This window comes from Natrinema sp. H-ect4 (assembly GCF_041894845.1).
Classification (GTDB): domain Archaea; phylum Halobacteriota; class Halobacteria; order Halobacteriales; family Natrialbaceae; genus Natrinema.
Genome location: NZ_JBHDYC010000008.1, coordinates 57,672 through 172,098 on the forward strand (window position 1 = coordinate 57,672; position 114,427 = coordinate 172,098).

General features: G+C 62.4%; 104 protein-coding genes and 5 pseudogenes (2 of these 109 only partly in view). 60 read left to right on the forward strand and 49 right to left on the reverse strand.

All coding sequences use genetic code 11. The features are described from left to right. A protein-coding gene (locus ACEWFR_RS11700; RefSeq protein WP_374061194.1) for a gamma-glutamyltransferase family protein crosses the window boundary here: on the reverse strand, positions 1–93 show its beginning. Its footprint begins 1,533 nt before the window's first position; the window shows 93 of its 1,626 coding nt (coding positions 1–93); the start codon lies at positions 91–93; the stop codon falls past the left edge of the window. A 117-nt stretch (positions 94–210) separates the two neighbouring features. Here ACEWFR_RS11700 and ACEWFR_RS11705 point away from each other — a divergent pair, with 117 nt between their 5' ends. After that, positions 211–1,002 carry an SDR family oxidoreductase gene (locus ACEWFR_RS11705; RefSeq protein ID WP_374061195.1) on the forward strand — a complete coding sequence of 264 codons (792 nt, stop codon included), beginning with the start codon at positions 211–213 and terminating at the stop codon, positions 1,000–1,002. Between the two features lie 117 nt (positions 1,003–1,119). Here the strand turns inward: ACEWFR_RS11705 and ACEWFR_RS11710 are convergent, their stop codons facing one another. Continuing rightward, a complete protein-coding gene (locus tag ACEWFR_RS11710) occupies positions 1,120–2,514 on the reverse strand; it encodes a M20/M25/M40 family metallo-hydrolase (protein WP_374061196.1) in 1,395 nt (464 codons plus the stop codon). 311 nt (positions 2,515–2,825) lie between these two features. On the opposite strand from ACEWFR_RS11710, the gene ACEWFR_RS11715 reads away from it, so the two are divergent. The 3 genes from ACEWFR_RS11715 to ACEWFR_RS11725 all read left to right on the forward strand — a co-directional run bounded on the left by ACEWFR_RS11715 (position 2,826) and on the right by ACEWFR_RS11725 (position 7,699). Next, positions 2,826–3,875 carry a TAXI family TRAP transporter solute-binding subunit gene (locus ACEWFR_RS11715; protein ID WP_374061197.1) on the forward strand — a complete coding sequence of 350 codons (1,050 nt, stop codon included), beginning with the start codon at positions 2,826–2,828 and terminating at the stop codon, positions 3,873–3,875. A gap of 26 nt (positions 3,876–3,901) precedes the next feature. After that, positions 3,902–5,908 carry a TRAP transporter permease gene (locus tag ACEWFR_RS11720; protein WP_374061198.1) on the forward strand — a complete coding sequence of 669 codons (2,007 nt, stop codon included), beginning with the start codon at positions 3,902–3,904 and terminating at the stop codon, positions 5,906–5,908. Positions 5,909–6,424: 516 nt separating this feature from the next. Continuing rightward, positions 6,425–7,699 (forward strand): MFS transporter, encoded by a 1,275-nt coding sequence (locus ACEWFR_RS11725; RefSeq protein ID WP_374061199.1) that lies wholly within the window; start codon positions 6,425–6,427, stop codon positions 7,697–7,699. Between the two features lie 513 nt (positions 7,700–8,212). Here ACEWFR_RS11725 and ACEWFR_RS11730 read toward each other — a convergent pair. Together ACEWFR_RS11730 and ACEWFR_RS11735 are read right to left on the reverse strand one after the other, a co-directional pair. Continuing rightward, positions 8,213–8,962: an SDR family oxidoreductase gene (locus ACEWFR_RS11730; protein ID WP_374061200.1), complete on the reverse strand. Its 750-nt coding sequence runs from the start codon at positions 8,960–8,962 to the stop codon at positions 8,213–8,215. Between the two features lie 31 nt (positions 8,963–8,993). Continuing rightward, complete coding sequence (locus tag ACEWFR_RS11735; RefSeq protein ID WP_374061201.1) at positions 8,994–9,215, reverse strand: hypothetical protein; 222 nt, start codon at positions 9,213–9,215, stop codon at positions 8,994–8,996. A 707-nt stretch (positions 9,216–9,922) separates the two neighbouring features. Here ACEWFR_RS11735 and rdfA point away from each other — a divergent pair. Beyond that, positions 9,923–10,585 carry a rod-determining factor RdfA gene (rdfA, locus tag ACEWFR_RS11740; protein WP_374061202.1) on the forward strand — a complete coding sequence of 221 codons (663 nt, stop codon included), beginning with the start codon at positions 9,923–9,925 and terminating at the stop codon, positions 10,583–10,585. Between the two features lie 430 nt (positions 10,586–11,015). After that, on the forward strand, positions 11,016–12,890 hold the full coding sequence (locus ACEWFR_RS11745) for an archaea-specific SMC-related protein (RefSeq protein WP_374061203.1): 1,875 nt from the start codon (positions 11,016–11,018) through the stop codon (positions 12,888–12,890). A gap of 178 nt (positions 12,891–13,068) precedes the next feature. Here the strand turns inward: ACEWFR_RS11745 and ACEWFR_RS11750 are convergent. Further along, positions 13,069–14,061 (reverse strand): annotated as a pseudogene (locus ACEWFR_RS11750) (winged helix-turn-helix domain-containing protein). Between the two features lie 195 nt (positions 14,062–14,256). Further along, positions 14,257–17,085 (reverse strand): RND family transporter, encoded by a 2,829-nt coding sequence (locus tag ACEWFR_RS11755; RefSeq protein ID WP_374061204.1) that lies wholly within the window; start codon positions 17,083–17,085, stop codon positions 14,257–14,259. A gap of 627 nt (positions 17,086–17,712) precedes the next feature. Between ACEWFR_RS11755 and ACEWFR_RS11760 the strand changes: the two genes are divergently transcribed. Continuing rightward, positions 17,713–18,321 (forward strand): TetR/AcrR family transcriptional regulator, encoded by a 609-nt coding sequence (locus ACEWFR_RS11760; RefSeq protein WP_374061205.1) that lies wholly within the window; start codon positions 17,713–17,715, stop codon positions 18,319–18,321. 441 nt (positions 18,322–18,762) lie between these two features. On the opposite strand, the gene ACEWFR_RS11765 is transcribed toward ACEWFR_RS11760, so the two are convergent. Further along, the gene (locus tag ACEWFR_RS11765; RefSeq protein ID WP_374061206.1) at positions 18,763–19,800 is read right to left on the reverse strand and encodes a sodium:calcium antiporter; all 1,038 of its coding nucleotides are present in this window, start codon (positions 19,798–19,800) and stop codon (positions 18,763–18,765) included. A 361-nt stretch (positions 19,801–20,161) separates the two neighbouring features. On the opposite strand from ACEWFR_RS11765, the gene htpX reads away from it, so the two are divergent. The 3 genes from htpX to ACEWFR_RS11780 all read left to right on the forward strand — a co-directional run bounded on the left by htpX (position 20,162) and on the right by ACEWFR_RS11780 (position 22,698). Then, entirely contained in the window at positions 20,162–21,013 is an 852-nt protein-coding gene (gene htpX / locus ACEWFR_RS11770) for a zinc metalloprotease HtpX (protein ID WP_374061349.1), read from the forward strand. Then, entirely contained in the window at positions 21,010–22,206 is a 1,197-nt protein-coding gene (locus ACEWFR_RS11775; protein ID WP_374061207.1) for an MFS transporter, read from the forward strand. Before htpX ends, ACEWFR_RS11775 begins: the two co-directional genes overlap by 4 nt. 66 nt (positions 22,207–22,272) lie before the next feature. Then, positions 22,273–22,698, forward strand: coding sequence for a zinc ribbon domain-containing protein (locus ACEWFR_RS11780; RefSeq protein ID WP_374061208.1), 426 nt, complete (start codon positions 22,273–22,275; stop codon positions 22,696–22,698). 6 nt (positions 22,699–22,704) lie between these two features. On the opposite strand, the gene ACEWFR_RS11785 is transcribed toward ACEWFR_RS11780, so the two are convergent. Further along, on the reverse strand, positions 22,705–23,328 hold the full coding sequence (locus ACEWFR_RS11785) for a TetR/AcrR family transcriptional regulator (protein ID WP_374061209.1): 624 nt from the start codon (positions 23,326–23,328) through the stop codon (positions 22,705–22,707). Between the two features lie 180 nt (positions 23,329–23,508). Here ACEWFR_RS11785 and ACEWFR_RS11790 point away from each other — a divergent pair, with 180 nt between their 5' ends. From ACEWFR_RS11790 to ACEWFR_RS11800, 3 genes are read left to right on the forward strand one after another with little or no spacing between them, the layout of a single operon-like run. Beyond that, complete coding sequence (locus ACEWFR_RS11790) at positions 23,509–24,108, forward strand: TetR/AcrR family transcriptional regulator (protein ID WP_374061210.1); 600 nt, start codon at positions 23,509–23,511, stop codon at positions 24,106–24,108. Then, entirely contained in the window at positions 24,105–25,577 is a 1,473-nt protein-coding gene (locus ACEWFR_RS11795) for an MATE family efflux transporter (protein ID WP_374061211.1), read from the forward strand. The genes ACEWFR_RS11790 and ACEWFR_RS11795 overlap by 4 nt, the downstream gene beginning before the upstream one ends. Before the next feature lie 5 nt (positions 25,578–25,582). Continuing rightward, complete coding sequence (locus tag ACEWFR_RS11800) at positions 25,583–26,407, forward strand: polyprenyl synthetase (RefSeq protein WP_374061213.1); 825 nt, start codon at positions 25,583–25,585, stop codon at positions 26,405–26,407. Between the two features lie 273 nt (positions 26,408–26,680). Here ACEWFR_RS11800 and lonB read toward each other — a convergent pair whose 3' ends face one another. Both lonB and ACEWFR_RS11810 read right to left on the reverse strand, forming a co-directional pair. Beyond that, on the reverse strand, positions 26,681–28,825 hold the full coding sequence (lonB, locus tag ACEWFR_RS11805) for an ATP-dependent protease LonB (protein WP_374061214.1): 2,145 nt from the start codon (positions 28,823–28,825) through the stop codon (positions 26,681–26,683). Positions 28,826–29,028: 203 nt separating this feature from the next. Then, positions 29,029–29,295: pseudogene (locus ACEWFR_RS11810) on the reverse strand (transposase); the annotation flags it as partial. 161 nt (positions 29,296–29,456) lie between these two features. On the opposite strand from ACEWFR_RS11810, the pseudogene ACEWFR_RS11815 reads away from it, so the two are divergent. The 12 genes and pseudogenes from ACEWFR_RS11815 to ACEWFR_RS11870 all read left to right on the forward strand — a co-directional run. Beyond that, positions 29,457–29,628, forward strand: a pseudogene (locus ACEWFR_RS11815) (ISH3 family transposase); the annotation flags it as partial. A 142-nt stretch (positions 29,629–29,770) separates the two neighbouring features. Beyond that, complete coding sequence (locus tag ACEWFR_RS11820) at positions 29,771–30,673, forward strand: hypothetical protein (RefSeq protein ID WP_374061215.1); 903 nt, start codon at positions 29,771–29,773, stop codon at positions 30,671–30,673. 220 nt (positions 30,674–30,893) lie between these two features. Continuing rightward, positions 30,894–31,922, forward strand: coding sequence for an LLM class flavin-dependent oxidoreductase (locus tag ACEWFR_RS11825; RefSeq protein ID WP_374061216.1), 1,029 nt, complete (start codon positions 30,894–30,896; stop codon positions 31,920–31,922). Between the two features lie 330 nt (positions 31,923–32,252). After that, positions 32,253–32,492 carry a DUF2061 domain-containing protein gene (locus ACEWFR_RS11830; RefSeq protein WP_374061217.1) on the forward strand — a complete coding sequence of 80 codons (240 nt, stop codon included), beginning with the start codon at positions 32,253–32,255 and terminating at the stop codon, positions 32,490–32,492. A gap of 1,073 nt (positions 32,493–33,565) precedes the next feature. Then, on the forward strand, positions 33,566–33,724 hold the full coding sequence (locus ACEWFR_RS11835; protein WP_374061218.1) for a hypothetical protein: 159 nt from the start codon (positions 33,566–33,568) through the stop codon (positions 33,722–33,724). Positions 33,725–33,789: 65 nt separating this feature from the next. Further along, positions 33,790–34,176, forward strand: coding sequence for an urease subunit beta (locus ACEWFR_RS11840; protein ID WP_374061219.1), 387 nt, complete (start codon positions 33,790–33,792; stop codon positions 34,174–34,176). After that, positions 34,173–35,879 (forward strand): urease subunit alpha, encoded by a 1,707-nt coding sequence (gene ureC / locus ACEWFR_RS11845; protein ID WP_374061220.1) that lies wholly within the window; start codon positions 34,173–34,175, stop codon positions 35,877–35,879. The genes ACEWFR_RS11840 and ureC overlap by 4 nt, the downstream gene beginning before the upstream one ends. Before the next feature lie 137 nt (positions 35,880–36,016). Then, positions 36,017–36,457: an urease subunit gamma gene (locus tag ACEWFR_RS11850; RefSeq protein ID WP_098727970.1), complete on the forward strand. Its 441-nt coding sequence runs from the start codon at positions 36,017–36,019 to the stop codon at positions 36,455–36,457. Beyond that, complete coding sequence (gene ureG, locus ACEWFR_RS11855; protein WP_098727971.1) at positions 36,457–37,077, forward strand: urease accessory protein UreG; 621 nt, start codon at positions 36,457–36,459, stop codon at positions 37,075–37,077. Before ACEWFR_RS11850 ends, ureG begins: the two co-directional genes overlap by 1 nt. A 17-nt stretch (positions 37,078–37,094) precedes the next feature. Beyond that, entirely contained in the window at positions 37,095–38,045 is a 951-nt protein-coding gene (locus ACEWFR_RS11860; RefSeq protein ID WP_374061350.1) for an urease accessory protein UreD, read from the forward strand. Continuing rightward, positions 38,045–38,704 carry an urease accessory protein UreE gene (gene ureE, locus ACEWFR_RS11865; RefSeq protein ID WP_374061221.1) on the forward strand — a complete coding sequence of 220 codons (660 nt, stop codon included), beginning with the start codon at positions 38,045–38,047 and terminating at the stop codon, positions 38,702–38,704. Before ACEWFR_RS11860 ends, ureE begins: the two co-directional genes overlap by 1 nt. Further along, on the forward strand, positions 38,694–39,473 hold the full coding sequence (locus ACEWFR_RS11870; protein WP_374061222.1) for an urease accessory protein UreF: 780 nt from the start codon (positions 38,694–38,696) through the stop codon (positions 39,471–39,473). Before ureE ends, ACEWFR_RS11870 begins: the two co-directional genes overlap by 11 nt. A gap of 47 nt (positions 39,474–39,520) precedes the next feature. Here the strand turns inward: ACEWFR_RS11870 and ACEWFR_RS11875 are convergent, their stop codons facing one another. From ACEWFR_RS11875 to ACEWFR_RS11895, 5 genes are all read right to left on the reverse strand, one after another. Then, positions 39,521–39,862, reverse strand: a complete 342-nt coding sequence (locus tag ACEWFR_RS11875) for a Zn-ribbon domain-containing OB-fold protein (RefSeq protein ID WP_374061223.1) — start codon at positions 39,860–39,862, stop codon at positions 39,521–39,523. Further along, entirely contained in the window at positions 39,859–41,004 is a 1,146-nt protein-coding gene (locus tag ACEWFR_RS11880) for a thiolase family protein (RefSeq protein ID WP_374061224.1), read from the reverse strand. The genes ACEWFR_RS11875 and ACEWFR_RS11880 overlap by 4 nt, the downstream gene beginning before the upstream one ends. Positions 41,005–41,020: 16 nt before the next feature. Further along, entirely contained in the window at positions 41,021–42,226 is a 1,206-nt protein-coding gene (locus tag ACEWFR_RS11885) for a CaiB/BaiF CoA transferase family protein (RefSeq protein ID WP_374061225.1), read from the reverse strand. A 102-nt stretch (positions 42,227–42,328) separates the two neighbouring features. Beyond that, positions 42,329–43,540, reverse strand: a complete 1,212-nt coding sequence (locus tag ACEWFR_RS11890) for a molybdopterin molybdotransferase MoeA (RefSeq protein WP_374061226.1) — start codon at positions 43,538–43,540, stop codon at positions 42,329–42,331. Positions 43,541–43,726: 186 nt separating this feature from the next. After that, positions 43,727–45,325, reverse strand: a complete 1,599-nt coding sequence (locus ACEWFR_RS11895) for a uracil-xanthine permease family protein (RefSeq protein WP_374061227.1) — start codon at positions 45,323–45,325, stop codon at positions 43,727–43,729. 204 nt (positions 45,326–45,529) lie between these two features. Between ACEWFR_RS11895 and ACEWFR_RS11900 the strand changes: the two genes are divergently transcribed. Next, positions 45,530–46,912: a dihydroorotase family protein gene (locus ACEWFR_RS11900; RefSeq protein ID WP_374061228.1), complete on the forward strand. Its 1,383-nt coding sequence runs from the start codon at positions 45,530–45,532 to the stop codon at positions 46,910–46,912. 75 nt (positions 46,913–46,987) lie between these two features. Here the strand turns inward: ACEWFR_RS11900 and ACEWFR_RS11905 are convergent, their stop codons facing one another. Continuing rightward, entirely contained in the window at positions 46,988–48,223 is a 1,236-nt protein-coding gene (locus ACEWFR_RS11905; RefSeq protein ID WP_374061229.1) for a Zn-dependent hydrolase, read from the reverse strand. Between the two features lie 163 nt (positions 48,224–48,386). Here ACEWFR_RS11905 and ACEWFR_RS11910 point away from each other — a divergent pair, with 163 nt between their 5' ends. Beyond that, entirely contained in the window at positions 48,387–48,761 is a 375-nt protein-coding gene (locus ACEWFR_RS11910; RefSeq protein WP_374061230.1) for a VOC family protein, read from the forward strand. A 1-nt stretch (position 48,762) separates the two neighbouring features. Here the strand turns inward: ACEWFR_RS11910 and ACEWFR_RS11915 are convergent, their stop codons facing one another. Beyond that, positions 48,763–48,924 carry a hypothetical protein gene (locus tag ACEWFR_RS11915; protein WP_374061231.1) on the reverse strand — a complete coding sequence of 54 codons (162 nt, stop codon included), beginning with the start codon at positions 48,922–48,924 and terminating at the stop codon, positions 48,763–48,765. A gap of 9 nt (positions 48,925–48,933) precedes the next feature. On the opposite strand from ACEWFR_RS11915, the gene ACEWFR_RS11920 reads away from it, so the two are divergent. The 4 genes from ACEWFR_RS11920 (at position 48,934) to ACEWFR_RS11935 (ending at position 54,809) form a co-directional block, all read left to right on the forward strand. Then, positions 48,934–49,344, forward strand: a complete 411-nt coding sequence (locus ACEWFR_RS11920) for a hypothetical protein (protein WP_374061232.1) — start codon at positions 48,934–48,936, stop codon at positions 49,342–49,344. A gap of 232 nt (positions 49,345–49,576) precedes the next feature. Next, complete coding sequence (locus ACEWFR_RS11925; protein ID WP_374061233.1) at positions 49,577–50,905, forward strand: aspartate aminotransferase family protein; 1,329 nt, start codon at positions 49,577–49,579, stop codon at positions 50,903–50,905. A 4-nt stretch (positions 50,906–50,909) separates the two neighbouring features. After that, positions 50,910–52,760: an aldehyde ferredoxin oxidoreductase family protein gene (locus tag ACEWFR_RS11930; protein WP_374061235.1), complete on the forward strand. Its 1,851-nt coding sequence runs from the start codon at positions 50,910–50,912 to the stop codon at positions 52,758–52,760. A gap of 159 nt (positions 52,761–52,919) precedes the next feature. Beyond that, entirely contained in the window at positions 52,920–54,809 is a 1,890-nt protein-coding gene (locus tag ACEWFR_RS11935; RefSeq protein WP_374061236.1) for a CocE/NonD family hydrolase, read from the forward strand. A gap of 148 nt (positions 54,810–54,957) precedes the next feature. On the opposite strand, the gene ACEWFR_RS11940 is transcribed toward ACEWFR_RS11935, so the two are convergent. Further along, the gene (locus ACEWFR_RS11940; protein WP_374061237.1) at positions 54,958–56,121 is read right to left on the reverse strand and encodes an MFS transporter; all 1,164 of its coding nucleotides are present in this window, start codon (positions 56,119–56,121) and stop codon (positions 54,958–54,960) included. 167 nt (positions 56,122–56,288) lie between these two features. On the opposite strand from ACEWFR_RS11940, the gene ACEWFR_RS11945 reads away from it, so the two are divergent. Beyond that, on the forward strand, positions 56,289–57,656 hold the full coding sequence (locus ACEWFR_RS11945) for a uracil-xanthine permease family protein (protein ID WP_374061238.1): 1,368 nt from the start codon (positions 56,289–56,291) through the stop codon (positions 57,654–57,656). A gap of 57 nt (positions 57,657–57,713) precedes the next feature. Here the strand turns inward: ACEWFR_RS11945 and ACEWFR_RS11950 are convergent, their stop codons facing one another. Next, positions 57,714–58,751, reverse strand: a complete 1,038-nt coding sequence (locus tag ACEWFR_RS11950; RefSeq protein WP_374061239.1) for an alcohol dehydrogenase catalytic domain-containing protein — start codon at positions 58,749–58,751, stop codon at positions 57,714–57,716. Between the two features lie 108 nt (positions 58,752–58,859). Between ACEWFR_RS11950 and ACEWFR_RS11955 the strand changes: the two genes are divergently transcribed. Beyond that, positions 58,860–59,285, forward strand: a complete 426-nt coding sequence (locus ACEWFR_RS11955; protein WP_374061240.1) for a universal stress protein — start codon at positions 58,860–58,862, stop codon at positions 59,283–59,285. Positions 59,286–59,330: 45 nt separating this feature from the next. On the opposite strand, the gene codB is transcribed toward ACEWFR_RS11955, so the two are convergent. Next, positions 59,331–60,719 (reverse strand): cytosine permease, encoded by a 1,389-nt coding sequence (codB, locus tag ACEWFR_RS11960; protein ID WP_374061241.1) that lies wholly within the window; start codon positions 60,717–60,719, stop codon positions 59,331–59,333. A gap of 151 nt (positions 60,720–60,870) precedes the next feature. Here codB and ACEWFR_RS11965 point away from each other — a divergent pair, with 151 nt between their 5' ends. Then, on the forward strand, positions 60,871–62,154 hold the full coding sequence (locus ACEWFR_RS11965) for a cytosine deaminase (RefSeq protein ID WP_374061242.1): 1,284 nt from the start codon (positions 60,871–60,873) through the stop codon (positions 62,152–62,154). Positions 62,155–62,288: 134 nt separating this feature from the next. Here ACEWFR_RS11965 and ACEWFR_RS11970 read toward each other — a convergent pair whose 3' ends face one another. Continuing rightward, positions 62,289–63,047: a cyclase family protein gene (locus tag ACEWFR_RS11970; protein ID WP_098727993.1), complete on the reverse strand. Its 759-nt coding sequence runs from the start codon at positions 63,045–63,047 to the stop codon at positions 62,289–62,291. Between the two features lie 284 nt (positions 63,048–63,331). On the opposite strand from ACEWFR_RS11970, the gene ACEWFR_RS11975 reads away from it, so the two are divergent. Continuing rightward, complete coding sequence (locus tag ACEWFR_RS11975) at positions 63,332–64,228, forward strand: xanthine dehydrogenase family protein subunit M (RefSeq protein ID WP_374061243.1); 897 nt, start codon at positions 63,332–63,334, stop codon at positions 64,226–64,228. Then, a complete protein-coding gene (locus tag ACEWFR_RS11980; protein ID WP_374061244.1) occupies positions 64,228–64,737 on the forward strand; it encodes a CoxG family protein in 510 nt (169 codons plus the stop codon). Before ACEWFR_RS11975 ends, ACEWFR_RS11980 begins: the two co-directional genes overlap by 1 nt. Positions 64,738–65,027: 290 nt before the next feature. On the opposite strand, the gene ACEWFR_RS11985 is transcribed toward ACEWFR_RS11980, so the two are convergent. Continuing rightward, complete coding sequence (locus ACEWFR_RS11985) at positions 65,028–67,529, reverse strand: xanthine dehydrogenase family protein molybdopterin-binding subunit (protein ID WP_374061245.1); 2,502 nt, start codon at positions 67,527–67,529, stop codon at positions 65,028–65,030. Between the two features lie 2 nt (positions 67,530–67,531). Beyond that, positions 67,532–68,044, reverse strand: coding sequence for a (2Fe-2S)-binding protein (locus tag ACEWFR_RS11990; RefSeq protein WP_226042066.1), 513 nt, complete (start codon positions 68,042–68,044; stop codon positions 67,532–67,534). 109 nt (positions 68,045–68,153) lie between these two features. On the opposite strand from ACEWFR_RS11990, the gene ACEWFR_RS11995 reads away from it, so the two are divergent. Next, a complete protein-coding gene (locus ACEWFR_RS11995; RefSeq protein WP_374061246.1) occupies positions 68,154–69,584 on the forward strand; it encodes a dihydroorotase family protein in 1,431 nt (476 codons plus the stop codon). Between the two features lie 3 nt (positions 69,585–69,587). Beyond that, a complete protein-coding gene (locus tag ACEWFR_RS12000; protein WP_374061247.1) occupies positions 69,588–70,184 on the forward strand; it encodes an NTP transferase domain-containing protein in 597 nt (198 codons plus the stop codon). On the opposite strand, the gene ACEWFR_RS12005 is transcribed toward ACEWFR_RS12000, so the two are convergent. Then, positions 70,166–71,317: an XdhC family protein gene (locus ACEWFR_RS12005; RefSeq protein ID WP_374061248.1), complete on the reverse strand. Its 1,152-nt coding sequence runs from the start codon at positions 71,315–71,317 to the stop codon at positions 70,166–70,168. The genes ACEWFR_RS12000 and ACEWFR_RS12005 overlap by 19 nt on opposite strands. Before the next feature lie 259 nt (positions 71,318–71,576). On the opposite strand from ACEWFR_RS12005, the gene ACEWFR_RS12010 reads away from it, so the two are divergent. Together ACEWFR_RS12010 and ACEWFR_RS12015 are read left to right on the forward strand one after the other, a co-directional pair. After that, on the forward strand, positions 71,577–72,341 hold the full coding sequence (locus ACEWFR_RS12010) for an IclR family transcriptional regulator (RefSeq protein WP_374061249.1): 765 nt from the start codon (positions 71,577–71,579) through the stop codon (positions 72,339–72,341). Positions 72,342–73,155: 814 nt separating this feature from the next. Continuing rightward, entirely contained in the window at positions 73,156–74,295 is a 1,140-nt protein-coding gene (locus ACEWFR_RS12015; RefSeq protein WP_374061250.1) for a tyrosine-type recombinase/integrase, read from the forward strand. A gap of 365 nt (positions 74,296–74,660) precedes the next feature. On the opposite strand, the gene ACEWFR_RS12020 is transcribed toward ACEWFR_RS12015, so the two are convergent. Further along, positions 74,661–76,397, reverse strand: a complete 1,737-nt coding sequence (locus tag ACEWFR_RS12020; RefSeq protein ID WP_374061251.1) for a helix-hairpin-helix domain-containing protein — start codon at positions 76,395–76,397, stop codon at positions 74,661–74,663. A 151-nt stretch (positions 76,398–76,548) separates the two neighbouring features. Between ACEWFR_RS12020 and ACEWFR_RS12025 the strand changes: the two genes are divergently transcribed. After that, a complete protein-coding gene (locus tag ACEWFR_RS12025) occupies positions 76,549–77,841 on the forward strand; it encodes a hypothetical protein (RefSeq protein ID WP_374061252.1) in 1,293 nt (430 codons plus the stop codon). 236 nt (positions 77,842–78,077) lie between these two features. Here the strand turns inward: ACEWFR_RS12025 and ACEWFR_RS12030 are convergent, their stop codons facing one another. The 3 genes from ACEWFR_RS12030 to ACEWFR_RS12040 all read right to left on the reverse strand — a co-directional run bounded on the left by ACEWFR_RS12030 (position 78,078) and on the right by ACEWFR_RS12040 (position 79,949). Next, complete coding sequence (locus ACEWFR_RS12030; RefSeq protein ID WP_374061253.1) at positions 78,078–78,305, reverse strand: hypothetical protein; 228 nt, start codon at positions 78,303–78,305, stop codon at positions 78,078–78,080. Positions 78,306–78,373: 68 nt separating this feature from the next. After that, positions 78,374–79,144 carry a diphthine--ammonia ligase gene (locus tag ACEWFR_RS12035; RefSeq protein WP_374061254.1) on the reverse strand — a complete coding sequence of 257 codons (771 nt, stop codon included), beginning with the start codon at positions 79,142–79,144 and terminating at the stop codon, positions 78,374–78,376. 256 nt (positions 79,145–79,400) lie between these two features. Next, positions 79,401–79,949: a hypothetical protein gene (locus tag ACEWFR_RS12040; protein ID WP_374061255.1), complete on the reverse strand. Its 549-nt coding sequence runs from the start codon at positions 79,947–79,949 to the stop codon at positions 79,401–79,403. A 379-nt stretch (positions 79,950–80,328) separates the two neighbouring features. Here ACEWFR_RS12040 and ACEWFR_RS12045 point away from each other — a divergent pair, with 379 nt between their 5' ends. Next, positions 80,329–80,778: a universal stress protein gene (locus ACEWFR_RS12045; protein ID WP_374061256.1), complete on the forward strand. Its 450-nt coding sequence runs from the start codon at positions 80,329–80,331 to the stop codon at positions 80,776–80,778. Between the two features lie 43 nt (positions 80,779–80,821). On the opposite strand, the gene ACEWFR_RS12050 is transcribed toward ACEWFR_RS12045, so the two are convergent. Continuing rightward, positions 80,822–82,039 (reverse strand): CBS domain-containing protein, encoded by a 1,218-nt coding sequence (locus ACEWFR_RS12050; protein WP_374061257.1) that lies wholly within the window; start codon positions 82,037–82,039, stop codon positions 80,822–80,824. Positions 82,040–82,182: 143 nt separating this feature from the next. Next, positions 82,183–82,821, reverse strand: coding sequence for a phosphoribosyltransferase (locus ACEWFR_RS12055; protein ID WP_374061258.1), 639 nt, complete (start codon positions 82,819–82,821; stop codon positions 82,183–82,185). A gap of 126 nt (positions 82,822–82,947) precedes the next feature. Between ACEWFR_RS12055 and ACEWFR_RS12060 the strand changes: the two genes are divergently transcribed. Then, the gene (locus ACEWFR_RS12060) at positions 82,948–83,589 is read left to right on the forward strand and encodes a dienelactone hydrolase family protein (protein WP_374061259.1); all 642 of its coding nucleotides are present in this window, start codon (positions 82,948–82,950) and stop codon (positions 83,587–83,589) included. 647 nt (positions 83,590–84,236) lie between these two features. Here the strand turns inward: ACEWFR_RS12060 and ACEWFR_RS12065 are convergent. Next, a complete protein-coding gene (locus ACEWFR_RS12065) occupies positions 84,237–84,890 on the reverse strand; it encodes an HAD family hydrolase (RefSeq protein ID WP_374061260.1) in 654 nt (217 codons plus the stop codon). 228 nt (positions 84,891–85,118) lie between these two features. Here ACEWFR_RS12065 and ACEWFR_RS12070 point away from each other — a divergent pair, with 228 nt between their 5' ends. Continuing rightward, positions 85,119–85,289 carry a CBS domain-containing protein gene (locus ACEWFR_RS12070; protein WP_374061261.1) on the forward strand — a complete coding sequence of 57 codons (171 nt, stop codon included), beginning with the start codon at positions 85,119–85,121 and terminating at the stop codon, positions 85,287–85,289. Positions 85,290–85,437: 148 nt separating this feature from the next. Here the strand turns inward: ACEWFR_RS12070 and ACEWFR_RS12075 are convergent, their stop codons facing one another. The 3 genes from ACEWFR_RS12075 to ACEWFR_RS12085 all read right to left on the reverse strand — a co-directional run bounded on the left by ACEWFR_RS12075 (position 85,438) and on the right by ACEWFR_RS12085 (position 87,609). Next, positions 85,438–86,775: an erythromycin esterase family protein gene (locus tag ACEWFR_RS12075; protein WP_374061262.1), complete on the reverse strand. Its 1,338-nt coding sequence runs from the start codon at positions 86,773–86,775 to the stop codon at positions 85,438–85,440. A 298-nt stretch (positions 86,776–87,073) separates the two neighbouring features. Then, positions 87,074–87,388 (reverse strand): hypothetical protein, encoded by a 315-nt coding sequence (locus tag ACEWFR_RS12080; protein ID WP_374061263.1) that lies wholly within the window; start codon positions 87,386–87,388, stop codon positions 87,074–87,076. Positions 87,389–87,432: 44 nt separating this feature from the next. Next, positions 87,433–87,609: a hypothetical protein gene (locus tag ACEWFR_RS12085; protein WP_374061264.1), complete on the reverse strand. Its 177-nt coding sequence runs from the start codon at positions 87,607–87,609 to the stop codon at positions 87,433–87,435. A gap of 147 nt (positions 87,610–87,756) precedes the next feature. Here ACEWFR_RS12085 and ACEWFR_RS12090 point away from each other — a divergent pair, with 147 nt between their 5' ends. Next, entirely contained in the window at positions 87,757–89,505 is a 1,749-nt protein-coding gene (locus tag ACEWFR_RS12090; protein WP_374061265.1) for an adenosylcobalamin-dependent ribonucleoside-diphosphate reductase, read from the forward strand. Between the two features lie 36 nt (positions 89,506–89,541). Here ACEWFR_RS12090 and ACEWFR_RS12095 read toward each other — a convergent pair whose 3' ends face one another. Both ACEWFR_RS12095 and ACEWFR_RS12100 read right to left on the reverse strand, forming a co-directional pair. Next, entirely contained in the window at positions 89,542–89,754 is a 213-nt protein-coding gene (locus ACEWFR_RS12095) for a hypothetical protein (protein ID WP_374061266.1), read from the reverse strand. Between the two features lie 45 nt (positions 89,755–89,799). Then, positions 89,800–89,976, reverse strand: a complete 177-nt coding sequence (locus ACEWFR_RS12100) for a hypothetical protein (RefSeq protein ID WP_374061267.1) — start codon at positions 89,974–89,976, stop codon at positions 89,800–89,802. Between the two features lie 102 nt (positions 89,977–90,078). Here ACEWFR_RS12100 and ACEWFR_RS12105 point away from each other — a divergent pair, with 102 nt between their 5' ends. The 3 genes from ACEWFR_RS12105 to ACEWFR_RS12115 all read left to right on the forward strand — a co-directional run bounded on the left by ACEWFR_RS12105 (position 90,079) and on the right by ACEWFR_RS12115 (position 91,767). Further along, positions 90,079–90,702 (forward strand): SagB/ThcOx family dehydrogenase, encoded by a 624-nt coding sequence (locus ACEWFR_RS12105; protein WP_374061268.1) that lies wholly within the window; start codon positions 90,079–90,081, stop codon positions 90,700–90,702. A gap of 115 nt (positions 90,703–90,817) precedes the next feature. Beyond that, on the forward strand, positions 90,818–91,282 hold the full coding sequence (locus ACEWFR_RS12110) for an Hsp20/alpha crystallin family protein (RefSeq protein ID WP_374061269.1): 465 nt from the start codon (positions 90,818–90,820) through the stop codon (positions 91,280–91,282). Next, positions 91,279–91,767: a universal stress protein gene (locus ACEWFR_RS12115; RefSeq protein WP_374061270.1), complete on the forward strand. Its 489-nt coding sequence runs from the start codon at positions 91,279–91,281 to the stop codon at positions 91,765–91,767. Before ACEWFR_RS12110 ends, ACEWFR_RS12115 begins: the two co-directional genes overlap by 4 nt. Before the next feature lie 52 nt (positions 91,768–91,819). Here ACEWFR_RS12115 and ACEWFR_RS12120 read toward each other — a convergent pair. From ACEWFR_RS12120 to ACEWFR_RS12135, 4 genes and pseudogenes are all read right to left on the reverse strand, one after another. Then, positions 91,820–92,092: pseudogene (locus tag ACEWFR_RS12120) on the reverse strand (transcription initiation factor IIB 2); the annotation flags it as partial. A gap of 155 nt (positions 92,093–92,247) precedes the next feature. Then, positions 92,248–92,409: pseudogene (pgk, locus tag ACEWFR_RS12125) on the reverse strand (phosphoglycerate kinase); the annotation flags it as partial. Between the two features lie 94 nt (positions 92,410–92,503). Beyond that, the gene (locus ACEWFR_RS12130) at positions 92,504–94,303 is read right to left on the reverse strand and encodes an SLC13 family permease (RefSeq protein ID WP_374061271.1); all 1,800 of its coding nucleotides are present in this window, start codon (positions 94,301–94,303) and stop codon (positions 92,504–92,506) included. Between the two features lie 130 nt (positions 94,304–94,433). Then, on the reverse strand, positions 94,434–94,646 hold the full coding sequence (locus tag ACEWFR_RS12135; RefSeq protein ID WP_374061272.1) for a hypothetical protein: 213 nt from the start codon (positions 94,644–94,646) through the stop codon (positions 94,434–94,436). Between ACEWFR_RS12135 and ACEWFR_RS12140 the strand changes: the two genes are divergently transcribed. Then, entirely contained in the window at positions 94,637–94,750 is a 114-nt protein-coding gene (locus ACEWFR_RS12140; RefSeq protein ID WP_374061351.1) for a universal stress protein, read from the forward strand. The genes ACEWFR_RS12135 and ACEWFR_RS12140 overlap by 10 nt on opposite strands. Positions 94,751–94,905: 155 nt before the next feature. Continuing rightward, entirely contained in the window at positions 94,906–95,130 is a 225-nt protein-coding gene (locus ACEWFR_RS12145) for a DUF2892 domain-containing protein (protein WP_374061273.1), read from the forward strand. Between the two features lie 152 nt (positions 95,131–95,282). On the opposite strand, the gene ACEWFR_RS12150 is transcribed toward ACEWFR_RS12145, so the two are convergent. The 4 genes from ACEWFR_RS12150 to ACEWFR_RS12165 form a co-directional block, all read right to left on the reverse strand. Beyond that, the gene (locus ACEWFR_RS12150; RefSeq protein ID WP_374061274.1) at positions 95,283–95,912 is read right to left on the reverse strand and encodes a class I SAM-dependent methyltransferase; all 630 of its coding nucleotides are present in this window, start codon (positions 95,910–95,912) and stop codon (positions 95,283–95,285) included. An 8-nt stretch (positions 95,913–95,920) separates the two neighbouring features. Next, positions 95,921–96,421 (reverse strand): universal stress protein, encoded by a 501-nt coding sequence (locus ACEWFR_RS12155; protein ID WP_374061275.1) that lies wholly within the window; start codon positions 96,419–96,421, stop codon positions 95,921–95,923. Between the two features lie 756 nt (positions 96,422–97,177). Beyond that, entirely contained in the window at positions 97,178–97,597 is a 420-nt protein-coding gene (locus tag ACEWFR_RS12160) for a universal stress protein (RefSeq protein ID WP_374061276.1), read from the reverse strand. A 204-nt stretch (positions 97,598–97,801) separates the two neighbouring features. Beyond that, a complete protein-coding gene (locus ACEWFR_RS12165) occupies positions 97,802–98,053 on the reverse strand; it encodes a hypothetical protein (RefSeq protein ID WP_374061277.1) in 252 nt (83 codons plus the stop codon). A gap of 594 nt (positions 98,054–98,647) precedes the next feature. On the opposite strand from ACEWFR_RS12165, the gene ACEWFR_RS12170 reads away from it, so the two are divergent. The 3 genes from ACEWFR_RS12170 (at position 98,648) to ACEWFR_RS12180 (ending at position 100,447) form a co-directional block, all read left to right on the forward strand. After that, entirely contained in the window at positions 98,648–99,376 is a 729-nt protein-coding gene (locus ACEWFR_RS12170) for an SDR family NAD(P)-dependent oxidoreductase (RefSeq protein ID WP_098728012.1), read from the forward strand. Positions 99,377–99,447: 71 nt separating this feature from the next. After that, positions 99,448–99,909: a universal stress protein gene (locus ACEWFR_RS12175; protein WP_374061278.1), complete on the forward strand. Its 462-nt coding sequence runs from the start codon at positions 99,448–99,450 to the stop codon at positions 99,907–99,909. A gap of 106 nt (positions 99,910–100,015) precedes the next feature. Beyond that, complete coding sequence (locus ACEWFR_RS12180) at positions 100,016–100,447, forward strand: universal stress protein (RefSeq protein ID WP_374061279.1); 432 nt, start codon at positions 100,016–100,018, stop codon at positions 100,445–100,447. A gap of 18 nt (positions 100,448–100,465) precedes the next feature. Here ACEWFR_RS12180 and ACEWFR_RS12185 read toward each other — a convergent pair whose 3' ends face one another. Further along, positions 100,466–100,927: a universal stress protein gene (locus tag ACEWFR_RS12185; RefSeq protein ID WP_374061280.1), complete on the reverse strand. Its 462-nt coding sequence runs from the start codon at positions 100,925–100,927 to the stop codon at positions 100,466–100,468. 262 nt (positions 100,928–101,189) lie between these two features. Here ACEWFR_RS12185 and ACEWFR_RS12190 point away from each other — a divergent pair, with 262 nt between their 5' ends. Beyond that, a complete protein-coding gene (locus ACEWFR_RS12190) occupies positions 101,190–101,579 on the forward strand; it encodes a DUF2267 domain-containing protein (RefSeq protein WP_098728015.1) in 390 nt (129 codons plus the stop codon). Between the two features lie 882 nt (positions 101,580–102,461). On the opposite strand, the gene ACEWFR_RS12195 is transcribed toward ACEWFR_RS12190, so the two are convergent. Continuing rightward, the gene (locus ACEWFR_RS12195) at positions 102,462–102,614 is read right to left on the reverse strand and encodes a hypothetical protein (protein ID WP_374061281.1); all 153 of its coding nucleotides are present in this window, start codon (positions 102,612–102,614) and stop codon (positions 102,462–102,464) included. Positions 102,615–102,981: 367 nt separating this feature from the next. Next, positions 102,982–103,245: a hypothetical protein gene (locus tag ACEWFR_RS12200; RefSeq protein WP_374061282.1), complete on the reverse strand. Its 264-nt coding sequence runs from the start codon at positions 103,243–103,245 to the stop codon at positions 102,982–102,984. 295 nt (positions 103,246–103,540) lie between these two features. On the opposite strand from ACEWFR_RS12200, the gene ACEWFR_RS12205 reads away from it, so the two are divergent. The 4 genes from ACEWFR_RS12205 to ACEWFR_RS12220 all read left to right on the forward strand — a co-directional run bounded on the left by ACEWFR_RS12205 (position 103,541) and on the right by ACEWFR_RS12220 (position 109,341). Beyond that, positions 103,541–106,207, forward strand: a complete 2,667-nt coding sequence (locus ACEWFR_RS12205; protein WP_374061283.1) for a PAS domain S-box protein — start codon at positions 103,541–103,543, stop codon at positions 106,205–106,207. A gap of 187 nt (positions 106,208–106,394) precedes the next feature. Beyond that, positions 106,395–106,835, forward strand: a complete 441-nt coding sequence (locus ACEWFR_RS12210; RefSeq protein ID WP_374061284.1) for a pyridoxamine 5'-phosphate oxidase family protein — start codon at positions 106,395–106,397, stop codon at positions 106,833–106,835. 267 nt (positions 106,836–107,102) lie between these two features. Continuing rightward, positions 107,103–108,671, forward strand: coding sequence for an ABC1 kinase family protein (locus ACEWFR_RS12215; protein ID WP_374061285.1), 1,569 nt, complete (start codon positions 107,103–107,105; stop codon positions 108,669–108,671). A 253-nt stretch (positions 108,672–108,924) separates the two neighbouring features. Next, positions 108,925–109,341, forward strand: a complete 417-nt coding sequence (locus ACEWFR_RS12220) for a universal stress protein (RefSeq protein WP_374061286.1) — start codon at positions 108,925–108,927, stop codon at positions 109,339–109,341. A 60-nt stretch (positions 109,342–109,401) separates the two neighbouring features. Here ACEWFR_RS12220 and ACEWFR_RS12225 read toward each other — a convergent pair whose 3' ends face one another. Beyond that, entirely contained in the window at positions 109,402–110,802 is a 1,401-nt protein-coding gene (locus tag ACEWFR_RS12225) for a permease (RefSeq protein ID WP_374061352.1), read from the reverse strand. Positions 110,803–111,167: 365 nt separating this feature from the next. Between ACEWFR_RS12225 and ACEWFR_RS12230 the strand changes: the two genes are divergently transcribed. Further along, on the forward strand, positions 111,168–112,076 hold the full coding sequence (locus tag ACEWFR_RS12230) for a lysostaphin resistance A-like protein (protein WP_374061287.1): 909 nt from the start codon (positions 111,168–111,170) through the stop codon (positions 112,074–112,076). Between the two features lie 133 nt (positions 112,077–112,209). Then, positions 112,210–113,451: an MgtC/SapB family protein gene (locus ACEWFR_RS12235; protein WP_374061288.1), complete on the forward strand. Its 1,242-nt coding sequence runs from the start codon at positions 112,210–112,212 to the stop codon at positions 113,449–113,451. A gap of 106 nt (positions 113,452–113,557) precedes the next feature. Here ACEWFR_RS12235 and ACEWFR_RS12240 read toward each other — a convergent pair whose 3' ends face one another. After that, on the reverse strand, positions 113,558–114,427 hold the 3' portion of the coding sequence (locus ACEWFR_RS12240) for an MFS transporter (protein WP_374061289.1). 420 nt of this gene lie beyond the right edge of the window; the window shows 870 of its 1,290 coding nt (coding positions 421–1,290); its start codon lies off the right edge, out of view; it ends in the stop codon at positions 113,558–113,560.

Here is a 114,427-nt window from a genome sequence, read left to right on the forward strand (position 1 = left end):
AGCGAGGGGCTGGCTCGTGGCGACGACGCCGCGGGTGGCGTACATCGTCGATCGCCGAGAGGTGAACTGGTCGAGGTCTGGCGTCGTGTCCATGCGAATGGATTGTCGGGTCTGGACTAAAGCGTTGGTATGCCACCGTACAGCACCGAATCAGCGCGGCTACCGCAGTAGATATGTGTGTGTGTGTGTGGGTAGTGATACCACATCACTATGGACTTGCAACTAGACGGTGACGCGGCACTCGTCACGGCATCGAGTAGCGGTCTCGGGAAAGCCTCGGCAAAAGCACTTGCACGAGAGGGTGCAAACGTCGTACTCAACGGCCGCGACGAGGACCGGCTCGAGGCGGCCCGCGAGGAGATTTCGGCGGTCGCCGACGGCCGCGTCGTCGCGCAGCCGGGCGATCTGACCGACCCGGACGATATTTCGGCCCTCGTCTCGAGGACGGTCGACGAGTTCGGCGGGATCGATCACCTCGTGACGTCCGCGGGCGGCCCCGCGAGCGGCCCGTTCCTCGAGACGACCGACGAGGACTGGTACCACGCATACGACCTGCTCGTCATGAGCGTCGTGCGGCTGGTCCGTGAAGCGGCCGACGAATTGCGCGCGGGCGACGGGGGCAACGTCGTCCACATCACCTCCCGGAGCGTGAAGGAAGCCATCGACTCGCTCGTCCTCTCGAACTCGGTTCGAATGGGCGTCATCGGCCTCGAAAAGACCCTCTCGCGTGAACTCGCGCCGGAGGTACGCTTCAACAGCGTGCTTCCCGGCCCGATCGAGACCGAGCGGATCAGCGACCTGATCGAACAGTCCGTCGAGCGCGGGGAGTTCGACTCCTACGAGGAGGGACTCGAGGCGAAGGGGAGCGCGAACCCGCTGGGGCGGATCGGCCGACCGATGGAGCTCGGGAATACGGTCGCGTTCCTCTGCTCGCCGGAATCGGCGTATATCAACGGGATCACGGTTCCCATCGACGGGGGGCTCGGTCGATCGAACATCTGAGGGGTCGACGGTCGACCGCGAGGCTCGAACTCGTCCGACGATCGTTTTCGCACGTCCACCGGAGTACGCTCCGACCCCGAACTACGCTTTGAACCCGGAGTACGCTCCGACCCCGGATCACTCGAGATCCGCGTCGGACAGCTCCTCGAGCAGCGCGACGGTCGTTCGAGCGCCCGCGCGGAAACACGCGAGCGCAATGTTCTCGTCGGGGGCGTGATTGTTCTCGTCAGCATTGGCGTACGGAACGACCAGACACGGGACGTCGAGGGTGTCGGCAAAAACGTACGTCGGCACCGAGCCGCCGAGCGAGGGCTTGAGAATGGGATCGACGTTCCACCCCTCCCGGACGGCTCGCAGCGCCGGTTCGACGACCGGACTGTCCGCCGACGTCCGCTGGGGGGCCATCGCCGCGACGCGCGAGAGCGTCACGTCGATGCCCGCTGGTGCTCGCTCCTCGACGTGGCGCGAGAGGGAGTCAAAGACGTCATCGGGATCCTGATCGGCAACCAGGCGGAAGTCGATCTTCGCCCGAGCGCGCGACGGTAACACGGTCTTCATGCCCTCGCCGTCGTAGCCGGCGTCCAACCCGGCGACGTTCAGATTCGGGCGACAGAGCAACCGTTCGACGTACTCGTCGTCCGTGTCCGTCGCGAGCGCGGAGAGTCCGAGATCGGCTTTCACCGCCTCCTCGTCGACCGGGATCGCCTCGAGTATCTCTCGGTCGCGATCGGTCAGCGGACGCACGTCGTCGTGAAACCCCTCGAGCGCGATTTGGCCGGTTTCGTCCCGGAGGGACGCGAGCAGTTCGACGACCGCGGTCGCGGGGTTGGGGACCGGGCCACCGAAATTTCCCGAATGGAGATCCCGGTTTGCACCCGTCGCTTCGATATCGACGTAGAGCAATCCGCGCGAGCCGAGCAACACGTGCGGGCGTCCCGATTCGTCGATCGGCCCGTCCGCCACGAACGCGACGTCCGCGTCGAGTTCATCGCGTCGGTCGCGCACGAGCCACTCGAGGTGTTCGCTCCCGCTTTCCTCTTCGCCTTCGATAAGCAGTATCACATCGGTCGGTACGCCCGTAGTCTCACGGAGCGCGCGAACCGCACAGAGGTGCGCGAACCACTGTCCCTTGTTGTCCCCGGCACCGCGCGCGTAGAGGCGCGCCTCGCCGTCGGGCCCGTCGCGCAGGGTCGGTTCGAACGGCGGCGATTCCCATTCCGTGGCGGTTGCCGGCTGGACATCGTAGTGACCGTAGAGCAACACGGTTGATTCGTCCTCGCTCGCTTCTCCATCGGCGAACGCGTGGGCGATGATGGTCGGTCGTCCCGGCGTCTCGACGATCTCCGCTTCGTCGAACCCGTACTCGAGGCAGGATTGCCGGACCAGTGTCGCGCAGTCGTCGATCCCCTCGCCGGTCGCACTGATCGACGGCTGGGCGAGCAACGAGCGCAGGTCATCGAGGACGGCTTCGTCGTGACGCTCGAGGAACGCGGACGGCGTTTCGATCGTCATTGGACGGCCCTCCATCGAGATGAAAGCGGTTCAGCGAGCGCGCGCAAATTCCGTGTCATACTCACCCATATATACCACGCTATGAAAGAAAGCTCTAGGGCTCCCAGCGATCTCGAGTAACGACAGTTTTCGATCCATAGACCGGTGCTAGTATCGAAATTTCACGGTGTTCGCGCTGTTCAGGCGTATTTACAACCTTGTCCGAATGAGATAGTAATTATAGGCTTTCATCTAGCTTCTCGTGACTGATACTGAACACGATGGGAGTTCGAGAGAAGCTTTAAATAATATAAGCGATATAATGCATAACGATGTTTGGGAATGACAGGCAGACACGCAGGAACGTGCTACGGGGAACTGCTGGAATCGGGGCGATTTCGATCGCCGGCTGTCTCGGTGGCGACGGTGGGGATCAGGTCGATCTGACAGTCGGTTCGTCGTCATCCGGTTCGTCGACGTACGGTAACTCGCAGGCGATTCAGCGGGTAGTGAGTCAGGAATCGGACTACCTGAATTTCATTACGCAGGACGCGGGCGGTGACCCCCAATCCATCCGACTGTACGCTGACGGGGAGATCAACTCCTACTCCGCGGGAAACTACATCATGAACCAGGCGCTCACGGAGACGGGTCCGTTCTCCGATGAACCCGTTTCGGAGTTTCCACAGTTAGGATTTGGTCACCTCTCGCTGAACCTCTACTGGATGGCACTGGAAGACAGCGATATCCAGACTACCGACGACCTCGCCGGGAGGGACGTCTACTGTCTCCCCGCTAGCTGGGGACTACGTGCGATGACCGAAGAGATGTACGGCGAAGCGGGTCTCTGGGAAGGCCTCGAAGAGAACGTCGTCAACGTGGAGACGAGCCAAGCGGCCAGCGCACTCGACGAAGGGCGGGCCGAGGCGTTCATCGTGTACACCTCGAACTACAGCCAACTGCCCTCGTGGGCGACGGAGATCGACTCGCGCGTCTCTGTTCGGGCGATCGAGATGACCGACGATTACGTGCAAGCAGCACAGGACTTCGCAGGCGCTGGCTACGAAGAAATCGACGAGATCGGCGGCTGGGAGCAGGACGTTCAGGGCGGTGACTTCCCGAAGCACACGTGGACGGAGACCTACCCGTACTACTTCAGTCCGGACATCTCCGCGGACGCCGTCTACGACCTGATGGAGATCTGCCACAATAACTACGAGTCGATGCAGGAGGCGAATCCGACGATCCTCGACTGGTCTGATCCGGAGAACTTCACGTTCGCGCTGGTTCACACCGATGAGATCCCGATCCACCCGGGAGCCGCGGACTGGTACGAAGAGAACGACGTCTGGGACGACAGCTGGACTCGCGGCGACGAATAACATCTGCAGAACCCGTCACCGCTATCATGGTTTATTCAACAGCAGACAAAAACCGACTAGAGATCGCCAACGACGTAGTGACCGGGCTCGCTATCCTGACCTGGGTATGGATCCTGTACTTCGCGTTCACACAAGGAATCCAGCGAATTCTATTCACTGTCACGTTTCTTGGATCAGTCATGCTCGTCTATCTTGGAAACGAACTCATCGAAGCGTATGAGGACGGTGACAAACTGGGATTGGCTGGTCTGACTCTCTCCGCGTTCATCACCGCCGGAACGACGGTGTACTTGATCGTGAACTACAGGGAGCTGTTGCGTGTGCGCGTCGGTACGGCGTTTGGCTACGAGTACGCAATCGCCATCGCGTTCTTCCTCGTCATCCTGTACCTGTCGTACCGAGCCTACGGAATCACGTTTCTGGCCGTAATCGTGGGCGTGATCCTCTACGGACTCTACGGGAACCTCGCGCCGGGAATTCTGCGCCACGCGGGATTCAGCATCGAACGGATGATGAGCATCATGGTGCTCGACTTCCAGGGGGTCTACGGCTCTATCTCGAGGATTATCGCGACCTGGGTCGCCCTATTCTTGCTATACGCAGGGCTGATGCGTGGCTTCGGCGCGTTCGACCTCATCATGCGAATCGGCCTCCGATCCGCCAACTACGTCCGATCGGGCGTCGCCCTCTCCGCGGTGACCTCGAGCATCATCATCGGCTCGATTACCGGCAGTCAGGCTGCGAACACGGCGATCACCGGTTCGTTCACGATCCCGCTGATGAAGGAGACGGGAATGAAAGGCGAGACCGCCGGAGGGATCGAATCCGTCGCCTCGACTGGCGGGCAGATCATGCCCCCGATCATGGGCGCGGCCGCGTTCGTGATGGCCTCGCTACTCGGAATCACCTATCTCGACGTGATCATCGCCGGAATCGTTCCCGCGATGATCTTCTATGGGTCCGTCACCATCGCCGTCCACTACAAGGGGATCGGCCAGCTCCGCGGACAGACGACCAAGATCAACGTCGAGAGCCAGTTCGAGGAACAGATGTCCCAGAAGGAGTTCATCATCCAGTGTCTCCGGTTTGGCATTCCGTTCGCCATCCTGGTGTACATCCTCGGCGTCCTTCAGTACACGGTGCTCACGGCCGCGCTGTACACAATCATCGCGATGTTCGTCACCGGCTTCGGGTTCCCGCTGGTCCAGACGGCGACGGAGGGTGGCGACCTCGTGGCCGAGTTCATCAGTCTACTCGGCGACGCGGCGTTTGGCTTCAGAGAAGGGGCGATGATCCTTGCACCGATCGCGATCATCATCGCCGCTATCAACGGCGTCGTTGACGTCTTCACCGCATCAGGGATTCCGGGAATTCTCTCGCTGGCCCTGCTAGACCTTTCCGGCGGCGTCATGTTGACCGCGGTCATCCTCGCGATGGTCATTTCGATCGTTTTGGGGATGGGGATGCCGACGGTCGCCGCGTACGTCATCGTCGCGGCGCTGATCGCACCGGCGCTGGTCCAGCAGTTCTTCGTTCCGGACCTTGCGGCACACTTCTTCGTGCTGTACGCTGCGATTCTGTCGGGACTGACGCCGCCGATTGCGATCGCGGTCGTCGTCGCGACGGGAATCGCGGAGAGTAACTTCTGGCGGACGGCCCACGAAGCCATGAAGATCTCCGCACCGATCTACGTCCTTCCATTCGCGTTCATCTACAACCCCGAGCTCGTCGTCGGTGGGTTCGGTATCGACACGTTATTCTCGGGACTCATCGCACTGGCCGGTGCACTGGGAATTTCTCACGGCCTCAACTACTACGGGACGTTCTTCCACGAGAGCCCGTTCATCAAATTCCCCGTCAAAACCGTCTTCTTCGTCCTCGGCGTTCTCGCGATGGTCTACCCGGACGACATGGTGCGTCTTGGCTGCGTCGCCGTTATCTTCGTGATGATAGCGATTCAGCTCCGAAAACCGATCCTCGAGCGCGTCGGCGGACGATACGGGACTGACTCCATTGGAACCACCAGGGACTAGGGACCGAACACCGGTTCAGCGTAGATTTGCAGTTCGGCTCGGCGACGGAGACGCGCGACCACCGTGAGCGAGACAACGTTTCGAACACTCCCAGCCGGTTCGATCACCGCGAGTCGCTCTCGAGCGGAGCGTCGATCACTCCTCGAGGAGTCTCGCCTCGAAGAACGGATACTCCTCGAGCCACCCCCGGTCGTAGTCAGCGTCGTACTCGGTCGGCTCAGTGCTGATCCGATCCCCAATCTCGAGTGCGTCGTCGGACTCGTCGATCGGTGCGAGCAGCCGGGGCCCCTCATCCAGTTCGACGACCGAACTGACTGTAGTGGGCGAACGGAACAGTCGTTGTGGCGGGCGTTCGACTGAAGGGGGCGACGGCGGACGCGCGTTTGATTGGAAAATATGTAGCCGAATACTGGGTCAGCTAGACGTAAGACGATAGTCTATCCGATCGCCTGTCACACGTTTCACAATCAATAAGTGACCCCGCGGCGTCCCGTTCGACAAGATAACCACGTACTCATGGGACTCAACACAAACGATCGGTCGATCGCCGGCTTCACGATGGCAGGCCATTCGCTGGTCCACTGGTTCGAGACGTCGATTCCGATCTTCCTCGTCGTCTGGCTCGCGGAGTTCGACGTTTCGGTTGCACTGGCCGGCATCATCGTCGCGTTCGGATACGCCCTGTTCGGGTTGGGCGCACTTCCCGCCGGCGTCCTCGTCGATCGATACGGTCCGAAACGGTTGATCCTGCTCTGTCTCGTCGGCATGAGCGCCTCGTTTCTCGTGCTCGCTCTCTCGATGTCGATTTACGCAGTCGCGGTTGGACTCGTCTGCTGGGGCGTCACCGCTAGCGTGTACCACCCCGCCGGACTCGCACTCATTAGCACCGGCGTCGAGGAGCGCGGGACCGTCTTCGCCTGGCACGGGATCGCCGGCAACGCCGGTATCGCCCTCGGCCCGTTCGCCGCGGCGACGCTGTTGTTCCTCGTCGATCAGTGGCAACTCGTCGCCGCGATCCTCGCGGTTCCGGGCTTCATCGCGGCCGCGTACGGACTCCAGGCCGACTTCGATCCGACTGCCGCAGAAAGCGAGGCGGACGCCGAGGCAAACGACGCCCTGTCGTTGGGCGAATTCCTGACGAACTCGCGGGTGTTGTTCACGAGCGCGTTCGCCGTCGTCTTCGCCATCATCGCCGTCGAAGGGCTCTACTATCGCGGAATGCTCACCTACCTGCCGGAAATCCTTCACGGTCTTCCCGCGATCGGCGATATCACGTTCTCGACCAACCTCGAGGGAATCTCACCCGGCGATTACATCTACGTCAGTCTGCTCGTCGTCGGAATGGCCGGTCAGTACGTCGGCGGCAAGCTCACCGACCGTATCCGGTCGGAGCGCGGGCTGATAGCCATTTTCGCCGTTCTCTGCGTCCTCGCGCTCGCGTTCGTGCCGATCATGTCGATGGGGCTAGTGCCCATCGTCCTCTACTGTATCGTGCTCGGGTTCTTCCTCTTTGCCACCCAACCCCTCTACCAAGATGCAGTGGCGGTCCACACACCCGCACGTGCACGAGGCCTCTCGTACGGCTACACATACGTCGGTAAGTTCGGTATCGGTCCGGTAAGTATTGCGATCGGTGGATTCATCCTCGGCGGGTTCTCGACGGCGCTGTTCTTCGGCGTGCTCGCGGCGTTCGCGTTCGGTGGGATGGCGCTGACAGCGGGACTGCTCGTGGCGCTCAATCGCACGAACTGGTGGCAAACGACCACGGGCGCGACGAAATCGAGCGACTAACGGCGTACGACCATTGAATAGGGTGCAGCAGGACGGTCTCTATTCCGATCGACAGTACTCTAAACCGAGTAGAACCCCCCTCTCGTCTGCGACAACGTCATGGGTGATGTAGTCGGGTAGCGTTGGCTCGGCTCGAGAAGCCGACGTTGAGCAGTGTGGGAACAGTGCCAATAGTATTGTATTAATTCGACTCGGTGCGAGTTTAGAACTGATTACCGAACTACCCCCCGAAAATGTGAAACGGTAGCACGCTATTTCCTCCTTCAGATAGCATTTCCTCCAAAAGCGGACCACGTGAGTGTAGCGGCCTAATCAGCTGAATCAGTGCAGTAGAGACCGACTCGACATGACGTCCGTTTCCGGAAGAATACACCGTGGTCCGAATTACGGTCCGGTCCCACCGTCTCATCCCCAAATCCGTTCCGATCGGTCTACAACCGTTCGATTCACCGATGCGGCGCTATCGCTGGGTCCTCTATAGAGAACGGAATCCCGCTGTCGCGTCGGGACGGACTAGCCGGAAAACTTGTCGCGACGGTACAGGTCCAGTTCGCTCACCGTGTTCGGGGTCTCCTGACGCGCGGCGAACGCGATCGCGTCGGCGACGGCTCGAGGACCGGTGACTTCGTCCTGTTCGTAGCGTTCCTTCGAGGTCTGTTCTCGGAATTCCTTGCCGAACTCCGTCCGGACTTCCGAGGGGTTGACGATGCTGACGGCGATGTCGTCCGTCCCGACCTGTCCCGCGAGGCTCTTCGCGAATCCGCGGGTCCACCACTTCGTCGCCGCGTACAGCGGCGCGCCAGGACTGGGATTCTTGCCCGCGTAGCTCGCGACGAAAATCGCCGTTCCGTTCGTCTCACGGAGGTGCGGAATCGCCGCTCGGGCCGTGTAGAACATCCCGTCGACGTTCACCCCCATGACGGTCCGATACTGGTCGGTGGGGAACTCCTCGACGGGCGTCTCGGAATCGGTCGCGATCCCCGCGTTGTTTACCAACACGTCGAGACGGCCGAACTCCGAGACCGCCTTCTCGACGGCCGCCTCGACCTCGTCTTCGTCGCTCACGTCCGCGGGACAGACGAGCGCCGACGCGTCGGTCTCGGATTCGATTTCGGCCGCGAGTTCCGTCAACCGATCCGCTCGACGGGCGACGAGTGCGACGTCGGCACCGTCGGACGCGAGTGCGCGAGCCGTTTCCCGTCCGATTCCCGCACTCGCGCCGGTAACGATCGCTCCGTTGTCTGCCAGTGGGTTGGTTGCCATCGGTGAGACATTGTCGCGGTGATGCTAAACTCTACGTGTTATTGCTGTGGGCGTATACAGAGCCGCGTCGATTTCCTCGGCGATCGTAGAGAATCACGTCGGTGGGTTCGCCGTGTTCGCGTCGCTTCACCGGGTCGATACCGGCCGCCTCGAGCGAGCGTCGAACACGGCTACGTGCGTGCAAGCCGGTCCTGTTCCCCATGAAGTTGAGTACGATGTCCCGCGTCGGAATGCGGTCTCCATGATCGACCATACAGTTCGTTCTCACGAGTTTCTCCGTACCAGTTCCGTGGGTCAGATATGCTTCTCAACGGTGCTTTCCGAATGGCCCCGTTTTCGATCCCGTTCTGCAGACAGGAACGTGGCCCCTATCGTTGCATAGCCCTCTATCACACGATATCCTACGATAACTATCACAAACCCTAAATATTGGGAAGAACGGAGCCATCTACCCATTTGGAAGTGTATTGTCATCAGTCACCAAGGGAAGGGCCGTTCACGGGTATCGAACGCGAGTATCAAGTCCGAACGGAACGACACGAGTGATCACTGCCTCTTGCTCCTCGAGCCATCAGTTATGACGGCGATACAGTGGCTGGAATCACGGTGCGGTCGCGTGGCCCGATCCGCGACGAGAGTCCGTTCGACGCATTTGTCGGGTCGGAAAGCCGACTGGGAACGGAGCCACATACCGAGTGTCGACAGCGGTGGATAGATCGGTGAGTTTCGTCCCACGGAATGAACCGTCACGGAGCTGGCTACCGACGACGTAATTTACAACAATACTACTGGAAAGCAGGTGCTGTGCGAACGGGGCGTGAGTCATCAGAAGGGAAACGATTTTCTTCGTGATATACGATGACCAACCTGAGATGACACGTCAGGGTTCAGGCGGCCGCGGGAGGTATCTGGAGGCGAAGCCAGAATGAGTGATGCGGTCGAACCAGAGGTGGAATGATAATGAGTGACGTGGTCAAGAACGAACACCAGTGCACGTGCAAAATCGGTCGCGCTATTGATCGGTACGATCTCGACGGACTGAACGGAGAACTCCAGCACCGACGCGATGTCGCGGATGCGAGCCTTCGGACGCTCGCGGAGTATATCAACGAGCGGATCCTCGAGACGGCACTCGCCGAGGTAGAGACCGATCTAACGGACGTCGCGTACGGGGCAGTTAGCGCCGACGACGCCCTCTCAGCGGTGTATGAAACGCTGACGAGCGATACAGCGCCGGCCGATCGCGAAGCGCGAGTCCGAAAACGCTTCGAACAGAACGGAATCGATATCGAAGAGATCGAGTCCGACTGGGTCACGCATCCCACCGTCCGTTCCCACCTCAACGATTGCCTACAGATCGACACGGCCCGGACGACGAAGATCACGGCCGAATCAGCACGAAATACGATCGAATGGGCGCGAACGAGATGTGCTCGAGTCGTCGAACAGACAATCTCGCGGCTCGTCAGCGCAGGGATCGTCTCGATTCGCGATACCGAAGTCGCCGTCACGATTCAGCTAACGTGTTCCGACTGTGGTTCGACGTACCGATTCGGAGAGTTACTCGAGTCCGGATCGTGTGCCTGCTCCGCCGACGAAACGACCCCATTGGATCACCGATAGCTCTCCAGCGTTCCCCACCACGTTATCGTGACGTCCGTTTTCGGCACACGCGACGGATTCGCGAGTGCGGACTGAGACTGCTCACCAGCTATAGTAGCCACTGAAACGATTCACACACTGATCGTACAGCTATCGGTCGATCAGATATGCAATGACTTTCAGTGGCTACTATACCCATACCCGTGAGTCCGTGTTTACCGGTCGGTCGTGGGTGGAGACAGACGCTTACTGAGTTTACAGCTTGATTCCCATCCCGCTCGGAACGGCGTCATCAAAGGAAACCTGATTTCTGTTCAAAAATGTTTTCGTAACTACTCCTCATACGATGGATATAAATGAGTGAGCTGTGATACAACGAACAATGGAACACTCGAATAGAACCGTACAGAACACGCATGCCGAGGTACCAGTCGAGTTAGCGGCCGAAAACATGGGTGGAATCGATTCGTGCGCTATCGAGTTCCAGAGCGGGGTCAATCTCCTCACCGGACGGAACGCGACCAATCGAACGAGTCTGCTTCGAGCGGTTACCGGCGTTCTCGGTGGAACGAGCGCCACGCTCAAGAGCGACGCGGACGAGGGCCACGTGACGCTCACTATTGGTGATCGGGAGTACTCACGCCGGTACAACCGCACGGAAACCGGCGTTCAGGTGACGGGTGAACCGTACGAGGAAAACAGCGAACTCATCGATCTCTTCATCTCCCTTCTCGAGAACAATCCGGCCCGTCTGGCGGTCGAACGCGGTGACGACCTCCGCGAACTCATCATGCGACCGGTAGATACGACCGAGATCGAACAGCGGATCCAGCGCCTACAACGCGAGCGCGACGAGCTCACCGACACGGTCAATCGCGTCGAGCGGCGCTCGAAACAGCTACCGGCACTCGAGGAACAGCGCCAGACGCTGACGGCAGAACTCGAGTCGCTCGAGGCGGAGATCGAGTCGCTTCGGTCGGCGGTAACCCAGTACGAGGCCGACGCCGAAATGGCGGAGGAAGCCGAGGAGTTGGTCGACAAGCTCGACGAGCGGCGGAAAGAGCGAAGCGAACTCACGGACCAGATCGATCTGATGACGGCCGAAATCGAGGCCCTCCGGGAGCGGCCCGAGGAACTCCGCGCTGAGCGCGACGAACTTCCCGAACACTCTCAGGCCGATCTGGAAACCGTTCAAGACGAACTCCGATCGGTCAGAAACCGGAAACGAGACCTCGAAAATACGGCCGCGGACCTCTCCGCGATCGTCGAATTCAACGAGGACATTCTCTCTGACAGCATCTCGAATCTGCCCGAGGAATCGGCCAGCGACGATCCGGTCGCGGAACTCGCTCCCGAAGCGGACCAGGAAGTCACCTGCTGGACCTGCGGAAATCGGGCCGAACGCGGGGCGATAGCCGATCGGCTGGAGAATCTTCGGAACGTCGTTACGGAAAAGCGGACCGAATCCACCGAACTCGAGTCTCGGATCACCGAACTGGAGCACGAACAGGAAGCGATTCGAGCGGCGATCGAGGACCGAACCGAACTCGACCGGAAACTCGACGACATCGAACGGAAACTCGAGGCGAAAGTGGAGCGAAAGGAGTCCCTCGAGGAAGAAGCCGAGGCGGTACGCGAAACGATCAGCGAACTCGAGACCAACGTAGCGGACACCGAAGAGTTACGCGACAGTGATCTGTTGGAGACGTACGAGCGAATAAGCGAATTACAGTACGAGCAGGGCCAGACCCAACAGGAGCTAGCGTCCGTTGAAGACGAAATCGAGGAGATCGAATCGTTGCCGGACAAATCGACGCTGCAAGAACAACTCGACGAGATCCGTCAGGAACTCAACTACGAGCGCGGACGGGTGGCCGAACTCGAGTCCGAATCAGTCTCGAAGTTCAACGAGCATATGGATGAAGTGCTGGACATCCTCAACTACCGAAACATCTCCCGGGTCTGGATCGAGAGAAAAGAAGCGGAAAGCGGGAGTCACGGCTCGGATTCGACGTTCGACCTTCACCTGGTCCGAGAGTCGGACACGGGATCCGTATACGAGGATACGGTCGCGAATCTGAGCGAAAGCGAACGCGAAGTCATCGGCCTGATCGTCGCACTTGCCGGCTATCTCGTCCACGAAGTGTATCAGCACGTCCCGTTCATGCTACTCGATTCCCTCGAGGCGATCGATTCGGACCGTATCGCCGACCTCATCGACTACTTTTCGGAATACGCACCGTATCTCATCGTCGCACTGCTCCCCGAAGACGCATCAGGAATCACGGACAAGTATACGCAGATTACGGCTGCGGAACTGAACTGAACCGAACCCGTTAGGAATTCGTTTCGGAAAAAAGCTACTGCTCCGGTGGTGACGGCTCCCCGGACCGAGACGTAGTGTGGGCGAAACGCACATCGGAGCACCGTCTGACGCAGTACTCTCGGTGCCGTCTATCCGCTGAATGACTCGTACCGCTGCGAAGCGCCGTCTATAGTATGCGTTAGAAATAATTGCTCACTCCTGAACTAGAGTTGAGTAAGCGCGGTGCAGTCGCTGTTAGTAACTCGCTGGGGATGTCAGAACCGATTCCTGAGAGGAGGGTGCAGCCATCGTCACCACGCCCGACTGAATTCGATTCCGGCGAACACGCCGGAAACGTGGCGAATGCAGGGTCGTCACGGTCCTCGAGGACAGTGACGACCGATGCCAGGACGGACGGCGCTCCCTCCGGAACGACGACCGAGCTATCTTCGTACCGTTGTATAATTCAAAACTGATATGTTTTGAGTAATCCGCAGTACCATACACCTCGGATCGAGAGAAAAAAGTGATCACCGTCCCCGGTGGTCGCGCCCGAGAGAGGCATCCAGCCGCGTTGCCCGAAAAATTCGACAGATGGCCGCGACCTGCACGGAAACAACGTGGCACGCGGCTCGACGTGGACGGATCTCTCGGTTTGATCGAGAGAGCCTACTGTGGCGTCCATTTCCCGCCGCTTTTTTCGGGTCCCTCACGAAACGGTTCTCGCTCGTAAACATCAGATTCAGCGGCTGTCAGGCGACATTTTTGATAGCACAATCCCGCTTTGTTGAGCAGCCGCCGACAACTCGGAATCGAGTATTCGCGGCATAGATATCGTCGATATATTGCTGGACGAGCACCGGTGTCTACGTCGTCGCAGCGAAACCGACCGCCTCGGGTGATTCGTGGACAGCTTCCTCGAATTCGATTTGATATCTTCTGATACTTTTTGTTTTCTCTCAGATCAGTGAGTATCGGTTACTGCCTGCTCGAGCGACTCGTCGGTGTCGAGTCGTTTGAGCCAGTTATAGATCGGCCGTCGTTGAACGTCGTACCACTCGGCTAGCGCGGTCTGCGTGAGGCCATTTTTGTACGCTATTGCCGCTACTAGCCGTTGTGTCGGTTTCTTGCTTTCCACGTTGTCGAGAGCATCTTGCCATTTCTCGACAGAAATCTCGTCGAGATGATTCACTGTGCTCAGTACCAATTTCTGAGTAGAACGTTCTAACGGTACGAGGGACACTACCCGTCGAAGTCTTTCGTCGGGTGGGTGCTCACCGATCTCACGCACGAAGACCTCAGCGCTGAGTACCGGTCGTCACATCTCTGGGCCCCAGATGTACACGGTATGATCGACCGAAAAATACCACCGGCGTCTGTGGTGCGTCTACAAGTCGTCTGAGTCGCTAGAACGAGCGGGTTCCGTTTCGGACTCCTCGATCCGCCCGCCGTCGCTGGCTGCGGGTGCGGTCGAATCGCTACTCGGCGCCTGGAAGGAGACATCGGGGCCGAGATATTTCGTCCAGACGACGAGCAGACTCGGGAGGACGAGCACGCTCGCGAGGAACGCGTAGATGATCGTCAGCCCGGTAATGATCCCGAACTGCTGTAGCGGCGGGAGGATGGCGAACGCGAGGACGCCGAAGCCGCCGACGGTCGTTGCGGCGCTGCCGAGCAGCGCGCCGCCCGTCCCGGTGACCGTCCGGGACATCGCTTCCCAGACCGATCCCGTCCGTTTCAGTTCCAGGCTGTACCGTTCGCTCATGTGGATGCTGTAGGCGACGCCGAGTCCGACAGTGAGGCTCGTGATCATCCCCGTCATGACGTTAAACGGTATTTCGAGCAGGTACATCGTCCCGAGAATCCACGAGACGCTGAACACGACCGGAAGTAGCGTCACCGCACCGAGAGTTGCACTCCCCTCTCTGATCCGGTAGCTGATCATCAGGAAGGCGAAGACGGCCACGAGCGTAATCAGCAGGCTCTGGATGACCGTGTCCATCAGCTGCTTTTGCACGATATCGAACAGGATCGTCTGTCCGGTTGCGGTCGCCTCGAGCCCGTTACCGTCGATTCCGTCCGCGATGGATCGCATTTCGGTCGTGACGTCGCTCATGGCGGCCGTCCCGCTGGTCGAGATGACCATTCGAACGGCCTCGTAGTCACCACCGGTGGACGAGTCGTCCACCGTGGATTGGGATCCGTCGGATCCCTCACCGTCATCAGTCCGATGAATAACGGCGGCCGCTTCGTCGGGGGCGACCTCGAACAGTTCGTCGTACACCTGCTCGAGGTTCCGATCGGGCACTCCGTCGCCGTCCGTATCGGCCGCGGTGAACGTCGCGTTGAACGACTCGTTCTCGGCGGCAACCCGTTGCATCGTCCGGAGGGGACTCTGGACGTCGGCCTCGCCACTCGAGAGGGTGACGGCAACGTCGCTGTCGGCGGTCTCGTTTTCGGCGTCCGAGACCCGCTGTAACGTCTCGGGATCAGTTACATTGCCCTCGATGAGGATCTGCGCCTGGGAATCCTCCCGGACGAAGTTTTTATTGACGAACTCGAGGTTTTCTTTCATCGAGTAGTCGCCGGGCTTGAACGGCTCGGGGAGGTTCTTCGTCCATTCAGGCGGGTCCTCCGCGATGAAGTCCTCCTGATTGAAGCTGGTGTCGACTTGCGTCGCGCCGTACGCACCGCCCGCGCTCACGAGGGCTGCAATCAGGATGATGACGATCGGGATCCGTCGCGCTGCCGTCGAGCCGACCGAGAGCACCTGACTGAATCGGCCACCGCCCGTCCCGAACGCACGCTTTTTCCGATCGTAGCCACGGTTCTCGAGGAACTCGTCGAGTTCGGCCTTGAGCGCTGGAACGACGGTGCTGAACACGAGCAGGGCGACCGTGATGCCGACCGCGCTCACGACGCCGAAGTCCTGAATCGGCGGGACCGGGCTCGTGAGGTTCGAGAGGAATCCGATGGCCGTCGTCGCAGTCACTAGCACGAGCGCGATGCCGACGCCGGCCAGCGCCACTCGCATCGATCCTCGAGCGTCATTGTCGCCGTATGCACCACCGTGCTGGCGCTGCTCGCGGTGGCGCATGAATATGTGTATCGCGTAGTCGATAGAGAGCCCGATTAACAAAACCGGGACCGCGATGAACATCTGGTTGAAGTCGATCCCGGCCCACCCCATGAAGCCGAACGTCCAGACGAGGACGGCGGCGATTCCGAACAGGCCAAGCAGGATATCCAACACATCGCGGTACGCGACGATCAGGGCGACGACGACGAACAACAGCGCGAGCGGACCGACAATCGCGAGGCTATCGCCCATCGAGTTGTTGATCTCTTCGCCCATGATTCCGCCGCCGAAGACGATGACCTCCGATCCGCTCGCCTCGACGTCGTCGTTCGCGATGGACTGCATTGCCAATTGTGCGTCGACGATTGCGTCGGATGCCATTCCGCCCTGACCGCTGTCGCCCTCGGACTGGTGCGTGACCAGCAGCATCGTCGCGTTCGCACTCGTCGAACCCGCCTCGTAGTTCGTCGGCATGAACGCCAGCCCGCTCATCCGGCCGGCGGAATCCTCACTCAGTACGGCACCGAGTGCGCGTTCGTACTCCGTGACGTTCATCGACTCGAGCGCGTCGATCTGGTCCTGCAGTGTGGGCGACGCGGGGGTCTCCTGGGCTGCCTGTTGTTGACTCGAGCCGTTCTCCTGAGTCGCTTGCTGTTGACTCGAGCCGTTCTCCTGAGTCGCTTGCTGTTGACTCGAGCCGTTCTCCTGAGTCGCTTGCTGTTGACTCGAGCCGTTCTCCTGGGCCGCCTGTTGCCCCCCGGAGAGCGACGCGAGCGCGACGAGGTTCGCCGCGCCGACCGTCGGCTGTTCGTCGACGAGCGTCCGATTGATCGTCTCGTTCTCTCGGAACGACTGTTGCAATCGGAGTTGTTCGACCATCGACTCCTGGGAGAGGACGTTTTCGCCCCTGACGATCACTTGTGCCGATGTCGTATTTTCCTGTCCTGTCGTGAAGTTCTCCTCCACGTAGCTCAGTTTCTGGGCTTCCGTCGAATCGCTCTGGAACTGGTCGAGCGACGAGGACTGCTCGATCATGCCGGCACCGGCGCCCATGAAGACCGTGAGAACGAGCATGATGGCGATCACGGCCCGACTGTGGGCCATGATCGTCTCGGAGAAGCGGTCGATCCAGCTCATTCGTCGAGCCAGTCCCCGTGAGCCGCGTCTCCGACCGTGTTATTCGAACTGAATGCGAGTCGTTCGCGGAGTCGATGGGCCGATACCCCGACCGATCGCCGTCGGGTCTGCACCGGGCTCATCGCCACCCACTCCGTCTCGGTTCTTCGCTCATCTTGTGACTGACTATTCAGTCAGCCCTTATGAATCTTCTCACTGTCGGACGCTGCACAATGGCTGAAACGGGGGATGAGAGGGGTCTCACAAGTCCGGAACTGACCATTCAATCAATATTTATAGGTGGCGATAGTATACCGTTTCCAGAATGGGAACTGCTACAGAACCGAATCGGAGTCGGCGTCGCTCCGAAATCGCCATGTACGGTGCGATCGTGGGCATCCCCGTCGCCTCGCTGAAACGAATCGGGTGCACGCAACGCGACGATATCACATCAGTTCGGACAGACAACACGTTACGTCCCGCGCGCGATCGACATCGCCGTGCTCACGAATTCGGCACCGCGCCACAGACCTCGGTTCCGTCAGATTTGCGGGCCGGTGTCCGCGGGAATCCGGGATCCGTCCGGTGTCCACCGCTGGCAACCGCACGTTTCGGCGAGAGATGGCTGACAGCGGGGAGGCTAGCAATATGACGCACCCACCACCGTTCCTCGAGGAACCGGACGATACTCGGGACGCGATCATGAAAGCGACATATATCGCGCTCTGTAAACACGGATACAGCGACCTCACGATCCAGCGGATCGGGGACGAGTTCTCGAAGAGCAAGTCGCTGTTGTACCACCACTACGACAGCAAGGACGACCTCCTCCTCGATTTCCTCGAGTTCATGCTGGACCAACTCGAGGAACAGCTGCCGACGTACCGAGAGGGGGGAGCCGACGCCCACATCGAAGAAATAGTGGATAGTACGTTCTCGTTCGGCGACGGCAGGCCGGACACCGATTTCACGCAAGCACTCGTTGAGCTCCGAATACAGGCCGCACACGACGAGGACTACCGCGAGTATTTCACCCGGAGCGATCAGTTCGTCAGAAAACACATCGTCCACACGATCCGCTCGGGTATCGAACAGGGCGTTTTTCAGGAGGTGGATCCACAGGAAACGGCAGCACTCTTCCAGATCGTGTTCTCCGGAACGATGACCCAGCGCGTAACCAGTAACGACGACGTCTTTGACGACGCCCGCGCCGAATTCGAGCGATACGTGCGAGACTGTCTCCTCGAAGCGGAGTGAGACGGCGAACAAACGACTCTCGTAACAACTGCAACTAGTTACACACTGATCGCACAGTCCGCGGTTCTCGATCGCGGTGCTCGCTCACGGCTCGCTTCGCTCACCGTTCGCATCCCCGCGGTTCTCGCTCACTACGTTCGCTCACGGCTCGCTTCGCTCACCGTTCGCATTCCCGCGGTTCTCGCTCACTACGTTCGCTCCGAACCGCGTTCGCTCCGAACCGCGTTCGCTCCGAACCGCGTTCGCTCCGAACCGCGTTCGCTCCGAACCGCGTTCGCTCCGAACCGCGTTCGCTCCGAACCGCGTTCGCTCCGAACCGCGCTACTGTCGTGCGATCAGGTGTGCAGTGACTTGCAGTGGCTACTATAGATTCTCTGCAAGCTCCTCGAGACGTTCGCAACGTCATTTCCGACCCACGAGCCGAGGTAGTTTGCGTTCCCGTTATGTTCCCTTGAGGAGATGTGTCACGCCGACGGTTTCGGCGATGATCCACGTGACGAACAAGCCGTAGGCCAGGAGTAGCACGACGGACTCCCGCTTCGTAACCGAGAGACCAGTCCGTAAAAACGTGAATAAGAGAACGGTGGCCAGGGTCAGGACTCCGAGCATCGGGACGGCCACCGCGAAATCGACGGATACACTCCCGACGATGAGAACGCCGATCGGAATCGCGACCAAGAGGTCGAACGTGTTCGATCCGAGCACGTTCCCGAGACTCGTGATCCCCTTGTCCGCCTTGGCAGACCGGACGCTCACGAGCGTGTCCGGAAGGCTCGTCGCCGCCGCGATGATGGTGATACCGGCGAGGAACTCGGGGATACCGAACGTCTGGCTGAGCGATTCGACGCCACCGACCAGCTGTTCGACGGCCACGAGGATGACGAGTAAGCCGACAGCGAGTGTTCCCCACTCGTGGCCGACGGAAATCCCAGTTGGTGCGTCTTCGGCCTCGTGGTCGCTGACATCTTTCCACTGGATGAAGAGATACAACCCGTAGAGGAGGAGGGGGAGCAGCGCTAACGGACGCGTGAGCTGTCCGGTAAGTTCGGGACCGTCGGGAACGGGAACGTAAATTACGGCGAGTGCGAAGGTGATGATCAGCGTGGCAACGGCGATCATGTAGAACTGTGCTTCCTTGTACACGATGGTCCGGTTCGTGTCTAGGTCGCCGTCCGTCGCGATCCCGGAGAGTGCGGGGATGACGAGAATGTTGAAAATAGCGGAACCGACGATCGCCCCGATACCCATGTTGAACGTTCCGGCAAGCGCCGTGAAGACGACGCTCGACAACTCTGGAAAGCTCGAGCCGATAGCGACGACGATTGACCCCTGGACGACCGCTGGCAATCCGTAGTATGCCGAGAGGCGTTCCGCTGACTCCTCGAGCCAGCTACTGCCAACCCAGATGAGGCCAGATGCAACGACGATGACGAGCCCATTGACAACGGGCACGTCCGGGAGTACACCACCGAGGGCCATTGCCCGTCGATACCCACTCGAGTCGTTTTAATTATTCTATGGACTGATACCGCGCTTCCGTCGTGCGGTCGGGTCTGCAGTGACTGTCAGTTGGGACTATAGTAGCCACTGAAACGATTCACACACTGATCTTCGATCAGGCGTACAATGACTGTCAGTGGCTACTATAGAGACCGGTTTCTCGAGTGTCTCGGATCGAATTCCGGTCGGTGCTCCGGCGACGAGAGACAACGTTTACTACTAACTAACCATTCAGTTAGTGTATGGCGTCTCGTCTACAGACACCGGTGACCGCCGGACGGATACCGACGGGAGGGCGATATCAGTGAGTCGGACGCGAGACTGGGGGCTTCTCGGTCGGATGGCTCTGACAGGCGGGCTCCTCTTCGTCGTCTACCTGCTGTTCGCCATCTTTATCGTCCGGGTACTGGGCGGGGGGCCGCTATTCACACTCTTGCTGCTCGGCGGGTTTTCGCTGATCCAGTACTTCTACAGCGATACGCTCGCGCTCCGGAGCATGGGTGCACGCGAGGTCTCGGAGACCGACTATCCAGCGCTTCACGGTACGGTGACCCGTCTCTCACAGCAGGCCGACGTCCCGAAACCGACCGTGGCCGTCGCCGACAACGCCGTCCCCAACGCCTTCGCCACCGGCCGGAATCAACGCAACGCGGCCGTCTGCGTGACCACCGGTCTCCTCGAGTCCCTCGAGGGAAACGAACTCGAGGGCGTCCTCGCTCACGAGCTCGCGCACATCAAACACCGCGACGTCGCGGTGATGACGATCGCGTCGTTCTTCTCGACGATCGCCTTCATGGTCGTGCGGTGGGGCTGGTGGTTCGGCGGCGGTCACAATACCGACGATGCGCCACCGGTCTGGGTCGCGATCGTCGTTTCGATGCTCGTCTGGGTCATCAGTTTCTTCCTGACGCGGGCGCTGTCGCGGTATCGCGAGTTCGCCGCCGACCGCGGTGCGGCCGCGATTACCGGACGGCCAGCCGCGCTCGCGTCCGCCCTCATGAAGATCTCCGGTCGGATGGACGACGTGCCGGAGGACGACCTCCGCGAACAGGCGGAGATGAACGCGTTCTTCATCGTTCCGATACGCACAGGGGTCATCGCTCGGCTGGCTCGCACCCATCCGCCGACGGAGAAACGGCTCGAGCGTCTCCGTCGACTCGAGCGAGAGACGGAAACGGTACGACCGACATGACGAGTCGAAGTGACCGAACGCGGCTCGCGCTCATCGTCTGGGGCGTCCTCGTCTCGCAGGTGTTCCTTTATCCCGGCCTCGAGGATACGGTCGCCGCGCTGGGCGGCGGTGACGAGATTCTCGCCGGGACGTGGTTTCTCGTCGCCGAGTTCGGTGCGTTCGTCGGCTGTGCCGTGGTGTGGGGACTCGCGAGCGATGCGCTCGGACGCCGGACACCGCTCGTCGTCCTCGGTGCCATCGGCGGCGCCGCGAGTTACGTCGCGGTCGCGCTGGTGCCACAGGTGGGGCTCGGGTTCGGTGCCGTGTTGCTGTTACGGGTCGTCGGCGGCGCCTTCACGATCGGTGCGTTCTCGCTGTCGATCACGATGTTGATGGACCTCTCGGGCGGTCACGGGCGGAACATGGGCGCAGCGGGGACAGCGATCGGACTCGGCGCGGCACTCGGGTCGGTCGTCGGCGGTCAGTTCGCGACGATCGATCCGCTCGCGCCGCTGTACGGCGGTGCAGTGATCCTCGTCGGTGCTGCCGTCCTCGCTGCGACGATTCCCGACCGCAGCCCCGGCGACGGACGCCCCGTCGGAACGCTCGCCGAGCGCGTTCGCACGCGCCCAACCTTGCTCGTGCCGTTCGCGTTCGGCTACATCGACCGGCTGACCGCGGGCTTTTTCGCGTTAACCGGCGTCGCCTATTTCCGGGATACGTTCGGTCTCGACGCTGCACAGGCGGGGCTCACGCTGGCGCTCTTCTTCGTTCCGTTTGCCGTGTTGCAGTACCCCGCTGGGTCGTTGTCGGATCGAATCGGGCGGTTTCTTCCGGTCGTCATCGGATCGCTGTGTTACGGCGTGATGATCATCGCGGTCGGACTCGCGCCCACCGCCGCACTCGCCGCTGGACTGATGGTCGTCGTCGGCGTCTGCGGGGCGTTCGTCTCGCCGACGACGATGGCGCTGGTCACTGACATCGTGCCGGCGTCGGAGCGTGGTGCCGCAATGGGCGGCTTCAATGTGTTCGGCAGCCTCGGAATGCTGAGCGGCTTTCTCGTCGGCGGCATCATCGCGGACCTCTACGGCTATCTCCCGGCGTTTCTCGCCGCGGGCGGTCTCGAGATCTCGATTGCCGTCCTCGCGTCTCGAGCGGTCAGACGAATCGGTCCGCAGCGGTACGACTCTACACTGGGTGTCGTCGAGCGGTGAGCGAAGCCGTTCGAAGGGGAGCCGAAAGGGAGAAGGCTTATTGCTGACTAACCGATTAGTCAATATATGGCCCAGTCGCTACCACAGAAACGACCGTGGTTTGCAGCGCTTCTCGCAGCGTTGGCTACCGGTCTCGGCCACCTCTATCTCCGCCGGTGGGGTCGCGGGATCGGATGGCTCGTTGCCTCCTTCGGTGCGAGTGTACTGTTCGTCGATCCGGCGGCGGTCGATGCGTTTCTGACCGGGAACTGGACCCCCGGAACGCTGCTGGCGGTCACACCGATGTTCATCGTCATCGGACTCAGCGTCGTCGACGCGTATCGGATCGCGCAGCGACAGAACGCTGCCGCCAGTTCGTCCGATGACGCCGACGAAAGCGCGGTCGCCTGTCCCCACTGCGGACACGACCTCGATCCGGAACTCGAGTTCTGTCACTGGTGTACGAATTCCGTCGAGGACGTCGACCGGATGCGTCAGAACAGCAGTGAGTAGACCCCGCTAGCCGCGCTGTGTCCCGTCTCCTCGACGGTCGTTCACTAGCACGTTCGCCACGTACTCGTCGGCGATCTGCCTCGCCGTCGTCAGTGCACGCTCCTCGTCTAGCACGACTGCGCGAGTGCGGGCGCCGTCGACGATCGTCATGAGCGCTCGCGCCTCGTGTTCGGCGTCGACAGCTGCGAACACGCCCTCGTCGATCCCGTGGTCGATCACCGTCTGAAGCATGTACCGGACGTACTCGTCGTTCTGCCGAAACCGTTCGCGAAACCGTTTCTTGTACGGTGCCTGACTACGCATTTCCAGTATCGCGACGAGCAGATCCAGGTGGTCCTCGGGGTCGACGAGCAGTTTGTCGAGTAGCAACTCGAGTCGCTGTTCGGGGTCCGTCGTTTCGACCTCGTGGACCGCATCCTTGAACTGCTCGAGGATGTAGTCCAGAAACGCCGCGAGTAGATCCTCTTTCGTATCGTAGTGATAGTGGATCGCCGCGGTCGACTTCCCGTATTCGTCGGCGATCCGTTGGATCGTGAGATCGGCGTATCCGTGCTCTCGAAGCGCACGGTACGTAGCCCGCATGATTGCCTCGTTTGGGTCAGAGACTGTCTCTGTCGACGGATCAGCCATCGTATCGATACTCACGTAGGCGAGGGATAACAGTTTTGACCCACTCGTCAGGATGAATCGTTTCGGTATCTCCTCGATCGCCGCCGACTGAACGAACGCGAAACGAAGCGATAGTTTCGGACCGATCCCGTTTCCGAACGCTTTTGACTAACTAGTCAGTAAGTAACCGTATCGACCGATATGAACGACGAACCAACCAGTGAAATCCTGGACGCAACATATCATGCCCTCTGCAAGCACGGGTACGCTGCACTCACGTTGCAGCATATCGCCGATGAATCCGCGATGAGTAAAGCATCTATCCACTACTACTACGATAGCAAGAACGAACTGTTCGTTGCGCTTCTTGACTTTCTCTACGACCGGTATACGACCCAGATAGATTCGACTGCCAGGGACTCTCCCCGAGAACATCTCCGCTCACTACTCGAGGTGTTGCTCACTGATGAGGAGGACACGCCCGGGACGGAGTTCCGCACTGCAATGCTCGAAGTGACGGCACAGGCTCCGTACGACGACAAAATCCGGGACCGCCTCGTCGAATTTGGCGACTATCTTTTCGAACGGATACGTCAGATAATCGCGGCCGGCATCGACGCGGGTGAATTCGCCGAGAGCGTCGCTCCGTCGCGTATCGCCGAGGCGTTCACGACGCTGATCGTGGGAGCTAACACCCGTCAAGTCGCGGTCGAGTATTCGACGGATCGTCTCTCCGAGACCATTACGTCCCATATTGAGACGGATCTACTGATCAGGACACCGGTGGAGGGAGCGCAATGACGGGCATTCGACGTCGCATCAGTTCGCTCTTCAAAGGGCGTGAGGAGTTCGACCTCACGTCGGGCGGCATCGGAAAACCGCTCTTCTTCCTGTCGATGCCGATCGTCGTCACGAACCTCTTTCAGACCGCGTACAATCTCGCGGATACGTTCTGGCTCGGTCAGTACAGCACGGACGCGCTCGCGGCGATCAGCTTCGCGTTCCCGATGGTGTTTCTACTGATCTCGCTCGGAATGGGCATCTCAGTCGCCGGAAGCGTTCTCGTCGCCCAGTATACGGGTGCTGGCGAGGAGACGGAAGCCGAATACGCCGCGTCACAGACGATGACATTCGCCGGCATCGCGTCGGTCATCCTCGGCGTCGTCGGCTATCTCTTCGTCGGAGATTTCCTCGGGTTCATGGGGGCGTCTCCCGACGTGCTCCCGATGGCCTCGAGTTACATGGAAGTCATCTCACTGGGCCTCCTGTTCATGTTCGGGTTCGCCGTGTTCGTCGCGCTCATGCGAGGCTACGGAGACACGATCACACCGATGCTAGTCATGTTCGGCTCGGTGGTTCTCAACATCATCATCGACCCGTTCCTGATCTTCGGGTGGGCGGTCGTCGAGAACGCACCGCTCGTGGGGACGATTGCCTTCCCCGAACTTGGAATCGAAGGCGCCGCGATCGCGACGGTGTTCTCTCGTGCGCTGGCGCTGGTCGTCGGCCTCGCGATCATGTTTCGCGGGGAGCGTGGCGTCCAGATCAATCTCCGAGACATGGTGCCCGATTTCACCTATCTCCGCCGCCTCGCCCGAATCGGCGTCCCCGCCTCGATCGAGGGGACGGGACGAGCCGTGTCGATGAACCTGCTGTTGTTCATCGTCGCGTTCTTCCCCGATACAGTCGTCGCCGCGTACGGGATCGGCACGCGCGTCTTCTCGGTCGTCTTCCTGCCCGCGATCGCGGTCGCCCGCGGTGTCGAGACGATGACCGGACAGAACATCGGTGCGGACAAGCCAGATCGAGCCGAGCAGGCGACGGCGCTCGCAGCGAAGGCCCTCTTCGGTATCCTCACGGGTGCGGGAGTTCTCATCTGGTTCGGTGCGGCACCTATCGCCGACCTGTTCACGACAGATCCCGAAGTGGTCGAAATCTCCACGGAGTTTCTGCGCTACGTCGCGCTGACGTTCGGGTTCATCGGAATTATGCGGGCGTACACGGGTAGTTTCCGCGGTGCCGGGAAGACGCTCACTGCAGCAGCGATCTCCGTGCTGATGCTCGGGTTCATCCGCTTCCCGATCGCGTGGGTTTTCGCCAGTTCGATCGGCGAATCCGGCATCTGGCTCTCGTTTGCCGTCTCTAACGTCGCCGGTGCGGCCATCGCGTACGCGTGGTATCAGCGCGGGACCTGGCGAGCGGGAGATCTGACCGAATCGGACGTCGGCATCGATGAGACCAGTGTCGAGGTCCCGACAACGGACGACTAAGGACGATGGCTCACAAACACTCACTCACTGACCGACGGACCGAAATTGACACCCGACTCGAGCGGGCGCTCGACGGGACAGAAAGCGGCCGGTTAGCTCCCGCCTCGACGGCAGTTCTGGAGCGTGATACTCGGTGGTACGGGCAACTGGTAGCCCTCTCTCACAACTCTCTGGCGACGACGGCGGATCGAGCGGTGGCGGTTCCCGCAGCGACAGCGATCGAACTGCTTCGCGGATACCTTCGGCTTCGCGAGGAACTGATACACCAACTCGACAACGAGGCCACTGACTCGTTGCAGCGGGAGGTGACGCCCGCATTGCTGGCCTCGGATTACCTCTATACGTCGGCGTATTCCACGCTCGGAACCCTCACCGCGGATCGCATCGCGGAGTGCGTCGAAGAACTCACGACCGTCTCGGAGTCGATCATCGAGGCGTTGGGAAGCGACTGTCTGCAGTCACCACCGTCGCCGGCCGAGTACTGCTCGGCTATCGACAACACTGCCGGCGCGCTCGGTCGAGGGGCTGCCGTCATCGGTGCAACGCTGGCGGGTATCGACGGCCCAGACGGCGACCACTTTGCGACACTGGGGCGTGGATTCGGCACGGTCTGGAAGATACAGGACATCCTCGCTTCTGATGGTCTCTCTGTCCGGACGGGGACAACACACACTGAACGCCGACTCCGCCAGCACGCGAACCGACGCCTCCGAGAAACGGATCGCGCGCTCCGACAGCTTTCGTCCGCTGTCGACGTTCCCTCCTTGCGAGCGTTCGGTGCGGAAACTGTGTCGGAGCGTATAGCAGGTCGCAGCAGCGACGAATCGTAGCAACAGCGATTGATCACAGCGGCCAGTACGAGTGAGTGGTCGCAACGAAGCAGCGCCGCGTGATACGGCCTCTCTCGAGTCGACACCAGCGAAATACGACGACTCTCGTTTGTGCCTAGTCGTGCTTCTCACTCTCGAACGCCGCGTCTGGAACTCTCCGTCTGCTGCAAACTGGTGTGTTCACGGTGTGCAAAATTGAGTCCACCTCGCTCCCACGAACAGCTGTCATCGCCCGATACTCGTACTACTGGCGAATAGCAACTACCGGGTCGGTTACTGCAGGCTCGGATTCGAGCCGGTGGTCGAACCGACGGTACCCTGATCGAACGTCGTCCCGGTGATCGATTTCAGCCGGTCGACCAGCGAGTCCTTCTTCGGTTCGCCCATGAGGGCGACGTCGAGGACCTCACTGATGTTCGAACAGGGGATGATCTCGACCATCTCCTCGTACTCGTCCTCGATCATCACGTCCTGCTCGTTCGCTTCGGGAATGATGACCGTGGTGCAGCCGGCCTTCGCGGCGGCCTCGATCTTGTGAGTGACCCCGCCAACTGGCAGTACGTCGCCGCGCACGGAGAGCGAACCGGTCATCGCGATCGACTGGTCGACCGGGATGTCCTCGAGTGCGCTGATGACGGCGGCCGCAACCGTAATCGAGGCGGAGTCGCCGTCGACACCGCCTTCGCCGGCCTGGACGAACTGGATGTGGACGTCCTTCTCCGAGAGATCGACGTCGGAGAACTTCTTGATGATCGCGGAGACGTTCTGGACCGACTCCTCGGCCATCTCTTGCAGTTTGCCGGTCGCGATCACCTGACCGCCGCCCTGTGCGGGCGCGATCTCGGCCATCACGGGGAGCATAATACCCGAATCCTCGCCCATGACGGCGAGGCCGTTGACGCGGCCCTCGACGCCGCCGTCGTTGACCTGTAGCTCGTAGTCCTTGCGGCGCTCGATGTAGTCGTCGGCGAGCTGTTGCTCGATCGAGCGCGAGCGGTCTTTGGCTCGAAGAACGTCGTCTCGAGTGGTGTACTCACGATCCTCGGCGCGGGCGATGTCCCCTGCGACACGGACCAGCCCGCCGAGGGTACGGAAGTGCAGCGTTAAGTGATTCTTCCGACCCGAGCGCCGCTTGGCCTCGAGGAGGATCTCCTTGACGGCGTCGTCGGTGAAGTGGGGGAGGCGGCCGTCGCGTTCGACCTCCTGGGCGATGAAGCGGGCGTATTTGCGCCGCATTTCGGGGGTGTCCTCGATGGTGTCGTCCATGTAGACCTCGTAGCCGTACCCCTTAATCCGGTTGCGGAGCGCGGGGTGCATGTTCTCCATGGCGTCGAGGTTCCCCGCGGCGACCATGATGAAGTCACAGGAGACGGCTTCGGTCTGGACCATCGCGCCCGAGGAGCGCTCGGACTGGCCCGTAATGGAGAACTCGCCTTCCTGAATCGCGGTCATCAGCTTCTGCTGGGTCCGGATGTCAAGCGTGTTAATCTCGTCGAGGAACAACACGCCCTTGTTGGACTTGTGGATCGAACCGGGTTCGACCCGCTCATGACTCGGAGTCCCCATGCCGCCGGACTGGAACGGGTCGTGGCGGACATCGCCCAGCAACGCGCCGGCGTGGGCACCGGTCGCGTCCTCGAAGGGCGCGACGCGCTGCTCGCCGTTGTTGACGAGCAGGTTCGGCACCATTGCATCCCCACCCTTGCCCATGGTCCGAAAGATCAGCCAGATGACCCCCGCTGCAAGAAAGCCGAGCAGGAGGGGACCGACGAAGATGGCGTAGCCGATGATGGCGGCGATGATGACCCACATCAGGATCGAGCGCCGCCGGTTGTGCTTGTTCGCCTCTTCTCTGTGAGCGTCGACGATCTGCTCCCCTTTTCCGGCAGGGACGGTCCGTACTTTCGGCTCGTTGTCGTCGTCCGGGTTGGGATAGACTAAGACGTCCTGCAGGTCTTCCTGCGGAAGCAGTTGGCTCATCGCCTTCGCCAGCATCGACTTGCCGGTCCCCGGCGAGCCGATCATCATGACGTGGCGGCGCTGCTTCGCCGCTTTGATAATTATATCTCGTGCTTCGTCCTGACCGATGACCTGATCGACGAGTCGATCGGGGACTTCGATGTCCTCCGTCGAGTCAATCTTCAGCCCGCCGAGAAGGTCGTCCTTGGCGATCTCCTCGTCGACCTCGACGCCGGGATCGACTTCGACCGTGCTCCCCAGATCGTCGACGGTCTCGATCTCGTCTTTCTCCTCCTCGTCGGACGACGACTCGAACTCGTCGATCGGATCGTCGACGTCGGGGCGACGGTCGCCGTCTTCCTCGAGCAGCGACTGATCTCCCTGACGCTCGGGCCGTTCCTCGTCGGCGGTGTCCGAAGCGTCTTCGGGAGAGTCATCAACGTCTGTATTGTTACTCATAGAACTCGATTCAGTATCGAAGACGAGGGGATTGCGACAGATATACTTTCTCCATATGGTAGCTAGTCGCAGTTGCGTCTATCGTGGAATACAACGGCTATAGCCGGAAAACGGGCGGCCGATGGGACTCCGCGTTCCGTCCGTGGGAAAGCGGAGGGATCATCAAATTACGCGAACGGGTGGAGCGTGTCATAGAATCCATCTCATAATATCTCACAGCCCGGATCGTTTCCTCGCTCGTAGTTGGTGATGGCAACGACGAGTCGTAGACAGAGCGCAACAAATACTTCTGTTCGTGCGTGAACGCGGCCTCGGGCGCGGACGTGCCCGAGGCCGCAGTCCTTGACCGCATCGTTGGTTCGTTCGACGCCTGTCCGGTTGTTGTACGTCTCGTCCAAGATAGATTGCTTCAGCTGAACGTCCTCGCTATGTTCCTCGATGCGACCTTCGACCCTGTACCCGATGTCTTTTACTAATGAGGGATGTGACATTAAAATTGATGAGGGACACGATATCGTATCTTCACAGCATTGTAGCTGCTAGACTGGCACTTCCCAACCGACGTAATCAGCTGAATTGTGTCGACGAGTTGATCACGAAGAAGTCTGCGTCTGGATGTGTTCAGCATTCGTATACAGCCGTCGTCCGACCGCGACAGGGCGGGCGCGACTTGCCCGAGCAGTTCACATTCCAGACGTTCTGTGGCTGGATTCGCCACGAACTAGAAGCAGAGGCAGAGCGGCGGTGGAAGATCGAGACGAACGTATCGGCGTCCCGACGCGTACGCTCCGGTCGCGGGCTGACGGCCAGCCCGCGACCTTGGGCCGGCGAGTCTTCAGTAACAGCACTCGTCAGAAACCGCTTCAACTCCCTCCTTCACGCTGAGGTCAACACTCAGTTTTCAGCGCACCTAAATACTTTATACGCCCCATATCAAAATTAAATATGAAATATACTACCGAAAACTCGGTAGTTTCACCGGATGGATTGGGTCCTCGATTCGGCGTGCTCGTCGGCAGCTACGTAGCCGCGCTGATTGTGCCGACGCTTACTCTGTTCACTGTGGAGTATTTGGGATTGCGCAGCAAAGTGCTTGCATTCGCCGTTCTAGGAATGATCGGTATTACTATCGGTTCCGGGACGGCATTCCTAACAACCGACAACGGACAAATAGCCTCTTGGCTGAACTCAGGTTGGGTAGCCTGGCTCTTCCCGCTTCTCGGACTCGTTCCAATGATGGCTTACCATTTTAGTGTCCTCGAGGTGGTCGCTGTCTATCTCATCGACCCAGCTTCCATCCCCGTGTCAAGTCTCGTCGGTGCGACTGGGTTCCTACTCGGGATTGTCGCAGCTGTGGCAGGTGAGATTGCCATACTCACGGCTCGTAATCGGGTTGCGTCTTCCGCTATCGCATCCGAGAACGTCCTGATAGAATGGACTTCCAGGTGGCCGCGGGCTCACAGAATAAAAGTGCAGATATTCACCATGGTCACTGGATTGGTCCCAGTTGGACTACTTTCATTTTGGCTTCCTCCACATCTGACTGTGTTAACTGCTCTCGTTGTCGTCGTCACAGTATCTAGTACAACAAACACAGTGCTGTCTGATAGAGCCTATAAGCTTACTCCGGCTGGGTTAGAGCTTCGTCGGAGTGGAGGTGGAAAACTTGTCACCTGGCGCCAATTTATACCAATGTCACAGATAAAATACGTTACAGTGTTGGAGAACCATGTAATATTACATCGATCCGGTCTTTTACCGAGTATTCGATTCGATCGAAACGATCTCCGGTTTGATGACGAAGAAATCATCAATAATCTCGAAGAATACCTTGATAGACGAGAATAAGGTGACACAGATCCGTCCCATAGCGTGATAACCTGCCTCACGGAGAGTCTTCTTGCCCTGTGCTTTCGCCTCGTCGTCGCTATCACAAACTACGAACGCGGAGACAATCCGGGAAGCACGATCATCACGATGTGAGAAGAGTTCTATGACACCCTCGAACGGGTGAGTAAAACGGTTCCACTAACCGAATCGTTATCCCTCGTAGTCACCGAGATCAGATATGGAACTCTCTGCCGTAGATCTGTCTCCAGTTCCCGACGACGGCACCGCGACCGATGCCTACGCGAACACCGTTGAAGCCGCACAGCAGGCCGAGAGACTCGGATACTCGCGGTTCTGGGTCGCCGAACACCACGGAATGGCGAACAGGATCGCGGGGACGACGCCCGAAGTGTTGCTCGGGCACCTTGCCGCCGAAACCGACTCGATCCGTCTCGGCTCGGGGGCGGTGTTGCTCAACCACTACAGCCCGTTCAAGGTTGCCGAACAGTTCGGCGCGCTGGACGCGCTCGCACCGGGTCGCATCGACGCGGGTCTCGGGCGGGCGAACGGGTCGCCGGCCGCTGACCGCGCCCTCGAGACGGACCGACGCGTGCAGAATCCCGACGACGACCACGCCGAGAAAATCGAGGCCGTCATCGATCACCTCTACGACGACTATCCCGAGGGACACGCCTACAGCGACCTCGAGCTCCCGCGCTCCGGCGAGGCCGAACCGGTGCCGTGGGTGCTCGGCTCGAGTCCCTCCAGCGCGGCTATCGCGGGCGAACTCGGCTTGCGGTACTGTTTCGCGGCGTTCATTCGGCCGCAGTTCGCCGCGCGGTCGCTCGAGGAGTATCGCGAGCAGTTCCAGCCGTCACGGCTGGCCGACGGCATCGACGAGCCCCAGGGGATGATCGCGGTGAACGCGGTCTGTGCCGAGACCGACGAGGAAGCGGCGCGGATACGAGCGGTGGCCGAGGCGTCGTTCAAACGGATGCAACGCGGAGAGGTTGGCACCACACCGTCCATCGAGGAGGCCATCGACGAACTCGGTGGCGTCCCCGAGCCAACGCCTGCAACGCTCGGTCCCGACGAGTGGCCACGCGCCATTTCCGGCGATCCGGACACGCTTGCGGGCCTGTTGGAGCAACTCGCCGATCGCGTCGGCGTCGACGAAGTGATGATCCAACACGTCGTCGCCGACCACGACGACGCGCTCCGCTCTCACGAATTGCTTGCCGATGGCGTCGGCCTCACGTCTCGCTGACGGGGACTGCCAGTGTCGGAGACCGCTGTCGGAATTTGCGGCTTTCAGCGGAGCGTCTCCTCTCGGTGAACCGCTCTCCCGGACGTTCCCTCCCAGCGACTAGCAGCCGCCGGTATTCCCGCCAAACGAGCGGTTTGCCTTTTCGCGTCCCGGCTCCAGAGTGGTGAACGAACGATTGTTCACGAGTATCGACACCCACGAACGAACTCGAGCGATGAGAGCAGGGGATCACTGGAGCTGACTGCTCGAAACGAAACCTATTCTCGTTACTAATAGGCAATTATGATGTCAATATTGGTTATTTATGGGGGCGCTTTTCGAAAACGGAGTATGGGACGGAACGTGGTTTCCCGGTCAGCGATTCAGGCCCGGAAACGGGCTATCGTCAAAACGCTCTGCTATCGGCTGTTCATGATGCTGATCACGATACTCGTCGCGTGGTTGATCGTCGGTGACGTGAGCGCCGCGATAAATATCGGCCTCATAACTAATCTACTGAAGACGGGGACGTACTACGTCTATGAGCGGACATGGGACCACATCACGTGGGGGGTACTGCCTGACTCGTGATCTCCGTCTGGTCCTCGTTCTTCATGTCACTCGGCGTCTGGGCCGATGAAAGTACTCGATCCATTCTCAGATTCGGCCGATTCGGAACCGCGCGAAGCGGTTCATCGGAGGCAGGGACGAGCGGCGTCTCTGTCGCCGAGCAATGGCGCCGTTCGGAGTAGATTCTTTCAGTAGATGTATCGCTCTGCAACCACCGTTCGGCGGTTATCGAATTCGGTCTCCATAACAATTTAAAACAGACACTTCCTCCATTTAGTAATAAAGATTACGTATTTGTCAGTGTGCCAGTTTTCATGCGTGTCGTCTCGAAATCGGAGTTCGTGACAATGGGTACAATGTTGGGTCGGGATGTGGACTCGACGGGGAACGCGGCGACTGTGCTGTCATGTTTCCGTTTGAACGGGTGAGACGAGAGATGGTAGTGGTATCTCTCGAGACGGGAAACGTCGAATTCGGGGGAGCACGCTGGGTCCGGGATTGATGGGAGCATACAGCCGGTCGCGCTGAGTGTCGAGTCGGATCGCAGTTTCATCGGCCGAAACGTAATTCAGTTGCTTCCGTCGATCGGTCGTCGGTCAGCGTTCTGTCCCCGATTTTGGCTCGTCGACTCCGCCCGGTCGATACCGAACACCTCTGAAATAGAGATAGTATTAGGACGCGGTACTATGGACGGGTGAAGCGGGATACTCGATCGAACGAGTTCGCGTGGCGTCGCTTCGCGCGCCACGGAGTGTGATCACTCGCGGAAACGGGAGTCGACAGAGCGATCACGGGCCGACGTGTGACCGAATGGGAGTCGAGACCGATCTCGTGAGGGATATTCGCGAATATTGTGGCGTCGATAGAACTCGCTCCCGAGTCCGACAGTGACTCCGTGGTCTCTCTGACAGCCAGTAGTGATGCCGTCGTTGCGCTACACAATCGGATCGACTATTTCAACGTCGTGGACGAACAGTAGACTTTGCTCGAGAACGCGTCCCGTTTCCACAAAGAGTACCAGATTTAGTTGTAGGTATGGCAAATATGGCCGCCATCAGGATATTAACTGCCGTAATCGGCTATGGAGAACGTGTATGCTTGACGCTCCGTTACACACTGGTGCACAGCACCCCGACCTCCTCTGGATACTCGTCCCGAGTTTCCTCTCGTTCGTGGCGGGCCTCGGACTCGGTTCGGTCTCGGACCGGTTGCGCAATTGGCTCCGTCCACAGCGAGACGCCGCGAACAACTGACTGTTACCAATGATGAGTACACGTGTTATCACGGTTTCCGGTACCGCGCCCGGAGTGATCGAGGAATGAGCGAGTTCGTTCCGGGGGAGTTGCTCCCGGCCGACGAGCCGGTGACGATAAACGAGGGACGGTCGACGACGACGGTCACGGTCGAGAACACCGGCGACCGGCCCGCACAGGTCGGCTCACACTTTCACTTCTTCGAGGCGAACCCGGGACTCGAGTTCGATCGCGAGGCCGCGTACGGAACTCGACTGGATATTCCGGCGGGCACGGCCGTTCGATTCGAGCCCGGCTGCGAACGCGAGGTCGATCTCGTCGATATCGGCGGCGACCGAATCGTTCACGGGATGGGCGGCCTGGTCGGCGGCGAACTCGACGACGAGGACGTGAGGGCTCGAGCGCTCGAGCGCGCTCGAGAGCGGGGCTATATCGCGGAGGCGGACGAATGAGCCGGGACCTCCCGCGCAGGGAGTATACGGAACTGTTCGGCGCGACCGAGGGCGACCGGCTTCGGCTGGGCGATACGAACCTGTTCGCGAAGATCGAGACCGACTACGGCGTCCCCGGCGAGGAGGCGGTCTTCGGCGGCGGGAAGACGATGCGCGACGGGATGGGAATGCAATCCGGCACGACGCAAGCCGAAGGGACCCTCGACTGGGTCTTTACGAACGTCGTGATCATCGATCCCGTGCTGGGCGTCTGCAAAGGCGACATCGGCGTCCGCAACGGGACGATCGTCGGCGTCGGAAAGGCGGGCAACCCGGACACGATGGGCGGCGTCGACATGGTGATCGGGCAGAGCACCGATACCATCCCCGCCGACGGGCTGATCGCGACGCCCGGGGCGCTCGACATCCACGTCCATTTCAACAGCCCGCAGCTGGTCGACCACGCGCTCGCCTCGGGCGTGACGACGATGCTCGGGGGCGGGTTCGGCGGCGGTGCGACCACCTGTACGCCCGGCCCGCGGAACATCCAGCGGTTCCTGCAGGCCGCCGAGGACTGGCCCGTCAACGTCGGCTTCTACGCGAAGGGCAACAGCAGTCGACCGGAATCGCTGCGCGAGCAGGTCGAGGCGGGCGCCTGCGGGATGAAACTCCACGAGGACTGGGGGTCGACGCCCGCGGCGATCGACACCTGCCTCGAGGTAGCCGACGAGGAGGATGTCCAGGTCTGTATCCACACGGACACCCTGAACGAGTCGGGGTTCGTCGAGGACACCTTCGACGCCATCGACGGCCGCGCGATCCACACGTTCCACATCGAGGGCGCCGGTGGCGGCCACGCGCCTGACGTGCTCGAACTGATTGGCCACGAGCACATGCTGCCGTCGTCGACGAACCCGTCGATGCCCTACACCGAGAACACGTTCGACGAACACCTCGATATGGTGATGGTTTGTCATCACCTCAACCCGGACGTCCCCGAGGACGTCGCCTTCGCCGAGTCCCGCATCCGCGCGGAGACGCTCGGCGCGGAGGACGTCCTCCACGACACCGGCGCCATCTCGATGATGACCACCGACTCGCAGGCGATGGGCCGGATGGCCGAGATGGTGTGTCGAACGTGGCAGACTGCCCACAAGATGAAAGCCCAGCGCGGCCCGCTCGAGGCCGACGAGGGAACCGAGGCCGACAACGCGCGAATCGAGCGCTACGTCGCCAAGTACACGATCAACCCGGCGATCACGGCTGGAATCGACGACTACGTCGGCTCGCTCGAGCCCGGAACACTCGCGGACATCGCGCTGTGGGATCCGGCCTTCTTCGGTATCAAGCCGGAAGTCGTTATCAAGGGTGGCTTCCCGGTCTGGTCTCAGATGGGCGAGGCCAACGGCTCGCTGATGACCTGCGAGCCCGTGATCGGTCGCGAACGCGCCGGCGCACAGGGGCGAGCGAAACACGGCCTCTCGGTGACGTTCGTCAGCGAGGCCGCCTACGAGAACGAGGTCGGCGACGCCTACGACCTCAAGACGCCCGTCCGGCCGGTCAGCGGCACGCGATCGGTCCGAAAGTCGGATATGCTGCACAACGATCACTGCCCGGACGACATCGAAATCGACGCGCAGACGTTCGAGGTTGAGGTGGACGGCGAACACGTCACCTGTGACCCGGCCGACGACGTCCCGCTGGCACAGCGATACCTGCTCTGAATCATGATCTCCCACACAGCTATCCTACCGATCGCGACGGAATCGAGGAGACGAACAGTTCGCTCGAGGTCGACCGCCGCGAGGACGCCGCGCTCGAGTCACTCGAACCGACGCCCAGTCCGAACGGAGGTGGACCGATGAACCTCTCGCCCAAGGAGATGGAGCGGTTGACGGTGTTCATGGCCGCCGAACTCGCCCGCCGGCGAAAGGACCGCGGCGTGAAGCTCAACCACCCCGAGACGGTCGCGTACATCTCCGACTGGGCCTGCGAGGCCGCTCGCGAGGGCAAGTCCGTCGCGCAGATCCGCTCGGAGGCGACCCAGTTACTCACCCGCGAGGACGTCATGGACGGCGTCCCGGCGATGGTCGACATGATCCAGGTCGAGCCCGTCTTCCCCGACGGAACCAAGCTGGTGACCGTCCACGATCCGATCCGCGCGGACGGCCCAGACCAACTCGAGACGGTCGATCCGGACCCCGGCGAGGACGTCGTGACCGATCCCGACGCGCTGGGAAGCGACGACTCGAGCGAAGCACATACCACGGGCGGCGGCCCTGAACCCACGGAGGGTGACTGATGGGGTACCGCGACGTCGCGAAAGTCGGTCTCGGCGGTCCCGTCGGCTCCGGGAAGACGGCGATGGTCCAGCGGATCGTCCCCGAACTCGTCGACCGGGGCTACGAGGTCGGCGTCATCGCCAACGACATCATGACGCAGGAGGACGCCGACGTCTTTCGGGAGTCGTTCGCCGACCTGCTGCCCGCAGACCTCGTCGAGGGGGTCGAAACGGGGGCCTGCCCACACACGGGCATCCGCGAGGATCCCTCCATGAACCTCGCGGCGATCGATGAGTTCACCGAACGGCATCCCGATCTGGACGTGGTCCTCGTCGAGAGCGGCGGCGACAACCTCGCCGCGACCTTCAACCCCGAACTGGCCGACTACTTCCTGTTCGTCATCAGCGTCGCGGAGGGCGAGGACATCCCCCGAAAGCGCGGCCCTGGCGTCATGCAGGCCGACCTGCTGGTCGTCAACAAAACGGACCTCGCACCGCACGTCGACGCCGACCTGCAGGTGATCGAGGACGATACGAACGCGGTGCGGGGCGACGACCCGTTCGTCTTCACTAACTGCAAGGACGGCGAGGGGATCGACGCGGTCCTCGAGCACGTCGAGCGGGAGGTGCTGTTCGCGTGAGTGGGGCGCGCTCGGGGATGAGCGCAGACGATGGGCTTCCCCTTCCGCCGTCCTTCGAGGCCTACGCCGACGAATCGCTCGCCCAGGCGCCCGCGGGCGGCCCCGGGAAGAACGGCCTGCTCGAGGCGACGTTCGCCCGGCGAGACGACGGCCCGACCCGGCTGATCCGCGACCACGTGACGGTGCCCTACCACCTGACGGGAACGCTCGACACCGATCCGGTGCCCGGTCTGACGACGCTGGTCGCACAGGAGCCGACCGGCGGCGTCGCCCAGGGCGACCGTCACCGAATGCGCATCGACGCTCGAGCGGGGGCGCGAGCGCACGTGACGACCCAGAGCGCGACGAAGGTCCACAGCATGAACGCGAACTACGCCCACCTCGATACCGCGCTCCGGGCGGCCGAGGGGAGCTACCTCGAGTACGTTCCGGGCCCGACGATTATCAACGAAGACGCGCGCTGCCTCCAGACGATCGACATCGAACTGGCGGCTGACGCGGTCGTCGTGGTGGCCGATGTCCTCGTTCCGGACGGACTGAGCGACCACGAGCCGTTCGGCTTCGATCACTACCAGTCGCGCGTCGAGGCCGAACACGACGGACGGTTGGTCTGTGCCGACGCGGTCGACCTGCGGCCGAACGAGCGCGATCCGCGCGATCCGGCCAGCGTCGGCGAGTACGGCGTCGTCGGCTCGCTGTACGTCTTCGCACCGATCGGTGACGATCATGACGACGCGACCGCGCCGGGCGAGAGCGACCTCGAAGCGCTGATCGACGGAATCCACGACGAGATCGCGGACCGCGACGGCATCGAGGCCGGCGTCTCGCGGCTCCCGTACGACGTCGGCGCAGTCGTCCGTCTCCTCGGCCACCGGGAGGCGGACGTGACCGAGACGCTGCGCGGCGCGTGGGACGCGACGAGACGGCAGCTACTGGGGGTCGGCGTACCCGCCGACCGGCGATACTGATGGAACGAATCGACGGTATCGTCGGCAACGTCCACGCCGACGACGACCTCGCGGCGCTGTACGCCGGCCACGAGTCGGCGGGCACGCTCGAGCGCGTCGTCATCGACGCGGACGACCGCCGGCGGTCGCGGTTCCGGGCGACGACGGACGCGGGCACCGATGTCGGCGTCGTCGTGGACAAGGCCGCCGTCTCGGCGGGCGACGTGTTGCTGGTCGAGGACGACCGGCTGATCGTCGTCGCGTTCGAACCCCGCGACGCGCTGGTCGTCTCGCTGCCCGACGCGACGGCCGAGCGACTCGAGGCGGCGGTCGAACTCGGCCACCGGATCGGCAACCAGCACTGGGATCTCGCGATCGACGACGGGGACGTGTACGTCCCACTCGAGGCCGACCGCCACATCGTCGAACGGGTCGTCGCCGATGTCGTCCCCGGTTCGGAAATCCACGAGACGACCGTCGAGGCCGACCTGTTCGTGACCGACCTCGAGGACGCGGATCCCGGCCGCGCACGCGGTGTCGATCATGACTCAGAGCACGGACACGAGCACGGGTCTGGACACGGTCACGGGTACGAACACGGCAACTCTCACGAGTCCGGGCCTGAACACGATCACGACCACACACACGACAACCCGCACGAATCCCACCATGACCACTGACCCGAGTCCGTTCCTGACGGCGCTCCGGCTCTCGGATTCGTTTCTTCCCGTCGGGGGATACACGGCCTCCTACGGCCTCGAGCAGTATATCAACGAGAATCGGGTCGAGACCGGCGACGATCTGCGAGACCTGCTCACGGCCTACCTCCGTCGCGTGGTCGGTCCCTGCGAGACGGTCGCGCTAGCGAACGCTCACGCCGCGTGCGCAGACGCCGATCTCGAGCGCCTGCTGGCCGTCGACGAGCGACTCCACGCGGTCACCCTGCCCCGAGAGTTCCGCGAGAGTTCGATCAAGGCGGGCGCGAAGCTCTCCGAACTGTTCGGGCCGAACGGGGCGGCGGGCTCGAACGCGGGGGACAGGAACGGGCATGGGGACAGGCCCGGAGCCTCGTCCGACGCGACCGAAACGGCGACCGACGGTGGCGATTTCGCAGCGACCGTCGCCGACGCGATCGATACCGGTTCGACGCCAGGCCACTACCCGGTCGTCTTCGGGGTCGTCACCGCGTCTCGCGGCCTCTCGCGACTCGAGGCCTGTCTCGCACACGCCTACTCGTTCGTGTCGGGGCTGCTCGGGGCGGCCCAGCGGCTCGGTCGGTTCGGGCACACCGAGATCCAGTCCGTGCTCGAGGCGCTAGAGCCGACGATAACGGAGGTCTGCGAGCGCCACGTCGACGACGAGCCGACGGCGATGGCGTCCTTTGCCCCGCTGGCAGAAATTATGGGGATGAACCACGAACGCGCCGGGAGACGGCTGTTCATGAGCTGAATGAGGTCGACCCGCGATCGGCCGGGGAGCAGACGGGAAACCGGCGCTCACTCGAGTCCGACGAGCCGGGGTCCGGAGGCGGATCGATCGCCCGCTCGAAGGACTGAGACATCTCCGAACCGCACGGTATCGCCGGCCGAACTGTCGTCTCCGAGCTGGGCGACGATCGTCACGTCGCCGTCGAACCGCACCATCCCGAGCCGGTTCGGCGAGCGAACGCCGGGCGGCGTCGCGTGGACGGTCGTCGCGGTGACGACGGTTCCCTCACGGAGCCGGTAGGAGTCGGCCGCCGTCGACCGACACTCCGGGCACCTGTCGCGCGTGTAATACCAGCGGTTTTCGCACGATTCACAGACGAACGCGTGGTCGGTCGGAACGTCTCGAGTCATGGTACTTGCAGGATCGTACAGACCGCGTTGTTTCCGAATCCGGCGACGTTGAGCGCGAGCCCCGTCCGCGGATTCTCGACGCGTCGGTCCTCGGGGGCGTCGCCGCGCAACTGCCAGGTCAGTTCGATTATCTGTGCGACGCCGGTCGCGCCGAGCGGATGGCCGCGGGCCTTGAGTCCGCCACCGGGGTTGACCGGCAGCCGTCCGTCGAGGGCCGTTTCGCCGTCCGCCGTCGCCCGCCAGGCGTCGCCGGGGTCGTAAAACCCCAGCTCCTCGAGTTCGAGCAACTCGAGGATCGTGAACGCGTCGTGAATACAGGCGACGTCGACATCGTCCTGCGTGACGTTCGCGTCGGCTAACGCCTGCTGACCGGCCCGCTCGACGCTCTCGATCTCGAGCGGATTCGGTCGTTCGGCGACCGCGTGGGTGCCGGTCGCGCCGGTGACGCTCGCGACTCGGATCCCGTCCGTCTCCGGGGTCGTCTCGAGGACGATCGCGGCCGCGCCGTCGCTCGTCGGACAGCAGTCATACAGGCGAAGGGGTTCCGCGACGGGCGGCGAGGTTCGCGCCTCCTCGAGCGTGATCGGCTCCTGAAACTGCGCGTACGGATTCGCCGCCGCGTTGCGGTGGTTCTTGACGGCCACGTGCGCGAGCGCCGACGGCTCGACGTCGTACGTCCGCAGGTAGTGCTCGGCCGCGAGTCCCGCAAACGACGGGAGGGTGACGCCCTGCGCGTACTCCCGGTCGTGGACGAGACGGCTGATGAGCTCCGTCGCCGCGTCCGTCTCGGCGGACGTCATCGTCTCGACACCGACAACGAGGGCGCGCGAGGACGCGCCCGCCTCGAGCGCGTGGACGGCGCGAAGGACGGCGCTCGCCCCGCTCGCGCTGGTGTTCTCGATCCGGTCCGCGATTGCCCCCTCGACGCCGAGCGCACCACAGAGGGCGTTCTCGAGGCCCGTTCGCCCCTCGAACGCCTCGGCCGCCATGTTGCCGACGTGGACGGACGTCACGTCCGTCGGCTCGACGGCGGCATCCGAGAGGGCCCGCCACGCTGCCCGCTCGGCTAACTCGAGCGTAGATCCGGCACTCTCGGATTCGAATCGCGTCATTCCGACACCGGTAACGAACGCGTCGGTCATCTCGATGGGCCTCCCATCACTCCGATCCGAACGCGCCGCGCTCGGTGAGGTCGTCCAGTTCCGCTTCGTCGTAGCCGAGGTCCCGGAAGACGCTCCGGGTGTCCTCGCCCAGTTTCGGCGGCGGCGACTCGAAGCCGCTGCTCGAGCGATCGTACTTCAGCGGGTGCTCGATCACGGGAATCTCGCCGTGTTCTGGGTGTTCCATCGACGTGACCGACTCGCGGGCCTCCGTCTGCTCGTTGTACAGCGCGTCCTCGACGTCGTGTACCGGACCCGCCGGAAGCCCCGCCTCGTCGACGAGCAGGGTCATCCACTCGTCGGTCGTCAGCTTGCGGAACGTCCGTTCGAGTTCGGTCTCGAGTTCGGCCATGTGCTCGACGCGGTCGGCGTTCGTCTCGAAGCGGTCGTCGTCGGCCAGTTCGGGGCGATCGATCGCCTCGCACAGCCCATTCCAGAGCTTCTGATTGAGACAGGCGACGTTGAGGTAGCCGTCGGCGGTCTCGAACGTCTGGTAGGGCGCGAGCACCGGATCTTTCGTTCCCATACGCGAGGGGGACTCGCCCGCGAACACCTTGCCGGCCTGTTTCGTCAGCCACGGAAGCGCGGCGTCGAGCATGCCGAGATCGATGGTCTCGCCCTCGCCCGTCCGTTCGCGCCGGTAGAGCGCGTTCGAAATGCCGAAGGCAGCCCACATCCCGGTGATGAGATCAGTCGTCGGGAGGCCGACTTTCACCGGCCGGCCGTCGGGCTCTCCGGTGACACTCATCATGCCGCTCATCCCCTGAATCAGCAGATCGTAGCCGGGCCGCTCGCGCCAGGGCCCCGTCTGTCCGAACGCCGAAATCGCACAGTAAATGACGTCGTCATTGTGCGACCGGATCGTCTCTTCGTCGACGTCGAGGCGCTCGGCCGTCCCCGGGCGGTAGTTCTGGAGGAAGACGTCGGCCTCGCTCGCGAGGTCGTACAGCGCCTCCCGTCCGGCGTCGCTCTTGAGGTCGAGTTCGACGCTCTTCTTGCCGTAGTTGACCGTCCAGAAGTACGGCGATTCGCCGTCGATGAACGGCGGGCCCGAGTGGCGATTGTCGTCGCCGACGCCGGGCCGCTCGACTTTGATTACCTCCGCCCCCTGATTGGCGAGCATCAGCGAGCAAAAACCGCCGGTAACGAACGTGGTCAGATCGACGACTCTCACGCCGTCGAGAATGCGATCTCCGGTAGTCATGTGATACCATGACCGATTCGGACAGTCGGCAAAAAACTTTGCTATCGGCAGTCTCGGTTCCGGCTCATTCGAGGGTGGCCGTCGAGAGTACCCTGCCTCGGCTCATTCGAGACTATCCGTCGGAATCACGTCCACCTGCGCTCCGGCGTCAAGGGGCTCGGTCGTGAGCACGAAGCCGTCGGCGGCCGCCGCGCGCGTACTCGAGGAGAGCACGCTCGGATCGAACGTTTCCTCGTACACCGCGAGCGGGGAGTCCACGTGCCCGAGCGGCGTGGCGTCGTCGCCCTCGAGGGTGACCGGAATCGCGTACTCGAAACCCTCGGGGCCGAGTCCGACGTCGTGGGTGATCGTTCGCTCGAGCGTCGGCGTCGTTCGATCGCCCGTGAACAGCGGGCGAGCGACGAGGGCGGCGCTCACGTACGCTCCGATCGGTTTCCCGGGAATAGCGACGGCCAAGGCGTCGTGGTCGGGCAACCGAGCGACGGCGATCGGCTTCCCCGGTCGGATCCGAACCCTGTGGAAGACGACGTCGCCGAGGGACTCGAGCGCGTCGATCACGTAGTCTTTCTTGCCGACGCTCGTCCCGCCGGTGGTGACGACCACGTCGGCCTCGCTCGCGAGCTCGGCGATTCGCCGTTCGACCCGGTCGCCCTCGTCGGGGACCGATCCCCGATACGAGGGGGAGTGCCCCCACGACCGCACCAGGTTACAGAGCATCGGCGAATCGAGGTCCGTGTGCCGGCCCTCGTGGATTTCGGTCCCCGTGGCGAGCACGGCGACCGACAGCGGCGCGGTGACGACGACCGACTCCCGGCCGAGGTCCCGAAGCAAGACGGCGTCGAGCGCGGTGAGCCGATCACCGGCCGTGTAGAGTTGCTCGCCGGCCTCGACGTTCGAGCCGCGCTCGTAGACGTACGTTCCGGTCGCGAGGTCGGGCGTCTGCAGGCGGCCGCCGTCGACGACCGCGTCCTCGCGCTTGACGACGGTATCGGCCCGGTCGGGAAGCGGTGCCCCCGTGGCAATCTCGATCGCCTGCCCGGCCTCGAGCGCGGGCGGTTTCGTCTCCGGGAACACCGCGTTCTCGACGATCTCGAGCGGCCCGTCGTCGTCGTCGGCGAACGCGTATCCGTCCATGGTGGCGCGATCGATCGTCGGCTGGGCCGTCTCGGCGACTATCGGCTCGGCGAGGCGTTGGCCGGCGATCTCAGCGACTGGAACGGTCGATGTCGCACGATCCTCGAGGAACTCCTCTCGAGCGGTGAGAACGTGGTCGACGGCCTCGCGCTGCCAGCACATCTCGTCGTACTCGTCCATGCCCCAGCATCGTCAGTGACCGGAAAAAAGGTTCGGTTGGGGCGCTCGCGACGCCCCACCGCGAGCCGAGTCATTCGGTGCGGTCGAGAGAGACGGTCCAACGCGTCGGCTTTATCGTGAAACGTGAACCGCTCCTCGTCGTCTTCCTCGACCGGCCGAGGACGCGCGACGACCGACGATTGGCGATCAGTCCGCTCGATCGACGGGTTTCGATCCGCCGTCCGAGCTGAGCCGATCGAAGACGCTAACGAAGTCGTCTTCGTCCTCCGAGAGCTCGTCCCATGCGTCGAGCCCGCGTTCTTCGGTCGTCCCCTCGATGGTGTTATCGAGGACGAACGCGATGATGCCTCCGATGGCCATCCCCGTTCCGAGGATGACGAACAGCGTCTGCGAGACGAGTTCGGTTCCCAACACCGGGCCGAGGACGGCGACGCCCTCGAGTCCGGCCTGGAAGTCGGTTACGGCCCCGACGTTGCCGATGTAGTTCGGAATCGCGAGCCCCGAGAACAGCGCGATACCGACGATGAACACGTTCCGGTTCGTGTCGAGGTCGACGTACTTCAGGTTCGAGAGACCGACCGCGGTGATCTGTCCGAACATCGCGAGGAACAGTGCTCCAACGATCGGATTGGGAATTGTCGCGACCAGCTGCCCGAAGTAGCCGACGTAGCCGACGACCAACATGACGAGTGCACCGATCTGGACGACGTATCGGGACGCCACGCCGGTGATCCCGATGGCGCCGACGTTCTCCGAGTAGGAGGTCGATCCGTTCCCGGTCCCCATGATGCCGGCGAACAGGTTACCGAGTCCCTCCATGCCGATGCCGTGGTTGATGCGTTTCTTGCTGGGTGCGGCCATTCCCGAGAGCCGGGCGACGGCGAAGTAGTCGCCGTAGCTCTCTATCATGGACGCGACGACGCCAGCGAACATGCCGATGATGAACGACGTCGTGAACGTGGGCATACCCCACTGGAACGGCGAGACGGGCTGGATCGCGGACGCCGAGGTAACGGCTCCGAAGTCCACGTATCCAGCTGCGCCGGTGCCGTAGACGCCGCCAACCGAGAGCAGGGCGGCGATAATCCACGCGAGGCCGACGCCGAGGAGGATCGGGAACAGTCGGAACACGCTGTGGTACTTGTCGAGGTACTGCGAGAACGCGATGATGAGCACCAGTGTGAGGCCGAACAGCCACCAGTCTTGGGTCGCGCTCGTGATCTGTCCCGTATTGAAGAGAGCGAGACCGATCAGCGCGATGGTCGGTGCGATAACGACCGGCGAAAGGAACCGTTTCAGTGCACCCATTACGCCGGTGTAGCCGATCACTACTTCGACTAGCGCTGCGACGATGATCGCGCCCTGTAGCTCCCGCAACATGAGTTCGTACCCGACGCCCTGAGCGCCGAGAGCCCCGATTATCGCGATTGCGGGGGCGATCATCGAGAACGTCCCACCCTGTACGATCGGGTACCGGTTACCGATCGTCGTCTGTGCGAGGGTTGCGACGCCCGAAACGACGAAGAAGGTCCCGATCAGTTGCGCCTGGGCCGACGCGGGCATGGACCCGCCCGCACCCTGTATCGCCCCGATGAGTACCAGCGGGATAGCGATGGTCGAACCGATCATCGTGAGGTAGTGCTGGAACCCCAATAGTATCGACTCGAGGAGTGGCGGTTTGTCTTCGATGCTGTATTCGACGAAATCCGACTCCTGTGGGGCCGGAATGTTCCCCTCTGCAGCGGCTATACCATCGCCGTCGTTCGGTGGATCGTTGTCTGTCATATCGTGACTCCAATTGTGTGAAGAGCTGTCATCCCCACATCCCTCATAATTCAAAGACAATTACTTAAGTCTGTTGCTAGCTCTTGACAAAGCGTGTTCAAAAATATTCGCATTTATTGCATAGAGCTGGGTGGAATGCGGAATAACTCCTCTTATATTTGATCGAAATCTATATTTGATTGTTCTATGTAAATACGAGCGCACATGGTAGACATACTCATACGAGGAGGGACTGTCGTCACGGCCACGGACACGTTCGAGGCCGATGTCGGAATCACCGGCGAACGCATCGTTGCCGTCGGGGACGGCGACGAGATGAGCGATGCCGAGACGGTCGTCGACGCCACTGACAGACTGGTGCTGCCCGGCGTGGTCGACCCCCACGTCCACATCGACGACATGTTCTCGTTCGACACCTACGAAAGCGCCTCGAAGGCAGCGGCCCTCGGCGGAACGACCACGTTCATCGACTTCGCCTGGCAGGCCTGGGTCGGCGAGACGAGCCTGTGGGACGAGGAGGGAACGCTTCTGGAGGGAATCGAGCGCAAACGCGACAAAGCGGAGAATCCGGTTGTCGACTTCGGACTCCACGCCGCGATCACTCGAGAAGACGAGGCGGTCTTCGAGGAGTTCGAGGCCGTTATCGAGGCCGGCGTCCCCACGTTCAAGCTGTTCACCGCCTACGAATTCGGGTTGACGAACGGGTTCATGGACCGGACGTTCGGCGAACTGGCCGACCACGACGCGGTCGCTGTCTTGCACTCCGAAGACGGCGCCCTCTGTGAGTATCTGGCCGAGCGTTTCCAGGCCGAGGGGAAGGGAGATCCAGAATGGTATCCACAGTCGCGGCCGGATTACGCGGAAGCGATGGCCGCCGAGGACGCCGTCCGGATGGCGATGGAGGCAGGGTGTCGGTACTACGGGATCCACACGTCCTGTCGGAAGTCCGCCGAGGTGCTCGCGCAGTTCCGGGAGGAGTTCGGCGAGGAGATGGTCCGGGCGGAGACGTGTACCCACTACACGACGCTAGACGATTCCATCTTTGCGGAGCTGGGGCACCTCCCGATGATCGCTCCGCCGATTCGGAAGCCCGACGACAACGAGGCGATGTTCGAGCACCTTGAGCGCGGGACGCTCGACGTCGTCTCGACGGATCACTGCGGGTACACGGAGGAGAGCAAACAGGTCGAGAACTGGTGGGACAGCAAGTTCGGCGCGAACGCCCTCCAGACGAGCCTGCCGGTGTTCCACGACGAAGCGGTCAACGAGCGCGGCTACTCGTACCCGTTCCTCGTTCGCGCGATGTGTACGAACCCGGCTCGAGTGTTCGGGCTCTCCTCGAAGGGAACGCTCGAACCGGGGACCGACGCCGACGTCCTCGTGTTCGATCCCGACGCGTCCGACACCATCGACGCCGCGGACAACGCGAGCGTCGCCGACTTCTCCATCTACGAGGGTCGAGAGGTGACCGGTCGCGTCGAGAAGACCTTCGTCCGGGGCGAACTCGTGGCCGACGACGGCGAAATCGTCGGGGAGCCCGGGCACGGCCAGTTCGTCGAACGGGACCTCCCCGACTGGGAGTTCTGATATCGGCCGGGACCCAATCCGGTATCGGCCGGTGGCCGTCCGGTATCCGCCCGCGTACCCGGCTATTTTTGTCGACTACTCGCCGTTTGCGAGTCGGAACGCCGCGTTGGCGATCGTGTTCGCCGACGAGTAGCAGTCGTCCCAGCTCGTGTACTCCGCTTCGCTGTGGCTCTTGCCGTCCTCGCTGACCGCGAACACCATGCTGGTATCACAGACGTCGGTGAGGTGGACGGCGTCGTGGCCGGCGCCGCTGAAGATGCGCATGCTGTCGTAGCCGAGTTCGTCGGCCGACGCCTGCACGGCGTCGACGCACGTGTCGGCAAAGCGCACGCTGTCCGACTGGTGGCGTTTCTCCCACTCCCACTCGAGACCCTCTCGCTCCGCTGCCGCCTCCGCTTCGGCGAGCACTCGGTGTTTCGCCTCCTCGACGATATCGTCGGACGGGTCCCGGAACCCGAACGTGAACGTCACCTCCTCGGGGATGATGTTGATGGAGTTTGGCTGCGCGTCGACGTAGCCGACCGTTCCGACGGTTCGATCGCCCAGCGTGCTCGGGATGCGTCGGATCTGCGTGATCACGTCGGCGGCCCCGACGAGCGCGTCATTGCGGAAGTGCATCGGGGTCGGACCCGAGTGGTCCGCCTCGCCGTAGTACGTGATCGCACCCCAATAGAATCCGACGACGCCCGTGACGACGCCGACCTCCTTGCCCTCCAGTTCGAGGTACGGCCCTTGCTCGATGTGGAGTTCGAGGTACGCCTCGTACTCCTCCTGGGGTTCGGCCGGGACGTCGCCACGGTACCCGATCCGTTCGAGTTCGTCGACCAGTCGATCGCCGTTCTCGTCGGTCCGCTCGTACTCCGTCTCGATGTCGTGGGCGCCGACCCAGACGCCGCTGCCCTGCATCGCCGGCTGAAAGCGCGACCCCTCCTCGTTCGTCCAGTTGACGATTTCTATCGGATGTTCGGTCTCGATCCCCTCCTCCTCGAGCGTGCGAAGCAATTCGAGGGGAGCGATCACGCCGAGCGCCCCGTCGTAGATCCCCCCGTACGGCTGGGAGTCGAGGTGCGACCCGATCAGGACCGGCGCGGCGTCGGGATCCGTGCCCTCGCGACGCCCGAACATATTTCCGAATTCGTCGATTCTGACGTCGAGCCCGAGTTCCTCGAGCTGATCGCGGAACCAGTCCCGGATCTCCCTGTCCTCGTCGGACAGCGCGAGCCGGTGGAGGCCGCCGTCGTCCGTACCGCCGATCGCCGCCTGTTCTTTCATCGTCTCGACGAAGCGCTCTCTGTCAATCTGTATCGACATATGTTCACGACTGTCAGGGTACGTATTAACTCTTGTCCTAATCACGGAGAAATACTCGAATACAGCACCTCATTCTCCCAGATAATCGGACACATCGATACTATACCGCGTTTTCGTAGCGGTGGAACCAAAGTATATGTAGACGTGGACTCGTTCGTGGTGTATGCACGCCACACATACTGCCGTCACGGTGAGCGACCTCGAGGCAACGACCGATTTCTACGAAGGGGTGCTCGGGCTGGAGTACCAGCGAGAGTTCGCGGGAGATGACGGCGTCGTCAACTATTACGTCGGAACCGACGACGGCGCTTCCCTCCAGTTCAAGTTCGACCCGAACGCCGACGGGGCCGTCGATCCGTCTGGTATCGACCACCTCGCGTTCTCGGTCGAGGACGTCGACGCGACCTTCGAGCGGGTCCTCGAGGAGAGCGGGTGCGATGTCCACCTCGAACCGACGACGTTCGACGCGGCGAACAGGCGAGCGGCGTTCGTCTACGATCCGGACGGCTACGTCGTCGAGTTCGTTCAGCCGATCTAATTCACGCGGATTCCTCCTCGCCGTCACACAGTATCTCCACCTCCTTGCCCCGCAGGGAGTCGGTATCCGCGTGCGCCCTCACGGCCCGGTCCGCCCGCTCGAGGGTCCGATTGGGAGTGCGATCCTCGTCCCGACCATAACAGTAACGACAGTGACCGCTCATGCTGTACTCGTGACCACCGATAACGTGCTCGACGATGTCGACGCCGCTGCCGCGGAGACGTTCGCACTTCGTCGCGGCGACGCGTTCGCGCTCACAGCGGACCACGTCTACGTCGTTCGTGGCGACGGAGAACCGATACGCATCGCCGTCGAGGACATCGTAGAGGTCGAGTACAACGCCTTCGATTGGTTTCTCGCCGTGCTCAGCGTCGGACTCATCGTGTTCGGCGGGTACTCGACGACGGAACACGTGCTCGGCGGCGTCGCGTTCGCCGTCATCGGCGTCGTGAGCCTCTTCCTGACGTACCGGAAGCGCGGCAAACTCTCGTTCAAAGTCACCGGTCGTACGAAGCCACTCACAGTGTTTCCCGAGCGTCCGGACGCTGCCTACGAGGCGCTCCGTCCACATCTGTCGGAGTGACCCCCATCGCGGGACAGATTCGATCCAGACTCGTCTGTCGTCGCGTTTCTGTCGGAGAATCCGGACTCGTTCCGGTGTCCGTTTCCAGTGATCATCGCTCGTCGTCCCCGCTCGATTCGTCAGCTCGACGCTACTATATAACTGTTCGATAGATATCGAGTATATTGAATACAGGTCAATTTAGGGCGATATTATGCCAACAGTTTTTAACTTTTGTATCGTACGTTGTCTCATGGGAGACGAGCTATCATCCCTCAACGACATCGAACAGACAGACAAGCGACACGTCTTCGGCACGTGGTCGTTCCAGAGCGAAGTCAGCCCGACGCAGGTCGTCGGCGGTGACGGAGCGCGATTTACGACGGCCGACGGCGAGGAGTACATCGACTTCTCCGGACAGCTCATGTGCTCCAATCTCGGCCATTCCGCGGACGGCGTCGCGGATGCGATCGCCGAGCAGGCCCGAGAGGGTGCGTACTTCGCGCCCGGCTTCACGACGGAGGCACGCGCCCGACTCGGCGAGAAACTGGCCGACGTCACACCGGGAGCCCTCACCAAAACGTTCTTCTCGACCAGCGGCACCGAGGCCGTAGAGGCCGCGATCAAAATCGCGCGCTTCTACACGGGCAAGCAGAAGATCATCTCGCGGTACCGCTCCTACCACGGCGCGACCGCCGGTTCGATCAGCGTCACCGGCGATCCGCGGCGGCTGCCGGCCGAACCCAGTGTTCCCGGCGCGATCAAAGCGCCCGACCCGTACGCGTACGGCTCGACGCTCGAGCCGATGGAGAGCCTCGAGTACATCGACGAAATGCTCGAACTCGAGGGCGATACGGTCGCGGCGGTGCTCGTCGAGCCGATCGTCGGCTCGAACGGCATTCTCGTTCCGCCCGAGGAGTACCTCCCCGAGCTGAAGCGAATCGCCCACGATCACGGCGCGTTACTCATCTGTGACGAAGTGATGTCCGGATTCGGCCGCACTGGCGAGTGGTTCGGCAGCGATGTCTTCGACGTCACTCCCGACATCATGACGATGGCGAAAGGCCTCACCGGCGCGTACGCACCCCTCGGCGCGACGATCGTCACGCCGGAAATCGCGGACCACTTCGAGGACGAGATGTTCTGTCACGGCCACACGTACGCGGGTCATCCCGTCGCCTGTGCGGCCGGGCTCGCCGCCGTCGAGACCTACGAGGAGGAGAACCTCATCGAGCGCGCGAGCGAGATCGGCGACATCCTCGGCGAGCGACTCGCGGAACTCGCCGCGGATCATCCGAGCGTCGGCGAGGCGCGCGGCGTCGGGCTTTTCCGCGGTCTCGAACTCACCCGGTCGGCCGACGAACGCGTTCCGTTCGGGAAGCGAGCGGACAAGATCTCGACGGGGACGACGGTCGTGGACGAAGTGGCGGCCCGCGCCCGCGATCACGGCGTCTACGTCGCGAACATGATCAACACGCTCATCATCGCGCCGCCGCTGGTACTGACGGAAGCGGACCTCGACCGAGGTATCGAAGCGTTAGACGCCGCGCTCGAGCACTCGGACGCCCAGATGGAGGGTTGAACGGATGAGCGACCTCCCGCCGGCGTACGGCGGCGAAATCCTCCACGTCGACCTCGAGAGCGGCGAGAGCGAGCGCGAGGAACTCGCGCCCGAGGACGCGCGCCTGTTCCTCGGCGGGAACGGCCTCGCCGTCAAGCTCGTCGCCGAACACGTCCCCGCGTCGGCCGACGCGTTCGATTCGGAGAACGTCGTCGTCTTCGCGGTCGGACCGATGAACGCCACGCCGTTCCAGAGCACGAGTCGCGGCGTCGTCGGGTTCGTCAGTCCGATGACCGACGGGTTCTTCGACAGCACGTTCGGCGGGACGTTCCCGCGAGCCCAGAAGACGACGGGGTTCGACGCGATCGCGTTACACGGCTCGGCCGACGACCTCTCGTACGTCAGCATTACGGCGGACGGCGCGACCGTCGAACCCGCCGCCGACCTGGCCGGTCTGGACACATACGAGACCTGCGAGCGAGTACGCGAACAGGAGGGCGTCGGCTACGACACGCACGTCATCGCTGCCGGCCCGGCCGGCGAGAACCGAGTGCGCTACGCCTGCCTGTTGCACGAGTCGAAACGGCGCGAAGGCGTCGCCGGTCGGGGCGGCAGCGGGGCGGTTCTCGGCTCGAAGAACGTGAAAGCCGTCGCCGTCCGGGAGGGTGACTTCGAGCCCGAACTCGCTGCGCCCGATCGACTCCGGACGCTCGCTACCGGGCGGATGAAACCGCTGATGGAGGGGACCGAGATGCTACAGGACTACGGGACCAGTGGCCTCGTGAACCCGGTCAACGAGACGGGAAAGCTCGGCCAGCGCAACAATCAAACCGAGCAGACGTCCCGGGAGAACGCGGAGGCGATCAGCGGCGAACGGCTCCACGAAGAGTTCGTCACCGAGGACACTACGTGCGCCAACTGCGCGGTCGCCTGCGGGAAACACGTCGCGGTCCAGTCGGAGGGGATCACCGAGGCGAAGATTCCGGAGTTCGAGAGCCTGTTCGGGACCGCGACGATGCAGGAGGTGTACGACATCAAGCGCGTGATGAAAGCGAACGACCTGTGTGACCGGCTGGGGATGGACACCATCAGTTGGGGAGTAACCGTCGCGTTCGCGCGTGAATGCTACGAGGAGGGACTTCTCCCCGCGGACGCCTCACCGCATCTGGCGTTCGGCGACGCCGACGGTCTCGTGGAACTCGCCGAAGAGACCGCGCGACGCGACGGAATCGGGGATCGGCTCGCGGCGGGCTCGTTCCGATTCGCCGACTCGCTGGACGACGCGGCGGAGCAGTACCTGCACGGGGCGAAGGGACTGGAGTTCGCGGCCCACTCCCCGCGCGGTCTCAAGGGGATGTCGATCGGATACGCGACCGCGACTCGAGGCGGTTCACACCACGACACGCGTCCGACGCTCCAGTATCAGGGAGAACACGACGAAACGACGGACGGGACTGCCGAGTTCGCCGCTCGCTCGCAGCACTTCACCGCCGTCGGCGACTCGCTGACCCAGTGTCGGTTCGTCAGCGAGGGCGGGTGGGGCGAACGACTGAACGAGCGCTACAGCGATGCGGTGAACGCCGCGACCGGCTGGGACCTCGACCCGGCCGAACTCGAACGGATCGGCGAGCGCATCTACAACCTCGAGCGACTCGTCAACGTCCAGCGCGGGATCGCCAGTCGAGCGGACGATACGCTCCCCTACCGCGTCATGCACGAGGCGATTCCCGACGGACCGTCGGCCGGAATGTTCTGTCCGCCGTCGGAACTCGAGGCGATGCTGGACGAGTACTACGCGTTCCGCGGCTGGGACGACGACGGCGTTCCGACCGACGAGACGCTCGAGCGACTCGAGCTCACCCCGTTCGCGAACTGAGCGGACGGACGAATCCACCGTCCCCTTTTCGTCGACCGCTCATCGATCGGACGGTCGATCCCGGATTCTGCCGACGTAGCCTTCGAGTCGATCGAATAGCGCCACGGCTCGAGATCGGAGGGAATGAACTATTACAGTTCGACCGTATCGGTAGACGTGATGGCATCTGATCCGGAGTACGCAGTCACTGCTGAACTAGATGTGATGGTCGAGATGCGCGACGGTGTCGAACTAGCGACCGACATCTACCGCCCGGCTGACCCCGACACGGGAGAACCGATCGACGACCCCAAGCCCGCGCTTCTCGATCGGACTCCCTACGGCAAGCGAGGACGCATGGAACGACACGGCGAGTGGTTCGCCGAGCGTGGCTACGTCGTCGCGATCCAGGACTGCCGGGGTCGATTCAACAGCGGCGGCGACTACTACATCTTCGTCAACGAACCCGAGGACGGCTACGACACCGTCGAATGGCTCGCCGAGCAACACTACTGTGACGAGCAGGTCGGGACGATCGGGACTTCCTACGGTGCGTGGGTTCAGAACGCGCTTGCGACGCAGGATCCGCCACACCTCGAGGCCATGTTCATCAACCAGGGGGCCGCCAACGGACGGAAGGCGACCTTCCGTCACAACGGTGCCTTCGAGCTCCGGTGGCTCTGCTGGGCGTACACCCTCGGTGGCGGGTTCGCCAAGCGGGCGCTGGAGGATTCGGATGTCCAGCACCGACTCGCGAACGTCGACGTGCGGGACGTGCTCGAGAACGGGCCGATCCAGCAGGGACAGTCGCCGCTGCGCCACATCCCCGACTACGAGGAGTGGGCGTTCGACATCATGACGCAGGGGGCCGCGAGCGACGAACTCTGGCAGGAGCCGGGGCTCAACTTCGAGGCGTACTACGACGAGTCGGCGGACGTTCCGACCGTCTATTCCGGCGCGTGGTACGACTCCTACACGAAGGCGACCTGCGACAACTTCGAGGCGCTCGCCGAGCGCAAGGACAGCGACCACTACCTCCTCATGGGGCCGTGGACCCACGGCTGGAACACCTATCCCCTGCCCTCGTGGAACAAGTCCTACTCCGGCGAACTCGAGTTCGGCGAGCAGGCCCTGCGCGACTACCAGGAGACGCGGCTGCGCTTTTTCGATCACTATCTCAAGGGCGAGGATACCTGGGGCGACCAGCCGACGGTCCAGTACTTCCAGATGGGGACCGGCGACGGCTCGCAGACGCGCGACGGACGGCTCCGCCACAGCGGCGAGTGGCGCTCCGGCGAGGAGTGGCCCCTGCCGGACACCGAGTTCACGACCTACTACATCCACGAGGACGGTCGGCTGTCGACGGACGAACCGACCGTCGAGGACGCCGCGACGAGCTACGAGTTCGATCCGAGCGATCCCGTCCCCACCCTCGGGGGCAACTGCTCGTCGTATATCACCTACGAGCCTCGAGACGAGAATCTCATCGAGTACCCGCTCGCCAATCGCAACCTGCACGACATCACCGGCCGCGGCGGCTTCGACCAGCGCACGCGCCCCGATACGCTCGGCGCCGAGTCGCCGTACGGCCCCCTCGAGGAGCGCAACGACGTCCTCGTCTACCGGACGGAGCCCCTCGAGGAGGACCTCGAGATCACGGGACCGATCCGCGTGAGCGTCTTCGGCTCGACCGACGCGCCGGACACCGACTTCACGGCGAAACTCATCGACGAGTACCCGCCCAGCGAGGAGTTCCCGAACGGCTTCGCGGTGAACCTCGCCGACTCCATCTGCCGCGGGCGCTACCGGGGCTACCGGGACGAGCCCGACCTGCTCGAGCCCGGCGAAGTCTACGAGTTCGAGATGGAGCCGTACCCGACGGCGAACGTCTTCAAGGAAGGTCACCGCATCCGGCTGGACATCTCCTCGTCGAACTACCCGCGCTTCGACGTGAACCACAACACCGGCGGGCCGCTGTACGGTGACCGCGAGTCCCAAATCGCGACCAACACGGTCCACCACGACGCCGAGTACGCGACACAGATCGAACTGCCGGTTCAGCCGCGGTAACGCGTTCGCGGTCGCGGTTGTTCCGCCGATCGACGTGACCGCCGGCGGACGTGGGGCCACGTCCGCTCACTCGAGGCGCACGCGATCTTTTCTCGTCATCGGGGGCACCTCGTCGGAGAATCCTCATCGTCGGAGCAGTACCTTCGGTTCACCGACCGATCGTCGCTATCCAGAGCAGCCAGACCGCCGCGACGGTCAGTCCCATCGCCCCGAATCCCGCGGCATAGCTCTCCGTCGCGGTCAACAGCCGGCCCACGAGCCACGGGTACGCCAGCGCGCCGCCGTTACCCACGAGCAACATTCCCGACAGCGTCACGCCGGGGTCGTCAGCCAGTTCGGAGAACGCGAGACTGAACAGCGGCCCGAACGGGATCCCGAAGCCGAACCCGGTCAATACGAGTCCGATTCCGATCCCTGCTTCGGAGCCGGTCGCGATCGCTGCCGCTAACCCGACGAGGACGAGTGCCAGTCCCAGTAGCGTACCCGCGACGGTCGCTTGCTCCCCGTAGCCTCGCGAGAGCCAGCCACCGAGTCCCCGACCGAACACCGTCGCCAGGGCGAATCCGACGAGCACGGCGATCGCGGGGAGCGCGACCCCAGAAAGGAGTTCCGTGTACCAGGTCGAGGCCACCATGAGAAATCCGAACGTCGCCATGTTCCCGAGCCCGAGTGCGAGTCCGCTCGCGGACGTGAATGGGTCGAGATACGCGCGAATAGCCGTCTTCGCGTTTGCGCGGACGGCCGGCAACCGAGTCGTCAACGCGCCTCCCGAGAGAGCCACGATAGCCGCGACAACGGCGGGGAGCGTCGGTCCGAGCGCGGAGACGGCGACGGGACCCACTGCCAGTCCACAGGCCAGTCCGAGCGTGAACAGCGCGCCGAGCATCCCCTGGGCGGTCGCGGTATCCGCGCCGGTCGTCCGTAATCCGACGTACTTCATTCCGCCGACGAACGCCGTCCCCTGACCGAGACCCAGGAGGAGCCGCGAGACGTACGTGGCCTCGAGGGTCACCGCGCCGCCGAGGGCGATTCCGACGCCGGCGACGGCGAACCCGAGCGCCGCGACGCGTTCGACGGGCGCCGTCCGCGTCAGTCGATCGGCCGGAACGACGACGAGAAGCTGTCCGAGGAGAAAGAGCGACATGCCGAATCCGGCCGCATCGGGCGAGACACCGCGGGCGATGAGCGCGGAGACGTACGCGCCGTAGCCACCGACTGCGAGTCCGAGACCGAACAGCCCCAGACCGATCTCGCCGATGGCTGTCCAGGGAACGGTTCGGGACTCGTCACCGAACGACCATTGCCGTAACACGTGACCGGCTAGACATCGTATCTACAAAAAGCGTGGTATCACGGCAGCGGCGACGGCTTCTCCGTGGAAAATATCAGACATATACTATTTTAGCCGAATCAGACTGTATCGCGCTGAAAAATATCCCAAAGATATATATTTCCTGTATTTGTGGTGGTATCCGTGCAATGACGGACGTAAACGTGGACGATCAGTCTCCAGAATCGAGTACTGACGACGGTATCGTTCGATACGGAATTAACGACGAACCGCCCCTTTCGGAGGCCATCCCGCTCGGGATTCAACACTTGCTCGCGATGTTTCTCTCGACGGTCGCGCTCCCGCTCGTTATCGCCGGTGCGATCGGACTCGGGCAGAGCGAGACCACGTTCATCGTACAGATGGCGTTGCTCGTCGCCGGGTTCGCCACGATCGTACAGGTGTATTCGGTCGGGCCGGTCGGCTCCCGTCTCCCTATCGTCATGGGAACGAGCGCCATCTTCGTCACGCCCCTCATCGACATCGGGAACTCGTTCGGGATCGCCGCGATCTTCGGCGCGGTCATCGTCGCCGCTCCCGTCGAGATCGTCATCGGCTACTTCTACGACGACCTCCGGTCGCTGTTTCCTCCGCTCGTGACGGGCGTGGTCGTCATGCTCGTCGGACTGACGCTCGTTCCGACGGCGATCCAGTACTCCGCCGGTGGGCCGGGCGCTGAAACCTACGGCGACCTCGCGAACCTCGGCGTGGCCGGAGTCGTGTTCCTGATCGCGGTCCTGTTCAACCAGTACTTCGATAACTTCCTCTCGGTCGCGAGCGTGCTCATCGCAGTCGTCGTCGGCTACCTGATGGCCGCGCCGCTCGGACTGCTCGATCTCTCCGGCGTCGCCGATGCCGGGTGGGTGGCCGTCCCGATGCCCCTCGAGTTCGGCGTCGAGTTCCACCCGAGCGCGATCGTCATCGCGGCGTTCGCGTACGTCGTCACCTCCATGGAGACGATCGGCGACGTGGAGGGAACGACCGGAACGGTTGACCGACGTGCGACTTCGGAGGAAATGCGGGGCGGCCTGCTGGCCGACGGCGTGATGAGCATGATCGCGGGCGTGTTCAACGCCTTCCCGAACACGTCGTTCTCCCAGAACGTCGGCCTGATCGGGTTCACCGGCGTCGCGAGTAAGTTCGTGGTCGCGATCTGCGGGGGCTTCCTCGTCGTGCTCGGCCTGATTCCGAAAGTCGCCGCGATCGTCTCGGCGATGCCCGAACCCGTCCTCGGCGGTGCAGCGATCGTCCTCTTCGGGATGATCTTCTCGATCGGACTCAGACTCGTCGCCCAGAACGTGGAACTGACGCAGCGAAACCTGACGATCATCGCCTCCTCGATCGTGCTCGGCCTTGGCGTCGAGGTGCAGTCGGACGCGCTCGCACAGTTCCCCGACGATCTCCAGGTGCTGCTCGGCTCCGGGCTGCTCGTCGGCGGCGTCACCGCGCTCGTGTTGAATGCGATTATCCCCGGCGATGGCGGCCTCACGTCGGCCGACGCCGGCGCTGACGCTTGAATCGGCGACGGTCCTTCATCGTTGGGACTCCGCGCTTCAATCCGCTTCTACCCGCCGCTACGGCTCGAGGACGACCATCCCGTAACTCTCGCCCGCCCGAATCCGCTCGTGAACGGCGGGGACGTCCTCGAGGCCGACTCGTTCGGTGACGACGGGGTCGATCCGGCCGTCGGCCAGCAATCGCGCGGCCCGGACGACCTCGTCTTTCGTCGCGTACCGCGATCCGCTGATGGCGGCCTCCTTCACGACGAACTCCGTCAGCGGCGGTGCGAACGATCGCTCGTGGTGGGTCGTCAGCGAGATCAGTTGCCCGCCCATCGCGAGCGCTTCCCAGGCGTCCACGAGCGTGTCCGTGTTTCCGACTGTGTCGACGACGACCGTCGGTCCGTCGCCGTTGGGCGTTGCCTCGCGGAGCCGCGCTGCGACGTCGTCGTCGCGGACATCGATCGGCTGCACCGCCGGGCTCGTGACCGAATCGATGTGCGCGAGCCGGTCGTCCGCGATGTCGGCCGCCAGCACGCGAGCGCCCCTGAGCGCGGCCAGCTGCGAGAGGTGAATTCCGACACGACCGGCCGCGCCGACGACGAGCACCGTATCGGCGTCGTCGACCTCGGCCCGACGACAGATGTGCAGCGGCGTCGCGAGCCCATCTGCGGCGATCGCGCCGTCGACGAAGCTCGCCCCGTCCGGGAGCGGGAGCGCGTTCGAGGCGGGGATAACTGCTCGCTCGGCGTACGCGCCGTCTCGAGTGGCCCCGTACCAGCCGCCGAAATTCGCACACTGGTTCGTTGCGCCGCGCCGACACGCGTCACACTCGCCGCACGTGAGATAGAAGTACGCCAGCACGCGATCGCCCGGCACGATTCCCGACACGTCGTCGCCGACGTCGTCGACGATGCCCGCGAACTCGTGACCCGGCACCCGCGGCGTGAGTGTCGGATCGTCCTCGAGGCCGCCCTGAATCGAGTTCTCGATCGTTCGTGTGACGCCGCAGGCGCGGACGTCGATACACACTTCGTCCGGTTCGGGCTCCGGATCGGGAACCGTGTCGACCGTTAGCGATCCGCCCCACTCGTCGAGGACACATGCCTTCATACCTGCTAGAGAGTCCCACAACAGTAATAGCGTTCCTCTCGCGGCAGACGTTCCCGATTCGCTGTAGTTCGGGGAAGAAATACGTCGCTTGGCACCCAACTATGGACTATGCCCGAACGGATCCTCGTCCCCGTCGATGGCTCGAACAGATCGGAAGACGCACTCGAGTACGCGATCGAAACGTTCCCGGACGCCTCGATCACGGCTGTCCACGTGGTCGAGGCGGGGCACGGCGACATCGGGGCGTTTTCCGGAATGACTGGTGATATTCCTGACGACAGTCCAGAACACGAGCGATCTGAAGAGATCCTCGAGTCTGCACGTCAGTTCGCGGCGGAACGCGGAACCGAGATCGAGACCGAACGCGGTCGGGGCCGACCGGATCGGCTGATCGTCAAGCGCGCCGAGGACGGCGACTACGAAATGATCGTCGTCGGCAGTCACGGTCGGAACGGCGTCGCACGCGTCCTCCTCGGAAGCGTCGCGGAGAAAGTTGTGCGGCGGTCGTCCGTCCCCGTCCTCGTCGTTCGATAGATCGACTGCGGAGACGACGCCGGTATCGCCCTGCTTTTTACACGGTCAGACTCGATTTGCGTCCTCGGGAACCCGGTGAGACGGGAGGAGACCGGTCTCCTCGAGGGCGTAGTAGCCGACGATGTGCACGAGTGCGGCCGCGAGCATTCCGTTGAGGGCCGCCATGCCCGGAACCGGCGCCGGTGCAGTGACGCCCGGTAGCACCGATCCGGCGGTCAGGACCGCGACGAGACACCCGACGACGTACGCCAGCACGCCCGTCCACCGGACGCTCGTGAACTGAACGTCGTCCATCCGCGGGATCCCGCCGCGCCAGCAGAGCAGGAAATCGGCGATGATGATCGCGCCGAGCGGCGGGATGTACTGTCCGAGGAGCTCGAGCCACGGCAGGAGGAGCCCGTCGGCGCCGGCCAGCGCGAGGAGGATCCCGATCGCACAGCCGACGATGACGAACGGCCGCTTGCGATCGAAGTCGAACGCCTCGGCTCCGGCGACGCTGAACGCGTAGGCGGCGTTGTCGTTCGTGGTCCAGATGTTCAGGATCAACGCGATCAGGCCGACGCTCGCGAGTCCCTGCGCGACCAGCACTTCGTAGAGGTCGCCCGCGGGCGTCACGTCGTAGACGGCACCGCCAACCGCACCGCTGAGAAAGAGGAAGCTGTTTCCGACGAGGAATGCGATCAATCCAGCCCAGAAGGCGACCCGAGAGTTGACGGCGAAGCGCGCCCAGTTCGGAGCCTGCGTGCCCGCGCTGATGAACGTCCCGACGACGATCGTCACCGCGAGACCGAACGTCATCTCGCCCCCGCCGGTCTGGGCCAGGAGGCCGTCGATCCCGCCCGCGTCGCCGACGGCGAGCCCGATCGAGAGCAACCCGACGATCACGAGGAACGGTACCGCGACGTACGAGAGCTTCTCCATCCCGTCGTACCCGAAGTACGCAGTCGACATGTGTAACAGTCCCCAGATGAGAACCAGTGCGCTGACCATCGCCGCGCTCTCGAGGCCGAAATACGTCGCCGTTGGGACGGCGACCATCGGAATGGTCACGCCGAACCAGCCGACCTGCGTGCCGCCCAACAGCAGGTCTGCCCATTTAGCGCCGATCCGACCGAACGAGTATCGAGCGAGTAGGACGGTTGTGAGACCCGCATTCGCGGAGATTCCACAGAGGAGTGCGACGTACCCGCCCAGGATGATGTGGCCCACGACCATCGCGGTGAGCATCTCTTGGAATCCCATCGCCGCGCTGACTTCCGCGCCCGCCCACATCGTCCCCGCGAAGAAGACGAGGCCGAGCAGGACCGCCGAGAGGCTGACCAATCCCTTCCGTTCGTTCTTCGGGACGTGATCGAGCGGATAGTCGGGGTCCGGGAGGGTCTCGTCACCGAAGACGATGCGGCGCCAGTCAAATCCACCGTCGGATGTTGCCATGTAACATGCTTCTCGATTCCGTGATAATCAATCTTTCTAACAGTGAGGGGAGATTATCGACGACTCTCGCCTAATTGTCCATCGATTGGGTGATACAGTACCAGTTCACAACTCGCGGTACTATTATTAGCGTGGACTGGAATCGATGTGTATGCCTTCGTGGATTATCACCGACGCCACCATTGTCGACGGGTCGTCGATCGACATCGCAATCGAAGACGGGCGCATCTCGCGCCTCGAGGCGGCCGGATCGATCGATCCGACGGCCGTTCCGGAGTCCCAGCGCTACGACGCTGGGGGACGGCTCGTGACGCCGTCGCTGACCGAACCGCACATCCACCTGGACGCGACGCTCACTGCCGGCCAGCCCGAGTGGAACGATTCGGGGACGCTCGCGGAGGGGATCCGCATCTGGGGCGACCGGAAGGAGACCCTCGATGCTGACGACGTGAAAGCGCGGGCCGAGCGGGCGGTCGAGTGGCTCGCGGCCCACGGCGTCACCCGCGTCCGGACCCACGCCGACACGACGGAGGAGTCGCTGACCGGCGTCAGGGCCCTGCTTGAACTCCGAGAGGAGGTCGCGGACATCGTCGATCTCCAGGTCGTCGCGTTCCCGCAGGACGGGATCTTCACCGATCCGACTCACGAGGACCTGCTCCGGGAGGCGCTCGAGATGGGCGCGGACGTCGTCGGTGCGATTCCGCACAACGAACACACTCGCGAGGATGGCGTCGACTCGGTCCAACTTGCGATGGATCTCGCGGAGTCGTACGGTCGGCCCGCGGATCTCCACATCGACGAGACGGACGATCCGGGATCGCGGTTTACCGAGGTGCTCGCCAGCGAGGCGATCAAACGCGATATCGGCGAGCGGGTAACGGCGAGCCACACGACGGCGATGCACTCCTATCCGAACAGTTACGCGGCGAAGGTGACCGCCTTGCTCGCCGAAAGCGGCATCGACGTGGTCACCAACCCGCCGGACAACGCGGTACTACAGGGGCGATACGACGACTACCCGCGACGTCGGGGCCACACCAGAATCGACGAACTGCGCGAGGCGGGCGTCACCGTCGGGCTCGGGCACGACTCCGTGATGGATCCGTGGTATCACTACGGTCGCGGCGATCCCCTCGACGCCGCCTTCATCCTCGTCCACTACGCGCACATGAACGGCCGCGGCGACGTGGAGCCGATCTGGGACATGCTCACGGCAGCGAACGCGAGCGTCTTCGGGGTCGACGACTACGGCCTCTCCGTCGGAGCCGACGGATCGCTCGTCGTCTACGACGCGCCGGACCCGTTCAATGCGCTTCGAACGCGAGCGCCTCGAACGCTGGTACTCAAAGAGGGGCGCGAAATCTCCCGAACGGAACCCGCGAGCACGCACGTCGTCCGCGACGAGGGGGATCGATCGGTCGACTTCCAGCGATAACTGCGAGTCGGTTCCACTCCGTTTTTAGCATCGTTCTCACCAGCTTCCCGTTCTTTTTCTGTGATACGTCGAACCGACGGACGCCTCGCTATCAGACTCGAGAAACGGCCGAAAAACGAACCGCTGCGACCGGATTACTTGAACGCGACGACGCGGGAGACGCTGGATTCTCCGCCGCGGAAGCGCCACGGGAAGGTCCCGATCTGAACGCGCTCGTTGAGCAGTTCCTCGGGAACCTGGGCGTTCTCCACGTGGATGATCCCCTCGGGGAAGAGCTCGTTGTGCATGAGCTGGTAGCCCTCGGGCGGGAAGACCTCGTCGAGATCGTCGACGCCGAAGTGGTCGGCCGCTTCCTCGGCGAGTTCGGGTCGGATCTCCTGGATGACCGTGTTCATCGGGTGATCGGCGCTCCCGCAGTCCAGGATGAGGTAGTTGAGGTTCATCTCCTTGCACCAGTCGGCGAACTCCGCGTTCGGACCGGGGTGCTTACAGAAGTACCGGTGGGGGTCCGCCTCGTCGGTGTGCCAGGCGTAATCCTGGTAGCCCGTGTGGATGAACAGGATGTCGCCCTCTTGGACGTCACAGACGTCCTCGATCATCTCGCTGGTGTAGACATCGTAGTCGTCGACCTTGTCGGAGATGTCGGCGACGACCGCGTCACCGACGAGCTCGTCGAGACCGACTTCTTCGATATCTCGACCGTGAGCGACGAAGTGTTTCTCGCCGTCGAGGTGCGTCCCGGTGTGGTTCATGAACTCGATTTTCTGCCCGTTCACCTTCTCCGTGTCCAGGCTCTTTTCGTACCAGACCTTGGGGTTGTCGTACGTCGGCCACGCTGGCGTGTCAACTGACCACGGCTGCGTCAAATCGTACATCTCGTAGCCATCGAGCATAGACGCTACTTTCCGGGCATTTCACTTAAACCTACGTAAACCGGGTTGTCAAATACTACCGCGGGCAGTCGGCTGCCATCGAACGGATCGTTCGGATCCACGATACGGATCCAGTCAGCCGGTTTCTCACAACGAATTGTGACAACATTTATTAGTACCGTTGATCAAATCGTTTGGTATCCGTGTGACAGACCCATGATTACCCATACCACCCACACGCATCGGTTCAGTTTCGACTGCCAACAGGCCGCTATCGGCTCCACGATCACGCGTCCCGAGGGAGTATGAAGCCAGCACCGTTCACCCACCACCGACCGGAGACAGTCGACGAAACCCTCGAGCGCCTCGAGGAACTCGAGGACGCCGAACTCCTCGCGGGGAACCAGTCGCTCGGCATCGTGATGGCGAACCGACTGGCGACGCCCGACCACCTCGTCGATCTCAACGGCGTCGACGAGCTCGCGTTCATCGACGTGGACGACGACGCGGTCCGGATCGGGGCGATGACGCGTCACCGGACGATCGAGCGCTCCGACCGGCTCGCCGAGTGCATGCCGATGCTCCCCGAGGCCGCCGGACAGATCGCCGGCCCGTCAGTTCGCAATCAGGGGACGCTGGGCGGAAGCATCGGTGAAGCCGACCCGGCCGGGAACTATCCCGCAGCGCTGGCGGCGCTCGAGGGGACGATTCACCTCCGTTCGCTCGAGGGAACTCGCGACGTCCCCGTCGACGAGTACTTCATCGCCTACATGTTCACGGATCTCCGTGAGGAGGAGCTCATCGAGTCCGTCTCGATCCCGACGGAGCCGTTCCCGCCCGAGCGAACCGGAATGACGTTCCTCGAACTCAAACGGGCGGCCCAGACGTTCCCGACCGTCAGCGCGGCGACCTCGATCCGGGTCGACGATCCGACCGCGGACGAACCGGTCGTCGAGGACGCCCGGATCGCCATGGCGAACGCCGCAGATATCCCGCTCCGAGTCGAGGACGCGGAGGCCCACGTCGAAGGTGGTTCACTCTCGGCGGAGGCTCTCGAGGCAGTCGTCGAGACCGTCGCGTCAGCGGTCACCCCCGAATCGGAGATGCACGCCGATCGGGACTACAAGGAGGAAGTGGCCGGCGAGTACGCCAAACGCTCGCTCGAAACATCGTACGAACGCGCAGTAGCAACCGAGATATAATGTTAGAATTCACCGGCGAAAACGAGATGGAACAGTCGAAAGATGAGCTCTGGCCGTACTTTACGGACACCGATATCCTCACGGAGTGTGCGCCCGGCTGCAAGGAGATGACCCTCATTTCCCCACACGAGATCGAGGCGGTCATGGCCGTCGGCGTCGGGAGCGTCAAGCCCGAATTCGACGTCGATGTCGTCGTCACTCGCGCCGATCGTCCGGACGTCCTCGAGATGAAAGCGGTCGGCCACGCGCCGCGAAACGAGTTCGAGACGGTCGCGGAGATGGAACTCAAGGAGAACGCCAGCGGCGGCACGACCGTCGTCTGGTCGGCGACCGCCGACGTCTCCGGAACGATCGCGAGCCTCGGCGGCCGCGCGCTCAAGAGCGTCACCAAACGGCTGGTCAAGAAATTCTTCTCGAAGATGCAGGCGAAAGCCGACGAGGGCGTCGAGGCCAACTCCGAACTCGAGGCCGCGCCAGAGCAAGACGCCACGCTCGAGACGGACGACTAGTCGCGCAGTTTTCGGCCGACCGCGGCCCCGGTTTCGTTTCGGCCCGTTCGATGGTTTTTCGGTCCGTTCGGTCTGTTCTCGCTCGAGTGTCGAGTGCCGACTGTCGGTCCACCAGCGTGTTCTCAGGCCGTCCGTTCGCTAGGTTGTGGAGAAAACGTCCACTCGCCACTCGGGGCAACACTGTCGCTGCTCGGGGCAGCACTGCCGTTCCGTGCGGAGAATGCGAGAGCGATCCGTGCAGATAGTTCGAACCGAACAGCGAACGAACGGGAGCGGAGACGCCGAGTCGGCTACTGTTCGGACTCGCGGAGCTTCTTCCGGAGGTGGTCCGGGGCGACCGGGATCTGACTCGCGGGTTCCTCGACCGAGAGCGGATCGAGGGCCGCGTTGATCGAGGTCGCGATGCTCGCGGGCGCGTCGATCATCCCGCCCTCGCCGACGCCTTTCGCGCCCGTTTCGGTGAACGGCGACGGCGTCTCGGTGTGTTCCATCTGGATCTCCGGCACGTTCTCGATCGACGGCAGCAGGTAATCGAACAGCGTGATCGCCTGGGGCTGGCCGTTCTCCTCGTAGCCGAACTCCTCGAGCAGGGCGGCACCGATCCCCTGTGCGATGCCGCCGTGGGCCTGCCCCTCGACGATCATCGGGTTGAGCATCGTTCCGCAGTCGCGGACGGTGTGGAACGTAAGGATCTCCACCGAGCCGGTGTTGACGTCGACCTCGACGATGGGCGCGTTCGCGCCGAACGCGGCCGTCGGGTAGACCGGAAGCTTCGACGTCAGCGCCTCGTCGAACTCCTCGAGGTCCGTCGCGGGATGGTCGTAATTGTAGCTCACGCGCGTCCGCCGCTCGTCAGCGGCGTTCGTCTCCGCGTCGAGTTCGGCGATTTCGGCCAGCGAGAGCGAGTCGTTGCCGCCGAGCCGATCGACGGTCCCGTCGTGGTAGGTGACGTCGTCGGTCGAGACGCCCCAGTGGTCGGCCGCGAGTTCCTCGACGTTGGCGAGGAGTCGCTCGGCGACGCCGACCGTCGCGCCCGAGAGCATGACGGCCATCCGGGACGCCGCGCTCCCGTACTCGGTCGGCGCGTCGACGCTGTCGAGATAGCCGACCTCGATGTCGCTCGGCAAGACCTCGAGTTCGTCCGCGAGTAGCTGGGAGACCAGCGTCTGGTGGCCCTGTCCGGAGGAGTCGGTCGCGAGGAACGCGTGAATGGAGCCGTCTGCGCGGATCTCGGCGCGGAGGTGCTCGGGCAGTTCCTCGACCTCGTCGCGCGAGCGCGTCGCGAGGTCGTCCTTGTCGGTTCGCTGGCGATCGGTCCAGTCGGAGCCGCTGGCGCCGGGTTCGATAATGACGCTCGGCTGGACGCCGCGGTACTTCCCCTCCTCGCGTTTCGCGGCGACGATCTCGGGATCCAGCAGGCCGCCGTCGCGCTCGTCTGCGATGATCTCCTCGATCCGGTCGAGCGTCGCGGGATAGTCGCCCGAATCGTAGAGGTTCTTGGAGGGAAGCGTGTACGGCATCTGCTCGGGCCGGATCAGGTTCCGGCGGCGGAACTCCGTCGGATCCATATCGAGCGCTCGAGCCGCCTCGTCGACGATCATCTCGAGGGCGTAAATGTGGGGATCGACGCCGAACCCTCGGTAGGCGGTCTGAGATGTCTTGTTTGTCAGTACGAGGTCGTACTCGTAGGTGACGTCGTCGATCTCGTAGGAGTTCGTCAGCACCGACAGCGGCTTGAGCACCTGGTTGATCGGATAGCGGGGGTACGCGCCGAAGTCGTCGACGAACCAGACGTCGAGTCCGCGCATCGTTCCGTCGTCGTCGACGGCCATCCGCATCTGATACTCCCGATCCGAGGAGTGCATGTCCCCGCCCTGAAGGTTCTCGAGCCGGTCTTCCTCGAACTTCACGGGGCGCTCGAGTTGCTGGCTCGCCATGGACGTCAGACAGCAGTAGCGGTGAATGCCGATCTTCGTCCCGTAGCTGCCGCCGACGTCGGCGGGAACGTTCACCCGTACGTCGTCGGCCTCGTATCCCAGCGTCTCGTAGATCATGTTGTCGACGAGGGTGTGCAACTGGATGTTACAGTCGATGTCGAAGGAGTCGGACTCCTCGTCGTAGGTAGCGACGGCACCGGCCGTCTCGAGTGGGACGCCCGAGATGCGTCCCCACGTGTACTCTCCCTCGACGACGTGATCGGCGTCCTCGAACGCCGCATCAGGGTCGCCGAACTCGAGGCGTTCGTTGTCGACGACGTTCGAGCCGACGGATTCGTGGAGCACGACCTCGTCTTCGCGGGCGGCCATCCCGTCGGCGACCGCGTCCATGGTCTCGTACTCGACGTCCACCAGGTCGGCGATGTCCTCTGCGGCGTATCTGTCGGACGCGACGACGGCGACGACCGGTTCCCCGACGAACCGGACCTTCTCGTCGGCTAGCGCCCACTCGGGGAGCGCGGCCGGTTCGCCGTCTTCACCCGTCGCGATGCGGCCGACACCGGTCGGCATCGGGTTGTACTCACTCTTGATATCCTCGGCGGTGAGGACAAGTTCGCAGTCCGGGTGGGCCTCGGCCTCCTCGGTGTCGATGGAGACGATTTCGGCGTGGGCGTGCATGCTGCGCACCAGCGCCATGTGCAGGCAGTTCTCCGGCGTGATGTCGTGGATGTACTCGGCTTCGCCCGTCAGAATGCGGTGGTCCTCGACTCGCGGGAGCCCTTGCCCCGTGAACGACTCGCGGCTCGAGTCCGATTCGGCGTCGGCGTCGGTTTCGGCCGGGTGTGACGTAGACATGGTCAGTCCTCCATCGCGTCGGCGGCCCGTTCGACCGCCTCGTAGATGTTCTGGTAGCCGGTACAGCGGCAGATGTTGTCCGCCAGCCCCTCCTCGATCTCCTCGCGCGTCGGATCCGGATTCTCCTCGAGGAGCTCCTTGGTCGCCATCACGAAACCGCTGGTGCAAAAGCCACACTGGAGCGCGTGGGTCTCGTGGAACGCTTCCTGAATGGGATGCAGCGAGTCCGTCTCCTCCTCGGCGAGTCCCTCGACGGTCTCGATCTCGGCACCGTCGGCCTGAACGGCGTAGGAGAGACAGCTCTTCGTGGTCCGCCCGTCCTGCTGGACGGTACACGCGCCGCAGACGCCGTGTTCACACCCAACGCGGACGCCGTGCAGGTCGCACTCGTACCGGAGGAAATCCGAGAGTTTGAGTCGCGGTTCGACTTCCGCAGTAACCGGTTCGCCGTTGACGATCACGGTGATCTCTTCGGTCGGTCGCTCGGCAGCACCGTCTGTGCTATCTGTACTCATGGAATATGGTACCTCTACCTTCGAACAGCCCATAAACGTTGTGTTGCGATTCGGGTGCCCGCGCGCTCGAACGATTACACTCAAGTAGGGTGGGAAGAGTACACATCGTATGGTCGAATCGACTGTAGACCTTCGAGTGGTCAACGCACGAGTTGTCACTCCTGATGGCACTATCAACGGCAGCGTAGCGGCGAACGACGGCATCATCGTCGGTGTCGGCACCGAATCGAACCTCCCCGAGGCCGATCGAGAGATCGACGCCGAGGGTAACTATCTGATCCCCGGCTTCATCGACCCGCACGTTCACTGGGGGCTCTCCCGGTACGAGTTCGACTACCACGAGGGCCTCGAGCACGACTTCGAGACCGAAACGCGCGGTGCGATCCACGGCGGCGTGACGACGGTCGTCAACTTCCTCCTGCAAAAGGAGCCGTACCTGCCCGACATGGACTTCTTCAAGCGGGCGGGCGAGGAAAACTCCTACATCGACTTCGCCTACCACGCGATCGTCCACCAGGACCACCACGTCGAGGAGATCGAGGGACTCGCCGACGAGGGGATTCGATCCTACAAGATCTTCTTCAACTGGTACAAGAACGCCTCCCCCGAACTCGGGATCGACCACTCCGACGCGGGCGGGGTCTACAAGGTGCTCGATAGGGTGTCCGATATCCCCGGCGGCGTCGTCATGTTCCACGCTGAGAACGAGGACCTCGCAATCCAGCGCCGAAAGGAACTGCAGGCGGAGGGGCGCAACGACCTCGAGGCCTGGTCCGAGTCCGCACCGAACATCTGTGAGGCGATGCAGATCGAACAGATCGGTCGACTCACGGAGTACACCGACTCTCGGGCGTACATCGTCCACATGAGCACGGCCGAGGGCGTCGACATCTGTAAGCGCTACCAGGAGCAGGGCGTCAACCTCCACGCGGAAACACTGCCGGCGTTCCTCTCTCACACCTACGAGCAGGACGATCTCGGCGTCTGGGGGAAGATTTCGCCCCCGCTTCGCGGCGAGGAGAGCAAGACGCGCCTCTGGGAAGGGATTCGAAACGGCGTCATCGACTACGTCGGCACCGATCACTGTCCGCACAAACTCGAGTTCAAGGAGAAGGACACGGGGAAACACGGCGATATCTGGGACGCGATTCCCGGCGACAACAACGGTATCGAGTACTTCCTGCCCGTGATGATGAGCGAGGGCGTCAACAAGAACCGCGTCAGCATGGAGCGCCTCGTCGAGGTCTGCTCGACCAACAACGCCAAGCGCTGGGGTCTGTACCCGCGAAAAGGCGCGCTCGCCGAAGGCTCCGACGCCGACATGGTTATCGTCGACCTCGAGAAGAGCACCGTCGTCGACGACGACTTCTACCACACGATGGAGCCGGGCTACTCCACGTTCCACGGCGACGAACTGACCGGGCTCCCGACGCACACGATCATCGGCGGCGAGGTCGTCGTCGAGGACGACGAACTGCTCGCCGAACCCGGCGACCGGAACTACCTGCCCCGCGGCCCGGAAGGCGTCTCACTCGAGTGAACCATGAGTGACGTCGTGGGCGTGGTACTCGCTGCCGGCACCGGTTCGCGGTTCGAGGACGGCAACAAGCTGCTGGCTCGACTCGAGGACGAACCGATTGTCAGTCACGCAGCGCGCACGCTCGCGACGTCACCGCTCGAGCACACGATCGGCATCGTCGGCCACGACGCCGATCGCGTTCGTCCCGTGGTGGCGACGTTCGTGGACGACACGATCGATAACGGCGACTACGACCGCGGACAGAGCCGCTCGGTTCGACTCGGCGCTCGCGCCGCGCGCGACGCCGATGCGGACGCCGTCCTCTTTCTTCCCGGCGACATGCCCTGCGTCGATCCGGCGACCGTTCGAGCGGTCGTCGACGGCTACCGCGACGGCAACGAGGGGATCGTCGCGCCGACCGACGGCGATCGGCGCGGAAATCCGGTGCTTTTCGATGCGCGCCACTTCGATCCCCTGACAGCCGTTTCGGGCGACATTGGCGGGCGAGCGCTGTTCGAGTCGGCCGACGTCCGTCTCGTTCCTGTGGACGATTCAGGAATTGCGATCGACGTCGATACGGTGGCCGATCTCCGACGCCTGCGTCACTCCGGCTGCGACTGAACCCGGTCGTGGATCGGCCCCTCTCGATCGCGAAGCCGGCCGCCGTCGCGACCGTTACTCGCTGCGACGACCTCTCCGACGATGCTCAGCGCGATTTCGACGGTCTCTCCGCCCCCGAGATCGAGACCGACCGGCGTGGCGATGCGATCCCGGTCGGCCGCCGACAGCGTCACTCCGTCGTCCTCGAGGCCCTCGCGGATCCGCTGAAATCGGTCGCGCGGTCCCATTAGTCCGATGAACGGAACCTCGGTCTCGAGTAGCGCCTCGAGGGCGAGACGGTCGTCGAGAAGGTTATGAGACATGAGTACGACCGATGTCCGGTCGTCGACTAACTCCTCGAGGTCGGTCGGATGCGTCGCGACGACGCGATCTGCGTTCGGAAACCGGTCCGGGTCGGCCTGGCCGCCTCGCGCGGTCGCGACGGTCACGTGGAGACCAACCGAACGCGCGAGCCGTGAGACCGGGCGGGTATCGGGCTGGCCGCCGAAGATCAGCAGCCGGTCGATCGGGTCGATTCCGTCGACGAAGACGTCGACGGATCCGTCCCTTGTCGTAACGGTCACCGTCTCGGATCGACCGGCGGCCGCCAGTTCCCCGGCTCGCTCGGAGACGGCCTCGAGAACTGACGACGGGAGTGACGGCTCGCCGGTTTCGATCGACGTCCCGTCCACCGTGATACCCGCGCGGGTCCCCACCGGAACCGGCGCCGTGTCGTCGGTCACCGTTGCGAGCGCGATCGGTTCCCCGCGGTGATACGCCTCGACCGGCGCTTGCCACGACCGAGTCACGGGCTCGACCAGTATGTCGACGATTCCCTCGCACCCGAGACCGAGCCCCCATCCGTCATCGTCGGACGTCAGGTCGAACGTCGCAATCTCCGGCTCGTCCGCCCGACGGACCTCGCTGGCGATATCTGCGAGGGGGCCCTCGAGACAGCCGGCCGTGATACCGCCGAACGCCGAGTCGTCGGGCCCGAACAGCATCTTCGCACCCGGTCTGCGGTACGCGGAGCCGTCGACGGCGATAACGGTCGCGACTGCCCACGATTGGTCTGAGTGAACGGCGTCCTCGAGCAACTCGAAGAGGTCGAGCGTCGTTATTCCCCACGGGTCTCCGTCCCCTGTCGTACTCATACTCGAACACACTGGCTCGAATAGTATATGTGTTATTCCACACCATGGCCGTTTCACGATACAGGACGGAACTCGAGCAGGGGGGTTCGTGAGTACGCGCTTCCCACGAGTCGTTTCTGAAGTTACGGTGATAAACTCCACAGAATATTTGGGATTGGAACGTGTATGATATGAGCAAGATAGTAAACAATTGTCCGGGAAAATGAGTAGCGTTCTACGATACCGAACAACTATGTGGGTGGGTTCCAATACCTACTCCATGGCAGAGGAAGGCACGACCGGCATACAAGCGATCGACCGGACGTTCGGAATCGTCGAAGCAATGATCGAACTCGAGGGAGCGGGAGTGACGGAACTGGCAAATCACGTCGATCTTCCGAAAAGCACCGTTCACCATCACCTGTTGACGTTAGAGCGGGCGGGGTACGTCGTCCGAGAGAACGGTGAGTATCAAACGGGATTGAAATTCCTCCGGGCCGGCGAACGCACGAGAGGACAGCACGCGCTGTACCAGGTCGCTCACCCCGAAGTCGAGAAACTCGCCGAAAAGACCGACGAAATTTCGGGGTTGATGGTCGAAGAACACGGAGAGGGCGTTTTCATCTACCGGGACAGTGGATCAGAGGCGGCCCATATCGACACCGGCATCGGTGATCGCGTCCCCCTCCACTGTACGGCGCTCGGAAAAGTCATTCTGGCACACCTCCCTGCCGACCGTCGCGATGGTATCATCGACCGAGACGGCCTGGCCCGTATCACCGAAAATACGATCACGGATGAGGATGTCCTCCGCGAGCAACTCGAGGAAATCCGCGAACGGAAGATCGCGTTCGACGACGAAGAGCGGTTGAACGGGCTCCGAAGTGTCGCCGCGCCCGTTTTCGACGCTACCGGTCAGGTCATCGGGTCGATCAGCGTTGCCGGCCCCACGCATCGCATGCAGGGAGCGTATTTCTACGAGGAACTCCCGGAGACAGTTTTGGGAATCGCGAACGTAATAGAGCTCAATATCCAACATCAGTGACGTCCGTTTCACGATATAGAACAGGGACTGTCGGCCGTCCGTTCGATATCGGTTTCCCTTCTGCTATTTTCGCCCGTCTTTCTCCGCCGTTCAGAACTTAAATTGTATAATGAGTTCGGTAACATGGTATTTACAATTATACGATTGTAAAGCAAAACCGCCGGGAGTGAGCGGATCTCTCGTCGCTGGAGTCGATGCGAAGGGGCCAGAGTAACCGAAGCGCGAGACGGGCGAAAATAATCCGTTCGCTGCGACTGATCGGGGGGATGATAAGCCCGTTCTACGGTATGCAATGACAACAAAACCATCGTCACCGCTTGAACTCATTCTACTTGACAATCATACACATGTAATGCACAGCGGTCAGCAGCAGCCGTTCGGAGATGACTGCAACCGGAAGTGACACGAATAGTCGAGACGTACCCTGGGAATGTGATGATGTACATGTGAATCCCCCTGCCTGCTGGTATCTACCTCGGCGTTCTTATCGAATCCGGGATGATCACTGAGATGGTGAGCATCCTGTGCTCGATCATATCGGAGTCGATGGTCGTACATGTGGGACTTGTCGGCCGTATCACGATGCCAGCGAGCCTCGTGTTCAGCGACGATATTTGGTATAGCTACATATAGTTTATAATAGGCGGATCTGGGGCGCTCCACGCCTCTACCCACAGATACCGGGAGAATTCAGCGTGGACAAAACACACTTGATTAGTTGAATAATCAAGCGTGGTTTTATGGGGGTCGGCTCCCTCTCCGAACCACGAACGATGGAATCCAGCAGGAAATCGGCTCTCGAGGGTGAGCGAGTATGAATCGTGGATCGACAGCAGTTGCAGAGCCACTCGAGGCATTCCTTCGATCGAAGTCGAAGGGTGAGAAGGGGAGCGGGAACTACCAGCGGAATCTCGAGCGCTGTGCCGATGACTTTCTCGAGTGGCTCGAGACAGAGTCCTACTCGGACGGGACGTTCGACGAACTCGACGAGCGAACCTTCCGGCGATACGCGCGCGAGCTCACGAGTCGGGACCTCGCTCCGGGGACGGTTCAAACGTATTACGCGCACGTCAGTGCTTACATCGGCTGGTGTGTTCGCGAGGGGCTCCTCGAGGCGAACTACGCCCAGCGGAACGTCGCGAAGGAACCGCTCCCCGAAAACGATGGCCGACGGTCCGGGGATCAACAGGCCTGGACCGACGAACACCGGTCACTGATTACACGGTACGTCGACAAACGCGCACACGATGCTGCTGACGAGAAGGGGCTCGACGCTATTCAGGAGTTTCGGGACCGTGCGCTCGTCTACGTTCTCTGCTACTCCGGGGTTCGGGGCGGGGAGATAGTTGCGGATCCGAAGGACGAGCGGCGCAACGGCCTCAAGTGGGGTGACGTCTCTCTCGAGGATCGAACGATGACTGTTCTCGCGAAAAAACAGAACTGGTCCGATCGATCGCTGACGAAACAAGTTATAAATCCTATGTCGCGATACAAAGACTTGCTCGATCCCGCTGGGGACGACTGGCCGGTATTTCCAACGTTTCATCTTCCGACGCTCTACGAGACGCTTCAAACGGGACTTCGTGACGAACACGATTGGTCTCCGGGCGATATCGGGGAGTTCGTCGACGAGCTCACGGGCCAACCGGCTGTTTTCGAAGCGCTCCGTGAACATGAATTGGCGCCGTCCTCGATTAACACCGACGGCGCTCGCCGTGTTATGCGACGGCTGTGCGAGGAAGCCGAGATTGATCTCGACGATACCCACGGGTATCTCGCACTGCACGGTGGCCGTCGCGGTGCTGGTGAAGTGATGGTCCGACAGCGTGGGTTCACTTCTGCTGCTCGCCTTCTCGATAATAGCGAGGAAGTAGTTCGGAAGTCCTACTCACATATCGAGGCAAAAGAAATGGCCAAAGACGCCGGCGATGCGTTCGCAGAGCACGATACTTGACATCCCCTCTGCGGTAACGCGCGATAGCTCCTCGAGGTCGAGCCAGACGAACGTCCTCGAGAGACAGATCGTCTGCGGGCCACGATGACGTAAGATGTTCCACACCGCCGAACCGTTACGACTATTTCACTGGGTATCCCGGGAATACACCCATTATATGATGGGTATTTGACGACTCTATTACAAACGTATGGGTGTCACGGAATTCGCGTCGAAAATAGCTTATTACCTGCTGTGGCAAGCTGGTAGACGATGATTATACAGTAGATATACAGAACGCAGGACATGGTTCGGAGGTAGTCGAGAGATTTCCGAGTCGATCATAGACCGTCGTGCATCGCATCAGTATCGATTGGGCAAGGGTCTCAGCCGGCGAAGTACGACTGCAGTTCTTCCAATGGACGAGTATTGAGGACGGCATCGACTTCGCACCAGCCGCGGCGGGCCTGGGAGATACCGAGGTCCATGGTATCCAGTTCTCCCGTCGTATGGGCGTCGGTCGAGACGACGTATCGGACCGTCTCCCGGTACTCTTTGACCGATTCCCACTCGAGATCGAGTCGCTCGGGTTGGGCGTTGATCTCGATCGCGACGCGTTCGGCGGCGGCCGCCTCCATGACGGCGTCCAGATCGAGATCGAGCGGCTCGCGTTCCGTGCGCAAGCGGTTCGTCGGATGTGCGAACATGTCGATCGGGGACTCCCGGAACGCGTCGATCACGCGGTCGGTCGGGTCCCGTAACCGACCGTGGAGTCCGGCGACTATCAGATCGCAGTCTGCACACCAGTCCTCGGGAACCTCGAGTCCGTCCGCCGTGATTTCGGCTTCGATGCCCTGGAGGACCGTGACGTCTATGTCGTCGTCGGCGTTGACCTCATCGATATCCGTTCGTTGTCGATCGAAGCGCTCCCGATCGAGTGTCTCCGGAATCGGCGCATGCGGTCCGTGATCGGTAAGGAGGACGTACTCCAGATCGCGTTCGTCTGCGGCTTCGGCCATCTCGCGAACGGTCCCCGATCCGTCGGAGTACTCGGTGTGGACCTGGAGATCGCCCCGAATGTCGGATCGCTCGATCAAATCCGGTAACTCTCCGGCCGCCGAGGCATCGAGCTCTCCCGTGTTCTCGCGAAGCTCCGGCGGGATCCAGTCGAGTTCGAGTGCGTTGTAGATCGCTTCCTCGGTCTCGCTTGCGATGCGTTCGCCGATCCGTCGTCCCCCTCTCGTGTCGTCTCTGTCGTCTCCGTCGCCGACGTCGAAGAGTCCGTACTCATTGAGCTTCCAGTCGCGGTCGATCGCTCGGTTGCGGAGCGCGATATTGTGATCTTTCGACCCCGTGAAGTAGACGAGTGCGGCGCCGTATTCCCGCTCGTCAACGATCCGGAGGTCCACTTGGAGGTCTCCGGAGACCACGACCGACGACTTGGTCTCACCGCGAGCGAGAACCTCCGTCACGTCGTCGTGCGTGCAAAAGACGTCCGTCGCCGCTGCCGGGTTGGGTGCAGTGGCTAACACGTCGAGGTCACCGACCGTCGGGCGTCGCCGTCGGAACGAGCCGACGATGTCCACGCGCTCGAACTCGTCGGCCGACTGGAGTCGCGTCTCGAGTTCCCGACCGATCGGAATCGCCCGCCCCAGAAGCATCCGCTCTTGTCCCCGCTTCGCTCGCTCGACGTGATCGAGAATCGACTGCTGTGATTTCTCACCGAACCCCTCGAGGGGAGCGATCTCGCCCGCGTCGGCGGCGCGCTCGAGGTCCTCGAGGGTGGTCACGCCGAGTTCGAAGTAGAGCTTCTTGGCGGTCTTCGGACCGACGCCGGAGACGCTGGTGATCGCTTCGATGTCGATCGGAAGATCGGCTTTTAGTTCCTCGTAGTACGCTAGCTGCCCCGTTTCGAGATAGTCGGCAATCTTCTCGGCGATCGACTCACCGACGCCGTCGATCGCTTCGAGCTCCCCTCGCTCGTACACGTCTTCGACGGGCTCGGAGAGCGATTCGACGTTTCGTGCGGCGGTGCGATAGGCGCGAGGTTTGTACTCCACGTCCTCGATTTCGAGGAAGTCGGCGATCTCGTAGAGTAGCTGTGCGATCTCCTGATTTTTCATCGTCGTCACCCGCTCGCACTTCATCCTGGGTCCGTAAGTAGTCGCGTGTGACCTCGCAGCTCGTGACTCCGTCGGAACGATTCGTTCGTCGGTGTCGATCGCACACCGGGAAACGGACACGGACTTATCGCTCCACGTTCACCGTGGACGTATGGACGGAGATGACCTCAGTGGGTTACTTCCCGAGACGGAATCGAACGCCTTCGTCGGCTGGGGGATCGTCGCGGTTCTCTGTCTCACGCTCGTCGTGACGGTCGCCGAAGGCGCGTTCGACTGGACGTTCATCACGGCGTCCGTCGTCGCGATTCTCCTCGTTCCCCCGTTCACGTATCGTGACCCGCGCGTTATGCCCCCGTGGGAACTCGCGGTGATCGTCGCCATCCCGCTACTCTGGCACCCTTTCTCCGGCCACGGGCTCGTAATCGACACGGTCACGTACCTCGCCGTCGCCGCGCTGGCGCTCGTGATTGCCGTCGAACTCCACCAGTTTACGGCGGTGCGGATGACCCACACGTTCGCGATCGGATTCGTGGTGCTCACGACACTCTCGGTCGCCGGCGTCTGGAACGTCCTGCAGTGGTTCGCCGACGTCGCCCTGGGAACCTCGTTCCTGCTCGACGGCCGCTCGCAGGCCGCGATCAACAACGACGTGATGCTCGAGTTCGTCAACGCCGGCGTCGCCGGATTCGGGGGCGGAATCGTCTTCGACGTGTACTTTCGGTCGCGAGACCGGTCTCCGACGGAACGTACCTACGTTCCACCGAAGCCGCTCCCCGACGATCACGCCGAAACCGAGGCGCCGAAACTCAGAGACCGGCTTGGTCTCTCTCCGCGTCGTCAACGCCAGACCAGCCGGGCGATGCAGTTCGTCCTCGCGCTTGTCCTGTGTTGGGGACTCTATGCGCGCGACCTGCCGACGGTCGCCAACGCCGCTCTCGCGCTCGCGATTACCTTCGTTCCGGCCCTCCTCGAGCGAGAGTACGACCTCCCGATGGACGCGGGGCTCGTCCTCTGGATCACCACGGCGGTCTTTCTGCACGCGCTCGGCACCACCGGCTTTTACGTCACGGTCGGAACGTGGGACACGATTACGCACGCGCTGTCCGCGTCGATCGTCGCCGCCGCCGGCTACGCGTTCTTCCGTGCGGTCAACGTTCACACGGACCACGTGTATATCCCGCCGACGATGATGGGCGTGTTCATTCTGGTCTTCGTCCTCGCGGCCGGCGTTATCTGGGAACTCCTCGAGTTTCTCGTCGACTGGAGCGCAGCGCAACTCGAACTCGACGCCGTCCTCGTCCAGCACGGTATCGATGACACGATCCGCGACCTCGTCTTCGACGCCATCGGCGCGGTGATCGTCACGCTGTGGGGGACGGCCTATCTCACTGACCTCGCTGACTCGATTTCGGAGCGACTGGACGGCCGGTCCGGAACCGAGTGAATCGACGATCGATATCACCATTCAAATCGACCCATCCGACCGGTTTCGCAACGAACGGTGATCGAACGACAGTGCAACCCTCGGTTCCGGATACCGCCGACGATTCGATAGTACCGTCCATGGCTGGATGGACCACCAACCTTGATACCATGATGTCTGACAGGTATATGATGGGTTCGTTCGAACCGGTCGGCGGTCTCAGCGAGGACGGGACGGCCACGCTAACCGTCCAGCACTCAGTTTCGGTTCGGTATCGGAACGCCCCTCGAGCGTCGCAGCCGATAGAAATACTGTGCCGTTGATTTCTCCGGTAGCCGCTCACCGATGACCTCGTACAGGGTCCGCGCCTGGTCTTCTGTCAGATCGGCGATGGTGGTCCGTCTGTACTCTGGTGACTTCGACTCAAGGTGGGGTCGAAAGTAGCCGCCAATCTCGTACGTTCGCTGCCCGTCGCGTTCGCGCATCTGTCACGTGATCTCGCCGTATTGCATACGTAGCGGTTCGCTCTCGAGCGGGAAAATGATTTCAGCGATCAGTGTCGGTCCGCTTCGTCCGGCGCTTCGAGCCACGCGTCGGTGATCCGCAATCGGCCCCAAGAGCCGTGCCACTCGCGGTGGGACTCGAAGGCGATGGGACGGGACATGTGTGGCCCATCGGTGACGACCGTCTCGAACTCTCCGCCCTCTCCGAGGAGGTGGACGCCCTGATCGCGACGAAGGGCTTCCAACTCGGCGAGCGCGTCGCGATCCAGTCGCCGGCCGAGCCAGGACTCGTCGAACCCAGGGGCCGTCACTTCGACGACGACGATCTCGAGCCCTGACTCGATCATCGTCTCCGCGAGCTCGCGCGGGTCCACACCCAACAGCGGTGCACAGAAGTCACAGCCCACACGGTTACAGATCGATCGAACGTGATCCGTCCGGTGCTCGCTCTCGACGGTACCCACGATAATCCCGGTGACGCCGCCGTTGAGCTCGGCGTCCAGCGCGTGGATGGTGTTTTCGAAGGAGTCGATCTCAGTTCCCTCCGCTACTTCCGTGTCAGGCGCGAAGTCCGCGTCGATGTCGGGAGGCTCGACGTCGACGGCAGGGAGTCCGGCGTTGACGAGCGGGATTCCGATACTCTGTGCGGCAAGTCTGACCACGGGCGCCGCGGGCGCGTGGTATGCCGAGGCGGCCGTCGGCGAGTGGACAAAGACCAGTCTGCGGACGTCACGGCCGTTCTCGAGGGCCTGGTAGAGTGCCAACGAGGACTCCTTGCCGCCCGAAAAAAGTACGATCCACCCATCATCCGGTTTAAACATACGCTGTAGCTCCTTCCGCAAGCGAGCACTGATAGGGGTTCTCGTCGGAGTTCATAGATATCCTGTTCGGGGATCGAAACACAGTGTCACCCTCTGTACCGCGAACCATCCGGTTGGCTACGATAATCCCTCTAATAAAGATTGGCGTGAGCAGCGGTTCGCAGCCGTCGACCTGACTGCCTCTCGAGACCGAAAACTCGAGGACGAGGGGTTGTGAGACTGATGACGGCCGACAAACAAACCCTCGGCGCGACCGTTACGTCGATTCGTCCCTGCTTTCGTCGTCGTCCGTGTCGTCGCGGACTGTCGCCACCTCCTGCTCGTCGTCCCCGTCCGTGTGACGCGGTTCGTCGGTCGGTTCCATATCCTCGTCCGGTTCGACGGCCGCGTCGGTCGGTTCCATATCCTCGTCCGGTTCGACGGCCGCATCGGTCGGTTCCATATCCTCGTCCGGTTCGACAGAGAACTCGTTCGGCGTGACGGGGTCTCCGTCACCGGTCAGGGCGGTCGGATCAGCCTCGAGGCCGTGATATCGCTTTTCCTCGACTGCCTCGTCTTCCATCGGCAGGTCGCCCTCGAGTCGGACGGCGTCGTCGGTGATTTCGCGGACGGAGTCCGCGTCCAGTTGGCGCGTCCGGTCGACGACGCCCGCCGCGCCGTCTGAGGGGGCGCCCGAATTGACGGCGTCTGCGTTGGGCCGGACATGGACGACATCACCGTCTACCGATGCAACGACGCCGACCTTCTCTCCGTCGTCGTTCTCGACCGGCTTACCGACATCGTCGTCCGTGCAGAGGACACACATGTTATTGACTACCAGTAGGCAGCATAAGTCAGTGGCACCTGCACCAGTAGGCAGCATAAGTCAGTGGCACCTGCAATCGTCGGGGCAACGTGCGCTCTCAGCGATCGATATCCGGTTCGATGTCGGCCTCGGCCGGCCGTCGGCTCGAGAACGTCGTCCAGCCAGTCCGCCATCACGCGTCTCGGTACAGGTGACACTGACTCCGAATCCGATCGTCGACCTCGTATCGTTCGGACCGCTGGTGTCCCGCCCGACGTTCGGTTGACGCCGTCTCTCCGGCGCAAACCCGTTCGGTGACGGGCCCCCAGAACCCCATCGGAAACTATCACCGAGTAAGACAGCCGACCACGTTTAACTCCGTCGGCGATGGACGAGACGTATGCAACTCCTCGTGGCCGTCGACGGATCCGAAGAGTCCGAGAACGCCCTCGCCTACGCCGCCGATATCGCGGACGCGACTGACGGATCGATCACGGTGGTCCACGCGGTCGACCCCACCGCTTACGACGAGGGCGGGAGCGAACCGATCACGTCGCTTTCGGATGCGGACGCGCGCTTGATCCTCGAGAGCGTCGCGGACGCCGAACAGCGGGGCCTGGATCTCACTGACGAGGCGGCCGCCTTCGCCGACGAACTCGGTCACGACGTCGCGGTCGAACTCCTCTACGGCAATCCGGTCGCAGAGATCGCTGACTACGCCGAGTCCGAGGGATTCGACACGATCTTCGTCGGCCACCGGGGGCGATCGGAGCGTGCGGGGTTGATGCTCGGCAGCGTCGCGAAGTCGATCGTCGAACGGGCGACCGTTCCAGTGACCGTGGTTCGCTGACCACCCCCCGCTGGGGACTCATCACGGAAGGTGGTGGGATCGATCACTCCTCGAGCAGCCAGCCGAAGCGTTTCTCCCAGAACGCTTCGCTCGGGGGCTTCTTGCTCTGTCCGTAGGTCTTCTTATCACGGATCTGCCGTTCCAGGACCTCCTTGGCCTCGTTTATCGCGTGGCTCGCGCCGTAGCCCTCGCCGGAGGCGATGTAGAGCCCGCGATCGGTGTGTAGTCGAATCCGCGCGAGCAGGAGCGGCCGCCCGCGGCGCGTCTCGTCGTGTTCGTGGAGGTGGACCCTCGCGTCGAGGACGTTCATCCCGTGGTCCCTGTCGTCGAACTTCTCGACCATCGCCACGATTTCGTCGTAGGCCACGTCATCAATCAGGTCGGTGCCGTAGACCTGGACGCCGCGTGTTCCGCCAGCCTCCCACGTGAGCGAGTCGAGGACATCGGTCTTCGTGACGATGCCGTGTGGCGCACCGTTCTCGGTGACGACCAGCGACGACGCGTCGATTTCGAACATTTCGTCGACGGCGACGTCGAGCGTCTCGTCCGGCCGAATCGTGCGCACCGGCGAGACCATGATATCCCGGACCGGGAGGTCCAGCATCCGCTCGGACTCCCCCTCTCGAGCGCCGAAGCCGCCGCGTCCCGCGCGGGCGGTGCTGGCGGATATTTCACCCCCGAACGGATCCGTCCCGCCCGCATCGCCGCCCTGGCTCTGCACCTCGGCTCGAACCGTGATACCGGTCACATCGTAGAGGCTGAGGATACCGACTGCTTCGTTCCCCTCGACGACCGGAAGGTGCGTGATGTGATTCTCACGAAAGACATTGAGTGCGTCTCCGAGGGTGGTCGCCGGGCCGATCGAGACGAGATCGGCGGAGTGGGCCTCGGCGACGGTCGCCGCGTCGAGGAACGGCTCGACCTTCCGGAGGATATCGTCGACGGTGACGACGCCGACCAGCTCCTGGCCTTCGAACACCGGGAGTAACCGTGAATCGCTGTCGATCATGAGCTGTGCCACCTTGCGAACGTCCTCGTCCGGCGCGAGCCGCGGCACGTGCCAGACGAGCGATCCGAGCTTTTCGTCGGGTTGGCGATGCGAGGTCGCGAGTTGTCTCCTGGTGACGACCCCCTCGAACTCGTCGTCACGGATCACGACGCCCTTGACCGCGGAATCCGCGAACGTCCCGACGAGCTTCGAGACGGTTGCTTCTGGCGTGAATTCGACGTACTCCGCTGATACGATATCTGCAATATCCATGGTTGGTGACTTTTTCTGATCGATCGTGTTGCTATCCCGCCGGAACGACGCTGCCAGCAGTGGCAGTTCGTCACCGAACTCCAAGTATCGACATGGTGATTCCCGGATTCGAGGAATCCACCGCCGTTCTCGTCCGCTTCCGATTACCGCTCGAGATACGCCATCGCCTCCTCGTCGGACACCTGCCCGAAGTTCGCGTAAAACTGCCCGACGCCCCTGAAGTCCCGCGGCGTCTCGAGGCAGACGACCTCGTCGGTCTCCTCCTCGAGTTCGTCGATGGTGTCTGGCGGACCGACCGGTACTGCGAGGACGATACGATCGGCGTCACTTCCCTGCAGCTTCTTGAGACAGGCCCTGACGGTCGATCCCGTCGCCACGCCGTCGTCCACGACGACCACGGTCTCGTCCGTCAGGTCTGGTTCGGCCTGATCGCCTCGGTAGCGTTCGGCTTTCTGACGTGCGTTTGCCGCTTCCTCCTCGCGCTGTTGCTCGAAGTATTCCTCGTCACCGCCCGTTCCGCGGAACGCCGTCTCGTTCTGCCAGACACTTCCGTCGCTCGCGACGGCACCGATAGCGAACTCCGGATTACCCGGGGCGCCGATTTTCTTCGCGACGACGATGTCGAGCGGGACGTCGAGCGCGTCGGCGACTGCCCGTCCGAGCGGAAGGCCGCCCCGAGGAATGGCGAGCGCGATATCTGCATCGATCTCTCGCTCCCGGAGCGCCTCCGCGAGTTGCTCTCCCGCCTCCGTCCGGTCTCTGAATTGCCGATCTGTCTCCATGGGTCCCGGCTTGACGAACAGCACGTGTCTACATAATACACGGGTAGTATCACAGAAGCGAACGGTCACCCACTCGAACGGGGGACACCCCCGTGTATAATTGTCACCGGCGGTGTTGGACCAGATATGGCACAGCACTCAGAGACCCTCGTATCCATTCCGGTCGACGACGTCGAACTGGAAGGGATGCTCGAAATCCCGGCGGATGCGCCGGGGGTGGTCGTCTTCGCTCACGGGAGTGGATCCAGTCGAAAGAGTCCCCGCAACAACTTCGTCGCGGAGGTCATCCGAGATCGAGGCCTCGGCACCCTGCTGTTTGACCTCCTCACCGAGGAGGAAGATCGGGTCAGAGAGAACCGCTTCGATATCCCGCTGTTGACGGACCGCCTCGTGGCGGTTACCGAGTGGCTGTGGAATCGCGAGGACGTTCCGAACGCGAAAATCGGCTACTTCGGATCCAGCACGGGCGCCGCGTCCGCGCTCCGGGCAGCCGCGCGCTTGGGGGGCGATGTCGACGCCGTCGTCTCGCGCGGCGGTCGCGTCGACATGGCGTCCGAGCTGCTTGACGAGGTCCAGGCACCGTCCTTGTTCATCGTCGGCGGGAACGACACGCAAGTGCTCGAACTCAATCGCGATGCCCTCGAGGAACTCCGTTGCGAGAAGGACCTTCACGTCGTCGAGGGTGCGGGGCACCTCTTCGAGGGCGAGGGGGAACTCGAGGAAGTCGCCGACGTGGCGGCCGACTGGTTCGCCGAGAATCTAAACTGAAATACGGGGTCGAGTCGGCGTTCGTTTCCGCCCGCATCGGTAATGGCGTGCCGGTTGACGTGTCGTATTCGCCGGAAGTCAACTATCGGACTGATCACGCGTCGCGCGGTGTGAGCCGCGTCGGGAAACGCCGGAAACTGTACGCCAGTGCGCCGAACGCCTCGTCGGACCCCTCGATCGAGCTGAGAACGTGAGTTACCGGTCGAGTTTGTTCGCTCATCGAGTGACGTACCTGCCACACGCCATCGTGCTATCTCGTGACTTCGGCGGGCCGACACACCGGTAGAACAGTAATCTCGTCGGATCGAGCCGTCCATACCGGGAACCGCAGGATCGTCACAGTCCCAGCCGTAAACAGCGCCCCATCCTCGAGCGCGAGAGTCGACTGGAGGGACGGGCGAACGTCTCGCTCGAAAATGCAGGAGAGGAGACACTCGATGCGACGACACGAAAGAAGCTCAACGACGCCCGCTGGGAGTACTCCCCGTGGGTTGTCGAACTCACACAACGGAGTTCGAGGAGTGTGTCTGGTCGGCGGACGTCGAGCCGTGGGACGACTGATTCGACGAGACGCTGAAGGAGGGGAGCCCGACAGCGCTTCGCACTCGAGAATCGGTTTCGGCCTCGCCACGGGAGCGCCTTTTTGATCAGGATTCGGGACCGTCCGCGTCAATAACGTCGTGCTGTTCGAAGTAGAGGCGGAGTTTCCGTATCGACGTCACGACCTCATCAGAGTACTGCTCGACGACCGGTTCCGGCTCGAATCCGACAGCGGTCCCGGCAGCCCGGAGCATCGGCAGATCGGTGCTCCCACTGCCGACGGCAATCGTTCTGTCGAGGTCGACATCCTCAGCGACGGCGAGCTCTCCGAGGGGACGGTCCTTTTCGTCCTCGAGCAGCGGACCGTCAACTTCGCCTGTCAGTGCCCCGTTTTCCAGCACGAGCCGGTTCGCGACGAGGTGATCGACCGCGATATCGGCGCGCTCGAGTGCCGTCTCGACGCCTCGTTCGAAACTACCCGTGATGATCGCCACGGAGACATCCGATCGTCGCAAGTCCGCGATCAACTCGGCGGCGCCGTCGCGCAACTGGCACCGCTCGAACGCTGTTTCGACCTGGTCTGCCGGCATCCCCTCGAGCAACGAGACTCGGTGTCGAAGGCTCGTCGCGAAGTCGATCTCGTCACGAAGCCCCTGCTCGAGGAGGCCGCGAATCTCGCTCTCGACGTCGGCCTCCTGGCCGAGGAGGACCGACAGATCTGACTGGGACAGCGTCTCGAAGTCGACGGCGACGAGTGTCATGGAGCCCCGTCCGACGGCCAATTAAATAATACCCCGTTCTGGCGCAGCCGATCGACTGGGGGAAGGCCACGTCCGATCGGCCGGGGGACTCTGGACCCACCCACGCGGATGGATGATGTCTCGTCGGGTGAAGACGGGAAATGACACTCTCGGCCAACCATGCCAGTTAGTAGTATAATTGATGGGTATAAGCTTGTATGGTGCCTGTGCTGTCTCAGGTTTGAAGCAATGGAAATCGTCAAAGAAATCGCCGCGACAGATGTCGTAACGGCCGCTCGAGCCGACAGCATAACCACCGTTGCAGATCGGATGCGAGAGGAGAACGTCGGGAGCGTTGCCGTTGTCACCGTTCGGGCGACTGGTCCGACTCGAGGTTCGCCCGTCGGCGAACGGTCGTGATGAATTCTTGATCGTCCATGGTGCGAAATCACCGTCTTGTTCGGCTACGGCTCCCGACCACCGCGACACGGGTAGTTCTATCCGGTGCCTACAGCGAGATTCCTCGCGATCTGCTGCACTGTCGCGAGCGAAATCGGGACCTATCGGGTCACAGTCCCCACGGATAGAGGTCCGGGACGTGCGTTCGGTCGGCGTGCTGGGCGAGCGGATGGAGCGCACTCGTTTCGTCGAGGTGGATGAACGCGTCGTAGCGATCGGGAAGGACGGTCGGCACGTAGGTTCCGGATTCGCGGTCGGGATGGTACACGACGCCGATAGCGCGATTCCCACGGGGCTGGCCGAGTGCTGCGTCGTCGTCAAGATCGTCAGTCACCAAGAACTGATCGTGCCCGCCGGCCCGATCGAAGACATGTTCGTAGCTCCCGTCCTGTGCTGGCGGAACTGTCATCTCCTCCATCGGCGCGTTCCACGACTCCGCGGCGATGACGGTCCCGCGATACGTTCCCATGCCGATCAACGCCGTTTCCGACCGACCCTCGTGTTGTCGAACGAGTTGGCCGATGTTGAGCCGTCCTCGTTGTTCCATATCCGTCGCCCGAGCGTCGCCGACGTGCGTGTTGTGTGCCCAGATGATTCCTTTGGAATCCGAGCCGTGATGACTCTGGAGGCGCTCGAGCGTCTCGACCATGTGTCGGTCCCGGACGTTCCACGAATCAGTGTTGCCTCGAGCCATCTCTCGGTAGTACTGTTCGGCGTTTTTCGCGACGAGTGCGTTCTGTTCGGCGTTGAAATAGTCGTCTCGACCGTGGTCGTACGCCGGGGCAGCCGCCTGAAGTTGCGTCAACGTATCGATGACCTCGTCCTCGCAGGTCTCGGGGACCATCCTGAGCGCTTGGGCGTACTCCTGGGCGTCCTCGCCGTACGGTTCGAAACACCGGTACGCCTCCCTCGCTTCGGCTGCGGCGTCCGGGTCCACGTCCTCGAGATAGTCGACGACCGCTTCCAGCGACTCGAACAGGCTGTAAACGTCGAGTCCGAAGAAGCCGATTCGGTCGTCCTCGTCGAGGAGTTGGTTGTGTACCGCCAGCCAGTCGAGGAACTCGAGTACTTCCCAGTTGGCCCACATCCAGTTCGGCCACCGGTCGAAGGTTTCCAGGACCTCGCGGCTAGTCTCAGGGGACCCCGGGAGGTCCTTGACGTATCGATTGGCCTCGTAACAGTCCGTCCAGTCGCCCTCGACGGCGACGAACGAGAACTCCTGCTCCTGGATGAGTCTGGCAGTCAGTCGCGATCGCCACCGATAGAACTCCGACGTCCCGTGGGAGGCTTCCCCGATCAGGACGTATTTTCTGTCGCCGAATCGCTCGACGAGTCGATCGAGGTCGTCCGGGTCGTCCAGTTTCTGTCCAGCCGACCGAACGTCGGAAACGGCTGTCTCGATATCGGTGGATTCTCGCCACGATGTTCTGTCTCGAATGTCGTTCATTGTCTTGTCTGATGGCGTTCGTCTTCGGTCACGGAGCGATCCCTCCCGGCCTGAAGAACCGCCTGCGCCTCGACCGTGATCGTTACCGCGTCGAGGCTCCGTTCCGGTTCCCGTCTCGCTCGTCGCAAGCGCCGTGCTCTCGTTCCGGGAAGAGTCGGTACCACGAACACGGTGAAATAGTCTCGCCTATTCGCGACGGACACTCAGTGCGCTCACCGACGCTCGCAGAAATCGGTACCCGATCGAGCGTTCGCCGCCGGGTGTCCGACAGGAGACAGCGTTTACCGCGTGGTATCAGTCACTCGTACTCGAGTCCGCGGAGTTCGTATCGATAGGTCTGGGGCTCCGTTTTGACGACGAGATACTGCCTGTCGCCCTCTCGTTCGAGCCTGTCGAAGTGGGACCCGAGATTGCCCGGGTTCAGGGAAGGAGTGCCGTATTGAAGGCCAAACCGAAGGTTGGCCTTCCGCCCGCGGACGTCGTCCACTTGCTTCGCTTCGACCGCCAGCACGTCACCGGTTTCCGCGATCTCGACCGTACCGGTGAGCTCCCACGTGTGGTCGCTGTACTGTAATTTCGTTCCACCGAGTTTCGGCCACTCCGTTTCGACCATAGCAGCTGTATCACGAAGAGCGCAATCGTCTTTTCGTATATCAGCTATTCTAGGCTTTCTTCAGCGTTCTCCGTCGTGTTCTCGATCGTCTCTTCGTCCCACTCCAGACACCGCTCGACGGGCGGAACTTCGCCGCTGACCGCCGCGGCGGTCTGTCCGGTGAAACCCTCGTCAGCGTGTTCCCACACCGGTCCCGTTCGTGATCGGTACGTGGATTCCACGCGGTGGACTCGTTTCGAGAGTGGCCGATCGTGACTGTCCCCGGTGTCCGAATCAAACGAAGGACGACGTAATGCACGGCAGAACGTCGGACGGCAACCGGAAACCGGGGAGGACATTTCTTTGTATTTGCACGCCGAAGGAAACCTATGGAATCGCTCGACACCGTCGCCAAGACGGTTCTCCGCCGACGATACCTCCGGCGGGACGAGAACGGGAACGTCGTCGAGACGCCGGCAGAACTGTTCCGTCGCGTGGCGGAAACGCTCGCACGGGCCGAGGGACAGTTCGGCGGGGATGTCGAAGCGACCGAACAGGAGTTCTACGAAGCGATGACGGCCCTCGAGTTCCTTCCGAACTCTCCGACGCTCATGAACGCCGGGACGGAACTCGGGCAACTCGCCGCCTGCTTCGTCCTGCCCGTCGAAGACTCGCTGGAGTCGATCTTCACCGCGCTCAAACAGGCCGCGCTCGTCCACCAGAGCGGCGGCGGCACCGGGTTCTCGTTCTCGAATCTCCGGCCCGAGGGAGATGTCGTCAAGAAGACGAGCGGCGTGGCGTCGGGACCGGTGAGCTTCATGCAAATTTTCGACGCGGCCACCGAACAGATCAAGCAAGGTGGTCGGCGACGCGGCGCGAACATGGGAATCCTCGACGCGACCCATCCCGACGTCGAACCGTTCGTCACCGCCAAGGAAGGGACGGATGCCTTCCGGAACTTCAACCTCTCGGTGGCGACGGACGCGACGTTTTGGGAGGCCCACGACGAGGGCGAGCCGTACGATCTCGTCAACCCGCGGACGGACGAGGTTGTGGGACAGGCGGATCCCGACGATGTCCTCGACTTGATCGCCGAAACGGCCTGGGAGACCGGCGATCCCGGACTGCTCTTTCTCGAGACGATCAACGAGCACAATCCGACGCCTCACCTCGGTCGTCTCGAGGCGACGAATCCTTGTGGAGAGGTTCCGCTGCGTCCCTACGAGGCCTGCGTTCTCGGCTCGATCAACCTCGCCGGCCACACTGACGGCGGCGAGGTCGACTGGGAGAAACTCCGCGAGACCGCTCGCCTCGGCGTCCGATTTCTGGACAACGCGATCGAGCAGTCCGAGTTCCCGGTCCCCGAGATCGAGGAGCGGATGGCCGAGACCCGCAAGGTGGGACTCGGTGTGATGGGCTTTCACGACATGCTCGTCGATCTCGAGATCCCCTACTACTCCCGGGAGTCCGTCGAGTTCGCGGGCGAGCTGATGGCGTTCATCCGCGACGAATCACGGGGCGCCTCCGAACGATTGGCCGACGAGCGCGGACCGTTCCCCGAGTGGGAGGACTCCATCCTCGAGGAGCCGGCCCGCAACGCCACGACCACCACGATCGCCCCCACGGGGACGATTTCGCTCATCGCGGGGTGCTCGGCCAGTATCGAACCGATCTACAACGTGGCCTACACGAAGCAGGTGATGGGGGGACTCGAGATTGTCAACGACCGGTTCGTCGAGCTCGCGAAAGAGCGCGGGTTCTATGCCGAGGAGCTCATGAGCGACCTCTGCGATCGGACCACGATCCAGAACGTCGCGGCGGTTCCCGACGACGTGAAGCCGCTGTTTCACACGGCCCACGACGTGCCCGCAGACGGCCACCTTCGTATCCAGGCGGCGTTCCAGGAGCACGTCGACAACGCGGTGAGCAAAACGATAAACCTGCCCCAATCGGCGTCCGTCGAGGACGTAAAAGATGTCTTCCTCACCGCACGGGAACTCGAGGTCAAGGGAATCACCGTCTTCCGGAGCGGGGCCAAGTCCGAGCAGGTACTCGGCGAGACGCCCCGCAAGGAGGAGTGTGCGGGCGAATGCGATTACGTCGCCGTTGACGGCAGGCTCCCGGGTCCGCGCTACTGAAAGCGCCTCGGTCGGAATCCGGAACGGGCCCGCCACCTACTCGATCTCGAGCACCTCGACCTCGAAGGTCAGCGTCTGCCCTGCACGCTCCGGGTCGAAGTCCACCGTCACCGATTCCTCATCGACGGCGACGACCTCGCCCAGCAGCCCTGTCTTTGCGTGGATCTCCGCGCCGACTTCGGCCGACTCTTCGACCATCGATTCGAACTCGGACCGATCGTAGATGAGCTGAAGGTCTTCGTGTGGCACGTCGACGGTCTCGCGCTCGCCCTCTTCGCTGCCGAGCAGCCCCTTTTAGAGCGACTCGATCCCCGGCTCCGCACCGATCTCCAGCACGACCGGTCGGAACCGCTTGTCGGCGTCGACGCCGTGTTCGGCCGCCACTTCTCGAGAGGAGGTATCGAAGCGTTCGCCGTCGGGGTACGTCGCAGTGAACGCGATCTTGACGCGCGAGCCGTGTTCGACGACCATAGCGTTCGTTCTATCCCCAAGACAAAAAGACAAAGGGGCGGGGGTAACGACGCTTCGGCGCCGAAGGGAGGGCATTTTCTGTGCCGCCGAAGTACGGAGGCTATGGATCCGATCGAACTCTCGGAGCCCGAAACGGCCGGTTCGACGAGCGTCGAGCGAGCGATCGCGACCAGGGAAAGTCGTCGGTCGTTCGCTCGAACCCCGGTCGAACTCGAGGACGTGGCACAGTTACTGTGGGCCGCACAGGGGGTCACACACCAGCGCGACGGGGTCGAAATGCGAGCCGCCCCGAGCGCCGGGGCGACGTATCCGCTCGTCGTCTTCCTCGCGAGTTCGGCGACCGGGGTTGACGAACTGGAGGCAGGCCTGTATCGATATCAGCCTGGGGATCACGCCCTCGAACTGGAACGGGAACGTGCAGTCTACGACGACCTCGTGCGGGCGGCCATGGGCCAGGAGGTGGTTCGGGATGCACCGGCGACGATCGTCCTGACCGCGGACTACGATCGAACGCGCGGGCAGTATCCGGAACACGGCGACCGGTACGTCCACATGGAAGCCGGACACGTCGCGGAGAACGTCCACCTCGTCGGCGAGTCCCGCGGGCTCGGGAGCTGTCCCGTCGGGGCGTTCGTGGACGACGACGTCACCGACGCGCTCGACCTGCCGGCGCCGCTCGAACCGCTGTACCTGTTACCGTTCGGCAACCGTTCATCGGACCAGTGATACGCGCTGCTTGGCGGACAACGACACCGTCGACTCGCAGCGGAGGCTGTGAAACCTTTATATACGGGTTCGTCGGAGTCGAAAGGCGGGGCGGTTTCCCACCCAGAGTAGCAGCATGGAACGAAATCCGTTCAGGAGTCTCGAGCGACAGTTCGAGAATCTCCAACGACAGTTCGAAGCGATGGGAGACGTGTGGGACGGGGAACAGCTCGACGTTCCGAAAACAGGTATCGCCACCTCCCGACTCGACGTCGATATTGCCGATCGCGGCGACGAGTTCGTCGTGTCGGCCGACCTGCCGGGACTCGAAAGCGACGATATCAACCTTCGGCTCTCGGGCGACACGTTACACAGTACCGCCGAGCACGAACGAGCGGAGCACGATGCGGACGAGCACTACCTGCAGAGCGAACGCGCGCGACGGGCCATGCACCGGTCCGTCCGACTCTCGGAACCGGTCGACGAAGACGCCGTCGAGGCGACGTGCGAGAACGGCGTCCTCACGGTCACCTTACCCAAGGCGGAACCGACCGCTCTCGAGGGAACAAAGACCGACGTCCAGACGCGGGGGTCGACGTGACGTTTCTCGTCCCCTACGACGGCTCGTATCTCGCGGACGCAGCGCTAGCCCGCGCGACAGAGTACGCCGCGGCGCTCGATGCGGACATCGTCGCGGTTACTGTCATCCCTGAAGACGACGAGGGCTACTCCAGAGACAAGAACTGGGTGGAAGCGGACGAAGCGTTCGACGTTCAGACCGTCGCGAGTTTCGTCCACAAACAGGTCGTCAACATCGCTCCCGAAGCGTCGTTCCGATACGAACGATCACCTACGTCGAGTCCCGAACGTATCTCGACCGAGATCCAGCGAGTCGCCGACGAGGAGGTTCCGTCTGTCGTTTTCCTCGGAAGCGACAACGCGGGCCAGATCGTCACACCGGTCACGAGCGTCGCGGGTAACGTCGCCAAAGACGCCGAGTACGACGTTCACATCGTCCGATACTTCTCGCCAACGGAGATTCAGGAGATCGAATCGAGCGGCGACTATCCCGGCGAAATGAGGTGAACACCTCATTTACGTGTCGGATACCGCCATATCGACGAGTGCGGTCCCGTCACTACCGTTCCGCACCCGAGCGTTCGTCGGCCTCGAGCAGTTCCTGGTACCGGTTCCGGATGGTGACCTCACTGATGTCGGCCACGTCGCTCACGTCCGATTGGGTAACGTCTTCGTCGGCCTCGAGCGTCGCCGCGTAGACGGCCGCGGCGGCGAGTCCGACCGGACTCTTGCCGACGTGAACTTCTTCGTCCTTGGCGACCCGGAGGAGTTCGCGAGCGCGACGATCGATCCCCTCCGAGACGCCGAGGTCCGAGACGAACCGACCGACGTATAGTAGCCACTGCAAGTCACTGCACACCTGATCGCACGACAGCAGCGCGGTTCGGAGCCTGAAAGGCGAGAACCGCGGACTGTGCGATCAGTGTGTAACTAGTTGCAGTTGTTACTATAGCTCTCGGGGTCGGCCGGCTGAACCTCGAGGCCGTCGAGCGCGTGGTCATCGTCGAGTTGCTCTCGGATCGTCTCGGCGTGGCGGTCGAACCGGCGGTCGTCTCGGCCGGCACTCGCTTCGACGGGCGCGTTCACGTCGATACGCACCAGCAGCCGCTGGCCGGTATCGAGGTCGTCGACGGTTCGAAACGCTGGCAGAGGTGTACGAATTTGTTGCACCGGCGTACTGTAACGGGGTGTACGTGGTATCGGCTGTCTCGAGGAGCGAGCGGATGACACAGCCCTCGACCGATCAGAGGCCCCAGAAGAAGACGATACCTCCCGTCGTCACGACGACGAGCAAGAGCTGGAGCGGTCCACCCACGCGGATGAAGTCGCTGAACTGGTACTTTCCCGGTCCGTAGACGAAGAGGTTGGTCTGGTAGCCGACCGGCGTCATAAACGCGGTGCTGGCGGCGAACGTCACCGCGAGGACGAACGCGAAGGCGTTGGCGCCCAACCGCCCGGCGACGTCGACCGCTACCGGGACGAGCAACACGACGCTCGCCTGGTTGCTGACGACGTTGGTCATCAGTGCTGTCAGCAGGTAGAACAGGCCGAGAACGCCGACCGCCGGCAGGACGTCCGCACTCGAGACGACGAGCGCGCCGAGAATGTCCGCGCCGCCCGTTTCAGCCATCGCGTTTCCCAGTGGGATGACGCCGGCGAGCAGGAAAATGATGTCCCACTGGACGGCCTCGTACGCCTCGGCGGGTTTGATGACGCCCGCGGCGAGCATCGTGACGACGCCGGCCAGGGCGGCGACCATAATCGGGAGCAGGCCGACCGCGGCCAGACCCACGACAACGAGGACGACGCCGATGGCGACTGGCAGCTTCGAACTCCGGAACTGCTGGAGGTCGAGATCGCCGGCGACGATGACGTTCGGATCGTCGGCGAGGCGGTCGACCGTCTCCGCCTCGGACTCGATCAGGAGCGCGTCACCGGGTCGAAAGGTAAACTCGGAGAGCCGTTCGTGGGTGATCCTGCCGCCGCGTCGAACGGCGAGCACGCGAGCGTGATAGGCGTCGGAAAAGCGGGCCGACTCGATCGTCTCGCCGATCAGGTTCGACCCCGCCGTGAGGACGATCTCGACGAGCGTCTGTTCCGGCGCGAGCGAGTCGAGGTCGGCTTCGGTCGTCACGCCGGGGACGAGATCGATCCCCTCGATGTTGATCAGCGTCTGCAGCCCGCCGTTGGTGAGCCGAACGGTGTAGACGTCGTCACTCTGGATCTCCGTCGACAGCGGCGGATTGGAGACGTACCGGCCGTCTCGAATGAGTTGGGTGACGTCGGCCTCGTGATCGACCTCCTCGAGGGCTTCTCGGATAGTTAGTCCGACCGCGGGCGAGTCCTGGCGAACGACGAGTTCCGTGAGATACTCCTCCCGCGCCGTCGTCGCTCGCTCGCTTCGCGGCGTGACGTGCGATGGCGCGAGCCAGTAGCCGACCGTGAGCAAGTACGCCGCCCCGACCAGGAAGACGACGACGCCGAGTTTGGTAAACTCGAACATCGAGAAGGGGCGACCGAGGTACTCCGCCGAGAGGCTACTCGCGACCAGATTCGTGGACGTTCCGATGAGGGTGAGCATACCACCGAACATCGACGCGTACGACAGCGGCAAGAGGAGCTTCGACGGGGAGGTCCCGTTCTCGTGAGCCAGATCGTTCACCATCGGCACTAACACGGCGACCGCCGCCGTGTTGTTGATCAGTCCTGACAGGGGACCGACGATCCCGACGGTCGCCGCGAGCTGCTTGCGTTCGTTCGTGCCGGTGTAGGCCGCGACGGTCGTCTCGAGACGTTGAATGAGACCGGTTCGCCGGACGCCCTCGCTCAGGATCATCATCGAGAGAATCGTGATCGTCGCGGGGTTCGAGAATCCGGCGACGCCGTCGCTCGGGGAGACGCCGGTCCACGGACCGAGTATCATCAGGCAAACCATGATCCCGATGGCGGTGACGTCGATGGGAACCGGCTCGGTAACGAACAGCACGAGCGCGGCAGCGATAATCAGAAAGACGAGCAACGCGCCGGTCGTTAGCATGGCCATCGCGTGTCCGCAGTCGTTCCACAGCGACCCCGAAATATCTTCTCGCCCGTCGCCGTCACCGTCACGGAACCGTGACGGTCCTCGTCCTGTCGACGTTACACCGCCGTGGGGAGACATCCGGTCGGTAGTCTCAGCACGCGAGCGACGGATCGATACCGATGGACTCGGTTGCGGACGCGACGTACCGTGCGAGATCGAGCATCTGCGTCGAGAAGCCGTACTCGTTGTCGTACCAGATGAGAACCGTGATGGCGGCGAAATCGAAGTCGCCGTCGGCGCATCCGTGACGAGAGTCGATCGTCCGCTGACGACGCGAACGCGATTCTCGTCGCGATCGGAACACACGGACGTCGCGGTGTCAATCGGCTGGGTCCGGGTAGCGTCGCCGAGCGCGTCCGTCGAACCGCGTCAATGCCCGTTCTGACCGTTCGCTCGGCCGAGCGGTGACGCGGCCGACCCCGTTTTTGTCAGGGAGGAACACCTGTCCGCGACCGGTCTCACGAACCGGATCTCGGTGTCGAGAGAACCCTGCGGACGGTTTTCCTGGTGCGTGGGAATAGACAACAATATTCATGCGTGGCGGTCGTGTTACTATTCACTGTATGGACAAGAACGTCGGCGGAATCGACCGTACTGGCCGTATCGTCATCGGACTAGTGCTAACGATCGCAGGCATTGCGGCACTTACCGGGTACTGGGCCATCGGCGCCGTTACCGGAGTGATTGCGCTCGTCGTTGCCGCCGTGCTCCTCGTGACCGGAACGACCCAGAAATGCCCGATCAACGAAGCGGTCGGCGTCGACACCACCCCAGAGGACACCGAGTGACGACGGCCCGCCGAGCGCAGGCGAGTACCGCACCGTCCGATCGCCCGACACTGCGGAGTCGCACGAGCAGGAGTTCGGTCCACCTGCTCCCGTCCGAACGATCCCGGAACGAACTGGCCAGCGTCGAACGAGAACGGTGGAGCAGTTCCCCGCTATCGAACCGCTTCGATTCCGACGAACGAGCCCTCGCCGTAGCCCTCGTCGATCGGTTCGAGGCCGTTGATTTCCGTTGGCCACTGGTAGATCGTCTGGACGAACTCGAAGTCGGAGAACCCCGCGCCCTCGAGTTTGTCGACGAGTTCGTCCGTCGAGACGAACTCCGCGTCCCGATAGAACGGGTTGTCGTCCTTTTCCTCGCGGTAGCGTCGTCCGACGGGACTGTCTTCGTCGATGTATCCGATGACGAGCGAGCCGTCGGGACGGAGCACCCGCCGGGCTTCGGTTATCGTCCGGGAGATGTCGTCGACGAAGCAGATCGTCGTCACGATCAGCGCGGTGTCGAACGTGTCAGCCGGAAACGGGAGCGCTTCGGCGACGCCTTTGACGACATCGATACCGCGATCGCGAGCGTGGGCCAACATCTCGCTGGCGGGGTCGACACCGACCTGCATTCCGAGGGGTGATGCGAACCGGCCGCTACCGACGCCAATCTCGACGCCGAATCCCGGCTCCGGGAGCAGCCGCCGAAGCGCTTCGACTTCGGATCGATAGGCGTCAGGATTCGCCTCGAACCAGTCGTCGTATCGGTCCGCGTGCCGTTCGAACGGTTCCGATTTCGGCATGCCGTCTCTCACCCTCCGTTCGCGTCGTCAGCTCGGTAGAAGTCGGCGTGGGGTTCGACTGTGTCGACCTTGGGTGGTCCGGCGTGTCGGACGATAAAGACGTCGTATGTCTCTTCGGCGGCGACGTGAACGCCGACGCTCGTCAAGGGGGTCACGACGCGGCCGACGTTCTCACTGCCGAGGAAGACGACGCTCGGATCGTGCGCTCTGGCCAGTCGTTCGACGTGTTCGGCGAGTTGCGCTTCCGGCGGGAACTCCCGAATGCGCTCGTATTCGAACGAGGCGTCCGGCGCGAGGCTCCGAACCCGTTCTCGAAGGGACTCGACGACTGCCTCGACATCGTACGCTTCGCCCTCCTCGATCCACCCCTTCTGGCGTGCGTATCCCTTTCGTTCCGGGACGACGGTCACGGCCGCGACGTCTTCCTGGAGGGCGGTACCGTACTCGACGGCCCTGACGAGGGCGGCTTCGGCGAGATTCGATCCATCGAATGGGACGACGAACGTCATACGTCCTCTCTCCACCCCCTGATCAATAACTTCGTGGGCCAGTATTCGTCCGGTGGCGATCCGTTCACGTCTCTCGCTGGAATTGCCGGACCGATACCGGTTCGCGGACGTTCGGCCGGTCGCCGTAAGCGGGCTCTATCGTTCCGGCAGCAAACACGAGTCCGTAGTGTAAACAATACTATTTGTAGGCTACTTGTTACTGCCAAAATGAGATAGTACCGACGAAATCGTTTACGGCAATACAATTGTAAAATTAGTGGCTGATTCCCGATATACGGTGGGTAATGTCGAATGGGCGCCGAGACGATCGAAAACGTCTGGTAATATTCACATAATTGCTATTATGGGCCGTGTACATCGGCGGATTCGATCCGTATACCGGACTGACTGACTGACGGAACGGGACGCGCTCGGCGCCAACCGGAGACGAGCGCGATGACCACGGTCACTGACCCGGATTTCGGGGGGGCCTACGCTGCGGGTAACGCGACTCGAATCGATATACCGTCCGCTGACCGAAAGAGTCACTCGAGCGACCAGTTCCGTCACTGTCGGAGGCATCGAACTCACGGAGACCGAGTACTCGAGACATCCCAGACGATCTGTGTGACTCGAAATTCGGGGATCGATCGTGAATCTAGACGAGAACGCGAGCGCGGTCGTAACGGGACTTCGCCGGTGCAACCCCACCCGATCCGGGTCGCTCGATCACAGCAGTCGCAGCGGGAAATCCCACAGCCGCGGCCGTGGGAGACATTAGGCGGTCAACACCGGCCGATCGGCGTGTCGAACGACCCGTTCGGCGACGCTCCCGATCTTGCTGCTGCGCTGGTGGCTCTGCCCCTGATAGCCGAGCACGATCAGGTCGGCGTCGACCTCGTCGGCTTTTTCGTGGATCTCTTCCCAGGGCAGACCGTGGCAGACGGTACTGGTCCAGTCGATGCCGACGTTGTCCGCTCGATCGGCGAGTTCAGCAAGCATCGCCGCACCCTCTTCCTCGAGTCGCTCGAGGACAATTTCGGTGCTACTCAGTGCAGGTTCGCCGTACCGGTGTGTCTCGACGCAATAGAGCGCGTGGATGTCGGCTTCGTACCTATCTGCCAGTTCCATCGCGTGTTCGACAGCGCGGTTCGCCGGGTCACTCCCGTCGGTCGGAACGAGTATCGTGTCGTACATCGGGCACTGGTACCAATGTCGAAACCGGCTAAATAGTTTATACTCGAATAGTTTACACGTATGGACAGGCAGTCCTCGAGACGGAATCGATGGTTCTCGTGGTGGTCCGTGACAGTCGTCTGCCACCTACCGCAATTCAGCGGGTTCGGTCCGCTCGGCACGAGTATCGCGCGGTCGTCCGTCTCGAGACTTGTGGCGGGCATCCTACCCGACGTATGCGGCGAACGCCGCGGCGAACAGGACCGCGTGCCAGACGACAATCGACGCCGCAACTCGCGGATCCGTCGCCGGCAGCGGCGGGTTCCGGAACATCGCGTCGTACACCAGCAGCGTCGCGACGAGCGTCCCGACGAAGAGACCGGTCGTCATCCCAAGGGCAGTCACGATTCCGAGCAGCATTCCCCCCAGAATACTTCCCGCGATGCCTGCGATGACCTTGTCGTAGTAGTCAAACATTGGCCCGTTCCTCTATCAGAGAGTACTATCCCAATCAACAGAAGTAGCCCGATCGTTCCCGGCGTTTGGGAACTGGGCGACAGAAAATCGGATGGAACAACTACTTCAACGGAACGAAAAGAACGTCCTCGCCTCGATCGATGGGTCAGAACGAGCGGAACGGCGCTTGACTACGCCCTCGAATCGTTCCCAAACGCAACTATTGCGCTGCTACACGTGGTCGCGATGGGACCACCGGAGGGTCATCTCGAGCGCCGCGTCCTGCACTCGGGACGGATGTCCGGGGCGGCAGCGCAGTCTGCCCGCACTCCTCGCAGGAGAGAGTCCGGGTCTCCGTCGTCGATGCCCTCGGCGACGTCAACGAACCACTGCTGCACACTCACCCACCTCCGCCTGCAGGACGTTCACGACGCAACTCGCATCGTTTCCTCCGACGGTGCACGTAATCTGTGCGGTCATGCGCCTCCCCCTGCGACGCTCCCGGTCTTCATCTCTCTCGCAACGGATCAGACTAGACTGGTCCGGAATCGTGAAAGACAGGTTATTAGACCGATACAAACCGCTTTGTCGGTACTGACTGTAGGAAGTGGTCCAATGCTCGAGGACAAAATCACGATCGTGACCGGCGGAGCAGTCGGTATCGGCAAGGCGATCGCCGAGCGGTTCGTCGACGACGGCGCGACCGTCGTCATCGCGGACGTCGACGAGGAGACCGGGGCGGCGACGGCCGACGAACTCGACTGTCGGTTCGAACGCTGTAACGTGCGCGAGTACGATCAGGTTGAAGCGCTCGTCGAGAAGACAGTCGACGAGTACGGACGACTCGACGTCATCGTGAACAACGCCGGCATCGGGAGCGAGACGTCGGTCGAGGAAATGGAACTCGAGGAGTGGGAGGCGGTGATCGAGACAAACCTCGACGGCGTCATGCACGGCACGAAAGCGGCGATACCGCACCTCGAGGAGTCCGACGGCTGTATCATCAACCTCGGGTCAATCTACGGACTGGTCGGCGGCAAGGGTGCCGCGTCCTACTCGGCGGCGAAAGGGGGCGTCGTGAACTTCACCCAGCAGGTCGCGGTCGACTACGCCGACAGCGGCGTTCGCGTCAACAGCATCTGTCCGGGGTTCGTCGAAACACCGATGACGGAAGACCTGCTCGAGTCCGAACGGTTCTATAACTTGCTCAAGCAGCGAACGCCGATGGATCGCCACGGCCAACCCGAGGAGATCGCGCCCATGGCGTCGTTCCTCGCCTCCGACGAGGCGTCGTACATCACCGGGGCGAACATCCCGATCGACGGCGGGTGGACGGCGTTCTGATGCCGTCGCAGCGAACGTCGTCCGACGATCACCGATCCCCGTCGTCATCGTCAGATACACGCACTGATACAATGGCGACGGAACACAATGACGGGACCCCGCGAACGATCCTCGTCCCGATCGACGGGAGCGATGCCGCTTCGGCGGCGCTCGACCTCGCGTTGTCCCTCGCTGACGGAACCGACGCGATCGTCCACGTCCTCGCGGTCGTCGACGTCACGGCGGATCCGATGCGGTTTGACGCCGCACTCGTGTCCGACCTCGAGCGTGCCAAAGAGCGACTCGTCGACGAAGTCGTCGCGACCGCTGCCGACCACGACGCCGACATGACCGGCGCCGTCCGTCGCGGACGGCCCGCCCGAACGATCGTCGACTACGCCGACGAGCGGGATATCGAACTGATCGTTCTCGGACGGTCCGGGCGGTCAGGGATCGCAGCACCCTTACTCGGGAGTACGGCGGATCGCGTCGTGCGAACGGCATCGACCCCCGTTCTGATCGTTCCCGAAGCGACTGCCGACGCCGAAGCGTGATCCCCTCCTCCGCGCGAGCGGACTGCTCTTCTCGCGTCACGGCGTACCAGCGGTACCTGTATTCACTGGCAGCTTTACCTTGGTTCCCCGCCAAGGCTGACACGAGATGTCCAGATCGATTCTCGTTCCACACGACGGATCGTCCCACGCACAGGCCGCGCTCGAGTACGCACTCGAGACCGTTCCGGACGCCAGGATCGTACTGTTCCACGCGATCGACCCGTTCGAGCCGACGCCCGAGGCCGAGGGCGACCGGCATCCACCGCTGACCGACGAATGGCTCGACGAACAGCGCGCCGTAGCGACCGAACTCCTCGCTGAAGCACGCGAGAGCGTCGAAGGCGGAACAGCGACGATCGAAATCGAGACGGCAGTCGGCTCGCCGGCGCAGACGATCGTAGCCGCGGTCGGGGACACCGAAACCGACCAGATCGTCATGGGAAGCCGTGGTCGGGGCGGGCCCGCCGAAGTGCGGATGGGCAGCACCGCCGAACACGTGGTCAGGCGCGCTTCCGTTCCGGTGACTGTCGTCCGATAGTGCCTGCGACGAGCCGGTTCACCGTTCGGTTTCGTCGCGAACCACCGTGACGGGCACCGGGGAGCGGCGGACGACCAACTCGGCGACGCTCCCGAGCAGCAGCCGGGTCGCGCCGGTTCGACCGTGACTGCCCATGACGATCTGATCGATCTCGTGGACCTCGGCGTAGTCGACGATCTCGCGCGCGGGGTCGCCGACCGTGCGTTCCGTCTCGAGATCCGCATCGGAGTCGGCCGCCAACTCGCGGGCGTCCTCGAAGATGCGCTTTTCTTCCTCGTTCGCTCGCTCATACCACTCGTCGGAGCCGTGTCGCGGTTCGTTTCGAACGTCTATCTCGGTCGCGGAACTGTACCCCGGGTCCGTCGGATCGAGGACGTGAAACGCGACGATCGACGCGTTGTCGTACTCCTCGAGGGCGAACTCGAGCGCTTGCCTGGATAACGGCGATCCGTCGACGGGAACGAGCAGGTGACGAGACATCGACCGCTCGTACTTTCCCGAGCGTGAAAATACTATCCGGTCAGCGGCGAGAACGGCGATGGGACACTCGACTACCTTTATCTGGCTGGGCGGGGTACGTTCAAGCGCAGCAGTCACAGGCAGTTTAACGGTTGCGAGCTCGCCGTTTCCGATACCGCTTCGACAGCGGTGGTCGATTCGAGGCGATCGCGGCCGCTTCCACTCGTCCGTCTCATCGGCATAGACGCCGAGCGCTCGCGGAAGATCACGGAGTACTACCGTAATGAACTACAAGAAATTCATCGGACAGGTTCAGCACAGACTCGAGTACGGCCAGTTCGGTCACGCGGTCCGAACGACCCGGGCCGTCCTGACGACCCTCGGCGAACGGATACAGGAGGGGGAAGCGACGGATCTCGCCAGCCCCCTCCCGATGGAGATCGATCGCTATCTGACCGAGGCCGAACACGGTCAGCGCTTCGACTATCAGGAGTTTCTCGACCGGGTCGCCGAACGCGACGGCGTCGATAGCTCGGACGCCAACTACCACGCCCAGCAGGTTATGACCGTCGTCGCCGACGATGTCCCGGCGGGGAACCTCGAGAAAATTCGCGATCAGTTGCCCGACGACTTCGACCCGCTGTTCGAACTGCTCGAGGCGCCGACGGAGTGAGTGGCGAATCCGCTTCGGGACCGGTGCGCTCCTCTCAGCCGACTGAATGTCACCGATTGATGATGCCCTTACGGCGGTGGAGAACCGGAAACGGCGCTCATTCAGAGTGGCTATAGTAGTCGTTGAAAGTCATTGCACTCCCGCTCGCGAATCAGCGGCCAGCACGAACGGTGCTGGCCGCTCGAGTGCAAGCGGTGAGTAAATCGTTTCAACGACTACTATAGGGGAGCAAAGATCTGGTCTGGTGGATTTTTGATGGTATTGAACCGCGAGAGAGCCTGCGCACAGAGATGCGATTTCATCGTGACGAAAAGAATGAGGAGTCGCTTTTCGATCGCTCTCCGCAGCTCAGCGGGCTGAATCATCAGCATTTCCAGTTTGCCAAGCATCTGCAAATAGTAGCCACTGCAAGTCACTGCACACCTGATCGCACGACACGAGCGCGGTTCGGAGCGAACGCGGTTCGGAGCGAGCGCGGTTCGGAGCGAACGCGGTTCGGAGCGAACGCGGTTCGGAGCGAACGTAGTGAGCGAGAACCGCGGGGATGCGAACGGCGAGCAAAGCGAGCCGTGAGCGAACGCAGTGAGCGAGAACCGCGGGGATGCGAACGGTGAGCGGAGCGAGCCGTGAGCGAACGTAGTGAGCGAGAACCGCGGACAATGCGATCAGTATGTAAATCGTTTCAGTGCCTACTATACTATAGCGCTCGAGAGTTCATCCCATTTGACGACGGCACCTCTCACCAGCGTCAAACATTGAGGCTGCGTTTTTCGCGCTCAAGCAGCGGTACGGCGACACGTTTCGGGCGCGAACGTGATCCAGGCAGTTCTGTGAACTCATTCTGAAAGCGACTGTGTGAAATATCGAACGTACCTCGTCTCTTCAGCCGGTATCCCCAATCGGGAGGGATATCGTCCGGTCACTGACGAACAAGGCAAAGAGGGCGAAGAGCGCGTAAAAGGCGGGTTCGTTCGTCCACACACCTATGATCCCAAAAATACCAAGGATGCCGAGGCGGTTCACTGGTATTTCCATATGCGGTCGTTGTAACTCAGTCAACAAAAGCCCTCTAGCGGTTCTCACAGTGCAACAATATCTTCACCAGTGAGTACACGGTTCGCAGTTTACCAGAGCGGTTACCCAGTGGTGTCAGTAGTGATCAGAAACGGGGTATTGCACTGAGTCTAACGGCCGTGTGGAAGTGAAAGAGAGCGTATGAACGGACCTGCGACTACCGCACTGCTGACGACTGCCTTCGTGCTCAGCACTCTCGATAAATCCATCAGTACCACTTACAAATTCGTCACCTGGGAGGCAGCGGACCGAGCCCGGTACTCGAGACCGGAAATAATGTGACCAATACTGATGGGCAATGAAACCCCAGCCGTCTGGAATTACGGCGTCAGAGACACGACTCAATGCGGGATGCGTCCGGATTGTAGTCAATAACCCCAAGGTCAGCCATCTTTGGGAGGTGAGAGTGGTGGAGGTGGCATGCAACACGCTCAGCGGTCTCTTCGTCGGCAACCTCCACATCGTTTTCTCGTGCAGCAATCGTCGCCGACAGGTCTTTGAGGTCCACAGGGGTGGTTGCGTTCGTCAAGATGTTAAGCGCCATTCTTCTCGGCTCTGCCATGAGCAATTCGTGGTACTCGTTTTCCGTCAAGTGGTTTGTTTCCGCGTTTGTACACGTTCTCTCACATTGTATGGACTGAGTCATTGTAGTGGTCCCCCCAGATAGTCTCACTGGGTAACTCTACTATGAATTTTGTCACCCGTAATATCACACTAGAACTATATAGGCGATAACGCAATCCGTCCCGGTATTCAGTTACTCGTCGCCTTTTATGCTTGTTAGTAGCTGTAGATTTTAGGCACCTCTTTTAAATCGACTTACGTCTAGCGAATGCTACCACTCCAACGTTGGAGTCTTTATAAACCTGTGTGGAGTATTCACCGTCGTGACTTCGTCCTCGTTACCCAAGGTGCTTCGAGAAACACTCGTGCTCTTCGACGGTTCTGGAGCACCGCAGACGACAACCGAGGTGGCGGAACGCCTCGATCTCGGCCGCCGGAGCACCTACGAACGTCTAACGCGCCTCGTTGACCACGATCGGATCGAAACCAAGAAAGTCGGTGCGAATGGCCGCGTATGGTGGCGGTCAACGACGACGAATACGGCGGGTCAATCCGCCAGTGCACAGGACCGGTCAGCCACCGGTGAATCCGACATCGACGACACCCCCGTCCGGAAGCAATTCGAGCGAGGGCGGCAGGACGACCGTCGGACGTTCGAGTTGTTGGTCGATGCGGTCAAAGAGTACGCGATATTTTTCCTTACTCCCGACGGGCACGTTCGAACCTGGAATCGCGGTGCTGAGCGCATCAAGGGCTACAATCCAGCGGAGATTCTGGGCGAGCACTTCTCGACGTTCTATACCGAGGACGATCGCGCAGCCGACGTGCCAGAACAAAACCTTTCCGAAGCAGCGAACCAGGGCTCAGTAACGGATGAGGGTTGGCGGGTGCGTGCCGATGGATCGGAGTTCTGGGCGAACGTCGTCATCACACCGATCTACGATGACGGTACCCTCACAGGATACGCGAAGGTCACGCGTGACATGACCGAGCGGAGGGAGCGCGAACGCCGACTCCGTACCTTTCGCAAGGCCGTCGACGCAGCAGCCCATTCGATCTCTTACACCGACACGGATGGCACGATCGAATATGTGAATCCGGCGTTCGAGGAGACGACAGGATATTCGGCCGAGGAAGCGATTGGGCAAACGCCACGGCTCCTGAAATCGGGTGCGCACGATCAGAGCTTTTACGAAGAGTTGTGGAATACGATCCTGAAGGGCGATACGTGGCGCGGTGAAATCGTCAACACCACGAAGGATGGTGATCGGTACATTGTTGAGCAAACGATCGCGCCGGTGGAAGACGAGTCCGGCGAGATCGCACACTTGGCCGCCGTTAACGCGGATATCACCGAACGAAAGGACCGCGAACACCGATACGACGCCGTCTTCAATCAGACCTACCAGTTCACCGGTCTTCTGGAACCGGATGGCACGCTCATCGAAGCCAACGAGTCCGCTCTGACGTTCGGTGGGCTCGACCGAGCGGAGGTCGTTGGAAAGAAGATCTGGAATGCGTTTTGGTCCCAGCACGACGAGGCAGCCGAGCAGGTCAGAGAAGCGGTCGAACGCGCTCGTGACGGCGAGTTTGTCCGGCAGGAGTTCGAAGTACAGGGCGCTAATCGGGCCGCTATTATCGACTTCTCCATTCGGCCAGTGACCGACGATCATGGCGAGATCGCCTACCTCATCCCGGAAGGACGCGACATTACCGACCGTGTGAAAGCCGAACGAGAAACACAGCGCAATCGGGACCATCTGGCCGCACTCAATCACGTCAACACCGTCGTCCACGAGATCACTAACCTGGTTATCGAGCAATCAACGCGCGAGGAGATCGAACGGACCGTCTGCGAGGCCTTTGCCGACGTGGATTCCTACGAGTACGCCTGTATCGGCGATGTCGACAGGATGTCGCAGACGATGACCGTCCGAACCTCGTGCAGTGTAGAGGGGAATCGCGACGGGAGTCCCCTCCCGATTGACCCCAAGGATGAACGTAGCGAGGGGCCGACGATGAGGGCGTTTCGGACGGGAACGATACAGGTCAGGAACGGGGTCGACACCGATTCCGGACGCGATCTCTTGGCCGACCCCGTCGACACTCACGGTATCCGTTCAGTAGCTGCGATTCCGCTCGTACATGATGACATGGTGTCCGGCGTGTTGAACGTGTACACCGACCGACCGAACGCGTTCGAAGACCATGAGCAGGCAGTGCTCGGCCAGCTTGGAGAGATCGTCGGTCAGGCGATCGCCGCCACCGAACGAAAGCAGGCGCTGATGAGCGATGAGATCATCGAACTTGAGTACCACGTCCCGGCCGTGCTCGAGTCCATGGGTGTTGATGCGGCGGCCGATGGCCGATTCACCCTCGACGATGTCGTTGCGACCAGCGACGGGGGCTACCTCATGTACGGCACCATGACTCCCGACGCCCGTGGGACGATAGACGCTCTGACTGAACAGCACCCTCACTACTGGGGCCCAGTGATTGTGAGTTCCGAGGAAGAGAAAGAAGAGAGTATAAGATTTCAGGTTCGGGTCACCGAGTTCCCCCTTCAATCCGGCGTGGTCTCGGAAGGCGGCTTCGTCGAGGAGCTTCTGTTTGAGGACGGCGACTTCGATCTGCGAGTCTATGTCCCGCCAAGCGAGGACGTGAGCGCAATCACTGAGGCGGTCGAGGGTACGTATCCGACCGCCCAACTGCTCGCCAAGCGCCAGTTTCCCCGCTCTCATGACTCGATGAGCGAGCTTCGGCAGTCACTCTCCGAGGAACTCACCGACCGCCAGCAGGCGGTCCTCGAAGCCGCCTATCATCGGGGATACTTCGAGTGGCCGCGCGACGCGTCCGGCGAGGCGGTCGCCGACTCGCTGGGGATTGCCCCCCCGACGTTCTCTCAGCACCTCCGGAAGGCCGAAAAGACGGTGGTCGAATCGCTGTTTTCGTTTACTACGCAGCCCAACGGCCACTATAGTGGCCACTGAAACGAATTACACACTAATCGCAACGCCGTTGTTCGATCGGGTGTGCAGTGACGTTCAGTGGCTACTATAGCGGCTCGACTGACCCCATACGCGGACGAAGGCGGACGTTCGAACGGGCCGTGCGCGGTCGAACAATCCGGCTATCTGTGGCTGAGTTTTTTTACCGTTCGAGTGGTGACAACGGATGATGACCGGACTTCGATGGGTGCAGTTGCCCGAGGACGAACGAAACGAGTTCCTCAGCGACGGCGGTACCGGCGTCCTCTCGTTCGCGACGGGTGCGGACGAGTCGCCGACGTCGTTACCGGTGTCGTACGGCTATTACGCGGACAGTGGCGACTTCTACTTTCGGCTCTCGTTTCCGCCGGGAAGTTCCAAGGCGGACCTCGTCGAGAGACCGGTGTCGTTCGTCGTCCACGGCGAAACCGATGCGGGATGGCGAAGCGTCGTCGCGACGGGTACCCTCGAGGAGTTAGCGGAACTCCCCGAGGAGTCGGCCGCCGTCCAGCGGATGTGGGCGGTCAGCATCCCGACGGTCGATATGTTCGATCGCCCGCGGGACGAGATCCCGTTTCACGACTTTCGACTCGTTCCCGAGACGATCAGCGGACGAAAAGAAGCGGTCTAACGTACGGGCCCCGATCGACGGAAGCGTCCCTGACTGACGCCGTAGCGGTGGGTGCCCCGATCTGGCGGTCAACGCTACCGTCACGTCGACGTCCGTTTTCGGGGTTTACCGCCGCGAACAGCCCTCGCGAACCCGGCTCGTAACGGTCGCGGAGGCGGTCATTCGGGGGCGACCGGGTGCCGTCCGGATCACTGACGTATTTGTGCCCGGTGTTCGAAGATAGGCTATGAACGATCGGGCGATCGGCAACTGGATGACCCACCGACGATGATGGGATACTACCTTCGGTTCCTGACGGTACTCGTTCGCTTCCTGCCGTTCGTGACCGCGTTTCTCAGGGATCGTCGGCGGTTCCTGTTGTTCGGACCGTCCCGCCACGTTTCGACGGCGGTGCATCGCGATCGAGCCGAACGGCTCACCGAGACGATGCTCGAGCTTGGACCAGCGTTTATCAAGGTCGGGCAGGTGCTGTCGACGCGCCCGGACATCGTTCCGCCGACGTACGTCGAAGCGTTCGCGTCGCTGCAAGACGAGGTACCCGAGGACGCGGGCGGTGACCCACTGACCGTCGTCGAGGCGGAACTCGGCGACGACCTCGATCTCGAGACGCTCGAGCCGGTCGCCGGCGGGTCGCTCGCGTTCGTCTACACCGCCGAGTACGAGGGCGAGCGGATCGCCCTGAAGGTCCGCCGACCGGGGATCGTCTCCCGCATCGAACGAGACCTCCGAGTCATCAGCGGATTCGTGCCGCTACTCGCGGCGTTCGCCGATGAGCGCCAGCAATATTCGATCGAAAACGTCGCCGACGACTTCGAGAACATCATCCTTCAGGAGCTGGATTTCGGTCGCGAAGCGTCGATCATGGCAGAGATCGAGGACAACTTCGCGGATCAGGATCGCGTCGTCATCCCGACGGTCCATCCGGAGCTGTGCTCCGAGCGAGTCGTCGCGATGGAGTACGTCCGCGGCGAGAAGGTCACCGACGACCGCGCTCTCGAGAACGTCGGCGTCGAACCGACCGACATGGCGACGCTGATCGCCCGTTCGTATTTGAAAATGGGCCTCGTCGACGGCGTGTTCCACGCCGATCCACACCCCGGCAACCTCTCCGTGACCGACGAGGGCCGGCTGGTCATCTACGATTACGGGATGAGCCAGCGACTGAGTCCACAAGAGCAAGACGATATTACGAGTCTCTATCGCACCCTCGTCCGTCGCGACGTCGACGGGCTCTTGAACACGCTCATCGCGCTCGAGGTCCTCGAGCCGACGGTCGATCGCGTCGCGGCTCGACAGGTCCTCGAACTGCTGATCGAGAACCTCGAGGGGCGATCCGACATCACCTGGCGCGCGATCATCACCGAGTTGTTCGCTCGGCTCCACGAGTTTCCGTTTCGTATCCCGCCGAACGTGATGTTGCTCGTCCGCGTCGGAACGGTCGGCGAAGGCGTCTGTCGAACGCTCGATCCGGAGTTCGACTTCATTGCCGCCACGCGGTCGTTTCTCGTCGACTACGGGATCATCGAGAGCGAACTCGAGGCGCTGTTCGAAGACGTCCGCGCTGACCTCCGCGAATCGGCACCGGTGCTCGCGCGAGCCCCCGCCCGGTTCGATAGCGTCTTCGGCCAACTCGAGCGGGGTGAACTCGTCGTCAGAACCGATCCTGTCGATCCGCCAAGCGGCGGCGATCCGGCAGTCGGCTACGCGATCGTGGCCGGATCCTTGTTCGTCGCGGCCGCCGTGCTGACGTTCCACGAATTGCCCCTCGAAGTTGGGAGCGTGGGTCTCGCGCTCGTCTTTCTCGGACTGTACGTTCGCCGGCGGTGGACCGGCTGATACGGTTTACCGTACCGATGTGCCGGCGCGACCGCAGGCTGGATCGAGGTCGCGCCGGAACTGACGTACGGCAGACCGTATGAGACGGCACCGAAATCGGGCGCGGTTCGCTCCCGTCGTCGCGTCTGGAGCAGAGCGGGAGGCGGGGTCGCGAGAGCGACGAGTCGTGACGCGCTGTTCGTCTCAGACCGACCGATTCCACGCCAGTGGGGTTTCTCCCAACGTATATACTCCCATCCGTTGACCGACACGTATGCGAGTACTCGTCCCGATCGACGACTCCGACCCGGCTCGGGAAGCGCTCGAACACGCCATCACGACGTTTCCGGACGCCGAGATCACGGTATTACACGTGATCAATCCGTCACTGGTGATGCGTCACGGCGAGATGGCCTACGACTACGAACGGCTCATGGGACTCGAGGAGGAAGAAGCCGAGACGCTGTTCGAGACCGCGCGGGAGATCGCCGACGACCACGACGCCTCGGTCACGACCGAGATTGTCATCGGTCGCCCGTCTCGCGGCATCGTCGAATTCGCGTCCGAAAACGACGTCGATCAGATCGTCCTCGGCAGTCACGGTCGATCGGGCGTCTCACGCGTGTTGCTCGGCAGCGTAGCCGAACGGGTGGTCCGTCGCGCACCGGTTCCAGTGACGGTCGTTCGGTAAATCGAGCACCCGGCGACGCCGGCGACGACGCGTCGATGTCGTATGAATCCGGTTTTTCGATCAGTGATGGTCGTGGTCGTGAGCGCCGTCAGTGTGAACCATCGGCCGATCGGTCGCGTACGTTGCCGGATCCGTCTCGAACGTCTCCGCGCACGTCTCCGAGCAGAAGTAGTAGGTCGTCCCGTCGTGCGTCGCGGCCGGTCCGGTATCATCGGTCCGCATTCCACAGACTGGATCGCGGTACTCTCCGGGAGCGCCGAGACCACGGCGGTAGACGTACAGGAGGAACCCGGAGAGTGCGAACGCGATGAGGTTGAGATAGAAGGTGTAGTTGCGTTCGAAGTACGTCCGATCGGTCGCCGTCTCGCCACCGGCCAGGTTGGGGACGATTCCGAGCGCATCGAAGAGCAGTTCCATGAGAAAGCCCGTAAACGCCATCGTCACGAAGAAGACGCCGAGAATGTACAGCATAACCCGCCAGCCGTAGTACTTCCGGTAGACGTTCAACACGGGAATCGTGATCAGGTCGGCGTAGACGAACGCGATGACGCCGGCGAAGCTGATGCCACCGCCCCAGAGGGCGACCGCGAACGGGACGTTACCCATGCTCCCGACGAAGCTGATGACGGCGATGGCGACGCCCATGACCGCGTTCTCTGCGGTCACGAGCAGCCCGTCGCCCTCGAGGAACAGCGCGTTCCAGACCCACTGGGGGACGAACACGATGACGAATCCCGAGATGAGAAACCCCGCGATAACGTCCTTCCAGATCATCGACCACTCCTTGCGGTACTGGTTACCGACCTTGTACCAGCCGCCCCACGAGCGGAGTTCCGCGTACCAACCGCCGCGACTCGCGGTTTGCTGACGGTAGGTCTCCATGCATCCCTCGGAACAGAACGTTAGCGTCTCGCCCCCGTCGGTCGCGATCGAATACTCGTCTTTCCCCTCCATGCCACAGGTCGGATCCTCGGTGGTTCCCGATTCGCGATCGCGTTCCTCGAGCGTTCGCCGGACCTCGTCGAAGAGCGTCTCCGGCAGCGTTAGGTGGACGATGACCGCCATCACCGCGATGAGAACGAGGCCACCGAGGAGTTCGGCGAGGAGGAACTCCCACCCCAGGAGAATCAGGATCATTAGTCCGAGCTCGACGATCAAGTTCGTCGACGCGAACATGAAAGCGAGGAAGTTCACCGCGTGTGCCCCCTTTTTGAACAGCCCTTTGCCGATGGCTACAGCACCGAAGCTACAGCCGCTGCTCGCCGCGCCGAACGCCGTCGCTTTCGTGAGGCCGGCGAGGTCCCCCTCCCCGAGAACGCTTGCCATCCGCTCTTTGGAGACGTACACTTGGACGAGGCTCGTGATCACCAGGCCCATGATGATCGCCCACGCTGCCGTCCAGAGGAATCCCACCCCGATCCGGAGCGACTCGAGGATGCCGTCGATGGGGAGCGCTTGCATGAGTGATAGTTCGGACGGCTCGACCATTGCAGTTTTCCTTCGGTGAACCGGGGTTTGGGGGGTTGAAAACAATGGAATCGAAAGGGAAAACAGGAATTAATCTATAGTAACAACTGCAACTAGTTACACACTGATCGCACAGCTGTCGTGCGATCAGGTGTGCAGTGACTTGCAGTGGCTACTATAGTAACGGGCATCGTCGTGGATCACGCCGATATATCGAAGCCTGGATGCGTCGGTGGTCTGTCCCAGTCGTGCCGAACCGCGTCCGCCCGCGTTTCCACCAAGCGTTTTTGTATGGCCCTACAACAGGAGGGCCGAGGCAGCGATACGGAACGCGGCGACACCTCGCGAGGGAGGATTCAATGACCAGCGAAACGTCGTTCGAGAACGGATCCGGATTCGATATCTGGGGATTCTTGCTCTTTTCCCACGGCTGGACGTGGTGCTGGTGGAGCGTTCCGATTCTCGCCGAGTGGCACGTTTTCCGGTTCCCGGGAGTCGTCTTCCTGATCGTCGGCGGGCTCGGCGTCACGATCGGCGGCGTCGCTATGACGTGGCTGATCGGTGGCCGGGTCGGGCTGGAAGACTTGTGGCGACGCCTCGTCGAGGGACGACGGATTCCGCTCCGGTGGGCACTGGTGATGCTCGGGCTCTTTCCGGCGCTCGCACTGGCCGGTGCCGGCGTCGCGATCGTCGTCGACGGGGCGACACAACCGTTGAGCGCGGCCCCCCTGCGAGACCTGCTCGGCGAGCCGGTCGCGCTCGCCGGAACGCTGGCGACGATCTTCTTGCTCGGCCCGTTCCACGAGGAGATCGGCTGGCGGGGCTACTGGCTCGATCGGCTTCAACTGCGCTGGAGCGCGCTAACGGCCAGTCTCATGCTCGGCCTCGCGTGGGCGGCCTGGCACGCACCGCTGTTCCTGATGATCGGCTACTACAGCAGTTGGGATCACTCGCCGGAGCCGACGTGGTTCGCATTTACCATCCTCGTCGCCGCTGTCCTCTATACCTGGCTGTACAACAACGCGAATCGTAGCGTCCTCGCAGTGATCCTGTTTCACTTCGCCGGGAACGCGACGGGGCAGCTCCTCGAGCTCTCGCCGGCGGCGGACCGGTACCAGACGGTCGTGACAACGGTACTCGTCCTCGTCGTCTTGCGCTGGTGGGGGCCGGCGGATCTCCGTCGCGGTGACGATCGGCCGCAGCCGCCCCGAGTCGGACACAGCGGTCGACGGGAGTCGATCGATCGGAGTCGGGGTTTCGATGACTGATACGGTTTGCTGTACCGATTTACCGGTGGGACCGCGACCGCCCTGCGGTCCCACCGACAATGACTTACAGTAGACCGTATGAGCCACCCGAGTCCCGAAGTTTGACAACTGGGTAGGTGAAATACGACAGCGAATGGCAGAACCGATTATCGACTCGCTTCTCCTTCGCCTCCTCATCGCCTTCGGTATCGGTGCTCTCATCGGGTTGGAACGAGAACAGGCGGAGTCCGGTGGCACGTTCGCGGGAAGCCGCACCTTTCCGCTCTTTGCACTCATCGGTGCGATCGTGCAGGCGTTCTTTCCGGAACTGTTGCCCGTTACGGTGCTCGCTATCGCGCTTCCCCTGACCGTCGCCTACGCCGGGAAAATCCTGACCGAAGGGGACGTTGGACTCACGACGTTGACCGCAGCCATCCTCACTGTCCTCCTCGGTGCGTTGACGGCCCACTCCGAGCGCGGGGCGCTCTTTGCGATTGTCGTCGGCGGGATCGTCACCGTCCTCCTCTCCGCGAAGCCGACGATTCACGGACTCGTCGACCAGATCGACGAACACGAACGCCGTGCGTCGCTTAAATTCATTCTCGTCGTCTTCGTGGTCCTTCCCATCTTGCCTGACCGTGAGCTCGACGTCTTGTACGGACTGAACCCGCGATTCGTCTGGCTCATGGTCGGATTCGTCACCGGGCTGAGCTTCGTTTCCTACGTTCTGGGCCGCGTCGTCGGAGCCGAACGCGGGATCGCCCTGACGGGGATTCTGGGCGGGTTTGTCTCCTCGACCGCGACGACGGTCTCGATGGCCGAACGGACGCGGGAAGCTCCCGATCTCTACGAGATCAGCTCGTTCTCGATCATCGTCGCGTCGATCGTCATGTTCCCGCGAGCACTCCTCGAGATTGCCGTCGTCAACCCGTCACTGCTCCCTCGAGTCGTCGTTCCGCTCGGGGTAATGACTGGTATCGGCATACTCATCGCGGGCGTCGTATACTGGCAATCGACCAGAGAGCCGGCGGTCGAAACGGACCTCAAGAACCCGTTTCGACTCCGACCGGCGCTGTTTTTCGGCGCGGTCTTCGCGATCGTCCTTCTGGTCTCGCAGTCCGCCAACTCCTGGTTCGGCGATTCGGGGATCTACGCGACGGCGTTCCTCTCGGGGCTCGCTGACGTCGACGCCATCACCCTCACGCTGAGCGCGCTCGAAGCGGACGGCGAAATATCCCCCTCGGTCGCGACGACCGGTATCGTCATCGGTGCGATCGCGAACACGCTCATGAAGGCCGGGCTCGCGTGGCTACTGGGAACGGTGAAACTCGGTCGGCGGGTGACGGTTGCACTCGGGATCGTCTCGGTTCTCGGAATCGCCGTCGTCGTACTCTGATTCAGTGCGTTCTCTCGGCGATGTCGGTACCGAACGAACAACCTTGCGAGACGCGCAACCGATCGTCCTCGGCATCGAACCGGCGGTCAAAAGCCCACCGTCCGTTTCAGTCCTCGGGCGCCGCGCCGTGGGGTGTCTCCGGGGCCGGTGCCGGCGGTTCGTGGGTGCCGAACTCGGGATGGGTCTCCTCCATCCACACGTAGACGACGGCACCGGAGAGGAACATCAAGATTGCGGTCATGTAGAACGCGGCTTCGGCGTTCACGAACTCCATCGAGAGCCCGATCAAGATCGCGCCAACGCCGTAGCCGGAGTCGCGCCACATCCGGTAGACACCCATGCCGGCCGACCGCCACGTCGGATGGGCCGCGTCGCTGGGGACGGTCATCAGGTTCGGGTAGAGCAGCGCCATGCCGAGCCCGGAGAGCGCGGCGAGGATCGTCCACGGGAGGTAGCTGTCGACGAACACCATTCCGAGGACGCCCGCTCCGGCGATGAACATCCCGGCGATGACCGGGGGGCGTCGTCCGATCCGATCGGCGAGACCGCCGGTGCCGATCTGGAGGAAGTACATCGCGCTATGGACGCCGACGACGACCCCGACGGCTTCGATCGCGAGCCCCTGACTCGTGAGATACAGCGGCACGGCGATCCAGAACAGCGTGTCGACGAAGTTCTCGATGTGGCCGGCCTGTGCGGCCGCGAACAGCGTCTTGTCGCCGTACGTCGCCCGCTTCAGCACCTCGTTGAACGGGAGGTTCGCGTCGTGGTGGTCCTGGTCAGCCTCCAGCTGTGCGAGCTGGACCGTTTCCTTGATGAGGAAGACCGAGATCAGGAACGCAAGCACCACCACGATAGCGAGGAAGTAGAACGGCTCCGGCCGAAGGCTCGTCTGGCCGGCGATAACGCCCGTGATCCACGCGCCCGCGGCGACGCCGGTGTAGCCAAAGGCCTCGTCGATGCCGACGGCGAGTCC

Coding starts and splice junctions, on each gene's coding strand:
- ACEWFR_RS11705 (WP_374061195.1), top strand. CDS start 211: ATGGACTTGCAACTAGACGGTGACGCGGCACTCGTCACGGCATCGAGT.
- ACEWFR_RS11710 (WP_374061196.1), bottom strand. CDS start 2,514: ATGACGATCGAAACGCCGTCCGCGTTCCTCGAGCGTCACGACGAAGCC.
- ACEWFR_RS11715 (WP_374061197.1), top strand. CDS start 2,826: ATGTTTGGGAATGACAGGCAGACACGCAGGAACGTGCTACGGGGAACT.
- ACEWFR_RS11720 (WP_374061198.1), top strand. CDS start 3,902: ATGGTTTATTCAACAGCAGACAAAAACCGACTAGAGATCGCCAACGAC.
- ACEWFR_RS11725 (WP_374061199.1), top strand. CDS start 6,425: ATGGGACTCAACACAAACGATCGGTCGATCGCCGGCTTCACGATGGCA.
- ACEWFR_RS11730 (WP_374061200.1), bottom strand. CDS start 8,962: ATGGCAACCAACCCACTGGCAGACAACGGAGCGATCGTTACCGGCGCG.
- ACEWFR_RS11735 (WP_374061201.1), bottom strand. CDS start 9,215: ATGGTCGATCATGGAGACCGCATTCCGACGCGGGACATCGTACTCAAC.
- rdfA (WP_374061202.1), top strand. CDS start 9,923: ATGAGTGACGTGGTCAAGAACGAACACCAGTGCACGTGCAAAATCGGT.
- ACEWFR_RS11745 (WP_374061203.1), top strand. CDS start 11,016: ATGGGTGGAATCGATTCGTGCGCTATCGAGTTCCAGAGCGGGGTCAAT.
- ACEWFR_RS11755 (WP_374061204.1), bottom strand. CDS start 17,085: ATGAGCTGGATCGACCGCTTCTCCGAGACGATCATGGCCCACAGTCGG.
- ACEWFR_RS11760 (WP_374061205.1), top strand. CDS start 17,713: ATGACGCACCCACCACCGTTCCTCGAGGAACCGGACGATACTCGGGAC.
- ACEWFR_RS11765 (WP_374061206.1), bottom strand. CDS start 19,800: ATGGCCCTCGGTGGTGTACTCCCGGACGTGCCCGTTGTCAATGGGCTC.
- htpX (WP_374061349.1), top strand. CDS start 20,162: ATGGCTCTGACAGGCGGGCTCCTCTTCGTCGTCTACCTGCTGTTCGCC.
- ACEWFR_RS11775 (WP_374061207.1), top strand. CDS start 21,010: ATGACGAGTCGAAGTGACCGAACGCGGCTCGCGCTCATCGTCTGGGGC.
- ACEWFR_RS11780 (WP_374061208.1), top strand. CDS start 22,273: ATGGCCCAGTCGCTACCACAGAAACGACCGTGGTTTGCAGCGCTTCTC.
- ACEWFR_RS11785 (WP_374061209.1), bottom strand. CDS start 23,328: ATGGCTGATCCGTCGACAGAGACAGTCTCTGACCCAAACGAGGCAATC.
- ACEWFR_RS11790 (WP_374061210.1), top strand. CDS start 23,509: ATGAACGACGAACCAACCAGTGAAATCCTGGACGCAACATATCATGCC.
- ACEWFR_RS11795 (WP_374061211.1), top strand. CDS start 24,105: ATGACGGGCATTCGACGTCGCATCAGTTCGCTCTTCAAAGGGCGTGAG.
- ACEWFR_RS11800 (WP_374061213.1), top strand. CDS start 25,583: ATGGCTCACAAACACTCACTCACTGACCGACGGACCGAAATTGACACC.
- lonB (WP_374061214.1), bottom strand. CDS start 28,825: ATGAGTAACAATACAGACGTTGATGACTCTCCCGAAGACGCTTCGGAC.
- ACEWFR_RS11820 (WP_374061215.1), top strand. CDS start 29,771: ATGAAATATACTACCGAAAACTCGGTAGTTTCACCGGATGGATTGGGT.
- ACEWFR_RS11825 (WP_374061216.1), top strand. CDS start 30,894: ATGGAACTCTCTGCCGTAGATCTGTCTCCAGTTCCCGACGACGGCACC.
- ACEWFR_RS11830 (WP_374061217.1), top strand. CDS start 32,253: ATGGGACGGAACGTGGTTTCCCGGTCAGCGATTCAGGCCCGGAAACGG.
- ACEWFR_RS11835 (WP_374061218.1), top strand. CDS start 33,566: ATGCTTGACGCTCCGTTACACACTGGTGCACAGCACCCCGACCTCCTC.
- ACEWFR_RS11840 (WP_374061219.1), top strand. CDS start 33,790: ATGAGCGAGTTCGTTCCGGGGGAGTTGCTCCCGGCCGACGAGCCGGTG.
- ureC (WP_374061220.1), top strand. CDS start 34,173: ATGAGCCGGGACCTCCCGCGCAGGGAGTATACGGAACTGTTCGGCGCG.
- ACEWFR_RS11850 (WP_098727970.1), top strand. CDS start 36,017: ATGAACCTCTCGCCCAAGGAGATGGAGCGGTTGACGGTGTTCATGGCC.
- ureG (WP_098727971.1), top strand. CDS start 36,457: ATGGGGTACCGCGACGTCGCGAAAGTCGGTCTCGGCGGTCCCGTCGGC.
- ACEWFR_RS11860 (WP_374061350.1), top strand. CDS start 37,095: ATGAGCGCAGACGATGGGCTTCCCCTTCCGCCGTCCTTCGAGGCCTAC.
- ureE (WP_374061221.1), top strand. CDS start 38,045: ATGGAACGAATCGACGGTATCGTCGGCAACGTCCACGCCGACGACGAC.
- ACEWFR_RS11870 (WP_374061222.1), top strand. CDS start 38,694: ATGACCACTGACCCGAGTCCGTTCCTGACGGCGCTCCGGCTCTCGGAT.
- ACEWFR_RS11875 (WP_374061223.1), bottom strand. CDS start 39,862: ATGACTCGAGACGTTCCGACCGACCACGCGTTCGTCTGTGAATCGTGC.
- ACEWFR_RS11880 (WP_374061224.1), bottom strand. CDS start 41,004: ATGACCGACGCGTTCGTTACCGGTGTCGGAATGACGCGATTCGAATCC.
- ACEWFR_RS11885 (WP_374061225.1), bottom strand. CDS start 42,226: ATGACTACCGGAGATCGCATTCTCGACGGCGTGAGAGTCGTCGATCTG.
- ACEWFR_RS11890 (WP_374061226.1), bottom strand. CDS start 43,540: ATGGACGAGTACGACGAGATGTGCTGGCAGCGCGAGGCCGTCGACCAC.
- ACEWFR_RS11895 (WP_374061227.1), bottom strand. CDS start 45,325: ATGACAGACAACGATCCACCGAACGACGGCGATGGTATAGCCGCTGCA.
- ACEWFR_RS11900 (WP_374061228.1), top strand. CDS start 45,530: ATGGTAGACATACTCATACGAGGAGGGACTGTCGTCACGGCCACGGAC.
- ACEWFR_RS11905 (WP_374061229.1), bottom strand. CDS start 48,223: ATGTCGATACAGATTGACAGAGAGCGCTTCGTCGAGACGATGAAAGAA.
- ACEWFR_RS11910 (WP_374061230.1), top strand. CDS start 48,387: ATGCACGCCACACATACTGCCGTCACGGTGAGCGACCTCGAGGCAACG.
- ACEWFR_RS11915 (WP_374061231.1), bottom strand. CDS start 48,924: ATGAGCGGTCACTGTCGTTACTGTTATGGTCGGGACGAGGATCGCACT.
- ACEWFR_RS11925 (WP_374061233.1), top strand. CDS start 49,577: ATGGGAGACGAGCTATCATCCCTCAACGACATCGAACAGACAGACAAG.
- ACEWFR_RS11930 (WP_374061235.1), top strand. CDS start 50,910: ATGAGCGACCTCCCGCCGGCGTACGGCGGCGAAATCCTCCACGTCGAC.
- ACEWFR_RS11935 (WP_374061236.1), top strand. CDS start 52,920: ATGGCATCTGATCCGGAGTACGCAGTCACTGCTGAACTAGATGTGATG.
- ACEWFR_RS11945 (WP_374061238.1), top strand. CDS start 56,289: ATGACGGACGTAAACGTGGACGATCAGTCTCCAGAATCGAGTACTGAC.
- ACEWFR_RS11950 (WP_374061239.1), bottom strand. CDS start 58,751: ATGAAGGCATGTGTCCTCGACGAGTGGGGCGGATCGCTAACGGTCGAC.
- ACEWFR_RS11955 (WP_374061240.1), top strand. CDS start 58,860: ATGCCCGAACGGATCCTCGTCCCCGTCGATGGCTCGAACAGATCGGAA.
- codB (WP_374061241.1), bottom strand. CDS start 60,719: ATGGCAACATCCGACGGTGGATTTGACTGGCGCCGCATCGTCTTCGGT.
- ACEWFR_RS11965 (WP_374061242.1), top strand. CDS start 60,871: ATGCCTTCGTGGATTATCACCGACGCCACCATTGTCGACGGGTCGTCG.
- ACEWFR_RS11970 (WP_098727993.1), bottom strand. CDS start 63,047: ATGCTCGATGGCTACGAGATGTACGATTTGACGCAGCCGTGGTCAGTT.
- ACEWFR_RS11975 (WP_374061243.1), top strand. CDS start 63,332: ATGAAGCCAGCACCGTTCACCCACCACCGACCGGAGACAGTCGACGAA.
- ACEWFR_RS11980 (WP_374061244.1), top strand. CDS start 64,228: ATGTTAGAATTCACCGGCGAAAACGAGATGGAACAGTCGAAAGATGAG.
- ACEWFR_RS11985 (WP_374061245.1), bottom strand. CDS start 67,529: ATGTCTACGTCACACCCGGCCGAAACCGACGCCGACGCCGAATCGGAC.
- ACEWFR_RS11990 (WP_226042066.1), bottom strand. CDS start 68,044: ATGAGTACAGATAGCACAGACGGTGCTGCCGAGCGACCGACCGAAGAG.
- ACEWFR_RS11995 (WP_374061246.1), top strand. CDS start 68,154: ATGGTCGAATCGACTGTAGACCTTCGAGTGGTCAACGCACGAGTTGTC.
- ACEWFR_RS12000 (WP_374061247.1), top strand. CDS start 69,588: ATGAGTGACGTCGTGGGCGTGGTACTCGCTGCCGGCACCGGTTCGCGG.
- ACEWFR_RS12005 (WP_374061248.1), bottom strand. CDS start 71,317: ATGAGTACGACAGGGGACGGAGACCCGTGGGGAATAACGACGCTCGAC.
- ACEWFR_RS12010 (WP_374061249.1), top strand. CDS start 71,577: ATGGCAGAGGAAGGCACGACCGGCATACAAGCGATCGACCGGACGTTC.
- ACEWFR_RS12015 (WP_374061250.1), top strand. CDS start 73,156: ATGAATCGTGGATCGACAGCAGTTGCAGAGCCACTCGAGGCATTCCTT.
- ACEWFR_RS12020 (WP_374061251.1), bottom strand. CDS start 76,397: ATGAAAAATCAGGAGATCGCACAGCTACTCTACGAGATCGCCGACTTC.
- ACEWFR_RS12025 (WP_374061252.1), top strand. CDS start 76,549: ATGGACGGAGATGACCTCAGTGGGTTACTTCCCGAGACGGAATCGAAC.
- ACEWFR_RS12030 (WP_374061253.1), bottom strand. CDS start 78,305: ATGCGCGAACGCGACGGGCAGCGAACGTACGAGATTGGCGGCTACTTT.
- ACEWFR_RS12035 (WP_374061254.1), bottom strand. CDS start 79,144: ATGTTTAAACCGGATGATGGGTGGATCGTACTTTTTTCGGGCGGCAAG.
- ACEWFR_RS12040 (WP_374061255.1), bottom strand. CDS start 79,949: ATGTGTGTCCTCTGCACGGACGACGATGTCGGTAAGCCGGTCGAGAAC.
- ACEWFR_RS12045 (WP_374061256.1), top strand. CDS start 80,329: ATGCAACTCCTCGTGGCCGTCGACGGATCCGAAGAGTCCGAGAACGCC.
- ACEWFR_RS12050 (WP_374061257.1), bottom strand. CDS start 82,039: ATGGATATTGCAGATATCGTATCAGCGGAGTACGTCGAATTCACGCCA.
- ACEWFR_RS12055 (WP_374061258.1), bottom strand. CDS start 82,821: ATGGAGACAGATCGGCAATTCAGAGACCGGACGGAGGCGGGAGAGCAA.
- ACEWFR_RS12060 (WP_374061259.1), top strand. CDS start 82,948: ATGGCACAGCACTCAGAGACCCTCGTATCCATTCCGGTCGACGACGTC.
- ACEWFR_RS12065 (WP_374061260.1), bottom strand. CDS start 84,890: ATGACACTCGTCGCCGTCGACTTCGAGACGCTGTCCCAGTCAGATCTG.
- ACEWFR_RS12070 (WP_374061261.1), top strand. CDS start 85,119: ATGGAAATCGTCAAAGAAATCGCCGCGACAGATGTCGTAACGGCCGCT.
- ACEWFR_RS12075 (WP_374061262.1), bottom strand. CDS start 86,775: ATGAACGACATTCGAGACAGAACATCGTGGCGAGAATCCACCGATATC.
- ACEWFR_RS12080 (WP_374061263.1), bottom strand. CDS start 87,388: ATGGTCGAAACGGAGTGGCCGAAACTCGGTGGAACGAAATTACAGTAC.
- ACEWFR_RS12090 (WP_374061265.1), top strand. CDS start 87,757: ATGGAATCGCTCGACACCGTCGCCAAGACGGTTCTCCGCCGACGATAC.
- ACEWFR_RS12100 (WP_374061267.1), bottom strand. CDS start 89,976: ATGGTCGTCGAACACGGCTCGCGCGTCAAGATCGCGTTCACTGCGACG.
- ACEWFR_RS12105 (WP_374061268.1), top strand. CDS start 90,079: ATGGATCCGATCGAACTCTCGGAGCCCGAAACGGCCGGTTCGACGAGC.
- ACEWFR_RS12110 (WP_374061269.1), top strand. CDS start 90,818: ATGGAACGAAATCCGTTCAGGAGTCTCGAGCGACAGTTCGAGAATCTC.
- ACEWFR_RS12130 (WP_374061271.1), bottom strand. CDS start 94,303: ATGGCCATGCTAACGACCGGCGCGTTGCTCGTCTTTCTGATTATCGCT.
- ACEWFR_RS12145 (WP_374061273.1), top strand. CDS start 94,906: ATGGACAAGAACGTCGGCGGAATCGACCGTACTGGCCGTATCGTCATC.
- ACEWFR_RS12150 (WP_374061274.1), bottom strand. CDS start 95,912: ATGCCGAAATCGGAACCGTTCGAACGGCACGCGGACCGATACGACGAC.
- ACEWFR_RS12155 (WP_374061275.1), bottom strand. CDS start 96,421: ATGACGTTCGTCGTCCCATTCGATGGATCGAATCTCGCCGAAGCCGCC.
- ACEWFR_RS12160 (WP_374061276.1), bottom strand. CDS start 97,597: ATGTACGACACGATACTCGTTCCGACCGACGGGAGTGACCCGGCGAAC.
- ACEWFR_RS12165 (WP_374061277.1), bottom strand. CDS start 98,053: ATGTTTGACTACTACGACAAGGTCATCGCAGGCATCGCGGGAAGTATT.
- ACEWFR_RS12170 (WP_098728012.1), top strand. CDS start 98,648: ATGCTCGAGGACAAAATCACGATCGTGACCGGCGGAGCAGTCGGTATC.
- ACEWFR_RS12175 (WP_374061278.1), top strand. CDS start 99,448: ATGGCGACGGAACACAATGACGGGACCCCGCGAACGATCCTCGTCCCG.
- ACEWFR_RS12180 (WP_374061279.1), top strand. CDS start 100,016: ATGTCCAGATCGATTCTCGTTCCACACGACGGATCGTCCCACGCACAG.
- ACEWFR_RS12185 (WP_374061280.1), bottom strand. CDS start 100,927: ATGTCTCGTCACCTGCTCGTTCCCGTCGACGGATCGCCGTTATCCAGG.
- ACEWFR_RS12190 (WP_098728015.1), top strand. CDS start 101,190: ATGAACTACAAGAAATTCATCGGACAGGTTCAGCACAGACTCGAGTAC.
- ACEWFR_RS12195 (WP_374061281.1), bottom strand. CDS start 102,614: ATGGAAATACCAGTGAACCGCCTCGGCATCCTTGGTATTTTTGGGATC.
- ACEWFR_RS12210 (WP_374061284.1), top strand. CDS start 106,395: ATGACCGGACTTCGATGGGTGCAGTTGCCCGAGGACGAACGAAACGAG.
- ACEWFR_RS12215 (WP_374061285.1), top strand. CDS start 107,103: ATGATGGGATACTACCTTCGGTTCCTGACGGTACTCGTTCGCTTCCTG.
- ACEWFR_RS12220 (WP_374061286.1), top strand. CDS start 108,925: ATGCGAGTACTCGTCCCGATCGACGACTCCGACCCGGCTCGGGAAGCG.
- ACEWFR_RS12225 (WP_374061352.1), bottom strand. CDS start 110,802: ATGCAAGCGCTCCCCATCGACGGCATCCTCGAGTCGCTCCGGATCGGG.
- ACEWFR_RS12230 (WP_374061287.1), top strand. CDS start 111,168: ATGACCAGCGAAACGTCGTTCGAGAACGGATCCGGATTCGATATCTGG.
- ACEWFR_RS12235 (WP_374061288.1), top strand. CDS start 112,210: ATGGCAGAACCGATTATCGACTCGCTTCTCCTTCGCCTCCTCATCGCC.